The organism is Sphingobacterium prati (assembly GCF_013167215.1).
Classification (GTDB): Bacteria; Bacteroidota; Bacteroidia; order Sphingobacteriales; family Sphingobacteriaceae; genus Sphingobacterium; species Sphingobacterium prati.
Genome location: NZ_JABJWY010000012.1, coordinates 1 through 115,343, shown reverse-complemented (window position 1 = coordinate 115,343; position 115,343 = coordinate 1). Strand labels below are relative to the sequence as shown.

At 39.5% G+C, this 115,343-nt stretch carries 101 protein-coding genes and 3 tRNA genes (1 of these 104 running past the window's edge); 51 read left to right on the top strand and 53 right to left on the bottom strand.

The features are described 5' to 3' along the window. The 4 genes from secA to surE form a co-directional block, all read right to left on the bottom strand. On the bottom strand, positions 1–2,983 hold the 5' portion of the coding sequence (gene secA, locus HPC41_RS03280; protein WP_172392554.1) for a preprotein translocase subunit SecA. 305 nt of this gene lie to the left of the window's left edge; the window shows 2,983 of its 3,288 coding nt (coding positions 1–2,983); its start codon is at positions 2,981–2,983; its stop codon lies beyond the left edge, outside the window. A gap of 317 nt (positions 2,984–3,300) precedes the next feature. Beyond that, a complete protein-coding gene (locus HPC41_RS03275) occupies positions 3,301–4,170 on the bottom strand; it encodes a 1,4-dihydroxy-6-naphtoate synthase (protein WP_172392553.1) in 870 nt (289 codons plus the stop codon). 80 nt (positions 4,171–4,250) lie between these two features. Continuing rightward, entirely contained in the window at positions 4,251–4,511 is a 261-nt protein-coding gene (locus HPC41_RS03270) for a hypothetical protein (RefSeq protein ID WP_172392552.1), read from the bottom strand. Beyond that, positions 4,501–5,304 carry a 5'/3'-nucleotidase SurE gene (gene surE, locus HPC41_RS03265; RefSeq protein WP_172392551.1) on the bottom strand — a complete coding sequence of 268 codons (804 nt, stop codon included), beginning with the start codon at positions 5,302–5,304 and terminating at the stop codon, positions 4,501–4,503. The genes HPC41_RS03270 and surE overlap by 11 nt, the downstream gene beginning before the upstream one ends. Positions 5,305–5,452: 148 nt before the next feature. Here surE and kduI point away from each other — a divergent pair, with 148 nt between their 5' ends. From kduI to HPC41_RS03250, 3 genes are all read left to right on the top strand, one after another. Further along, a complete protein-coding gene (kduI, locus tag HPC41_RS03260) occupies positions 5,453–6,298 on the top strand; it encodes a 5-dehydro-4-deoxy-D-glucuronate isomerase (RefSeq protein ID WP_172392550.1) in 846 nt (281 codons plus the stop codon). A gap of 95 nt (positions 6,299–6,393) precedes the next feature. Then, a complete protein-coding gene (locus HPC41_RS03255; protein ID WP_172392549.1) occupies positions 6,394–7,518 on the top strand; it encodes a DUF4861 family protein in 1,125 nt (374 codons plus the stop codon). 5 nt (positions 7,519–7,523) lie between these two features. Further along, the gene (locus HPC41_RS03250) at positions 7,524–8,288 is read left to right on the top strand and encodes an SDR family NAD(P)-dependent oxidoreductase (protein WP_172392587.1); all 765 of its coding nucleotides are present in this window, start codon (positions 7,524–7,526) and stop codon (positions 8,286–8,288) included. A gap of 28 nt (positions 8,289–8,316) precedes the next feature. Here the strand turns inward: HPC41_RS03250 and HPC41_RS03245 are convergent, their stop codons facing one another. The 9 genes from HPC41_RS03245 to dnaN all read right to left on the bottom strand — a co-directional run bounded on the left by HPC41_RS03245 (position 8,317) and on the right by dnaN (position 15,336). Continuing rightward, entirely contained in the window at positions 8,317–9,159 is an 843-nt protein-coding gene (locus tag HPC41_RS03245; protein ID WP_216660643.1) for an SUMF1/EgtB/PvdO family nonheme iron enzyme, read from the bottom strand. A gap of 33 nt (positions 9,160–9,192) precedes the next feature. Beyond that, positions 9,193–9,948, bottom strand: coding sequence for a hypothetical protein (locus HPC41_RS03240; RefSeq protein ID WP_172392548.1), 756 nt, complete (start codon positions 9,946–9,948; stop codon positions 9,193–9,195). Between the two features lie 242 nt (positions 9,949–10,190). Continuing rightward, on the bottom strand, positions 10,191–10,766 hold the full coding sequence (gene nadD / locus HPC41_RS03235; RefSeq protein ID WP_172392547.1) for a nicotinate (nicotinamide) nucleotide adenylyltransferase: 576 nt from the start codon (positions 10,764–10,766) through the stop codon (positions 10,191–10,193). Positions 10,767–10,774: 8 nt separating this feature from the next. Continuing rightward, positions 10,775–11,344 (bottom strand): guanylate kinase, encoded by a 570-nt coding sequence (gene gmk / locus HPC41_RS03230; protein WP_172392546.1) that lies wholly within the window; start codon positions 11,342–11,344, stop codon positions 10,775–10,777. Positions 11,345–11,346: 2 nt separating this feature from the next. Continuing rightward, entirely contained in the window at positions 11,347–12,222 is an 876-nt protein-coding gene (locus HPC41_RS03225) for a YicC/YloC family endoribonuclease (protein ID WP_172392545.1), read from the bottom strand. Positions 12,223–12,249: 27 nt separating this feature from the next. Then, on the bottom strand, positions 12,250–12,822 hold the full coding sequence (locus tag HPC41_RS03220) for a CAP domain-containing protein (protein WP_172392544.1): 573 nt from the start codon (positions 12,820–12,822) through the stop codon (positions 12,250–12,252). A gap of 43 nt (positions 12,823–12,865) precedes the next feature. Beyond that, entirely contained in the window at positions 12,866–13,513 is a 648-nt protein-coding gene (locus tag HPC41_RS03215) for a DedA family protein (protein ID WP_172392543.1), read from the bottom strand. Between the two features lie 24 nt (positions 13,514–13,537). Further along, on the bottom strand, positions 13,538–14,200 hold the full coding sequence (locus tag HPC41_RS03210) for a DedA family protein (RefSeq protein ID WP_172392542.1): 663 nt from the start codon (positions 14,198–14,200) through the stop codon (positions 13,538–13,540). A 14-nt stretch (positions 14,201–14,214) separates the two neighbouring features. Next, positions 14,215–15,336, bottom strand: coding sequence for a DNA polymerase III subunit beta (gene dnaN / locus HPC41_RS03205; protein ID WP_172392541.1), 1,122 nt, complete (start codon positions 15,334–15,336; stop codon positions 14,215–14,217). Between the two features lie 209 nt (positions 15,337–15,545). Here dnaN and HPC41_RS03200 point away from each other — a divergent pair, with 209 nt between their 5' ends. The 7 genes from HPC41_RS03200 (at position 15,546) to HPC41_RS03170 (ending at position 21,327) form a co-directional block, all read left to right on the top strand. Then, the gene (locus tag HPC41_RS03200) at positions 15,546–16,688 is read left to right on the top strand and encodes a DNA polymerase III subunit (RefSeq protein WP_172392540.1); all 1,143 of its coding nucleotides are present in this window, start codon (positions 15,546–15,548) and stop codon (positions 16,686–16,688) included. 10 nt (positions 16,689–16,698) lie between these two features. After that, a complete protein-coding gene (locus HPC41_RS03195; protein WP_172392539.1) occupies positions 16,699–18,081 on the top strand; it encodes a PSP1 domain-containing protein in 1,383 nt (460 codons plus the stop codon). 53 nt (positions 18,082–18,134) lie between these two features. After that, positions 18,135–18,599, top strand: a complete 465-nt coding sequence (locus tag HPC41_RS03190) for a gliding motility lipoprotein GldH (RefSeq protein WP_172392538.1) — start codon at positions 18,135–18,137, stop codon at positions 18,597–18,599. Beyond that, entirely contained in the window at positions 18,599–19,648 is a 1,050-nt protein-coding gene (lpxK, locus tag HPC41_RS03185) for a tetraacyldisaccharide 4'-kinase (protein ID WP_172392537.1), read from the top strand. Before HPC41_RS03190 ends, lpxK begins: the two co-directional genes overlap by 1 nt. 82 nt (positions 19,649–19,730) lie before the next feature. Beyond that, the gene (locus tag HPC41_RS03180; RefSeq protein WP_172392536.1) at positions 19,731–20,099 is read left to right on the top strand and encodes a hypothetical protein; all 369 of its coding nucleotides are present in this window, start codon (positions 19,731–19,733) and stop codon (positions 20,097–20,099) included. Between the two features lie 373 nt (positions 20,100–20,472). Then, positions 20,473–20,859, top strand: coding sequence for a hypothetical protein (locus tag HPC41_RS03175; protein WP_172392535.1), 387 nt, complete (start codon positions 20,473–20,475; stop codon positions 20,857–20,859). A gap of 57 nt (positions 20,860–20,916) precedes the next feature. Further along, on the top strand, positions 20,917–21,327 hold the full coding sequence (locus HPC41_RS03170) for a hypothetical protein (RefSeq protein ID WP_172392534.1): 411 nt from the start codon (positions 20,917–20,919) through the stop codon (positions 21,325–21,327). A 147-nt stretch (positions 21,328–21,474) separates the two neighbouring features. On the opposite strand, the gene dnaA is transcribed toward HPC41_RS03170, so the two are convergent. Together dnaA and dxs are read right to left on the bottom strand one after the other, a co-directional pair. After that, positions 21,475–22,899, bottom strand: coding sequence for a chromosomal replication initiator protein DnaA (gene dnaA / locus HPC41_RS03165; protein ID WP_104384755.1), 1,425 nt, complete (start codon positions 22,897–22,899; stop codon positions 21,475–21,477). A 557-nt stretch (positions 22,900–23,456) separates the two neighbouring features. Beyond that, on the bottom strand, positions 23,457–25,385 hold the full coding sequence (gene dxs, locus HPC41_RS03160; protein ID WP_172392533.1) for a 1-deoxy-D-xylulose-5-phosphate synthase: 1,929 nt from the start codon (positions 25,383–25,385) through the stop codon (positions 23,457–23,459). Between the two features lie 159 nt (positions 25,386–25,544). On the opposite strand from dxs, the gene HPC41_RS03155 reads away from it, so the two are divergent. Further along, positions 25,545–26,333 carry a segregation and condensation protein A gene (locus HPC41_RS03155; protein WP_172392532.1) on the top strand — a complete coding sequence of 263 codons (789 nt, stop codon included), beginning with the start codon at positions 25,545–25,547 and terminating at the stop codon, positions 26,331–26,333. A gap of 116 nt (positions 26,334–26,449) precedes the next feature. Here HPC41_RS03155 and thiL read toward each other — a convergent pair whose 3' ends face one another. Next, on the bottom strand, positions 26,450–27,502 hold the full coding sequence (gene thiL / locus HPC41_RS03150; protein ID WP_172392531.1) for a thiamine-phosphate kinase: 1,053 nt from the start codon (positions 27,500–27,502) through the stop codon (positions 26,450–26,452). Positions 27,503–27,657: 155 nt separating this feature from the next. Beyond that, positions 27,658–28,653, bottom strand: a complete 996-nt coding sequence (gene nadA, locus HPC41_RS03145; RefSeq protein WP_121125406.1) for a quinolinate synthase NadA — start codon at positions 28,651–28,653, stop codon at positions 27,658–27,660. Between the two features lie 2,854 nt (positions 28,654–31,507). Between nadA and nadB the strand changes: the two genes are divergently transcribed. Together nadB and HPC41_RS03135 are read left to right on the top strand one after the other, a co-directional pair. Continuing rightward, positions 31,508–33,100, top strand: a complete 1,593-nt coding sequence (gene nadB / locus HPC41_RS03140; RefSeq protein ID WP_172392530.1) for an L-aspartate oxidase — start codon at positions 31,508–31,510, stop codon at positions 33,098–33,100. 5 nt (positions 33,101–33,105) lie between these two features. Next, on the top strand, positions 33,106–33,612 hold the full coding sequence (locus tag HPC41_RS03135; protein WP_108635422.1) for a gamma carbonic anhydrase family protein: 507 nt from the start codon (positions 33,106–33,108) through the stop codon (positions 33,610–33,612). 57 nt (positions 33,613–33,669) lie between these two features. On the opposite strand, the gene HPC41_RS03130 is transcribed toward HPC41_RS03135, so the two are convergent. The 4 genes from HPC41_RS03130 to apaG all read right to left on the bottom strand — a co-directional run bounded on the left by HPC41_RS03130 (position 33,670) and on the right by apaG (position 39,991). Further along, the gene (locus HPC41_RS03130; RefSeq protein WP_246250328.1) at positions 33,670–35,265 is read right to left on the bottom strand and encodes an Ig-like domain-containing protein; all 1,596 of its coding nucleotides are present in this window, start codon (positions 35,263–35,265) and stop codon (positions 33,670–33,672) included. A 158-nt stretch (positions 35,266–35,423) separates the two neighbouring features. Beyond that, the gene (mnmG, locus tag HPC41_RS03125) at positions 35,424–37,283 is read right to left on the bottom strand and encodes a tRNA uridine-5-carboxymethylaminomethyl(34) synthesis enzyme MnmG (RefSeq protein ID WP_172392528.1); all 1,860 of its coding nucleotides are present in this window, start codon (positions 37,281–37,283) and stop codon (positions 35,424–35,426) included. A gap of 93 nt (positions 37,284–37,376) precedes the next feature. After that, positions 37,377–39,242: an ABC-F family ATP-binding cassette domain-containing protein gene (locus HPC41_RS03120; protein WP_172392527.1), complete on the bottom strand. Its 1,866-nt coding sequence runs from the start codon at positions 39,240–39,242 to the stop codon at positions 37,377–37,379. Positions 39,243–39,604: 362 nt separating this feature from the next. Beyond that, on the bottom strand, positions 39,605–39,991 hold the full coding sequence (gene apaG / locus HPC41_RS03115; RefSeq protein ID WP_172392526.1) for a Co2+/Mg2+ efflux protein ApaG: 387 nt from the start codon (positions 39,989–39,991) through the stop codon (positions 39,605–39,607). Between the two features lie 148 nt (positions 39,992–40,139). Between apaG and HPC41_RS03110 the strand changes: the two genes are divergently transcribed. The 10 genes from HPC41_RS03110 to HPC41_RS03065 all read left to right on the top strand — a co-directional run bounded on the left by HPC41_RS03110 (position 40,140) and on the right by HPC41_RS03065 (position 50,546). Continuing rightward, positions 40,140–40,850 carry an SAM-dependent methyltransferase gene (locus HPC41_RS03110; protein WP_172392525.1) on the top strand — a complete coding sequence of 237 codons (711 nt, stop codon included), beginning with the start codon at positions 40,140–40,142 and terminating at the stop codon, positions 40,848–40,850. A gap of 225 nt (positions 40,851–41,075) precedes the next feature. After that, a complete protein-coding gene (locus HPC41_RS03105; RefSeq protein ID WP_172392524.1) occupies positions 41,076–41,834 on the top strand; it encodes an alpha/beta hydrolase in 759 nt (252 codons plus the stop codon). A gap of 20 nt (positions 41,835–41,854) precedes the next feature. Continuing rightward, complete coding sequence (locus HPC41_RS03100; protein ID WP_172392523.1) at positions 41,855–42,340, top strand: hypothetical protein; 486 nt, start codon at positions 41,855–41,857, stop codon at positions 42,338–42,340. Continuing rightward, positions 42,330–43,430 (top strand): Nif3-like dinuclear metal center hexameric protein, encoded by a 1,101-nt coding sequence (locus tag HPC41_RS03095; protein WP_172392522.1) that lies wholly within the window; start codon positions 42,330–42,332, stop codon positions 43,428–43,430. The genes HPC41_RS03100 and HPC41_RS03095 overlap by 11 nt, the downstream gene beginning before the upstream one ends. After that, entirely contained in the window at positions 43,430–44,182 is a 753-nt protein-coding gene (locus HPC41_RS03090; RefSeq protein WP_172392521.1) for a zinc ribbon domain-containing protein, read from the top strand. Before HPC41_RS03095 ends, HPC41_RS03090 begins: the two co-directional genes overlap by 1 nt. 215 nt (positions 44,183–44,397) lie before the next feature. Beyond that, on the top strand, positions 44,398–47,718 hold the full coding sequence (locus HPC41_RS03085) for a S41 family peptidase (RefSeq protein ID WP_172392520.1): 3,321 nt from the start codon (positions 44,398–44,400) through the stop codon (positions 47,716–47,718). A gap of 239 nt (positions 47,719–47,957) precedes the next feature. Then, positions 47,958–48,881 carry a CPBP family intramembrane glutamic endopeptidase gene (locus tag HPC41_RS03080; protein ID WP_172392519.1) on the top strand — a complete coding sequence of 308 codons (924 nt, stop codon included), beginning with the start codon at positions 47,958–47,960 and terminating at the stop codon, positions 48,879–48,881. Next, on the top strand, positions 48,856–49,065 hold the full coding sequence (locus HPC41_RS03075; protein ID WP_172392518.1) for a putative signal transducing protein: 210 nt from the start codon (positions 48,856–48,858) through the stop codon (positions 49,063–49,065). Before HPC41_RS03080 ends, HPC41_RS03075 begins: the two co-directional genes overlap by 26 nt. Position 49,066: 1 nt before the next feature. Beyond that, entirely contained in the window at positions 49,067–49,867 is an 801-nt protein-coding gene (locus tag HPC41_RS03070) for a phosphatidate cytidylyltransferase (RefSeq protein WP_172392517.1), read from the top strand. A gap of 7 nt (positions 49,868–49,874) precedes the next feature. Then, a complete protein-coding gene (locus tag HPC41_RS03065) occupies positions 49,875–50,546 on the top strand; it encodes a DUF2461 domain-containing protein (protein WP_172392516.1) in 672 nt (223 codons plus the stop codon). Between the two features lies 1 nt (position 50,547). Here HPC41_RS03065 and HPC41_RS03060 read toward each other — a convergent pair whose 3' ends face one another. Next, complete coding sequence (locus HPC41_RS03060) at positions 50,548–51,744, bottom strand: anhydro-N-acetylmuramic acid kinase (protein ID WP_172392515.1); 1,197 nt, start codon at positions 51,742–51,744, stop codon at positions 50,548–50,550. 99 nt (positions 51,745–51,843) lie between these two features. On the opposite strand from HPC41_RS03060, the gene gcvH reads away from it, so the two are divergent. After that, on the top strand, positions 51,844–52,224 hold the full coding sequence (gene gcvH / locus HPC41_RS03055; protein ID WP_104384777.1) for a glycine cleavage system protein GcvH: 381 nt from the start codon (positions 51,844–51,846) through the stop codon (positions 52,222–52,224). A gap of 57 nt (positions 52,225–52,281) precedes the next feature. Here gcvH and HPC41_RS03050 read toward each other — a convergent pair whose 3' ends face one another. The 3 genes from HPC41_RS03050 to mqnB all read right to left on the bottom strand — a co-directional run bounded on the left by HPC41_RS03050 (position 52,282) and on the right by mqnB (position 54,889). Continuing rightward, on the bottom strand, positions 52,282–53,037 hold the full coding sequence (locus HPC41_RS03050; RefSeq protein ID WP_172392514.1) for a DUF6263 family protein: 756 nt from the start codon (positions 53,035–53,037) through the stop codon (positions 52,282–52,284). A 100-nt stretch (positions 53,038–53,137) separates the two neighbouring features. Further along, positions 53,138–54,124 (bottom strand): pyruvate dehydrogenase complex E1 component subunit beta, encoded by a 987-nt coding sequence (locus HPC41_RS03045; protein ID WP_108635437.1) that lies wholly within the window; start codon positions 54,122–54,124, stop codon positions 53,138–53,140. Positions 54,125–54,247: 123 nt separating this feature from the next. Beyond that, positions 54,248–54,889 (bottom strand): futalosine hydrolase, encoded by a 642-nt coding sequence (gene mqnB / locus HPC41_RS03040; RefSeq protein WP_172392513.1) that lies wholly within the window; start codon positions 54,887–54,889, stop codon positions 54,248–54,250. 173 nt (positions 54,890–55,062) lie between these two features. Here mqnB and HPC41_RS03035 point away from each other — a divergent pair, with 173 nt between their 5' ends. The 8 genes from HPC41_RS03035 (at position 55,063) to HPC41_RS03000 (ending at position 61,153) form a co-directional block, all read left to right on the top strand. Beyond that, the gene (locus tag HPC41_RS03035) at positions 55,063–55,476 is read left to right on the top strand and encodes a 6-pyruvoyl trahydropterin synthase family protein (RefSeq protein WP_172392512.1); all 414 of its coding nucleotides are present in this window, start codon (positions 55,063–55,065) and stop codon (positions 55,474–55,476) included. Positions 55,477–55,504: 28 nt separating this feature from the next. Then, entirely contained in the window at positions 55,505–56,134 is a 630-nt protein-coding gene (gene folE, locus HPC41_RS03030; RefSeq protein WP_108635440.1) for a GTP cyclohydrolase I FolE, read from the top strand. Positions 56,135–56,375: 241 nt separating this feature from the next. Further along, positions 56,376–57,011: an O-methyltransferase gene (locus HPC41_RS03025; RefSeq protein WP_172392585.1), complete on the top strand. Its 636-nt coding sequence runs from the start codon at positions 56,376–56,378 to the stop codon at positions 57,009–57,011. A 22-nt stretch (positions 57,012–57,033) separates the two neighbouring features. Next, a complete protein-coding gene (locus tag HPC41_RS03020) occupies positions 57,034–57,555 on the top strand; it encodes a glucosaminidase domain-containing protein (RefSeq protein WP_172392511.1) in 522 nt (173 codons plus the stop codon). A 15-nt stretch (positions 57,556–57,570) separates the two neighbouring features. Next, positions 57,571–58,404 carry a glucosaminidase domain-containing protein gene (locus HPC41_RS03015; RefSeq protein ID WP_172392510.1) on the top strand — a complete coding sequence of 278 codons (834 nt, stop codon included), beginning with the start codon at positions 57,571–57,573 and terminating at the stop codon, positions 58,402–58,404. A 61-nt stretch (positions 58,405–58,465) separates the two neighbouring features. Next, entirely contained in the window at positions 58,466–59,227 is a 762-nt protein-coding gene (locus HPC41_RS03010; RefSeq protein ID WP_288812194.1) for a hypothetical protein, read from the top strand. Between the two features lie 22 nt (positions 59,228–59,249). After that, a complete protein-coding gene (locus HPC41_RS03005) occupies positions 59,250–60,287 on the top strand; it encodes a DUF3078 domain-containing protein (protein WP_172392509.1) in 1,038 nt (345 codons plus the stop codon). After that, positions 60,287–61,153, top strand: coding sequence for an N-acetylmuramoyl-L-alanine amidase (locus tag HPC41_RS03000; protein ID WP_172392508.1), 867 nt, complete (start codon positions 60,287–60,289; stop codon positions 61,151–61,153). The genes HPC41_RS03005 and HPC41_RS03000 overlap by 1 nt, the downstream gene beginning before the upstream one ends. An 87-nt stretch (positions 61,154–61,240) precedes the next feature. Here the strand turns inward: HPC41_RS03000 and HPC41_RS02995 are convergent, their stop codons facing one another. From HPC41_RS02995 to HPC41_RS02970, 6 genes are all read right to left on the bottom strand, one after another. Further along, positions 61,241–62,956 carry a sodium:solute symporter family protein gene (locus tag HPC41_RS02995; protein ID WP_172392507.1) on the bottom strand — a complete coding sequence of 572 codons (1,716 nt, stop codon included), beginning with the start codon at positions 62,954–62,956 and terminating at the stop codon, positions 61,241–61,243. Between the two features lie 97 nt (positions 62,957–63,053). Further along, the gene (locus HPC41_RS02990) at positions 63,054–63,263 is read right to left on the bottom strand and encodes a hypothetical protein (RefSeq protein ID WP_077436917.1); all 210 of its coding nucleotides are present in this window, start codon (positions 63,261–63,263) and stop codon (positions 63,054–63,056) included. 9 nt (positions 63,264–63,272) lie between these two features. Further along, a complete protein-coding gene (locus HPC41_RS02985; RefSeq protein WP_172392506.1) occupies positions 63,273–65,726 on the bottom strand; it encodes a PIG-L family deacetylase in 2,454 nt (817 codons plus the stop codon). A 391-nt stretch (positions 65,727–66,117) separates the two neighbouring features. Next, complete coding sequence (locus tag HPC41_RS02980) at positions 66,118–66,372, bottom strand: DUF6952 family protein (protein WP_172392505.1); 255 nt, start codon at positions 66,370–66,372, stop codon at positions 66,118–66,120. After that, on the bottom strand, positions 66,353–66,667 hold the full coding sequence (locus HPC41_RS02975; protein WP_172392504.1) for a thioredoxin family protein: 315 nt from the start codon (positions 66,665–66,667) through the stop codon (positions 66,353–66,355). Before HPC41_RS02975 ends, HPC41_RS02980 begins: the two co-directional genes overlap by 20 nt. Positions 66,668–66,752: 85 nt before the next feature. Then, entirely contained in the window at positions 66,753–67,385 is a 633-nt protein-coding gene (locus tag HPC41_RS02970) for a peroxiredoxin (protein ID WP_104384792.1), read from the bottom strand. A gap of 286 nt (positions 67,386–67,671) precedes the next feature. On the opposite strand from HPC41_RS02970, the gene HPC41_RS02965 reads away from it, so the two are divergent. Both HPC41_RS02965 and HPC41_RS02960 read left to right on the top strand, forming a co-directional pair. Next, positions 67,672–67,752: transfer RNA gene (locus HPC41_RS02965), tRNA-Tyr, on the top strand. A gap of 440 nt (positions 67,753–68,192) precedes the next feature. Beyond that, positions 68,193–68,264, top strand: a tRNA-Arg gene (locus tag HPC41_RS02960). Positions 68,265–68,500: 236 nt separating this feature from the next. Here the strand turns inward: HPC41_RS02960 and HPC41_RS02955 are convergent. Further along, on the bottom strand, positions 68,501–69,688 hold the full coding sequence (locus HPC41_RS02955; RefSeq protein WP_172392503.1) for an MFS transporter: 1,188 nt from the start codon (positions 69,686–69,688) through the stop codon (positions 68,501–68,503). A gap of 484 nt (positions 69,689–70,172) precedes the next feature. Between HPC41_RS02955 and HPC41_RS02950 the strand changes: the two genes are divergently transcribed. Beyond that, positions 70,173–73,358 carry a S41 family peptidase gene (locus HPC41_RS02950; RefSeq protein WP_246250325.1) on the top strand — a complete coding sequence of 1,062 codons (3,186 nt, stop codon included), beginning with the start codon at positions 70,173–70,175 and terminating at the stop codon, positions 73,356–73,358. Positions 73,359–73,525: 167 nt separating this feature from the next. Here HPC41_RS02950 and HPC41_RS02945 read toward each other — a convergent pair whose 3' ends face one another. The 3 genes from HPC41_RS02945 to HPC41_RS02935 form a co-directional block, all read right to left on the bottom strand. Further along, on the bottom strand, positions 73,526–74,134 hold the full coding sequence (locus HPC41_RS02945) for a LutC/YkgG family protein (RefSeq protein ID WP_172392501.1): 609 nt from the start codon (positions 74,132–74,134) through the stop codon (positions 73,526–73,528). 33 nt (positions 74,135–74,167) lie between these two features. Next, positions 74,168–75,547 carry a lactate utilization protein B gene (locus tag HPC41_RS02940; RefSeq protein ID WP_172392500.1) on the bottom strand — a complete coding sequence of 460 codons (1,380 nt, stop codon included), beginning with the start codon at positions 75,545–75,547 and terminating at the stop codon, positions 74,168–74,170. A 72-nt stretch (positions 75,548–75,619) separates the two neighbouring features. Then, entirely contained in the window at positions 75,620–76,363 is a 744-nt protein-coding gene (locus HPC41_RS02935) for a (Fe-S)-binding protein (RefSeq protein ID WP_172392499.1), read from the bottom strand. 222 nt (positions 76,364–76,585) lie between these two features. On the opposite strand from HPC41_RS02935, the gene HPC41_RS02930 reads away from it, so the two are divergent. From HPC41_RS02930 to HPC41_RS02910, 5 genes are all read left to right on the top strand, one after another. Further along, entirely contained in the window at positions 76,586–77,575 is a 990-nt protein-coding gene (locus tag HPC41_RS02930) for a helix-turn-helix transcriptional regulator (protein ID WP_172392498.1), read from the top strand. Positions 77,576–78,061: 486 nt separating this feature from the next. Beyond that, positions 78,062–78,679, top strand: coding sequence for a fibronectin type III domain-containing protein (locus HPC41_RS02925; protein WP_172392497.1), 618 nt, complete (start codon positions 78,062–78,064; stop codon positions 78,677–78,679). Between the two features lie 196 nt (positions 78,680–78,875). Further along, entirely contained in the window at positions 78,876–79,595 is a 720-nt protein-coding gene (locus HPC41_RS02920) for a hypothetical protein (protein ID WP_172392496.1), read from the top strand. A gap of 227 nt (positions 79,596–79,822) precedes the next feature. Then, positions 79,823–79,895: transfer RNA gene (locus tag HPC41_RS02915), tRNA-Lys, on the top strand. 322 nt (positions 79,896–80,217) lie between these two features. Next, positions 80,218–80,682, top strand: coding sequence for a response regulator (locus HPC41_RS02910; protein ID WP_172392495.1), 465 nt, complete (start codon positions 80,218–80,220; stop codon positions 80,680–80,682). Positions 80,683–80,708: 26 nt separating this feature from the next. Here HPC41_RS02910 and HPC41_RS02905 read toward each other — a convergent pair whose 3' ends face one another. From HPC41_RS02905 to HPC41_RS02885, 5 genes are all read right to left on the bottom strand, one after another. Next, entirely contained in the window at positions 80,709–81,794 is a 1,086-nt protein-coding gene (locus HPC41_RS02905) for a hybrid sensor histidine kinase/response regulator (RefSeq protein ID WP_172392494.1), read from the bottom strand. Positions 81,795–81,874: 80 nt separating this feature from the next. Beyond that, on the bottom strand, positions 81,875–84,025 hold the full coding sequence (locus HPC41_RS02900) for a sensor histidine kinase (protein ID WP_172392493.1): 2,151 nt from the start codon (positions 84,023–84,025) through the stop codon (positions 81,875–81,877). 10 nt (positions 84,026–84,035) lie between these two features. Further along, the gene (locus HPC41_RS02895; RefSeq protein WP_172392492.1) at positions 84,036–84,800 is read right to left on the bottom strand and encodes a methyltransferase domain-containing protein; all 765 of its coding nucleotides are present in this window, start codon (positions 84,798–84,800) and stop codon (positions 84,036–84,038) included. Beyond that, positions 84,800–85,609 carry a hypothetical protein gene (locus HPC41_RS02890; protein ID WP_172392491.1) on the bottom strand — a complete coding sequence of 270 codons (810 nt, stop codon included), beginning with the start codon at positions 85,607–85,609 and terminating at the stop codon, positions 84,800–84,802. The genes HPC41_RS02895 and HPC41_RS02890 overlap by 1 nt, the downstream gene beginning before the upstream one ends. 159 nt (positions 85,610–85,768) lie before the next feature. Further along, the gene (locus tag HPC41_RS02885) at positions 85,769–87,103 is read right to left on the bottom strand and encodes a metal-dependent hydrolase family protein (protein WP_172392490.1); all 1,335 of its coding nucleotides are present in this window, start codon (positions 87,101–87,103) and stop codon (positions 85,769–85,771) included. Between the two features lie 211 nt (positions 87,104–87,314). Here HPC41_RS02885 and HPC41_RS02880 point away from each other — a divergent pair, with 211 nt between their 5' ends. The 5 genes from HPC41_RS02880 to HPC41_RS02860 all read left to right on the top strand — a co-directional run bounded on the left by HPC41_RS02880 (position 87,315) and on the right by HPC41_RS02860 (position 91,435). Next, a complete protein-coding gene (locus HPC41_RS02880; protein ID WP_172392489.1) occupies positions 87,315–88,181 on the top strand; it encodes a LytTR family DNA-binding domain-containing protein in 867 nt (288 codons plus the stop codon). Positions 88,182–88,282: 101 nt separating this feature from the next. Further along, a complete protein-coding gene (locus tag HPC41_RS02875) occupies positions 88,283–89,065 on the top strand; it encodes a CPBP family intramembrane glutamic endopeptidase (RefSeq protein ID WP_172392488.1) in 783 nt (260 codons plus the stop codon). A gap of 146 nt (positions 89,066–89,211) precedes the next feature. Further along, the gene (locus HPC41_RS02870) at positions 89,212–90,342 is read left to right on the top strand and encodes an SH3 domain-containing protein (protein WP_172392487.1); all 1,131 of its coding nucleotides are present in this window, start codon (positions 89,212–89,214) and stop codon (positions 90,340–90,342) included. 142 nt (positions 90,343–90,484) lie between these two features. Continuing rightward, entirely contained in the window at positions 90,485–90,961 is a 477-nt protein-coding gene (locus HPC41_RS02865; RefSeq protein ID WP_246250322.1) for a hypothetical protein, read from the top strand. A 9-nt stretch (positions 90,962–90,970) separates the two neighbouring features. Continuing rightward, positions 90,971–91,435: a hypothetical protein gene (locus HPC41_RS02860; RefSeq protein WP_172392486.1), complete on the top strand. Its 465-nt coding sequence runs from the start codon at positions 90,971–90,973 to the stop codon at positions 91,433–91,435. 93 nt (positions 91,436–91,528) lie between these two features. Here the strand turns inward: HPC41_RS02860 and HPC41_RS02855 are convergent, their stop codons facing one another. The 4 genes from HPC41_RS02855 to HPC41_RS02840 all read right to left on the bottom strand — a co-directional run bounded on the left by HPC41_RS02855 (position 91,529) and on the right by HPC41_RS02840 (position 95,187). After that, entirely contained in the window at positions 91,529–92,278 is a 750-nt protein-coding gene (locus HPC41_RS02855) for a LytR/AlgR family response regulator transcription factor (protein WP_172392485.1), read from the bottom strand. A gap of 191 nt (positions 92,279–92,469) precedes the next feature. Further along, positions 92,470–93,537, bottom strand: coding sequence for a sensor histidine kinase (locus HPC41_RS25675; RefSeq protein WP_172392484.1), 1,068 nt, complete (start codon positions 93,535–93,537; stop codon positions 92,470–92,472). Positions 93,538–93,544: 7 nt separating this feature from the next. Beyond that, positions 93,545–94,159 (bottom strand): tetratricopeptide repeat protein, encoded by a 615-nt coding sequence (locus HPC41_RS02845; protein ID WP_172392483.1) that lies wholly within the window; start codon positions 94,157–94,159, stop codon positions 93,545–93,547. 200 nt (positions 94,160–94,359) lie between these two features. Further along, a complete protein-coding gene (locus HPC41_RS02840) occupies positions 94,360–95,187 on the bottom strand; it encodes a carboxypeptidase-like regulatory domain-containing protein (RefSeq protein WP_172392482.1) in 828 nt (275 codons plus the stop codon). A gap of 172 nt (positions 95,188–95,359) precedes the next feature. Here HPC41_RS02840 and HPC41_RS02835 point away from each other — a divergent pair, with 172 nt between their 5' ends. The 5 genes from HPC41_RS02835 to HPC41_RS02815 all read left to right on the top strand — a co-directional run bounded on the left by HPC41_RS02835 (position 95,360) and on the right by HPC41_RS02815 (position 100,838). After that, a complete protein-coding gene (locus tag HPC41_RS02835; RefSeq protein ID WP_172392481.1) occupies positions 95,360–96,337 on the top strand; it encodes a D-2-hydroxyacid dehydrogenase family protein in 978 nt (325 codons plus the stop codon). 211 nt (positions 96,338–96,548) lie between these two features. Then, positions 96,549–97,595: a PLP-dependent aminotransferase family protein gene (locus tag HPC41_RS02830; protein ID WP_172392480.1), complete on the top strand. Its 1,047-nt coding sequence runs from the start codon at positions 96,549–96,551 to the stop codon at positions 97,593–97,595. Positions 97,596–97,842: 247 nt separating this feature from the next. After that, positions 97,843–98,127, top strand: coding sequence for an HU family DNA-binding protein (locus HPC41_RS02825; protein WP_028071165.1), 285 nt, complete (start codon positions 97,843–97,845; stop codon positions 98,125–98,127). Between the two features lie 17 nt (positions 98,128–98,144). Further along, positions 98,145–98,981: a tetratricopeptide repeat protein gene (locus tag HPC41_RS02820; protein WP_172392479.1), complete on the top strand. Its 837-nt coding sequence runs from the start codon at positions 98,145–98,147 to the stop codon at positions 98,979–98,981. Positions 98,982–99,284: 303 nt separating this feature from the next. After that, the gene (locus tag HPC41_RS02815) at positions 99,285–100,838 is read left to right on the top strand and encodes an Rne/Rng family ribonuclease (protein WP_077436961.1); all 1,554 of its coding nucleotides are present in this window, start codon (positions 99,285–99,287) and stop codon (positions 100,836–100,838) included. A gap of 50 nt (positions 100,839–100,888) precedes the next feature. Here HPC41_RS02815 and miaA read toward each other — a convergent pair whose 3' ends face one another. From miaA to HPC41_RS02800, 3 genes are all read right to left on the bottom strand, one after another. After that, positions 100,889–101,755, bottom strand: coding sequence for a tRNA (adenosine(37)-N6)-dimethylallyltransferase MiaA (gene miaA / locus HPC41_RS02810; RefSeq protein WP_216660642.1), 867 nt, complete (start codon positions 101,753–101,755; stop codon positions 100,889–100,891). A gap of 29 nt (positions 101,756–101,784) precedes the next feature. Beyond that, entirely contained in the window at positions 101,785–102,957 is a 1,173-nt protein-coding gene (locus tag HPC41_RS02805) for a Gfo/Idh/MocA family protein (protein WP_172392477.1), read from the bottom strand. A 65-nt stretch (positions 102,958–103,022) separates the two neighbouring features. After that, complete coding sequence (locus HPC41_RS02800) at positions 103,023–103,802, bottom strand: hypothetical protein (RefSeq protein WP_172392476.1); 780 nt, start codon at positions 103,800–103,802, stop codon at positions 103,023–103,025. A 258-nt stretch (positions 103,803–104,060) separates the two neighbouring features. Between HPC41_RS02800 and def the strand changes: the two genes are divergently transcribed. Further along, the gene (def, locus tag HPC41_RS02795; protein ID WP_108635483.1) at positions 104,061–104,642 is read left to right on the top strand and encodes a peptide deformylase; all 582 of its coding nucleotides are present in this window, start codon (positions 104,061–104,063) and stop codon (positions 104,640–104,642) included. 104 nt (positions 104,643–104,746) lie between these two features. On the opposite strand, the gene HPC41_RS02790 is transcribed toward def, so the two are convergent. The 6 genes from HPC41_RS02790 to HPC41_RS02765 form a co-directional block, all read right to left on the bottom strand. Then, a complete protein-coding gene (locus HPC41_RS02790) occupies positions 104,747–105,358 on the bottom strand; it encodes a trimeric intracellular cation channel family protein (RefSeq protein WP_172392475.1) in 612 nt (203 codons plus the stop codon). A 66-nt stretch (positions 105,359–105,424) separates the two neighbouring features. After that, complete coding sequence (locus tag HPC41_RS02785) at positions 105,425–107,785, bottom strand: GAF domain-containing protein (RefSeq protein ID WP_172392474.1); 2,361 nt, start codon at positions 107,783–107,785, stop codon at positions 105,425–105,427. A gap of 13 nt (positions 107,786–107,798) precedes the next feature. Next, positions 107,799–110,408 (bottom strand): BamA/TamA family outer membrane protein, encoded by a 2,610-nt coding sequence (locus tag HPC41_RS02780; RefSeq protein ID WP_172392473.1) that lies wholly within the window; start codon positions 110,406–110,408, stop codon positions 107,799–107,801. A gap of 5 nt (positions 110,409–110,413) precedes the next feature. Continuing rightward, on the bottom strand, positions 110,414–111,310 hold the full coding sequence (locus tag HPC41_RS02775; RefSeq protein WP_172392472.1) for a hypothetical protein: 897 nt from the start codon (positions 111,308–111,310) through the stop codon (positions 110,414–110,416). Positions 111,311–111,314: 4 nt separating this feature from the next. Further along, positions 111,315–113,327 (bottom strand): polyphosphate kinase 1, encoded by a 2,013-nt coding sequence (ppk1, locus tag HPC41_RS02770; protein WP_172392471.1) that lies wholly within the window; start codon positions 113,325–113,327, stop codon positions 111,315–111,317. Between the two features lie 48 nt (positions 113,328–113,375). After that, the gene (locus HPC41_RS02765; RefSeq protein ID WP_216660641.1) at positions 113,376–114,560 is read right to left on the bottom strand and encodes a Pycsar system effector family protein; all 1,185 of its coding nucleotides are present in this window, start codon (positions 114,558–114,560) and stop codon (positions 113,376–113,378) included. Between the last annotated feature and the right edge of the window lie 783 nt (positions 114,561–115,343).

Here is a 115,343-nt window from a genome sequence, read left to right as displayed (position 1 = left end):
TTTTATAGATAATGATCGGATCCTTTTGTTCATAAACAGCATTTTGAACAGATTGTTTTAGATCATCCATCTCACGTAAATGTTCTTTCCATGCTTCGTCGATCAATGCCAATACAATTCCTTTTTCAAAGGATTTGAACACCTCTTTACCGTTGCTCTCAATCGCTTTTTTCAAATTTGCTGACACTTGAATACCACGGATACCATCTGTAAATGGAATCACCACATTTTCAACAATCTGACCACGTTCTGCAAACACATCATTCAATACCGGAACGGTCAAAGCACCGATAGCATCTATTTTGTGGTGATAAGCTCGGATTGTCTGATCAAAAAGACGATCTGTCAGCCCTTCGATTTTTCCTTGTGCAAACTCTTCAGCTGTGATTTCCGGTGTAATGGCAAAAATGCGGATGACTTCAATTTGGAAGTCCTCGTAATTGCCTTGCTCCTTCGCTTCAGCGACAATCTCTTCAGCAACGTCAAAGATCATGTTATTCAAATCCACATCCAAACGCTCGCCAAACAACGCATTTTTACGTTTAGAATAGATTACGGTACGCTGTGAATTCATCACGTCGTCATATTCCAATAGACGCTTACGAATTCCAAAGTTGTTCTCCTCAACCTTACGTTGTGCTCGTTCAATGGATTTGGTCAACATGCTATGTTGCATCACTTCACCTTCTTCAACACCCATTTTCACCATGATATTGGAGATTCTTTCAGAAGCAAACAAACGCATTAAGTTATCTTCTAGGGAAACGAAGAATTGTGATGATCCTGGATCTCCCTGACGACCTGCACGACCGCGTAACTGACGGTCAACACGACGAGATTCGTGCCGTTCTGTACCGATAATTGCAAGACCACCTGCATTTTTAACTTCTTCCGTCAATTTAATATCCGTACCACGACCAGCCATATTCGTCGCGATCGTCACTTGTCCCGGACGTCCGGCTTCAGCAACAATATCTGCTTCTTTTTGGTGAAGCTTCGCATTCAATACATTATGTCTGATCTTACGCAGTTGAAGCATCCGGCTCAAGAGCTCGGAAATTTCTACCGATGTTGTACCCACCAATACAGGACGCCCCTGTTCTGTCAGCCGTTGGATTTCCTCTGCTACTGCATTATATTTTTCACGTGCCGTACGATAAATCAGATCCTGACGGTCTTCCCGTTGGGCAACACGATTTGTAGGAATTTCTACAACATCCAATTTATAAATTTCCCAAAGTTCTCCGGCTTCGGTTGAAGCAGTACCGGTCATACCCGAAAGTTTGTGGTACATACGGAAGTAGTTCTGTAAAGTAATCGTCGCATAAGTTTGTGTCGCATCTTCGACTTTCACATTCTCTTTGGCCTCGATCGCTTGGTGTAAACCGTCTGAGTAGCGACGACCATCCATAATACGGCCGGTTTGCTCATCGACAATTTTCACTTTACCTTCATCCACGATGTATTCCACATCATTCTCAAACAAGGTATATGCTTTCAATAGCTGATTGATTGAATGGATACGATCAGCCTTGATCGAGTAATCACGCAATAAGTCTTCTTTCTGAGCTGCTTTTTCTTCCAAAGTCAACGAAGACTTTTCGATTTCTGCAATTTCAGTACCTACATCAGGTAAAATAAAGAATGAAGGATCTTCTCCTGTCGCTGTGATCAATTCAATACCTTTTTCTGTTAGTTCGACCTGATTGTTTTTCTCATCGATGACAAAATAAAGTTCTGCATCGACTTTAGGCATATTTTTATTTTGCTCTTGCATATAGTAGTTTTCTACTTTTTGCAAGATAGAACGATTGGCACCTTCACTCAAGAATTTGATTAACGCTTTGTTTTTAGGCAAACCTCTGTACGCTCTCAATAAAGCAAGACCACCCCCTTCAACATCAGAATCACCAGCAGCCAATGCTTTTTTAGCATCATTTAACACGGTATTGATATAAGCCTTTTGAACATGTACCAAACGCTCAATACGTGGTTTCAATTGATAGAATTCATGTTGATCGCCACGCGGGATCGGACCTGAAATAATCAATGGTGTACGGGCATCATCAATTAAAACCGAGTCAACCTCATCGACCATGGCAAAATGTAATTTACCTTGCACCAATGCATCAGGCGTCTGAACCATATTATCACGTAAATAGTCGAAACCAAATTCGTTGTTCGTACCATATACGATATCCGATTGGTAAGCTTTACGCCGTTGTGGTGAGTTTGGTTGGTGTTTGTCAATACAATCTACAGATAAACCGTGGAACTCAAATAGCGGTGCATTCCACTCCGAGTCACGACGGGCAAGGTAATCATTCACGGTTACGATATGTACCCCTTGTCCAGAAAGCGCATTTAGGTACGTTGGTAGTGTCCCTACCAAGGTTTTACCTTCACCCGTAGCCATCTCAGCAATTTTTCCACTATGTAAAACGATACCACCGATCAGCTGTACGTCATAGTGTACCATGTTCCAGGTTACTTCTGTACCAGCAGCCATCCATTTGTTTTTCCAAATGGCTTTATCACCATTAATAATAACGTTTGGTTTGTAAACAGCCAATTCTCTGTCAAAATCGCTAGCAGTAACTTCAAGTTCTTCATTTTCTGTCAAACGTCTTGAAGTTTCTTTAACCACAGCAAAGGCCTCTGGTAAAATATCATTCAAGACCTCTTCCAACTTCTTATCACGATCTTTGGACAATTTATCCACTTGTTCATAAATAGAAGTTTTCTTGGCCATATCGTCCTCATCCTGATCCGCTTCTGCTTTTAGCGTATCTATTTCTTGGTCAATATCTGCGAGGTAATTCTTAATTCTTTCTTTGAAGTCAGCGGTCTTGGCACGTAACTCGTCATTGGTTAGATTTGAAAGTTTATCATATTCAGCTTTGATTTGCTCTACAATAGGCTGAACCCCCTTGATATCTCTTTCGGATTTACTTCCAAATAATTTACTTAAAAACTTTAACATAATTTTTTTTCTATCTCAACTAAAGATTTTGTACAATAATGACTCCAAAGTAAAATTGCAGACAATTTGACACTAATCGGGCAAATTTAGTTATTAGATATGATATCTAACAGCTTACCACTATTTTTTTTACGTTATTTTTTTCAATGCGTTTCGTCCCTTATTCTCCGCTCCACTATTTACTGTACTCTTGCTATTTTACCATTATTATCCTTAGCACACGCTCTTGAAATCAAAAATAGCAATACTTAACTACAAACAGGCAGTGCTGTGAACGTGCGATCTATTTCTACCACTGCTAACTATTGGAACCGACGTTATGAAAGAAACAGTTTCTTATCCGAATGCGGGATAAAGCCCATTTCCTGCGCCTTTTGAAACATTTTAGTAATTGCATCACGCCCTTCATCGCCTAATTCAACCGAATATTTATTGACATAGAGCTCAATATGCTTATACATGACGTCTTCACTCATTTCCTGTGCGTGGCTACGGATAAACTCTAATCCCGACCTCGGATTAGCAAAGGCAAATTCAACACTTTGTTTTAAAATTGTGTTTAGCGTATCTTTTATTTCTTTTGGCAGTGATCGTTTTACGACAATCCCGCCTAGTGGAATCGGAAATTTTGTCGTACTTTCCCAATATTCTCCCAGATCGACGACTTTATACAATCCTTTCTCAGCATAAGTAAAACGATTTTCATGAATAATAAGTCCTAAATCAATTGAACCATCCAATAAGGCCCCTTCAATCTCCGAAAAAACCAGTTCTATTTTATTGGTTAATTCGGGAAATGCCAATCCCAATAGAAAATTCGCGGTTGTAAACTTACCGGGATATCCCACCTTTAACTTGTCATATTCGCCCAAACCCTCACCACTCTTTAACCTTTCCTGGAGAGCCTTAGCCAATTCTGCATCTTTGGTGATCAGCATCGGCCCCACACCAAAACCCAAAGCACTGCCCGCATCCAACAGCTCATAGTCTTCAACAGCATAAGCAAAAGCATGATAACTCAATTTGGTAATATCCAGCTCCGCCTGGAACGCTTTTAGATTCAAGGTTTCGACATCCTGATAGGCGACATCAAAATCTAACCCTTTGGTATCAATTTTATGATGAATCAAAGCATCAAAAATAAATGTATCATTTGGACAGGGAGAAAACCCTAATGTTAATTTCATTTTATTCCTCGTTTAAAAAATGAACGGTAAAAAACTTGTAGCTAACCTTCGCTGTAGCGCCCGGATATTTACATTTTGTTTTATACAGTCACTTTGTGTGTTATTAGATAAAGTACCATGGCTAAAAAAGTCACCACGATAATCCCTTTCCCTACTTGATCATTTCCTGAGCGGTACGCAAACCTTAAAAAAATCAAATTGATCAATACGGCAATGGTATATGTTGCCATTGGCTTCTCGGGCAGAAAATGAAGTTCAAGATCGGTGAAACGTACCAACAAAAATGCCAGTAAAGGAAAGACAGTTCCTCCGCTCAAACCTATCCAAATATTATTTTTCACCTTTACTATGTGTGCCAGCCAAATGATCAAAACTCCATGAATTTAATTCCGGAATAGCATGATGCGCAGTCATATCGAATTGCGTAGGGACAACCGATACATAACCATTTGCCAATGCATAACTATCCGTATCTTCGCCACGATCCTGTAAGACAAACTTTCCCGTAGTCCAATAATAATCACGATTATGCGGGTCTATACGCTCATCAAACTCCTCTACCCAATGACCTCCAGCTTGCCTGCAGATCTTAATGCCTTTAAATCCCTGTGTTTGCGGAAAATTGACATTAAGCAAGGTATTTTTGGGTAGGCCATTGGCCAAAACTTGTTCTGTAATGGAAATCACGTAAGGCCTGCAATAGCTGAAGTCGGCATCATGAGAAAAATTATCCAGCGAAAAACCGACAGAAGGTATTCCCTCGATCGCACCTTCGACCGCAGCGGACATTGTTCCTGAATACAGCACATTGATAGAATTATTGAGTCCATGATTTATACCAGACACACAGATATCCGGTTTCTGCCCTTTGAAAACTTTATTAACAGCAAGCTTGACACAATCTACTGGTGTTCCCGAACATTGATACATTTCAACACCTTCATAGAGGTTGATCTTATCTAATCGCAGTGGTCTACCAAGCGTGATTGCATGCCCCATCCCCGATTGGGCGGAATCTGGCGCTACGACAACCACATTTCCAATTTTTTGCATTTCTTCCAACAGCACCTTAATTCCAGGAGCTGTAATACCATCATCATTAACAACTAAAATATTCGGTTTTTTCTTTACCATATACGAAGTTAGCAAATCTGAAAAATAAAAACCTCAAGAATTTTGTCTCGATAGATCATTTATCCAAGTACGACATCGTTTGCGTAAGATTCTATCGCTTTTGATAAATATTAGCCCTAAATTTAGCTTTCAAATAAATCATTCAGTTATGAGCATTAATTTTGAATCCCGCTATGCAATCGGGCCTAAAGAATACAAAACGTTAGATACACAAGGATTAAGAGATAATTTTCTAATCGAAAAAGTTTTTGAAACTGATAAAATTAACTTTGTCTACACACACTATGATCGTTACATGGCTGGTGGTGCAATGCCCGTAAATTCGAAAATCAAATTAGAAACAATCCCTGAATTATTAAAAGAACCTTACTTTCTTTCGAGAAGAGAATTAGGTATTATCAATGTCGGTGGCAATGGTCAGGTGGAAGTAGATGGAACATTGTATGAACTTAAAACCAAAGAAGCACTTTACATCGGGCAAGGCGCAAAAGATATCTATTTCTCGAGTCGGGATAATTCAAATCCGGCAAAATTTTATTTAAACTCAACCCCAGCTCACCATAGTTATCCCACAAAAAAGGTAACCAAGGAAGATGCTAATAAAATAGAATTAGGATCACTGGAAACAGCCAATCACCGTACCATCAACCAAATGTTATTGAATAAAGTTGTACAGACTTGTCAATTACAGATGGGTATGACGGAATTAAAACCGGGATCCGTTTGGAATACCATGCCATCGCATACACATGACCGTCGTATGGAGGTTTATTTTTACTTTGAATTGCCAGAAGGTCAGGCAGTATCTCATTTTATGGGCCCCATAGACGAAACGCGTCATCTCTGGATGCATAATGATCAAGCGGTCATTTCTCCGCCTTGGTCAATTCACTCGGGGGCAGGAACATCCAACTATACGTTTATCTGGGGTATGGCAGGTGAAAACCTTGACTACGATGACATGGACAAATGTGCTATCACTGAGCTTAAGTAGTATTTAGATATTAGATGATAGATTTGAGATATTAGTTGGTCAAGCCTCCGCTTACAAATGCTGTCTTTAATCTTTTTTCTTTAATTCGTTATCAAATGAAAAGAACATTTATATTAAGTTTAGCGCTGGGGATTTCAAGTATCGCCTTTGCCCAAAATAATAAGACGATCACAATAAATAATCCTTCAGGGGTAACTAGAACAGAGCTGATCAGTATTCCTTATGCAACATTCGAAAAACATTTCGAACTGAAGAAAAATGTCTTTACGATTGTTGATAACAAGAATAAAGGGGAACTGGCTTACCAATTGGAAAAATTAGGACAGCCAACACCTCAAAATGTGCTGATACAAGTCTCCATTGCACCTAAAAGCGCTTTAACTTTTGGCGTAACCGGAAATAATCCTCAAGCCGTTACGTCCAGGGCATATGCACGTTACGTCCCTGAACGTAAGGATGACTTTGCCTGGGAAAATGACATTGCCGCATTCAGAGCCTATGGAAAAGCTTTGGAAGGCAGCTCTGAGGATGCCCAGGGATTTGATTTTTGGGCTAAACGTAGTAACGATCTCGTTATTGACGAATGGTATAAAACAGGAGATTACCATGCCGATCATGGAAAAGGTTTAGATTATTATTCCGTAGGTCAGACTCTAGGAGTAGGAGATGCAACTCCATTTATTGACCAGGAGGTCACCTATCACAAACATTATCGTCAATACAAAGTACTGGATAACGGTCCTTTACGCACTACATTTAAGCTTATCTATGAGCCAGAAAATGTAAAGGGACAGCATATACAAGTTGAAAAGACAGTCTCTCTGGATGCGGGAAGCCAGCTGAACAAAATAAGTTATGCAATCAAAAATACTACTTCAGGCAGTACAGCTGTAGTCGTTGGTCTTGCCAAACGTAAAGAGGATAAACCGCAGCTCTTAAACGATCCCAAAAATGGTATTTTGGCCTATTGGGAGCCTGCTGAAGGAGATAAAATCACCGGAACAGCAGTGATCCTACCCAAAGTAAAATATGAATTCAAAGATAGTCCAAAACAGTTTTTATTGGCTACTACCGTCAAAAATAACAGCCCTTTGATCTATTTTGCGGGAGCAGCATTCAATAAAGCAGGTAAAATAACCAGTTTTGATCAATGGCAATCCTATATCAAAGAATTCAGAAATAACTTAAATCAACCATTAACGATAAAATACGCAAAATAATGTCTATACTGCAATCTTTTGATCTGACCGGAAAGGTCGCTTTGGTAACAGGCTGTAAAAGGGGAATAGGTAAGGCTATAGCGGAAGCATTAGCGGAAGCGGGAGCGGATATCATCGGTGTTTCGGCGTCGTTGGAGGCAACAGGTTCCGCAGTGGAAAGATCTATCCAAGCGTTAGGCCGCAACTTTTATGCTTATCAATGTGATTTTTCAAAAAGAACAGAATTATATAAGTTTATTGAAAAAGTAAAATCGGAGCATCCGACGATAGATATCCTATTCAACAACGCCGGAAATATCCTTCGTAAACCGGCCGCGGAACACCCTGACGAATATTGGGATGAAATCATTGAAATTAATCAGAATGCTCAATTCATTCTGACAAGGGAAATTGGAAAAGATATGATTTCACGTGGAACTGGTAAAATCGTATTCACGGCATCGTTATTGACTTTTCAAGGCGGTATCAATGTTCCGGGATATGCTGCATCCAAAGGTGCAATAGGATCATTGGTCAAAGCTTTTGCAAATGAATGGGCTGCTAAAGGAGTCAATGTAAATGGTTTTGCGCCGGGCTATATCGCAACGGATAATACGGAAGCACTGCGAGAGGATCCCGAACGCTCGAAATCCATCTTGGACCGTATCCCCGCAGGACGCTGGGGTACTCCGGAAGACTTTAAAGGACCGGCGGTGTTCCTTGCTTCAAAAGCAGCAGATTATGTACACGGTACCATTCTTACTGTCGACGGCGGCTGGATGGGAAGATAAAAAATCAACCTTTTAAGATTAGTTTGTTTTAAAAGTCTTTATCCTGCGGGGTAAAGGCTTTTTTTACGACCCTAACCCCAAGATTGCTGAATGAGGCACTCGGACTGACAGAGCCAATATAAACCGTGTTGAATGCCGAACAGCTATTTTTACTGCACCACCATGAACCACCTCTTGCATGAGCCACATCGCGCTCCCCATCCCTATTTAGTTTGCCCATGCAAAATTCAAATACATTACCAAATACATCATAAAGCCCCCATGGATTCGGTTTAAAAGTCCCTACCGGAGAAGTATACATATAACCATCTGAATAGTCTGCTTTAAGATGATCTTTACCATGCCATATATTGGCATATTGTCCGATATTTTCTTTATTCACCCCTTCAAAATAACGGCCATCATTACCGGCTCGCGCAGCGACCTCCCACTCCTCAATAGTCGGTAATCTACAATCGGCCCAGGCACAATAGGCCAATACATCTTTAAAAGAAATGCAGGTGACAGGATGATCCATTTTGTCTGCTATACCACCACGGCTTATTCCATTTGGAAAGCGCCAATAAGCAGTGCTATCTTGCAGCCACCTGAACTCCGCAAGCCCGGGCTCAAATACCATTGCATTATGATATCGTTCCGCCATAGTCCGATAATTCGTTGCCAGGACAAATTTTTCAAATTCAGCGTTCGTCAGCTCATAGGGAGCAATCCAAAACAATGTGATATGCACCGTTCTTCTCGGATTATCCAAACTCATCGTATCACCCAATTGATAGTCTCCCCCGGGAATTAAAATATATCCCTCCTCCTGTCCCGCTAGCGATAAAAAGTTTGATAAAAAAAAGAGCAATATGTATAATGCTTTCCTCACTGATATTGACGTTTTTTATAGCAAGCCCCTAATTTATTCACCTTTTTTCTCATTGTAATATCCCATTGCTCTACGATATATCAATGCTTCATTCTCTTTATTATAGTCTAAATAGGAATAATAATTACTCATCTCGCCATATAACTTTTTGAAGGATGTAGACTGCATAAATTCGCTATACTCACCACGTTTCATCAGTAACAGCAATAAAGTCAATGCATCCTTATCTTTAGGGGTTTTCTTTGCATATTCAATGATAAATGGAATCATTTGCCAGCCATTAATCTGTTCGATCGTCTCTTTGTAATTCACGCCCATTCGTTTGCTTCTCAGAACAGATTCCTGGATTAGTTTCATGACCGAATCTCTGTTTTCCTGCAGAAAATCAATCTGCCTTTCTGACCACCAGGCTTCATTAAAACCTCCGAGCAACTTGCCAAATATTTTTTTGTCGATAGCCTTCTGATTTTCTGGTATATCGCAATTTTGTGCATACACCTCAGCATGAATCATGGTATAAGTAAATTTTTCACGTAAATTTAAATTCTTAAAATCCGTCGCTGAGAGTGCCAGTAAACCAGTATCTGTACCATCTTTATCTTCTACCGGCGACAACTTTGCGATCATTGCTTTCACCTTTGCCAAACCATATGGAGGTATGGTCATCTTTGTCCGGAATTCAATAGCAACGGGGTCCATAAAGTAATCACTTCCCTCCTCACTTTCTGCCTGTGCAAAGGCATAAGTCCAGCTACTTAGGCAGATAAATAATAAAATTAAACTTCTCATAAAGTATACATAATTCTTTTAAAATTAAAAAAATTATTCTTACTTAAACAACGCTATTTGTTAAATCTAAAAACCACAGCTCCTTTAACCTTCGATAAACGGCAGTACACATTCATATCGAAACTGATAGGTATCACTCCCAAAAAAAGGTAAGCATCCCGTTTATTTTGCAGGGACATAAAAACAAAAATCCCTGAATCTCATATAAAATTCAGGGATTAATTTTTATTGTGATATGCTCTTTAGGAATAAAGTCCTTTTTTATCTATAAAATCAATCACTTTTTGAGGTGTGAAAAACTGAATATTTTTGTTTTCTTTGATTGCCTTTCGTAAAAAAGTAGAAGAAAGCTCCATCAAGGGCGTATCTGTCATGGTTATGGAGGGATGTCCCTTTAACCTTCCCCCACTATAGCCCGGACGCGGATAAACGTAAATATGGTAATCGCGCAAAATAATCTCTGCATTTTTCCATTTTTCCAATGACTCCAAGATATCTTCTCCCATCAAAAGCACAAATTCTCTAGCTGGATATTTTTCCTTCAGATGCGTTAAGGTGTCTATGGTATAGGATGGTATGGGCAAATGAAATTCAATATCACTTACACGCAAATGTTCGCAATCCTCCACCGCTAGGTTTAGCATTTCCAAACGATCATAGGGATCCGCTAAAGTTGATTTTTTCTTAAATGGATTCTGTGGAGATACCACAAACCATACTTCATCCAGCCCTGTAAAATTGGCCATGTAATTTGCTATAATCAAATGCCCAACATGCACGGGATTAAAAGAGCCAAAAAACAAACCAATCTTTTTCATTCAATTCGTTATTTATTGATGAAACCCATTACAATTTCTTCAGCTTCGGCACAAGCCGTCGCCAGATCAAAATTGTTCAAGATCACATCAAATTTATTCGCGTAGGTAAGTTCCAACTTCGCTTTGGCAAATCTTTCCTGCAATTTTTCCTCCGAATCTGTGCCACGTCCGGTTAAACGTTCTTTAAGCACCTCTAATGAAGGTGGTTGTACAAATATAGAGATTGCCTGTTCTGGAAATTTAGATTTCAGGCGCAATCCTCCGACGACATCAATATCGAAAATAACATTTTTACCTTCTTTCCAGATGCGTTCGATTTCGGAACGCAAAGTACCATAAAATGTACCCGAATAGACCTCCTCAAATTCGATAAACTCCTGTTTGGCAACTTTATGCAAAAATTCTTCTTTGGACATAAAGTAGTAGTCTTTTCCATCGACTTCCTGCCCTCTTGGATCGCGGGTACTCGCAGAAATAGAAAATTCTATTTTATCCCCATGTTTACTTAATAGATCTCTTACTATAGTTGTTTTTCCTGCTCCTGATGGTGCCGAGAAAATAATTAATTTACCGCTCATCCTTATAATACGTTGAGCAACTGCTCTTTTATTTTTTCTAATTCTTCTTTCATTCTAACCACGATCTGTTGTATACCGGCATGATTAGCTTTGGATCCCAAGGTATTGATTTCACGGCCCATCTCTTGAGAGATAAACCCTAATTTCTTACCATTGGAGTCGGCAGAATCAAAGGCTTTCAGAAAATAATTGCAGTGGGAACGCAACCTAACTTTCTCTTCAGTGACATCTAATTTGTCTATATAGTAAACAAGCTCCTGTTCAAAACGATTCTGATCTACGTTCTCTTTACCCACACTATCATTGAGAAATTGCTCTATACGCTGTCTGATCAATGGGATACGCTCAACTTCCAGATCTTCCACCTCACTCAAATAAGTCAAAATTAGCTCAGCTCGCTTTTTTAGATCTTGAGCCAATACATTTCCTTCGTCCTCACGAAATGTATTGAAATGTTTAACCGCATCATAAAAAGCATCCATCAATACGCTGGATTCTTCATCATCAACGGTATCATCATTGTTGGTGACAACTTCGGGCATATTTAACGCCAATTCGAATAGATTGACATTCGTATCATTTAGCTCATTTGCGATCTGCTGCAATTGACCATAATATTTTTTCAGTAAATCAGCGTTGATCGATGAGGCCTTGGCTGTTTGGTCAGTATATTCTACGGTTACGTTCAAATTAACTTTGCCGCGTTCAATAAGCTTACTGCACTCTGTGCGCAAGGTCAATTCTTTGTCCGAAACGACTTTGGGCAGACGAAGATTTAATTCAAGGAATTTTGAATTTAAGGACTTTATTTCGACACTATATTTGACTTTACCGTTCTCTTGGGAAGCCGTGCCATATCCTGTCATGGATTTTATCATATGCAAAGGTATGATTTTTCATTTTCTTTACCAATCATGCTTTGCAATAATAACAACGAGATAGCTTTCATAAGGTTTGGCCCCCCTGCACTTCACATATCCGATCCCAATATCATACAGCGACCCGTTCCATTGATCCATCCCGAGCAGATGCGTACGATGATGATAACCGGGCGCTTCTTTTCCGATGATCAATGCTTTTATAGCATCGGTCGCGCTGGCGCGATTAGCAGCAATGGATTCAAAATTATTAGCATTCCTTTTTTTTACCCAGGACTGATTTAAATGATATCCGGCTTCTTCAATAAAATAATTGGGACCATAGCCCTCCGGAGAGACGTGATCAAAATAACCGCGTTTTGCCATATCCTTAGCCCGGTATTCCGCTACTTCGGCAAGCTGTTTGTTCCAATTAAGCTTTGTTCGGGTAATCTTATGGAGATTAAATAGCTTCAGTTCCCTTTTATATTTTTCGGGATTTGTTCGAATTTTGTTCAACAGTTCGTAAGCTTCTTTTGCTTGACCACGATCTACAATGGCACGCTGTGCCCAAGCTAGCTGTGTGACGAATAAGGTAAATGTTAAAATGAAATATTTCATATCAATCCTTTAACCTTAAAAGACTGATTTTAGTATTTGACGTTTAATCTTTTTTTGACCTTTTAACCATCAAAAACTGTATCACCATGGGTGTTAAGCTAATAAATATGATCGCCAATACAACTAATGAAAAGTTATGTCTGAAATAGGGAATCTGTCCAAAAAAGTAGCCGCCCAGGATAAATAAGGATACCCACAGAATACCACCCATTATATTATACTTACCAAAAATAGTATATGGCATTTTTCCGACACCTGCCACAAAAGGAGCAAAAGTTCGGACAATAGGGACAAAACGCGCATAAACAATGGTTTTAGTACCATATTTAGCATAGAAATCCTGCGTCTTCCGAAGATAAGATGGTTTAAAAATTTTTGATTCAGGTTTAAAAACCCTGGCTCCAAAATACTTGCCGATCTCATAATTAACAAAATCACCTGAAATCGCTGCGCATATCAAAATAAATAAGAAAAGTGATAATGATAGATTACTTTCAGGACGGGAAATAATGGCACCTAAAGCAAATAAAACTGAATCTCCTGGAAGAAATGGCGTCACAACAAATCCTGTTTCGGCAAAGACAATCAGAAACAGAATCAAGTAAGTCCAGCCGGCATAGGTATTGACGATCTGTATCAGGTGTTGATCAATATGCAGGATAAAATCGACCAGTTGAGAAACGACTTCCATAGGCAATAAATCAAAAAGGGAATCCTATTGGACCCCCTTTTTAGTTTTTATTTTCTCTTTAACCAATTCAAATATGATAGGTAATACCGATATGAAAATGATCAGCAGTACCACTTTAGAAAAATTATCTCTAATAATTGGGATATTGCCCAAAAAATAGCCCGCTAATGTAATACCTCCTACCCATAATATTGCTCCAACAACATTGTAAGTAATGAAAGTACCATAATTCATCTTTCCGATACCACCAACAAATGGTGCTAAAGTACGTACAATAGGGACAAAACGAGCAATTACAATTGTTTTACTGCCATACTTTTCATAAAAAGCGTGTGTTTTGGCAATCTGCTCATCCTTGACAACCTGTTTGCCAAAAAGCTTGAATTTTGTCAATCGCATCCCAAAATGCTTTCCGATGGAATAGTTAAGAGAGTCGCCTGATATTGCAGCAATCAGCAGAATCAATATCATTAACCAAACATTCAATTCATTTGGTTGCGCGGCAAGCATTCCCCCAGCAAACAATAAGGAATCTCCTGGTAAGAAAGGCATGACAACCACCCCTGTTTCAACAAAAATAATGAGAAACAAAATAAGGTATGTCCACAACTGATAGTCATTGACAATTTCAACCAAATGTTTATCAATATGGAGAATAAAGTCAATAAGGTGTGTAATTATTTCCAAAACCGATCAGAAGATTAAGCGTTATTCAACATCACTGGCATAACCAACATCAAAATATCTTCATGATCTTCAGAAGTTGCAGGAATCAATAAACCAGCACGATTTGGTGTACTCATTTCGATAACGACCTCTTCACTTTCAAGGTTGTTTAACATCTCAACCAGAAACTTGGCATTAAAACCTATTTCCATATCATCCCCTTCAAATTGACAAGACAAGCGTTCATGTGCTTCATTGGAAAAATCGAGATCTTCAGCTGAGATATTCAATTCGCTACCTGATATCTTCAACCGTACTTGATGTGTTGTTTTATTAGCGAAAATGACAACCCTTCTTAATGTATTTAAGAAAAGTAATCTATCAACCGTCAGTTTATTTGGATTGACCTGAGGAATTACAGCAGCATAATCAGGATAACGCTCATCGATCAAACGACAGATCAAATTGATATTGCCAAAGCTAAAAAATGCATTGGTCTGATTATATTCAATTGATACAGCTGTATCATCCGAAGGTAGTGACGATTTTAGTAGAGAAAGTGCCTTCTTAGGTAAAATAAGTGAAGCCGGTTTTTCAGCACTGATATCCGACCTAGTGTAACGGACCAATTTATGTGCATCTGTGGAAACAAAAGTCACATTTTTCTCAGCCAATTGAACTAAAACCCCAGACATCGCCGGTCTTAATTCATCATTGCTTACCGCAAAGATAGTCTTGCTGATAGCTTCCGAAAGTACTGGAGCCGGCATTTGGATAATAGACCCATTATCAATTGAAGGAATTTTAGGAAAATCATCTGCATTTTCTCCACTCAATTTATATTTACCATCACCGGCGCTGATCTCAATAGCCAATGTATTCATGTCTACTGAAAAAGCAACAGGCTGATCGGGGAGAGTTTTTAATGTTTCTATCAAGATCTTCGAAGGCATAGCTACTCTTCCTTCTTCTTTTGCCTCAATCGGTAAAGAAGTAACCATACTTGTCTGCAGATCTGTAGCAGAAATAGTCAAGTTATTGTCTTTTATTTCAAAAAGAAAGTTTTCCAGAATTGGTAAAACAGTACTTGTACTAGATGCTCCATTGATAGCTTGTAACTGCTTTAATAAAATTGATGTTGATACAATGAATCTCATTTCCTAATTACTAATTATTATGTGCAATAATACACAAATTAATCAATATTTTTCCGTTTTGTAAACGCCTTTCTTTCCACATACAAAGATTTATAGCACTTAATTAAGCAATTGTATTTCAATTAATAAGCACGCTTTCAAAAGTATAGAAAACAAATACGCCCTGATAAATCACAATATTTATTACATTTGTATAATAGCAATAGTGTATGCAGTTTAAAGATATCATTGGGCATAAAGACATCAAAGAACATCTTGTTCATACGGTTCATGAAAACCGTGTGAGCCATGCACAATTATTTTTGGGCCCAGAGGGCTCAGGAAGCCTTGCGCTGGCATATGCCTATGCCCAATTTCTAAACTGTGAAAATAAACACGCTACGGATAGTTGCGGCGAATGTCCATCTTGTCGAAAATATAGCAAGCTGATTCATCCAGATTTGCACATGTCTTATCCGTTTATAGCCAAACACAAAGAAGATACAGCAGCTGACTACGCTGAAAGCTGGCGAAAGTCCTTTTTAACCAATCCTTACATGGGATTGGAATACTGGCGAAATCAGTTGGACGCGGATAATAAACAGGTTAATATTAATATTGCCGAAGCACATGGTATCATCAAGAAATTGAGCCTTAAAGCTTTTGAGGCTGAATATAAAGTTTTGATCATGTGGTTGCCCGAATACTTGGATACCCAAGGCAACGCTTTATTAAAATTGATTGAAGAGCCACCCGAAAAAACCTTATTTATTCTTGTTGCAGAAAATCAAGATAAAATTTTAAATACCATTATTTCACGGACACAGTTGGTCAAAATAAAAAAATTAGACCATGCTGAAGTCGCACAATATTTGAAAACAACGCATCAACTTTCTGATCAGGAAGCATCCGAAATAGCTTTTATAGCAGATGGAAACTTGCAGGAAGCACTTAATCAACTAAGTACACAGACGAATAACCATTTTGGAATTTTAGTTAACTGGCTGCGATTTATCGTATCAGATGCTGGCACAAATATGATCTCTTTAGTGGAAGAGGATTTATCCAAAATGGGTCGTGAAAATCAGAAAAGCTTTCTTTTTTATGCAATCAGCATGATGCGACAGATTATTTTAATTAAGGAAGGCCTCTCCAGTCTTGTATTTTTACCTGTAAAAGAATTGGATTTTGTCCAAAAATTTGCAGTACATTACACAGTAGAACAAATTGAAGCAACAATAAATCTATTTGAGGAAACGCACTATTTTGTAGAAAGAAATGCAAATCCCAAAATATTATTTTTAGATTTATCTTTGCAGTTAACATTAATATACAAATACAAAACGTTTCCGAAAGGAACTCAATATATATAAATAGAAAACTATGGGATGTGGCAGTTGCTCATCCGGCGGAGGTTGCGGTACTACCACGGCAAGTGGAACACCGGCAGGATGCCAAAATAATGGCTCTTGCATGACTAGCGGATGTAATAAATTAGATGTATATGACTGGCTTTCCGATATGGATATGCCATCAAACTATAAACCATTCAATATCGTAGAAATACGATTCAAGGGATCTCGAAAAGATTTCTTTATTAATGTAGACAACCTATACCTTGAGATGGGAGAAATGGTCGTTGTAGAGCCCTCAACGGGAGGATATGACGTTGGCCACGTTTCTTTGACGGGTGAATTGGTTCGGCTGCAATTGAAAAAGAACAATGTTACCGCAGAATCGGTCACAAAAAAGATCTATCGGAAGCCAAATGAAGTGGATGTAGAAAAGTATAATGCAGCAAAAGATCTTGAATGGGAAACCATGCATAAAGCACGTAAACTTGCTTTGGATCTAGGCTTATCAATGAAAATTTCTGATGTAGACTATCAGGGCGATAAAACAAAAGCGACGTTTTATTATACCGCTGAAGGCCGTGTGGATTTTCGTGAATTGATCAAGAAAATGGCCGAAGCATTCCGTATACGGATCGAAATGCGCCAGATTGGTATGCGCCAGGAGGCAAGCCGTCTTGGCGGTATCGGATCCTGTGGCCGTGAGCTTTGTTGCTCTACCTGGCTGACGGATTTTAAAACCGTATCCACCTCAGCAGCGCGCTATCAGAATCTATCGTTGAATACGTTAAAGCTCGCAGGGCAATGTGGTAAATTGAAATGCTGTCTCAATTACGAATTGGATAGTTATATGGATGCGCTGAAAGATATTCCTAACAATATTGACCGTATTGAAACACTTAAAGGTGTAGCCTATCTTCAAAAAACCGATATCTTCAAAAAAATGATGTGGTTTTCTTTCCCAGGGGCAGAAAATTGGATTGCAATGCCGGTTCAACAAGTCAAAGAACTTGTCGAAATGAATAAGCAGGGCATTAAACCAGAAGCCATATCAAGCGTAATAGAAACCGAAGATATCCGGGAAGAAAAAATTGTCAATTACGACTACGAAAATGTAGTCGGCCAAGATAGCTTAACACGCCTGGATGACCGGAACAAAAGAAAGAAAAAACGGAAAACAAAGGGCAATAATCCCAAACCGGAAAATAAAGCTGGTCAGAAAAATGATAAAGCTGAACAAAATCCACCAAAACAGGCGGTAGCTAAACAGCAGAGCAATCCAGACAGTACAGGTACGGCAACGGCAGGCAAAGAAAATAAAGAAGGTCAAAATAATAGACCAAAAAAACGCTTTAATCGGCATAGAAATAAAAACAGAGGCAACAATAACAATACTGCCTCAAAACCAGAATAAAACGAATATGCCTAATTTTAAAATGTTAGGCATATTCTATTTATAGATTTAAAATGAAAATAAAGGCTTTTCTTTTTGGAACTTTATGTATCGGTTTATGGGCATCTTGCGACCAGACCGCTATTTTAAATGAGAATAAACCAATCGAAAATAAGACTTGGTTATACACCTCGCGTCCAAGTTTTCAATTTCATATCAGTGATAACACGAAGAAATACGATGTATTTATGGATGTACGCCATACACCTGAATATACTTTTTCTAATCTCTTTGTGTTGATTTACCAACAGGCCCCTAATAAGAAAACACTTACTTTCCGTAAGGAAATTAAATTAGCAAAATCCGATGGGAAGTGGTCCGGAAAATCATCAGGTAGTCTTTACAATCAACAAGCTATCATCCATAAAGATTATGTATTTCCAGACACTGGGTTGTATATGATATCCATTGAACAGAACATGCGGGAAAATCCATTGCAGGAAATTACAGATGTTGGCTTGACAGTAATACCAAAGTAATGTGGACCTTTTTACGATATTTCCTCCTTCCTTTTTCCCTGATCTATGCTGTAGTCGTATGGTTAAGAAATCGGCTCTATGATTTTCACATACTACCGGTTCGATCTTTCGATATACCTACCATTGTCATTGGCAACTTAGCGGTTGGTGGTACGGGAAAAAGTCCTATGACCGAATTTGTTGTCTCCTATCTTAGCGACAAGTATAATGTCGCAATCCTCAGCAGGGGCTATGGTCGAAACACGAAAGGATTCCGAATGGTGGAGACAGATTCTTTAGCGCTAGATGTGGGCGATGAGCCATTACAGTTCAAAAACAAGCTTCCAAATGTTACCGTAGCCGTATGTGAAGATCGATCTACAGGCATAGAAAAACTACAGGCAGATCATCAGCTTATTATCTTGGATGATGCCTATCAACATCGAAAATTATCGCCTTTATTTAATATACTCTTATTCGATTTTCGATCTTTTTCACAACCTATGATTGTATTTCCTGCGGGAAATTTCAGGGACTTACTTATTGAATCTAAACGGGCGCAAATCATTGTCATTACAAAGTGTCCAGTCAATATTTCTGATAAACACAAGGTTGATATTGAGAAAAAACTGCGCCGGTATAACAAAAAAGCCCTAATTGCATTTAGCCATATAACCTATTTCGAACCAGTTAATAGTGATGGAAAACATATTGATATCGAAGGTAAAGATATCGTTTTAGTGACAGGGATTGCCAAACCGCAGCCATTAGCAGACTATATTATCAAAAAAGCAAAGTCAGTCCGCCATATTTCTTTTCGGGATCACCATACATTTACCGACGCAGAAATTGACCGTATCATTAAAACATTCCAATCCCTAAATAGTACCAATAAAATAATATTGACCACGGAGAAGGACTATCAGCGGCTAAAACCATATAAAGCACTATTCGATACAATAGAACTCGTTTACCTGCCGATAGGGTTTAAATTTAATGATTTACAGCAAAGTATTCAATTTTGTAATATTTTAAGTGATACAGTCGCATTAAGTGTTAATCAACCTTAAATTTTGTTAAGGACTACTATTTTCGTAAACTTTTTCGTCAAATTTATATTCAATAAGGAAAATAAACTTAAAACATAAAACGATGAAAAAGAAAACTTTAATGGTAATAAGTAGCCTATTTTTGGCGACAACCGTAGCCTTTGCGCAGCAGCGTCAACAACGTAGCCCCGAAGAACAGGCGAAGATGCGTGTAGAACACTTGGACAAATTACTTACACTTAATCAAGTACAAAAAGATTCCATCTATAATCTTACATTAGCCAATGCCCAACAGCGCGCAACACTAAAAAATGATGGTGGCGACCGAAAAGCCAATATGGAAAAAATTAAACAACTCCAAGAAGCGCAGGCAACTAAAATAAAATCTTGGCTCACTCCAGATCAAGTCAAATTATTTGATGAGCAGCAAGAAAAAATGAGGGATAGAATGTCTAAACGTTCAGCAAACTAGTTTGCATGAATAGGTCGGATAGAAATAACCGACCTTTTTTATGGATTTATCAATTAAAATATGCACTGGCTATTAATCTCCATAACATATCCATAATGTTGCATGACCATAGACATCCATATTAAGCCTTGTAAGCGCATTTCTCCGGGCCAATCGACCATTGATTCCTCTTATCTGTCATCTATACTTGCACTTATTTAAAACAAGCAGTTTTATATCTTACATAAAAAAAATATACACATGATTTTAAATCATTTATAATGGTGAATAGCGTTAAAAATTTGTTAAAGTAACATACTTGATACAATATAAATTGACTTTGATAGTTTTTATAGCAAGACATCATAGTTGTAACTTTTTAAATACAATAGATATGAAAAAGCTAATTTTAACAGGTATAGGGATGTGTCTGGCACTTAGCCTAACATTTGCCCAACAGGTCACACCAGAGGAAACTGCGGCAAAAGCCACTACCGAGCTGGTACAGAAGCTAAATCTGAACGATGAGCAGAAGACTGCCATATCCTCCATTCTATTGGATCAAGCAAAAGCAGAAGAAACAATTTTAAAAGACAGTACTTCCACTGCGGCTGCAAAAGGTGAAACCCTCAATAAAATTCAAACAGAAGTAGACGGCAAAGTGAGTCAATTACTGACGGAAGATCAAAAAACCATCTATCAGAAGGTAATTGCCGAACGCCCGGCAAAATCTGTCCCTACACCTACTGAACCTTCTAAAACAGAATCCAGTACGAATTAAACAAAAAAAACAGACGCTAATAAATTCATTGAATAATTTCATCTAAAATTAAACATCATGAAAAAGTTATTTTTAACCGGTCTAGGATTTTTTCTGGCAATGAGTCTCACCTTCGCACAGCAAACGACTCCAGAAGAAAATGCAACCAAAGTTGTGACCGAATTGGTCACAAAGCTTACGTTGAATGACGAACAAAAAACAGCCGTATCAACAATTGTATTGGATCAAGAAAAGGCAGTAGCGGCGCTTATACAGGATTCTACCACAACTCCTGAGGTAAAAAAAGAAAGCATTACAAAACTCCAGGGTGAATCAGATAGCAAAATTGCGCTATTATTGACTGATGAGCAAAAAGCAGCCTTTCAAAAATATATTGAAGAGCGGCCAGCGGTAGACATTCCCCCAACCCCAACACCACCAACAGAACAAAAGGAAAATAATAACGAAAACAGCAATCAACAACAATAATCATTTTACTCAATTAAGAGGAATGTATTAAACCTCTGAATATGCTTAGGCATATTCAGAGGTTTTTTATTATATCATCCTCCATGGTTACAAAAAAAGGCTGTCCAGATAGACAACCTTTTTACTTTAACTCGATATCAGTCGACATTAAGATTTTAACTTCTTCATAATGTCGCTGACATAAGTCTTAAATTTCTTGTCAGTTTCAATTAAATCCTCAACGGTTTGACAGGCATAGATGACTGTTGAATGATCTCTTCCTCCAAAGAATGCGCCAATCGATTTAAGTGAAGATTTTGTGTGGGCTTTTGCTAAATACATCGAAATTTGCCTGGCCTGCACGATTTCACGTTTCCTGACCTTTGACTTTACCATGTCCACAGGAACTTCAAAGTATTCACAAACTAGTTTCTGAATAAAATCCATTGAAATTTCCTTGTGTGTATTTTTCACAAAATTCTTCAACATCGATTTAGCCAATCCCAAATCAATTTCCTTTTTGTTCAATGTTGATTGAGCCAATAGAGAAACCATTGCCCCCTCCAATTCACGAACACTGTTATCGATCTGTGTTGCTACATACTCCACGACATTTTCGGGTAACTCAATGCCATCAGAATACATTTTTTTCTTCAAAATCGCCATTCTTGTCTCAAGATCCGGAATTTGAATATCTGCAGATAATCCCCATTTAAAACGGCTAAGCAATCGTTCTTCTAAACCAGCTAAATCTTTAGGCGCTTTGTCAGAAGTCAAAATGATTTGCTTCCCAGATTGATGCAAATGATTGAATATGTGGAAGAAGATATCCTGCGTTTTCTCCTTACCAGCAAAGTTGTGCACATCATCCATGATAATCACATCCATTGCCTGATAGAAATTTACGAAATCATTGATAGTATTGTTTTTCAATGAGTCCACAAATTGTTGACAGAATTTCTCACAGGACACATAAATGACCAACTTATCGGGAAGATTTCTTTTAATTTCATTACCGATAGCTTGGGCAAGGTGCGTCTTTCCCAAACCTACATCACCATAGATCATTAAGGGGTTGAATGAAGTACCTCCCGGCTTGTTTGCTACAGCGTAGCCTGCAGAACGAGCAAGACGGTTACACTCACCTTCAATAAAATTCTCAAATGTGTAGTTTTGATTCAATTGCGGATCAACCTGCAATTTCTTTAATCCAGGAATAACAAATGGATTTTTGATATCTCTGTTCAAAGATACCGGCACAGGAATAGATTGCCTCTTTCCCTCTGCCCCATTGCCATTCGATGGAAGATTAGTCGTATAGGGATGAGAAGCCGACGACTTCTCAACTACAATATTGTATTCCAATCTACCTTGTTCTCCCAGAAACTTCTTTACGGTCTTGCGAAGAATACCTACATAGTGTTCTTCCAACCACTCGTAAAAAAATAAACTAGGTACTTGAATAGTCAAAACGTCACCCTCCAAACGGACTGCTTTCACAGGTTCAAACCAGGTCTTGAAACTTTGCGCTGGTATATTATCTTTGATAATCGAAAGACAATTATTCCAGACACTTGAATACGTTTTTTCCATTCTAAAATTGTTAATAAGTTGATTTACAATACGCGACAAAAAATATGTTGATAACTTTCTCTGAGAACGAAGATGACAAAAAAAAATCAGCTAAAAAACTAAAATATAAAATATTTAATAAAACCATAAATATCAGCTAGTTAACTTGTAAAATTGTGGAAAACTTGCGCTAAAATTGATCTCTAAAAATAATTATTAACATTCCAAATTTATTTCAAAAAAAAGAACAAAAAAAGTAGTAAACATACTACAGATCAGTCTTAAAGGTCTAGAACTAAATTAACCAAAATAAAAGCGAAATACAACCTTTAGTTCATATATTTTTAATATTAAATTTATAAGAATTTAAAGTATGCTTAACAACATTACCCAGCATCTTTCTATTCTATTCCACAGCCCTTATTGAAAATAGAAAAGTATATTATCAGGTGCCATTGCTAGATCATTTTTGTAACATTACCATCTCGTAAGATGCTAAAGAATAAACTGGTTTCAGCACAAAAAAAAGGAAATCCTTTAGAAGATTTCCTTTTTTTGTTCCATATAAGTGCTTAGATCTACCCAACCATCGTATGGGTAAATTTTCCATCACACATTTTCTTTCCTTCTTGTACAATTGCAGTTGCATCATAATGCGAATTCTTCCACTGGGCGCCCTGCTCAGCATGCTCAACAACGCGGTCGGGAATACCTAGTCGTGCAACCTGGCTACTGTATCCATGATCTGTCATAAACTCTAATACAGCAGAACCTATACCACCTTGTAGACAACCGTCTTCCACTGTGATTATCTTTTTAAATTTTTTAAAGACTTGATGCAATAAAGCTTCATCCAAAGGCTTTGCAAACCGCAGATCATAATGTGCAGGATGGATGCCCAATTCATTCAATTGCTGTACAGCTTTCACAGCTTCGTTTCCAATGGTGCCGAAACTTAAAATAGCGAGCTCTTCACCTTCAGTAATAATCCGTCCTTTTCCTACTTCTATTTCTGTAAATGGGCGACGCCAATCTGGCATCACACCATTTCCTCTCGGATAACGAATGACGAAAGGTCCCTTATTAGGTAATTGTGCCGTATACATCAAGTTTCTGAGCTCCTCTTCATTCATTGGAGCAGAAACCGTCATATTGGGGACACAACGCATAAATGCGATATCATAAGCTCCATGGTGTGTTGCCCCATCAGCTCCTACTACACCCGCACGATCCAGGCAAAAGACAACATTTAAATTCTGTAGGGCAACATCGTGGATAACCTGATCATAGGCGCGCTGCATAAACGACGAATAAATATTACAAAATGGTAATAAGCCCTGAGTCGCTAAGCCAGCACTAAATGTGACAGCATGTTGTTCCGCAATACCAACATCAAATGCACGATCAGGCATTGCATTCATCATGATGTTCATTGAAGAGCCTGAAGGCATTGCTGGCGTAATACCAACGATTTTTTCATTCGCTTCCGCAAGTTCGACAAGTGTATGTCCAAAAACATCCTGGTATTTTGGTGCTACCGGTTTTTCACTGGAAGATTTCTTTATCTCTCCAGTAATTTTATCAAATAGACCCGGCGCATGCCACTTCGTCTGATCTTTCTCCGCAAGTGCAAATCCTTTTCCCTTAATTGTTACCACATGTAGCAATTTCGGACCGGGTATATGTTTAAGATCCTCAAGTGTCTTGGCTAATTTCTTTACATCGTGTCCATCGACCGGACCAAAATATCTAAAGTTCAATGACTCAAAAAGATTAGCATTCTTTAATAGGGTCCCTTTGATACTTTTCTCTAATTTTTTAACAATACCGAGTGCATTTGGCCCTACCTCAGAAATTTTTGTTAATACAGCAGCGATATCATCCCGAAATCTATTGTATCGTTTCGATGTCGTAATACTTGTCAAATATTCTTTCAGTGCACCAACATTTGGATCTATAGACATACAATTGTCATTCAAAATCACCAATAAATTGGATTTAGCGATACCAGCATGGTTCAATGCTTCAAATGACATCCCACCGGTCAAAGCTCCGTCTCCAATAACCGCAATATGCTGACGATCTTTTTCTCCTTTTATTTGTGAAGCAACGGCCATCCCTAACGCCGCTGAAATAGACGTAGAAGAATGCCCTACTCCAAAAGCATCGTATTCGGATTCGAAACGGTTAGGAAAACCCGAAATACCGTTTTCAATACGATTCGTATGAAATACATCGCGACGTCCAGTCAGAATTTTATGACCATAAGCCTGATGGCCTACATCCCAAATCAATTGATCATAGGGTGTATTCATTACGTAATGTAACGCCACCGTTAACTCAACGACTCCCAAACTTGCTGCAAAGTGACCACCATTCACCGAAACTTGATCAATAATAAATTGACGTAATTCCTGGCTTAGTTGTTCTAATTGGTCTTCCTTTAGCTTTTTAAGATCAGAGGGATCGTTTATTTTACTTAATAGTTCTCCAGCCTCAAATTGCATAGTACTGCTATTTACATTAAATGTTCACACAAAGTAACAACAATTTTATTTAATCTTTAAAATAAATCGCATTTCCATATTGTGCTACAACAAATAAAAACAGCAATAGTTTCCATATGAATAATTCAACAGATTTTATTATGTAAATTTGTATAAGATATGCAAGTAGAAGAAGGTTACGAAATCAAGCTTCCTCAATTTGAGGGACCTTTTGATTTATTACTATTTTTTATCGAGCGGGATGAACTGAACATTCATGATATCCCCATTTCGAAAATTACCGATGATTTTTTGTCCTACGTAAGTCAGATGCAGGCACTCAATATGGAGATGGCCAGCGAATTTATTTTTGTAGCCTCTACATTGATGCGTATAAAAGCAAAGATGCTGCTTCCGAGACCAGATCTGGATGAAAATGAAAACGAAGTTGATCTAAGAGAAGATCTCGTTCAGAAACTTATTCTCTATAAACAATTTAAAGAGGTCTGCGAAGGTTTAAGGGTAATGGAAGAAAACCGCCTCCAGTTGTATAGCAGAGGCAATATTCATTATGATATACGCCAACAACTTCAATTGGATGCTACAGGTGAAAACCTAGATAGCTTTGATCTATACGGCCTGATGATGATCTATGAGCAAATGATGTATCAATTTCGCAATAGACCACCAGAAGTAACGCATACTGTTGTAAAGTATCCCTATACGATTGAACAACAGAAAAAAGCAATAGCGGAGCTTATTGAAATCAATAAGAAATTAGATTTTCAGGAACTATTAAAGAATTCTGAAAACAAGGTTCAATTTGTCTATAATTTTCTGGCTATTTTAGAAATGCTCCAGCAGCGTCTTCTACAGATCGAAGTGGGATTAGGATACAACAATTTCAATGTCGAGGAGCGGGATCCGAAACAGGAGGATCTGATGCTCGAAGAAGAACTGGAACAATAAAAAAGTTGTCCAACTAAAGTTGGACAACCGTTTTTGTTTTTTCCCAAGCATTTTGATATTAGATCCCCAAATTCCCAATAACTGAAGGCTTTGCTGTCCTTCTAAAAATCCTTGATTTAATCCTTTTTTTTGAAGGCATTCCAGCCTTGGGCCATTATTGGGTAAAGATTTCCAGATTTGGAAATCATTTCACAGCCTTCTGAAGCCGCTGTCATATAACCAATAATACTGATATCAGGTAAATTCTTGATCTTATCATGATCCGACTGTGCTATTGTAAACAACAGCTCATAATCCTCTCCACCATTAAGTGCTGCTACTGTCGGGTCAATACCGAATTCACGTCCGGTATCGTATGTCATTTGATCCAACGGAACTTTTTCTTCATACAATCTACAGCCTTTATCTGACTGCTTGCAAATATGAAGTATTTCCGACGCCAGCCCATCCGAAATATCCATCATTGCGGTCGGTAAAAGATCTAATTTTGCAAATAACTCAACAATATCTTTTCGCGCTTCTGGTTTTAACTGACGTTCGACAATATAGTCTTTACCCTCCAGATCTGGCTGTACATTAGGATTCTCCAAATAGATATCTTTTTCCCTTTCCAATAGCTGCAATCCCATATATGCTGCTCCTAAATCTCCAGATACACATAATAAGTCACCTTCCTTTGCTCCGCTACGGTAAACAATCTTATCTTCATCGGCATAACCTATACTTGTCACAGAGATAACGAGCCCCTGTGCTGAAGCCGAAGTGTCCCCGCCAACCAAATCAACATTATACTTCTTGCAGGCAATCAAAGCGCCTTGATAGATCTCTTCTACGGCTTCCAGTGGAAATTTGGAAGACAAGCCGATAGAAAATGTAATCTGGGAAGCTATTCCGTTCATCGCATAGATATCGCTCAAATTAACCTGGACTGCCTTATATCCCAAATGCTTTAAAGGGACATATCGCAGATCAAAATGAATACCTTCCAAAAGCAAATCAGTAGAGATCAAAGTCTTCTTTCCTTCAAAATCCAATACTGCTGCATCATCACCAATTCCTTTAATGGTAGATTTTTCTGTCAGCTCCACTGCTTTACTGATATAGTCAATTAAACCGAACTCCCCCATTTCCTCCAAATTGGTGCGTTCAGTATTATCAAAATCAAACATGTTAAAAAATTTAAAATTTTAAACTATCCTATAATGGCCAAACAAGTATCTCATAACCAATATGGTTTACCCCGTAAATAGCATTATAAAAACAATAATCGATATGAATACCAATGTGTTATCATATCGATTATCATCAAAAATTATACAAATTATTACAATCCCAAACTTGCTGATATCTCCAACATCCGCTCAATAGGACGTTGTGCACGAAGTATGACATCCTCAGGAAGTAAAATTTCAGGAGATTCATATTTCAAACAATTATAAAGCTTCTCAAGCGTATTAAGCTTCATGTGAGGGCAATCATTACATGCACAGGCATTGTTCGGTGGTGCAGGAATAAAAGTCTTCCCAGGACTCGCTTTCTGCATCTGATAAAGAATTCCAGATTCTGTAGCTACAATATAAGCCTGTGCATTATCCGTTTGCGTAAACTTAAGCATCCCCGATGTAGAACCCACATAATCCGCTTTAGCCAAGATATGATCTTCACATTCAGGGTGCGCAATAAACTTAGCTTCAGGATATTCGCTCTTCAGGCGATCTATTTTATCTTGAGAAAAAATTTCATGAACCATACAAGCACCATTCCATAACACCAGATCACGCCCAGTTTTTTTCTTTACATAGGCACCCAGGTTACGATCGGGTCCAAATATGATCTTCTGATCTATTGGAAGGCTCTCCACAATCTGCACCGCATTGCTTGATGTACACACGATATCTGAGAGCGCTTTTAATTCAGCAGTACAATTCACGTAGGTGATCACCAAGTGATCTGGATATTGCTCTTTAAACTTGGCAAACAAATGTGGCGGACATGAATCGGACAGCGAACATCCAGCTTTAGCATCCGGCAAGATGACCTTCTTTGTTGGCGAAAGTATCTTCGCTGTTTCCGCCATAAAATGTACTCCGGCAAAAACAATTAAATCGGCATCTGTCTTTGCAGCCTCCTGGGACAAGCCTAAACTATCTCCAATATAGTCTGCAATATCTTGAATTTCAGATTCCTGATAATAATGTGCCAAAATTACAGCATTCTTTTCTTTCTTTAATCGTTGGATTTCAGCTACCAAATCCAATGAGGGGTCAATCGGAGCATCATTATATCCTTTTGCCTGAAGCTCATAATTTACAATTTCCATGCGGGTACTTTCAACAGTTTATGAACAACAAAAATACGCATTGTTACATATATAAAAGTCAATAAAAAGCAAATTAATCAAATATGTAGCTGAGCGCTAATGAGGAGAAAACGTAAATTTTAAATTAAATTATTATCATTAAAATAAACAAAAAGAGATTCAACCCAATTTAAACCTTTTTTGAATTGAATATTCAGAAAACTACCTGGCAATATACATTATATCAAAAGCTCAGAGGGTTTGAGCCCAAATATTTCTAACGTAGAAAATGACTTTCTCTCTATTTTCCTCCTATTGAACGTTCTTAGGCATAATACAAAACAAGCAAAAATATAGCATAAACGGAAGCTTTATTTATTAACATTTCACATTCAACTAAGATTTTGTACCCGCCACAATTTAAAATTTGCCAAGAGAAAAGGAAAGAAAAAATATATGAAAAGCTCAAAGGTTCTAAACGAAAGATGCAGCGTCCTGTTTACAACCGACAGCACAAATCACCATAACATAGCTAATGACAAAAGGAAGAGATTGCAAGGGAGCCTGGCTGCTTCCATTCTAAACTCGTTTAGAATAGAATATTTACATACCGTAGCCCAACAGCCAACTTTTAACAAAACGTAGAAGACTTTATTTCGATAAAATTTATTGTTTGAGTCTATAAATTGGAGGGAGATGCATTAGGTTTATTTTTTCGATTATCAAATCTCGAATAAAGCCGATGAGAATCGGATATTTTCGATGTATTATAGTCTCATATCGTACAATTAATCCTCAGAGGCCTCAATTTGTAAACGGCATATCATATAGTATAACATATAAAAGCGGACTTGTTCGCAATAGCCAAGCGAACAGCGGTATTGGTTAACACAGTTTTGCGAACAGTTCTATGCGACAGGTTAGTTCAGTGTTTTCGTATTTAAAGTCTTTTAGGATACGATTATCACACAAAGACCGAAAAAAAATAATTACAGCAGAAGCTAGCGGGGTTTAATTCTATCTATCACATCAAAACGGTATGCTTAACGCCTATAGAATGTGATATTTGCCTCCCTTTTGGCTAAATAAAATTTTATGAAAATCTAAAACAGTTTGTATGAAAAGTTTTAAAAATATTATTCTCGAATTCCAATAGATTTTGAACTAGCTGCTAAAAAAAATATGAACTGTAAATACCAGCTATAAACTACATTTTTATAAAATAATACTATTTTAAATTATAATAATTTATATAAAATTATTATAATTAATAAATATATAAAATTTCATAGGAAATATCACATCCAAAAATTGAAAAAATCTATTTTAAATAACAGAATAGGGCTTTACATTCTAATAAATCCGATATACTATTTAAAATAAAAATTCATTGTAATCACAAGGACTTTATTTTCGAAATAAGCCCTCTGAAATTCGTCTAAAAAATTTATCCTCTCCGATAATGGTAATTATCGCAATCTAAAAGACTTAAATTATATTTTTTTTAAATTCCCAATCGATACCGGGTCGCAAATATAGTAAGAATGTTCATTCCACAATAACTTTTTTTATTAATAATTCCAAAAATTTGATCCATATGCTATTAGCTTTTGAAGCGGATTAAAGATATATCGATAGACATATCACCAAGTCTCTCAAAATCCAATAATTAATTAAAACAGCGTTTATCTAAAAAATATTCAATTCTAATCGAGTTTATTTATGTTAAAATTTATGACAAACCCTCCAGAAATCGCATAATTACTGATAAAGCACACAAAAATCAAAATATCGCAAAGAAATCGGCTATAAACTGATCTCCGAATGCATCTGTCAAATTTTCTGCTAATAAATCAATATTTTGAAATTTATTTTTCAAAAATTGATTCCGATTGTCCCAAAGTCTCTTAAAATACTGTAAAATCTTAAAAATTTTATAAAAAATCCAATATGTAAATCTAAATGGCTTTAGAGAAACAAAAAGCTGGATATCGGCAAAATTCCAATTGAAATATTCCATAAAAAATCATTAGAAACGATTTTTGAATAGAATATTTCATTTTTTTTTTGAAATCTCGTAAATATCAAACCCTAAAGCGTCCAAATCCTAAATTTTTTCCATTTTAAAATTTTCAAACGCTTTCAGACTTTCATAAAATTGGGATAAAACTCCAAGAGCCTAAATAATTTAATCTACACGGTTCAAAACCCGAGTTTTGGACTAAAAGACATAATATTCCCAATACAAACCCTTTTATAAATCCATAAAAAGTTGTTTAAAAAATTTTAAAAAAAATATTCAATTCTAAAAAGGTCAAAAATACCTTCAGAATTTTTTGCTTGCAAATAAAGCCGTTTAGAATTCGATATTTAAAAAGGGGAGTTGGTGCCCTAGTAAATATTAAACTCTAAAAAGGTTTGATTCGATATTGACAAAACTAAACAAAGATTTCCGAACGTATTCCACAATCTTTTTTTTCAATAAATACTAATATTTTAAATTAAAGATTCTCTTATTGTTTATTAGGGTGTGGAAAAGTGGTATAAATTGATCTGAATCGATTTTGATTTGCGGTTTTTATGGAGTTTTCAACAATTTTTCAACAGAATTTTTGCTTTAAAGAGCTGATTTTTAAAAATCTAATTTTTTCCGTTTTTTATTTTCCATAATTTTTTGTTGAATAGTTAGTGTCGATAAAATGTGGAAATCTATCAAATTTTATGCGGAAAAATAATTGGAATTCGTGCTGTGAATAGGGGATCTGGGGAATGTTAAATACTTTTCATTTTTATTTAACCTTTTATTTACACGTTTTCCACATTTTTCGTTAATTTCAACCATCACTTTTGGGGATAGTTTGTGAATTTTAAATATATGGCAGATAGAAAGGTAGATTTTTTGGTCATTGGATCAGGTATTGCCGGATTAAGCTTTGCGTTGAAAGCTTCAAAATTTGGTAAAGTGTTGATAGTCACGAAGTCCAATGAGGATGAGTCTAATACAAAATATGCGCAGGGGGGAGTGGCTGCCGTTGTGGATAAGTCTGATAGCTTCGAAAAGCATATCATTGATACTCAGATAGCTGGGGATGGATTATGTGATGTGGAAATTGTGGAAAACGTCGTTAGGGAAGCACCGGATCGAATTGCTGAACTTATTTCCTACGGAACCTCATTTGACAAGGAAGAATCGGGGGTATATGACCTGGCTAAAGAGGGCGGGCATTCGGCTCACCGTATTCTTCATTATAAGGATATAACAGGTTACGAAATAGAAAGAGCATTGTTGGAGCAGGCTCATAGCGATCCCAATATTGAAATTGTCACACATTATTTTGCTATTGATCTGATTACCCAACATCATATGGGGGAATATGTGGATAAGAATAGGGAGGATATTACCTGTTATGGTATCTATGCTTTCAATACTTCATCTCACCTCGTGGACAAAATTTTGAGTAAGGTAACTGTCATGGCTTCTGGCGGTGCTGGGCATGTATATTCGAGTACAACTAACCCGACTATTGCTACCGGTGACGGAATAGCCATGGTTTACCGGGCTAAGGGCAAGGTGCGTAATATGGAATTTATGCAGTTTCACCCCACTTCATTATATAATCCTAAGGATTCTCCGGCATTTTTGGTGTCTGAAGCCGTTCGCGGTTTCGGAGGGATTCTTAGACGGGTGGATGGTGAGTCTTTTATGGAGGAATATGACGAGCGGGCATCATTGGCTCCCAGGGATATTGTGGCACGCGCTATAGATGCCGAGATGAAAAAGTCGGGTATAGATTATGTGTATTTGGATATTACCCATAGGGATAAGGAGGATATCATTAAGCATTTTCCAAATATTTATGAGAAGTGTCTCTCCATCGGATTGGATATGGCGACAGACGTTATACCGGTCACTCCGGCAGCACATTATTTATGCGGGGGAATTTATGTGGATGATTTCGGAAGAAGTAGTATACGCAACCTGTACGCTTGTGGGGAGTGTTCGTCAACCGGACTACATGGGGCAAATCGTTTAGCTTCGAATTCTTTGCTGGAAGCCCTCGTATATGCGCATCGCATCTTTTTGGATGCTACCAAAGCGATTGAATCCATACATTATGTTACTAATGTCCCGGATTGGGATGACTCCAAGACTTCACTTTCCAACGAGGACATTTTGGTTAGCCATAACTTGCGCGAATGTCAGAAAATTATGAGTGACTATGTTGGTATTGTCCGGTCAGATTTTAGATTGGAAAGAGCCCTAAAGCGTCTACATTTATTATATGCGGAAACGGAGGACTTTTATCGTAACACGAGGCTCTCTGTGAAGCTTTGTGAACTACGTAATGTGATCCAGGTAGCTTATATTGTAACCAAGTCGGCTATGCTGCGGAAAGAGAGTAGGGGCCTGCATTATACGACGGATTATCCACAACACTCAACTGTATTACAAGACACAATATTTTAGGACATATGGCACTTATTTTACCCGTTCTGGACAAGTCTCCATTGATCGCAGAAGAATGCTTTTTAGCACCCAATTCGACTATTGTTGGCGATGTGGAGATTGGGCACCATTGCTCGGTATGGTTCAATGCAGTGATCCGCGGAGACGTTAATTATATTCGTATAGGCCATTATACGAATATCCAGGATGGCGCTGTTATTCACTGTACTTATCAAAAGTGCGGGACTACCATTGGTAATTATGTGAATATCGGGCATCAGGCAATGGTGCACGGATGTATCGTGGAGGATTACGTGTTGATCGGAATGGGCGCTATCGTCATGGATAATGCAGTGGTAGAATCCAATGTAATTATTGCAGCGGGGGCTGTTGTTTTGGAGAATACGCGTTGCGAGTCCGGTTTTTTATATGCCGGCGTTCCGGCTAAAAAGGTAAAAGCGCTAACTGAGGAGCAGAAAGCGCTTTTGCAGCAGTTGCCGCACAACTACGTATTATATAGTTCCTGGTTTTAGCTTAAACGTATTAGCAATATAATTTTGCCTTTATTTTTGGCCGTGACCTTGACTTTATTACTTTTTGAGACCACTTAATGAAAAGCTATCTTTTTGTTCCCAGTTTGCGCGTATAGTGAAAACCTTATTTAAGTAGACAACAGGTTCTGGGAAAGTCTTCTTTTCAACATTTCCGGTATCCCATATCCCGTTGTCGTTATCATCCCGAATGACACGTATGGTATATTTTCCTCCTGGAAACTGTTTGTAAACTACCGAGGCGTTATTACTATTTATTTTGTCTAATCTATATATTCTATCTTTTTTCTCATTGATCAGTTCGACCAAGTAGGTTGTATTGCTATCAAGATCCGTAAAATCAAATGTTAGATCCCCATAGTTCTCGCTATCGTCATAAGTAAGATCAAATTTTTTCTCTTTATTTTGCTCTCCGAAATAGCCAGTTATAGCACCTTCGGTAAATTCTATTTGATATTTTTTATCCTTTCTCCAGTTATAGCGGATATGGTAGATATTGGAGTCATTTGTATCGACCGCCAATTGATAATTTGTTCTGAAAAGAGAATCCTCTTTGAATTTTAGCTTGGCTTTATCTATATTTTTTATCGGTGTAAAAGCGGATACCTGAAGGTGATTGATTCTGTCCACCTTTCCATTATTTGGGGTAAATTGGGGATCAATAACTTGTTCAATTTTTACATTTCCTCTTCTGACAAGAATGGTATCCAAAGGTTTCTGATCTTCTGTCAGAACAAGTTTTAAAGAGTCTATTTTTAAATTTGGCAGAAACAATGTAGCCGAATCCGAAGTCTTTGAGAATCGCACAATCTTATCTTTATTATTGACCTCATCGTTCAATATATTTAGTTTGGGATTATCAACTCTTCTATTGAAAATTAATAGGACACTGCCGTTTTTTTCAAACTTCTTTTCCTGTGTACGGAATTTTTTTGGAATCGCTTTAAATACTTCAAGGTTGATATTGGTGAGATCATGTTCCAATACGATGGAATCTTTCAGAAAACCTATTTCTTCATCGGGTGAATTATAAATTCGGTCATTGTTCTTTTCCTGGAGCGCATAGATGCGATATGTTCCTTCACGGAGATTATTTAGTTTGTAATTTCCCGCAGTATCCGTTGTTGTAAAGATATTGGCTTTCTTTTTTCCAAAAATCGAATCCTGGCTTATCGGAATTAGCAGAACTTTAACCTCTTTTAAAACCTCTTTTGTCATTGCGCTCTTTACATTGCCCGATATACTGAGTGAGTCAATTTTATCGCCTGTTGCAAATACATAAGCATAATTTACCAATGCATTTCCTGCATTATAATCTACTAGGCCTTTACCAAAATAAATACTATACGTCGTATTTTTTTCCAGGGAATCTGGTAGCGTGATTTCCAGATTTTTTTTCTTGATTTTGAATTGGGGATTACTTCCCATATCAGGTGTGATACTGAATTCCTTTTGTTGATTGGCCAACTTGACATACTCATCGAATGTGATGACGATTTTTTTCTCTATAAAATTTTTCGAAAAGTTCGTAGGACTTTCCTGTAGAATTTTTGGTGGAATAGAATCTTTGGGCCCTCCTGTTGGCTGTTGTATACTCGCACATTGTATTGACAGCCCAATGAGCATTATAAACATGCTTAAAATAAGTAATCTCGTTTTTAAGCTACTTTTTAGCCTCTCTGAACTACTTTTATTACTTTTTAAGGAAGTTGTCATAAAAAATAGAATATTGTCTTAAATCGCTTATTTTAAGCTTGTTTATTTTTATTTATAAAAACCTGGTAATCAATTAATTAACTCATATGCACCATTAGAACGCTGATATCTGATGGTGATACGCCCGAAATTCGAGAAGCCTGGCCTAATGTTCTGGGCTTTACCTTCGCTAATTTCTGTCTGGCTTCTATGGACAGTGAAGTTAACAAACTGTAATCGAAGTCAGGATTAATTTCTCTATCTTCCATCTTCTTCATTCGATTGACGATTTCGATTTCCTTTTCGAAGTAGCTTTCGTATTTGAGATTAATTTCCGCCTGCTCTATGGTTTCCTTGTCAAATTGGGAAACGTATTGAGCAAAGCCTTCGTCCCCTTTGACGATGTCGTGTATATTAACTTGCGGTCGGGCAAGTACGTTACTTAACCGTGTTTTTTGTGGAAGTGCAGTTGAACCCACTTCCGCCATTACAGTATTCATCTTCTCGAGATCTGTGGAATTCTGCTTGAGGTATTCAATGATGTTATTCGAGTTTTCTATTTTATCCTGCACTTTCTTTAGTCTTTCCTCCCCAACTAATCCTAATTTGTAGGCTAATGGTGTAAGGCGGATATCGGCATTATCCTGACGTAATAATAAACGGTGTTCCGCTCTTGAGGTGAACATACGGTACGGTTCTTCGGTTCCCTTGGTGACAAGGTCATCTACCAGTACACCGATATAGGACTCGGATCTTTTTAGAATAAGTTCTTTATCGTCATTGACGCGTTGATGTGCGTTTATACCTGCAAGGAACCCTTGCGCTGCTGCTTCTTCATACCCTGTGGTTCCATTGATTTGCCCGGCGAAGAAAAGATGTTTCACCAATTGAGTTTCCAATGTTAGGTCAAGTTGCATCGGTGGAAAGTAGTCATATTCTATTGCATATCCCGGACGGTACATCTTTGCATTTTCAAAACCCGGAATGAGTTGCAGCGCTTTTAGCTGTACATCTTCAGGAAGTGAAGTTGAGAAACCATTTACATAAATTTCTACTGTTTTGAATCCTTCCGGTTCCACAAAAATCTGGTGCCGTTCACGCTCCGCAAAGCGGTTGATTTTGTCTTCTATTGAAGGACAATAACGTGGGCCTAATCCTTTGATCCGTCCGGTAAACATGGGTGATTTTTCAAAGCCAGTGCGGAGCATTTCATGCACCTTGTCGTTGGTATATGTAATCCAGCAACAGCGTTGTTCAGTCGGCATTGCTACATCTGTATAGGAGAAACGTCCCTTCTTCTCATCGCCCCACTGTTCTTCCATGAGCGCATAGTTAAGACTGCGGCCATCGATTCTCGGTGGAGTACCGGTTTTCATTCTACCTGATTCGAAGCCCAGTGAAACGAGCTGTTCGGTTAATCCTGTAGCGGCCTTCTCCCCCGTCCTACCGCCTCCGAATTTTTTATCACCGATATGGATTACGCCGTTTAAGAATGTTCCATTTGTTAGGACTACGGCATCCGATTCAATTTCTATTCCCATAGAAGTGATTACTCCGCATGCTCTTCCGTTTTTGACGATTACCTCTTTTACGGTGTCTTGCCACATATCCAGGTTAGGTAAAGACTCTAATTGTAATCTCCACTCTTCCGCAAATCGCATACGGTCATTTTGTGTGCGTGGACTCCACATCGCTGGACCCTTTGAAAGATTAAGCATGCGAAATTGAATCGTTGATTTATCTGAGATGATCCCGGTATATCCACCCATAGCATCTATCTCTCTTACGATTTGTCCTTTGGCTACACCACCTATAGCAGGGTTGCAACTCATTTGAGCTATCACACCCATATTCATTGTAATAAGCAAAGTGGAAGAACCTAGATTAGCTGCTGCTGCTGCTGCTTCACATCCGGCATGTCCTGCACCTACTACAATTACATTATATTTTTTAAACATTTTTCTGTTCTTGTTCCACGTGAAACGCGGTGTTTTATTTGTTTACAAATTTACTCTTTTATTTACGTTCCACGTGAAACGCAAATGAAAAATTTACATTAAATCGGCAAGGTGTAACCATCGCTCAGATTTTTTGTCTATTTGTTCTTGCAAAGCTTTTATCTCTTCTGCTACTACTAAAAGTTTGATATGATCTGTTAATTGATTTAATTCTTTACTCTTTGCTTTTAATTGTATTTCGAGATTTTCTATTTCAGTTTCGAGTTTGTTATATTCAAGCTGCTCCTTGTAAGAAAGCTTTTTCTTTTCTTCTTTTAGCTGAGGTTTCGCTGTTTCCTGAATATTCTTTTTTTGCTTTTCCTTTTCTAATTTTTGAAGTTCGTCTTGTTCTATTTTGAAGTCAGCATAGTTTCCATTATAGATACGGATCTTGCCTGTCCCATCAAATATGAAAAGTTGGTCTGTCAACTTATCCAATAGATACCTGTCGTGGGATACTAATATCAGTACGCCTCTATAGTTATCTAGAAACTCCTCGAGTACATTTAGGGTATCGATGTCTAAGTCATTAGAAGGCTCATCCAGTATAAGAAAATTTGGATTCTTCATTAATACCCGCATCAGTTGGAGGCGTTTTCGCTCCCCGCCGCTAAGTTTATTGACAAAGCCAAATTGCTTCTCCGGAGGAAATAAAAAGTGCGTGAGTAATTGAGATGCTGTAATTACTTCTCCGTTTGCCATCTCAATATAGTCCGCAATATTTTTTACAACATCAAGTACGCGATCATTTTCGTTTACTTCGAGCCCCCCTTGTTTATAGTATCCATATACGGTGGTCTCTCCTACTGCTATGGTTCCAGCATCTTGCGTTTCTTCTTTTGTGATAAGATTTAGAAAGGTTGATTTGCCCGTACCATTTTTTCCCGCTAGGCCTATTCGGTCTCCTTTTTTGAATGTGTAAGAAAAATCCGTAACGATTTCTTTTGGTCCATAATGTTTAGATACATGTTCCAATTCGAGAATTTTAGATCCTTGCCTACTTACTTTTACACTAAGTTGAACAGCGTCGTTTCCCTTTATTGATTTTGACTTTTCTTCCAGATCATAAAATGCTTCGATACGGGATTTTGATTTAGTACCCCGAGCCTGAGGCTGGCGCCGCATCCATTCCAATTCTTTACGAAGTAGATTTCTGCTCTTTTCGACCATGACTGCATCTATCGTTTCGCGATCCGACTTCTTCTCTAAAAAATAAGAATAGTTACCTTTATAAATATATAAATTGCCTCTATCCAGCTCCCGGATTTCTGTACAGATATTATCGAGAAAATAACGGTCGTGTGTGACCAATAGTACCGTTTTATTTCCGGTGGTAAGCAGCTTCTCTAACCATTCAATGGTCTCTATATCCAGGTGGTTGGTTGGTTCATCGAGGATATATACGTCCGGTTCATCTATCAAAAGCTTGGCTAACGCGAGTCTTTTGCGTTGCCCTCCAGAGAGACTTTTTATATCCTGTTGAAAATCCATAATGTTTAGGCGATTTAAAATCGTCTTTATATTATGCTCATATTCCCAGGCATTCAATGAACTTATTTTTTCAGTAAGGTCTTCTAATTTTTTCTGATCGATATCACTGCTCTCAAGAAGTTCTTCATATTCCCTGATTAAACGCTGCTGGTCGTTGTCAGCACTATATATAAAATCATTGATTGATTTTAATCCTGTGAAATCAGGATCTTGTTCGAGAAACCCTATTTTTATACCTTTTTCTTTGACAACTTTTCCTGATGTTGGCAATGTACGGTCTGCTAAAATAGAAAGCAATGTTGATTTGCCTGTACCATTTATTCCGACCAAAGCCACCCGTTCTCCTTTTTGGAGTCCGAAGTGTAAATCTCTAAAAAGCCACCTATCGTGGAAGGAATGGCTTACTTGTTCTGTAGCTAAAATACTCACGTTATATCACCCAAAAATTAATTTTAGTCATTTTAATACAATAAAATTCCCTTCAAGAATCCATTACCCTTGATGGTTTTTTAATGTTTTGAAAATCAAATAGTTGTATATATTTTTTTTGATTTTCAATTATTTATATAGTGAATCAATAATCTATTTTGATTGCTGACTAATTAAATCTGTTGGGTGGCTTTCTATACTATGTTAACAGGCGCATAACGGGTAAATTGCCGCTGCGCAGCACAGTCTCAGTAACAAGTTGATTTAGAATGCACGCAAAAATAAAGAAATAGTTTCTTATTCGATGCGAAAAAAGCGTCGTTGTGTGATAAATTGGCAATAATGATATTACCTTGATAAACTTAATTCAATGCATAATCCGCAATCAGATTGAAACGTGGTATTTCAACCTGAAAATCACTGTTATCCAAAGAACGGATCATGTTGTAATGTCCTTCCATAAAACCAAATTCGCTGTTGAGATTACATCCCGAAGTGTATTGATGTATCTGACCAGGTTCAATTACAGGCTGCTCCCCCACAACTCCTTCGCCTGATACCTCCCTATAGTCGCCTTTTGCATCGAAAATTTTCCAGTAACGACTGATCAGTTGTACGGTGTAATCGCTCAAATTTTCTATGCTAATGTGATAAGCAAACATAAAATGTTCACGGTCGGGATTGGAATACTCCGATTGATAGATGGTTTCAACCGAGATTTTTACGCCTTCTGTAATTTGTGTGATCATTTGGATGATGTTTATTGTTGCAACAAATACTTATGCTAAAATACTAATAATGAGTTTAAAATTTGCAAATTTAATCAATTTTAACGATTTGCTTATGCTAAGTTTAAAATTACTGTAAGCAAATGGTCGTTAATTAGTAGGTTTGTATATGGCAAATGGTATATTATATTTAATTCCCGTTCCTTTGAGCGATGATGCTGCATTCCAGTCTTTTACTCCCTATTTGGTTGAAACAATCAATACATTGGACGAATATATCGTGGAAAATGAAAAGACTGCAAGAAAGTTTCTAAAGCTGGCAGGCTTAAAAATACCCCAAAGTGAATTGAAAATACATGATTATGGGAAACATGCACGGGACAAAGGAAATATTAACGATTTTTTTGAGGGCCTGAAGCAAGGTAAAAATGTAGGGTTGATGTCGGAGGCCGGTTGTCCAGGAGTAGCGGATCCAGGCGCTTCCGTTGTTGCCCGTGCGCATCAGCTCGGGATTAAAGTGGTGCCATTGGTTGGTCCCAGCTCAATCTTATTGGCACTTATGGCTTCGGGGTTTAGTGGACAGAAGTTTGCTTTTCAAGGTTATTTACCTATTGATAAAAATGAGCGTACGAAGAAGATCAAAGATCTTGAGCTGCAAGCTATACGTGAGAAGCAAACCCAGATTTTTATTGAAACACCTTTTCGGAACAACCATCTTCTGGAAGATCTTCTGAAAACATGTAAACCGAATACCCAGCTCTGTGTAGCTTGCAATGTGACTTCTGCTGATGAATCTATAAAGAGTCTTACTATTGCTGAATGGAAAAAACAAAAAGTGGATTACCATAAAAAACCAACCATATTTTTATTGTATGTCTGATTCGTTCTATTGGGTTCTCCCTACCCTGCTTTGGTCTGCGTGGTAATTTTAATATAATATACGTGTTTAAAAACAAAGGAGCGGGCTATTAATTTATGAGTAAGTACTTACATATATTATTTTCAACAGCGAAATAGGATATGCTTATTGGAACATAGTAATTTGTTGAGTAGTTTTAGAAATAATGTTAGAAGTATGGTTTAAATATAATCTAAATATAATAGAATGAATTTTAGTAAATTAGGTTGTTTTATCTTGTTTTTTTCGTTAGTTATTAGCTTAAAATGTGTTTATTCACAGCAAGCTACTTATGTCATTGTACATGGCGCTTGGGGTGGTGCTTGGCAATTTAAAAATACAGCAAATGAATTAGAGAAAGAAGGGCATAAAACCTATCGACCCACACTAACCGGCCTTGGAGAACGTTATCATTTAGCGGATACTACCATTTGTTTGCAGACTCACATTAACGATGTGATCAATACGATCTTATTTGAAGATCTTCGAGATATCGTTTTAGTCGGCCATAGTTACGGTGGAATGATAATAACAGGTGTAGCAGATAGTCTTCCAGATCGAATTAAAAAGTTGGTTTATTTAGATGCCATCTTCCCTGATAATCAGGAATCTGTGATGAGCTTAATGGTTAAACCAGATAGTAGCAATAGCCTTTTAAAACTTGACAAAAATGGTTATATTATTCCATTTTGGGTGAAGGATGAGAGTAAGTTTCCGCGGGATGTCCCCCACCCTTTGAAGACGATGACTGATAGAATCAATTTAAGAAATCCGGAAAGAGAGAAAATTCCGGCTACTTACATCTTGACCTACCAGGATGATAAGGCAATGGACAAAGATGACTTTTACCCATTTTATGCGAAAGCAAAGCAACGTCATTTTAAAACGGTTGAATTGATTAGTGATCACAACCCGCAAATAAAAAAGCTGAAAGAATTAGTAGATTTGTTATTACAGGAAAAATAAATAAGAGTAAGATATCCAAAATGACGCAAGAAGAATTAGTAAAAGAATTAAGTAAACCCGAAGTACTGTATACAGCCTTAGGTCTGATCCTTATACGCATTATTATTTGGTTGTTGTTTGCGAATACAATTCGCAGAACATTAAGCCTGATAGCTGTGGAAAATAGATTGATGACACCCAATCAATCTTGGTTGGTTGCCATTCCATTAGTCAATATTTACTGGAATTTTCAGGTTGCTTCCCGCTTAAGAGATTCGCTCATCAATGAATTCTATGATCGTAAGATTGCTGTTGAGGAGAATCCAACCTTTCGGAAAGGATCGCTATATTCCTGGATCTATTTGGCTACAAATATTCCCCTGCCGATTTCCATTTCAGGTGTGCTTGTTATCATGCACTTTGTCACATTGGCTAACTATTGGTTTAATATCAATGCAAATCGTAGAATTTTGGAAGAACATGATAAATTTCGAGAAAAGGAGGTCATTATAAACGATGAAAATTAAAGCAGTTATTCAATACCTGGAGCAGCTGGCTCCATTGGATTTGCAGGAATCTTACGATAATGCCGGACTTATTGTCGGCAATGCAGATCAAGAGATTACCAAAGTATTAATTTCGTTGGATTGTACGGAGGAAGTTGTACAGGAAGCGATCGAAAAAGGATGCAATTTGATTGTTTCACATCATCCCATTGTTTTCAAAGGATTAAAAAAAATCAACGGAAAGAATTATGTTGAGCGTACTGTCATAAAAGCTATAGAAAACAAAATTGCCCTGTATGCAATACATACCAATCTGGATAATGTTGTCGGTGGGGTCAATTCAAAAATAGCGGATAAGCTGGGATTGGTTAATCAGGCGATATTAGAATCCAAGCCTAATGTACTGCGCAAGATGGTTGTATTTGTGCCTAGGAGCCATGTAGAAGAAGTCAGGACAGCGTTGTTTGATGCCGGAGCGGGCCAGATCGGTAAGCACTACGACCAATGTAGTTTTAATACTGCTGGTTACGGAAGTTTTAGACCTTTGGCGGGATCCGAACCTAGTATAGGCGAAGTAGGAACGCAAGAACGTGTTGAAGAAACGCGGATTGAAGTGATCTATACACGTTCAATTGAACGAAAACTCCTTTTGGCGCTTTATGAAGCACGTCCCTATGAGGAGGTTGCTTACGATCTTTTCGATTTACAGAATACTGCGATAGAAATTGGCGCCGGAATGATCGGTAATTTATCAGAACCCATGGATGAGTTGGAGTTTTTGGCTTACCTGAAGAAGAATCTTAACTTAAATGTTATCCGTCATACAGCGCTTCTCGGAAAAAAGGTTAGTAGAGTCGCTGTTTGCGGCGGTGCAGGCGGTTTCCTATTGAGTGCAGCAAAGCGATCAGGAGCTGATTTTTTTGTAACAGCTGATTATAAATACCATGAATTTTTTGATGCGGAGAGTGAAATTGTTATTGCAGATACGGGACATTTTGAGAGCGAACAATTTACGCAGGAATTATTGTACGACATTATTACGAAAAAATTTCCTAACTTTGCAACCTTGACAACAGAAATAGATACAAATCCTATAAAATACTACAGTTGATGGAACAAACCGTAGAACAAAAATTGAAAGCACTATGGCTTTTGCAAGCCATACATACTAAAATAGACAAAATTCGCCAGGTTCGTGGTGAATTACCTATGGAGGTTGCAGATCTTGAAGATGAGATTGCGGGTTTAGAAACTCGTATTGAGAAGATCAGAACAGACTTAGACGATTTAGAAGATTCAATCGTTAAGCGTAAAAACATGATTAAGGATGCCCAGGCTGCCATCAAAAAGTATGAGTCGCAGTTAAATGAGGTAAAAAATAATCGTGAATACGACGCTATTTCGAAAGAAATTGAAATCCAAGGTCTTGAGATTCAGGTTTGTGAAAAGAGAATCAAAGAAGCAGAATTCGAGATTCGTAACAAAACAGAAAACTACGATACCACGGTAGGTAACCTGGAATACAGCAAAAGCGAACTAGAGGGTAAAAAGAAAGAATTGGAGACAATTACTTCTGAAACTCAAAAGGAAGAAGATGCTTTATTGGCTAAAGCTGCTGAAGCGGAAGCCAATATCGAAGAACGTTTGGTAAAAGTTTACTACCGCTTACGTAATTCCTTCAAGAATGGTTTAGCAGTCGTTTCGATTGATCGTGATAGCTGTTCAGGATGTCACAATAAGATCCCGGCTCAGATGCAATCTGAGATTCGTCAACGTAAAAAAATCATTATCTGCGAACATTGTGGTCGTGTTTTAGTGGACGAAGGTATCGTATTGGAAATCGAACAGGAACACGGTTTTTAATCGTCAATAAAAGGATAAAGCCCTGCCCAAAAAGCAGGGCTTTTTTTACGTTATATTTTTTCATGCAACTTTGTTGATATACGAAGTGATTTACTAAACAAAATAGTAGCTTTGTATGGTAAGTTTTAACCTTTATATTTTTATGAAGTTGATATGCGGAGTAATGTACTGAACAAAATCATAGTTTGCATATTAATTTTAACCTTTGAACATTTATGAATAAAACTCATTTTAAGTTGATTGCGGCATTTTTGATCGGAACTTCATTTCTACAGGTCAAAGCGCAGGAAACTTTATTGCTTCGAAACCCAAGTATCAGCGCAAGTAATATTGCTTTTGTGTATGGCGGAGATATCTGGATAGCAGACAAGAATGGTGCAAACCCAAGACGCCTCACGACGAATCCCGGTGTCGAACAAAATCCAATGTTTTCTCCTGACGGGAAGAAAGTTGCTTTTACGGGAAATTATGATGGTAATACAGATGTATACGTTCTTCCTATAGAAGGTGGAGAGCCTCAACGTATCACTTATCATCCTTCTTCGGACGTATTACGTGGCTGGTTGAATAATGATGAAGTTTATTATACAACATCGCGTGACTTCACCTATGCACTAAGCCCGCGATTATACAGTTCTACTATTCAGCGATTAGGGATGGACAAAGCTTTACTGATGCCCGAAGCGACACAAGGTAGCCCTTCCGCTGATGGCCGTTATTGGGCTTATATCAAAAATACGGATCCGACGGAGCGGGATCGCGTAGCTTTCAAGCGCTATAGAGGTGGTGGTACACCTACCATTTGGATTTTTGATACAAAGACTAAGGAAATAGAAGCAATTCCCCAGGTAAAAAGCAACGATGTTAAGCCCCTTTGGTTAGGTAATAAGGTTTATTTCCTGTCAGATCGGGATAAAATAGTAAACATCTTCAGTTACGATACCAAGTCCAAGAAAGTTGAAAAGCTAACTGATTTCAAAGATTACGATGTACGTTCGCTAAATGGAAACGGCAATGAATTGATTTTTGAATATGCAGGTGTATTGAATACATTAAACTTAACTAACAATAATAAGGTAACTGCCCTACACATTAGTGTAAACACAGATGCGATGTTTAAGCGTCCTTTCTATAAAAATATAAAAGACGACATTCGTTACGCTACCCTATCTCCCACGGGTCAACGTGCGCTATTTGAGTCTCGCGGCGAGATCTTCACCGTACCCAAGGAGAAAGGTGAAGCACGCAATTTATCAAATTCTCCTGGGTCACACGAACGTTTTCCGGACTGGTCCCCCAATGGAAAATGGGTTTCTTATATTTCGGATAAGAATGGTTCATACCAATTAGTTTTAGTGGATCAGTTTGGAAAGGATCAGCCACTATATTTCAATCTAGGTGAGACCAATTTTTATTTTGAACCTACCTGGTCTCCAGATTCAAAGAAGCTATTCTATAACGACGCTCATCTCAATCTGTACTACATTGATATCGCATCTAAGGCTATTGTAAAGGTTGCGGACGATAAACTGAGTGGCCAAACCGGCAGGGTTTCGAATCATTTTCAATCAAGCTGGTCTCCAGATTCAAAATGGATTTCATTTACACGCACATTAGAAAACGGTGTACCGGCTGTTTTTATGTACAATCTCGATACAAAGAAAACGCAACAGATTACTGATGGTATGAGTTCTGTTCGTAGCACTGCTTTCTCACAGGATGGTAAATATCTTTTCTTTACGGCGAGTACGAATACAGGACTGACCAATTCTGGTCTGCACATGTCAGCTACACAACGTAATGTTGACTATGCTGTATACGCTTTCATCCTGTCGAGTAAAACTCCTTCTTTCTTTAAGAACGAAAGTGATGAAGAGCAGATTCGTGAGGATAAAACCGATAAACCAGCGGAAAAAGAGAGCAGCAAAAATGCACGTGTAAAAGAAAACGATAAAAAAGCACCGAAAAAGGATAAAAAGGAGGAAACTCCAGCGAATAGACCTGAAGACAAATCCATTCAGGTAGATTTTGACCGTATCGAAAATCGTATTGTAGCTTTACCTTTGCCAGTAGGTACCTATTGGAGTCTGAATGGACTGGTTCCAAACCAGTTGACTTACCAGCGCGGAGGTACCATCGGAGCCTATGATTTCAAAGATCTGGAAAATAAGACATTGGTTGAAAATGCCCGTAGTTTTGTAATCAGTGCCGATGGCAAAAAAATGTTATATCAGACAGGGAATGGTTATAATATTGTGACAGCTGGGCAGAAAGTAGCGTCTCCGACTGCTGGCGTCATAAAATTGGATGGCATCCAACAATTGGTCGATCCTGCCGCAGAATGGAAACAGATCTTCAACGAAGTTTGGGCCATGCAGAAAGACTATTTTTATGTTGAGAATATGCATGGAGCAGATTGGAAAGCCATGAAAACCAAATATGAAAAGTTTCTTCCTTTTGTCAATCACCGTTCTGATTTAGGTTATTTATTGAACGAAATGATGGGTGAGATGGTTGTTGGACACAATTATATTTATCCAGGTGATCAGCCTGCTAGTCCATCTGTATCAGTGGGCGTATTAGGGGCCGACTATACGATTAAAAATGGATATTACCAGATCGCAAAGTTATTTACACGGTTGGAATGGAACCCGTCTTTTAAGGCACCGTTGGCAGAGCCTGGATTGAATATCAAAGAAGGTGACTACATAGTCGCTGTAAACGGTATTGAATTAACAGAAGACAAGGATATCTATAGTTTATTTGATAATACTGTAGGTAAACAAGTGGCGTTAAAAATTAATTCCAAACCATCGCTTGTTGGTGCCCGCGAAGTCGTTATAAAACCGATTTCCTTTGCCGACGAAATGAGTTTGCGCAGCATGGAATGGGTGGAGCGTAACCGCAGGAAAGTAGATCAGTTAAGCAATGGACAAATTGCTTATGTATACATGCCAAATACAGGTCCTGAGGGGTATACCTACTTCAATCGCTATTATTTCTCCCAGATGGATAAAAAGGCCCTTCTGATGGACGAAAGAAACAATGGTGGTGGCTGGGTAGCTGATTATGTCATTGACTTACTCTCGCGTGAATTAATTTCCGGCTGGGGGATCCGTGATGGTAAAGGATTTACGACTCCAGGCAATGGTATTTATGGGCCAAAGGCAATGATCATAAATGAAAATGCGGGTTCGGGAGGTGATATGATGCCTTATATGTTCCGCTTCAAGGGGCTAGGTAAGCTGGTCGGTCGTACAACAATGGGTATTTTGGTCGGTATCAGTGGATATCCGCCGTTGTTGGATGGCGGACGCATTACCTCGCCAAACTTTGGGGTATACGACCTGAAAGGTAACTGGATTATAGAAAATGAGGGTGTCGCTCCAGATATATTTGTGGAACAATTGCCGAAGGATCTGTTAGAAGGACGTGATCCACAATTGGAAAGAACGGTGAAGATTTTATTGGAAGAGATGAAAACCTATCCTTACAAAAATCTACAAAAACCAGCAGATCCGATACGGGTAAATTAATAGATCAATATCGATAACGCATAAAAAGGTTCCGGAAATTATTTCGGAACCTTTTTATGCATTATCTCAGCGCTATTTACTAGATTTTGACACTTATTTTTTAGTGTTTCCAATTGATCCTGAGCTTTTCATAATACCGTTTTTTCTACTGATCCGGTCAGGGATGTCTTATTGAATTGCAGCGAAATTTATAAAGTGGCATGCTTTTATTGTTATCTTTAAAACATATTTTAAATTTTATGTATCCCGAGCAAACTACTTCCCCATTTCAATCATTATTGCGTCTGGTCCTATTGGTCATCGGATTTACCTTTCTCTCACAGGTCATCGGTATCCTTATGCTCTTTTTCTATTACAAATTTACAGGACAGGTATTTTCATTGGCTACCCTCATGCATGGTTCCGCAAATGAAATGCGCTTTTTGTTGTTGATGAGTAGTTTGGGATCCTTTGTGGTGCCGGCCTGTCTAATGCATACACGTGAGGGGTACGGAATCACTTATTTTAAACAAGAATACGCGCCACAGGCAAAGCAGTTTGCCTATATCTTTTTTGCCATGCTTGCTTTTATGCCGCTGATGAGTCTAATCGGACATTGGAACGAATCATTACAGTTGCCAGATAATATGAGATCCGTACAGGTTTGGATGGAGCGCAGCGAGCAAGAATCAGGGGATCTGATCAAGGGAATTATCATAGAAACAAGTTTTGTGGGATTTCTTTTTAATCTGGTGGTTCTGGCCTTGATACCAGCCATAGGCGAAGAACTTTTATTTCGAGGTGTCCTTCAAAATATCGTGGGAAGGTGGTTTTCGAATTCCCATGTTGTTATTTGGGTTGTCGCTATCGTCTTTAGTGCCATACATCTGCAGTTTTTTGGATTTATACCGCGAATGTTGCTGGGGGCATTTTTTGGCTATCTGTACGTATGGAGCAAAAATATTCTCTTGCCTATTTTTGGTCATTTTGTCAATAACGCCGGAGCGACAATGATGTCTTTTTATTATACAAGGAACGGTAAAAGTTATGAAGAGATCAATGCATTCGAAATGCAGTCTTGGTGGATATATGTTGTGGGCTTCATTTTTACTGCTATTTTTGTATTCTTATTTTATCAGTCAACACAAAAAGAAAACCATGGAGAACGATTGGAAGAAAATTAAGACGTATACAAATGCTATTCAGGCCGAAATAGTGAAACAAATGCTGGAAGAGAATGGTCTTCCAACTGTTGTATTAAATAAACAGGATTCTTCTTATCTGTTTGGAAAGATAGAGTTGTATGTTAGCGAAAGCTCGGTTGAAGCTGCTGTAAGATTGATCGAAGAAGCAGAGGGAGAGCAATAAAATGAAAACAAGAGCAATAACCGGTGTCATTTTTGTTGCGGTCATGGTAGCATCTACCCTATTCGGCCCATACTTATACAGTATATTTTTTATGCTGTTGAGCGCGTGGTGCCTGTATGAGTTTTATGGTATCGTGTCGTGCGAAGAGCGTGCGCCTAATAAGGCCTTGGGAATTATCTTAGCCGTGACACTGTTCGGTTTGGGATCTATGGTAGCCATGAATATTTTGGAAGCTAAGTTTCTATGGCTTATCACACCATTGGTCAGCTTGACCTATATTATTCCACTTTTTCAAAAGCGGAGTTTTCCCTTTAATGATATTGCTTATACTTTTTTGGGCATCTGTTATGTGACACTTCCCTTCTTTCTTTTTGCAAAACTGGGTTTTATCAATGGCGTATTCAATTATTATATTCCCCTAGGCTTTTTAATATTGCTGTGGACCAACGATACTGGGGCATATCTTGCCGGCCGGAGTTTTGGTAAACATAAACTGTTTGAACGAATTTCTCCGAAAAAGACCTGGGAAGGTTTTTTTGGCGGTTTCATTTTAGCTATAGTCGTCGCCATAAATCTTGAAAAATATTTTGGAAGCTTGCCTTTATGGCAATGGATTACTGTTGCCATGATCATCAGTGTTGTTGGAACGTTAGGAGATCTGGTCGAATCAATGTTGAAAAGGAGCCTGCATGTCAAGGACTCCGGCAGTATCTTACCGGGACACGGTGGTTTCCTGGACCGTTTTGATGGTCTGCTATTGGCGGCACCGCTGGTTTACGTTTTCTTAATTTTAATCAGTTAATAGCATTATGAGTCACATTCAAAAATCTACCTTTGATTTTTTAATAGAATTAAAGGAAAATAATTCAAGGGAATGGTTTGCTGAGAACCGCGAGAAATATGAGTCTGCATTGGCGGATGTCCGGCGTTTTCTAACTGATTTAATAGCTGCGCTGAGTGAATTTGACCCCAAAATAAACACGTCTATTCAAGCCAATAAATGTTTATTCCGTATCTATAGAGATACCCGTTTTTCAAATGATAAAACGCCTTATAAGACTTGGTTTGGGGCTGGGATATCTGTTGACGGAAGGAAGTTGCACGGTCCTGAATATTATATTCATATCGGTGCTGAAAATTCATTTATTGCCTGTGGTTATTGGCGGCCGGAGAAGCCACATCTGGAAGCGATAAGACAGGAGATTGATTATAGTGGTGAAAAGTTGGCAAAAATTCTGAATGGGGTGCTGGATGGCGGAAAAATAACCCTATTTAAAGAAGATCTGCTGAAGCGTGCTCCTGCAGGTTATACTGAAGATAATCCCTATATTGATTTTATCAAGTTAAAAAGTTTTGTTCTTGATCAAGCCCTCTCAATCAACGATCTTTCACACAAAAACGCGTTGGATAATATCATCGTCTCTTACAAAAAGATGTTACCATTCAAGGAGTTTTTACAAGAGGCGATCGCCAGTGAGTAATTTATTCAGGTAGGCTAATTTTGCCCATACAGACTGCAGGAGAGTCTTTAATGTGTTCGACATTGGTTTTGGCCCCAGCGAGGGTTTCATTGGCTAATAAAGCAAAGAGAACCGCCTCCTTGGCATCAGGATCTATCCCCAGGCTGGCGAAGCTTTCAACTTTGCCGTCGGGCAGATTGGCTTTTATATCGTCAAAAAGTAAGGGATTATGTAATCCTCCGCCACTGATATATACCGAGACATTCGATAATCCAGCTGCTTGTCGGCGTATGCCATTGATTATGGCCTGAGCCGAAAAGCGATTGAGTGTTGCCATGACATCTTCGGCTGACAACGCTACCGTATCCGAACGTTTTTGAGCCTCTTTTAAATAATCCAGATTGAACAGTTCTGGTCCCGTTGTTTTCGGGAACTCCAGCGATAAGAATTCTTCGGCCAAGAGCTGTTCCAATAGGTTGTTATTGATGGTTCCTTTTTTTGCGATCAGGGCATCTCTGTCCATCTCCTGGTCAAAATGTGTTTTCATATACTGGTTCATCATGGTATTTCCCGGTCCCAGATCCGTTGCATAGGCCTCCAGTCTACTTTGATGACTCGGTATAAAGGTGAAATTCGAAATACCCCCTATATTCAGTAAAAATCTGTTTTCGATGGGGTGTGAAAAAAGAAGGTAATCCCCGTATGCTGCTAAAGGGGCCCCTTCTCCTCCGGCAGCGATGTGTTTTTGTCTAAAATCTGAAAGTGTAATTATGCCCGTATGCATAGCTATATGATCCCCGTCACCGATCTGCAAGGTGCTATTTGGCCAATCATGATCTTTCGTCAACGATTGGGGTGCGTGGTAGACTGTTTGTCCGTGACTAGCGATACAGTCTATTTGGGCGGCTGTAATATTCCAGTTTTTGAGCACCTGATTGATCAGGTTCGCATGGGTGATACCTACATATGCGTTAAGGGCTGAAAATAGCTGCTGGTCGATGGTTCTTTTTGCGAAGATTTCACGGACTTTGGTTCTAAAAATATCCTCGTAGTCCATTGTAATGAATTTTTCCAGACTGATTTTGGTGGCTTTTCCGGCGTTTTCAATACGGCATAATGCAATATCAAGACCGTCTAAAGAAGTTCCGGACATTAAACCAATAATAAAACGCTCTTTTTTTTGTGCGATCTGATAAAGTTTTTCAATTTGAGGATTCATAGCTTAAAAATAAATACAAAAATCTTATAATGAATATCATTTTTGACAATTGAAGATATTTTGTAACTTCACGGCATTAAAATCAAAAAATTAGATACAATGAATTTTCCAGCAGAATTGAAATACACCAAAGATCACGAATGGATTCGTGTTGAAGGTGATGAAGCAGTTGTAGGGATTACCGATTTCGCTCAACGTGAATTGGGTGACATCGTTTTTGTTGACATTAACACTGTAGGTGAAGAAGTTGCCGCAAATGAAGTTTTCGGTACAATCGAAGCTGTAAAAACAGTTTCTGATTTATTTTTACCTGTAGCAGCTACAATTTTATCGGTTAATGATGCAATTGATGCTTCTCCTGAATTGGTCAATTCTGATCCTTATGGTGAAGGCTGGATTGTTCGTATTAAATTGAATAATGCAGCAGATGTAGATGCATTATTATCTGCAGATCAATACAAAGAGGAAATCAACGCATAATATGAGCTTGATAATAAAAAAGGGGTAATCTAAAAATTACCCCTTTTTTATTATCATTTATTGGCATTTTATGACCGTTTTAATCTTTGCCTCGGGCATATCGACATCACTCGTCATCTCTGTTATTTTAGTCAGACAGGTCCTTTTATCCAATACATAGAAGCCTTGAATACTGCCCACCTGTTTCGCGTCCGATCCAAACATTTTTCCTTCCACATTGACTTTATATCCCTGCTCATTCACGTCGATGAGTGTCATTTTGTTTTCGATCATTAGACCCGATTCTTCCGATTCGGTTTTTGAACTCCATGATTCGCCAATAGCAATGGCAGGCTCAGGTAACACTGTACTGATGTTTTCAAACATACTACGATCAAAAGGAAGATTGACGCCCTCTGGTAATTTTATATCAGCGGATTTTCCCAATTGATCTATTGAAAAGCTGATTTTACTATCCACTAGCTTGCCTACCGTAGCATGCATCTGCTTTGAAAATTCATTTGCCTCCGGATTTTTGGAATCATAGGTCATTTCCATGGCTTCTCCACTCATTTTCATGTTGATATCCGTATAGGCAAGGTCAAATAGAAAGGAATTATCTTTCTTGGCTGTATTTGTAATATCAAAGCCCATTGTTAAGTCTGTCACAATCTTCTGTCCGCCAGTTTCGATATCCATTGCCATGATAACATTCTGCGCTATTTTCTTGCCCTCGTCGGGATTTACCCTTAGGGTATATTTCTTTTGTGCGGATACAGATAGGGCGATAAATGCAAATATAGCAGTCAAAGCCATTATTTTCAGTGTTTTCATTTATTGGTTTACTTTATTAATAATAGGACAGATAAAGATATAAAAAAACCCTTTTACATCAGTAAAAGGGTTTTTTATTTGCTTCGAAAAAGTAATTGAATTACTTTTTGATATAAGATACTTCTTTTACGGCTTTAACCACTTTTTCTACACTAGGTAAAGCAGCTTCGATCAAGGTTGGTGCGTAAGGAAGAGGTACATCAGCACAATTCACGCGAATTACAGGAGCATCCAAATAGTCAAATGCATTGCGTTGTACATTAAATGCCAAATCCGTAGAGATCGACGCCAACGGCCAAGCTTCTTCTACGATAACCAGACGGTTTGTTTTCTTAACAGATTCAATAAGCGTAGGGTAATCAATAGGACGTACAGAACGTAAATCGATCAATTCTACACTGATGCCTTCTTTTTTCAATTCTTCAACAGCAGGGATTACAACACGTGGAAGCATTTTGCCGAAAGAAACAACAGTAACATCAGTACCTTCTTGGATGATATTCGCTTTTCCGATTTCCAGGTAGTACTCTTCTTCAGGAACTTGGCCTTTATCGCCGTACATGACCTCAGATTCCATAAAAATAACCGGATCTGGATCAATAATTGAAGATTTCAATAAACCTTTAGCTTCGTAAGGGTTTGAAGGAACAACCACTTTCAATCCTGGTGTATTTGCAAACCAGTTTTCAAAGTTTTGAGAGTGTTGTGCCGCTAGTTGACCTGCATTTCCTGTCGGGCCACGGAAGACTATAGGAATAGAAAATTGCCCACCGCTCATCGAGTGGATTTTAGCAGCAGCATTGATAACCTGGTCAATCGCAACGAGTGAAAAGTTGAATGTCATGAACTCAACGATTGGTTTTAGGCCATTCATTGCTGCACCAACAGCGATACCAGCAAAACCAAGTTCAGCAATAGGCGTATCAATGATACGTTTTGCGCCGAATTCATCAAGCATACCTTGGCTCACTTTATAAGCACCGTTATACTCTGCAACTTCTTCACCTAATAAAAATATTTTGTCGTCTTTACGCATTTCTTCGTTCATCGCTTCACGAAGTGCTTCTCTGAATTGTATTTCTCTCATCAGTTGTAAAATAGTGTCAATTTTTAGATTACAAATCTACTATTTAAAATTGATATTTTGAAGATTTGACTAGCCTAATTGTATAGTTTTATGTCATTTTTTAATAAGTAAATGACTTTTGTATCAAATTTTTGAAAATAAGCCGGATAGGAAATCCAATGTCTCTATAAGTGCCTTGTTACTATTCATTATTGCTAGGGGAATGTTCCACGTGGCACGGTTTCTTTTTTCCACGTAATTGGAGATGCCACGAAGCTCGATCACGGGAAGATCCATTTTATCCGCGGCAAAGAAAACCGCAGCACCTTCCATACTTTCGATACAACTATTAGGACTGAGCTGTTTAATTTTTGCAATACTATCTGCATTGCCATGAACTTTGTTTACTGTAATCCCATGCCCTTGGGCTACAAAGGGTAGTCGCATATTCTGGCCTTGGAGCAAAGAAGAAGTAAATTTGGATTTTCCATAGCCCAACTGTTCGATCGGTATAAATTGCTGGTCATCTTCTGCGCCCAATTCAACGAACGATTCTGAGATGACCTGCACAACCTCGCCGATTTTCAGATTGCGGTCAAAGCAACCCGCAATACCTATATTTATAAGGAGATCATACTTGCTTTCGTGTAGTACCCTCCCTAGTTCAAATGCTGTAGCCACCATGCCCACTCCTGTGATTACTGTATCACAGTTGGGATAGTTTGCAGCAACCTCCAGAAAAGGCTGGATTTCAAATTGTGTAGCTGAAACGATTAATATCTTCATGATGAACTTCTTTATTAGAGCATGCGAAAAATACGAATTATCGCGCAAGTCTTCGATACGTTGAAATAAAAATCGGCTGATAATCTTACGCAGTTATTATATTACCATATTCTGACGGCATTCCTAAAATAGGAATGTTAAAATTGGGCCTAAACCCGTATCTTTGTATTATTATGATATTTATAACTCGTCGTGAACGTTTTTGTGCAGCGCATAAGCTGTATCGTGAGGATTGGACCAACGAACAAAACGAACAAGTGTTTGGACTTTGTTCTAATCCAAATTGGCATGGGCACAATTATGACCTTTTTGTCACAGTAAAGGGTGAAATAAATCCCGAAACTGGTTTTTTGATCGATTTAAAGATCATGAAAGAAATTATCAATCGTAACATTATTGACAAAGTGGATCATCGTAATTTCAATTTGGATGTTGACTTTATGAGAGACGTCATGGCTTCTACAGAAAATATCGCTATTGAGATATTCAAGATCCTCAAACCGCTTTTTGAGAACGAAGGAGTTGCATTGCACAGTGTACGTTTGCATGAAACCGAAAATAACTACGTCGAATATTTTGGCGATTAATCTTTAATACATTTAAATAGTAGAAACTATGAGTCAACACTCATTTGACAGCGAAGAGTTGGATGGATATATTAAGATCGACAAATACAATACTGAAAAAGTAGATCGCATCGCTTCTCATTATACAGATATATTGGAATGTTTGGGAGAGGATCCTAAGCGTGAAGGTCTGGTAAAAACTCCTGAGCGTGTCGCTAAAGCCCTGCAGTTTTTGACACATGGATATGATATCGATGCTGCTGAAGTGCTTAGAGGAGCCATGTTTGAGGAAGATTATAGCCAAATGGTGGTTGTAAAAGATATTGAAGTCTACTCCTTATGTGAGCATCATATGTTACCGTTCTTTGGCAAGGCGCACATTGCTTATATTCCAAACGGACATATTGTAGGCTTGAGTAAAATTCCTCGTGTCGTGGATATCTTTGCGCGTCGTTTGCAGGTACAGGAGCGTCTTACCAATGAGATAAGAGATTGTATTCAGGAAACCTTGGGCGCCCGTGGAGTCGCTGTGGTGATGGAGTGTAAACACATGTGTATGGCCATGCGTGGAGTGCAAAAGCAAAATTCCGTTACAACAACTTCTGCATTTACAGGAGCATTTCAAAATGATGTGACCCGATCGGAATTTTTACGCTTGATCACGGCCGATCTTGCTTAATATTTTTATCGCTAAATAATAAAAATAGGCCCTCGAGAAGCATGTCTTCTCGAGGGCCTATTTTTTGATAAAATATAGAAATAAATGTAAAATTCAAAAAGTGAGGATAGTGCGTTTTTGGGCGATTAAGGCAAGTCAATAAAAAATCTCTTTACAAACCAATAATTATATAATATTGTTTATCAAGTATTTATAAAAAAATATTTTTATCATAAAAATGTTTTTTGGTACCTTTGTGGTTATGGAAATTGTTGCCGACGATTTAGAGTCCTATTTGGAACATACTACAGACGATGAAAATTCGTTACTAAAAAGGGTAAATCGGGAGACATATTTGAAGGAGACAATGCCCCATATGTTATCCGGTCATTACCAGGGAAGAGTTCTTTCTTTATTGAGTAAATTGGTTGCTCCGAAACGTATTTTGGAGATCGGAACTTTTACGGGATATGCAACATTATGTCTCGCAGAAGGACTTCAGCAGGATGGGATATTACATACCATTGATATCAATGAAGAGCAACAGGAAAGAGTCCAAGGGTATTTTGATGCGTCAGAATTCGCAGATAAAATCAGGTACCATATTGGTGATGCAGCAGAGATTATACCCACATTGAACGAAACATTTGATCTGGTATTTATTGACGCTGATAAAAAGAGGAATTTATATTATTTCGAAACAATAATAAATCAAGTTCCGTCTGGGGGACTTATTTTGATTGACAATGTCTTATGGAAAGGTAAGGTGTTAGATTCAAAACCAGACAACCAAACAAAGCAGATCATTGATTTGAATGCACGTTTAGCTCAGGACAAGCGCGTAGAAAAGGTAATATTACCGATTCGAGACGGACTTTTTGCGTTGCGCAAGAAGTAATTTGTGAACTAAAACATTCTTCATGAATTTAAAACAATTAAAAAGCTTTGTACTGTTACTGGCTTTAGCAACTTTTGGAATTTCAAAAGTTTCAGCTCAAAGTGCGGCATATGTCGATAAGTACAGTCCAATAGCAAAAGAAATGATGGAGGAACATGGCGTTCCAGCATCGGTTATTCTAGCAATCGCTATGCATGAAAGCGGAAATGGGCGTAGCAGAATAGCAAAAAATTTGAACAACCATTTTGGTGTCAAAGGAAAAAACAACAGTACCGTTATTCGGTCAGCTTACAAAGGTTATCGGTCTGTATTAGACTCTTATGATGACTTTGTAGGAATAGTAAAAAGAAAAAAGACTACCCAAAGCCTTTTTGAAAAACATCCAGGAGAAAAATATGAAGCTTGGGTAAAGGCAATTGCTCGTTCGGGATATTCTACAAGTAGAGACTGGACAGCGAAGGTACTTCGGACGATCAAACTATATCATCTTGATGTATTTGATAACGATTCCAAGCAAAATAAATTCTCGTCTACTAAAAAATAAGCACGACAGTATTGCATGAAGAAGTTTTTTTATGGCATGATTGCATTGATGATGTTGATTACATCATGTTCAAGCCGAAGAGGCACATTATCATCGGCTAAATCTGGTTCCAATTCAAAAACTTCTTCATCTTCTTCCATAGGTCGACCCTCCATGGCTGGAAATGACTACATTGCTCAATATAAAGATATTGCAATTGCAGAAATGAACAAATATGGTATTCCGGCCAGTATTAAGCTTGCTCAGGCGTTGTTAGAGTCTGGCAACGGGAATAGCTACCTGGCACGTGAAGCAAACAATCATTTTGGTATCAAGTGCGGTGGCGTTTGGAAGGGTAAGTCCGTGACACGCCCTGACGATAATATCAACGATTGCTTCAGGGTATACGAAAACCCCGAGCAATCATTTAAAGATCATTCCGAATTCCTTCTACGTCCTCGCTATTCGGGCTTGTTCAAGTTGGACAAGAATGACTACAAAGGTTGGGCCAAGGGGCTTAAGGCAGCAGGATATGCAACCAACCCGCGATATCCCGATTTATTGATAGAAATGATCGAACGATATCATCTTGATCAATATGACCGTGGGGAGACGCCGAAGGAGAAGGTCGTGCGTGAAGAGACTGTGAAGGATGAAATCGTACAGCATGTTCAGGAGACCCCTCCTGCCGTGGTCAAGACCGAAGAAATCAAAAGCCCCGTGGCGATGCGTATTCACGAGGTGAAAGCACAAGAAACCCTATATTCACTGAGCAAACTTTATAATGTCTCTGTGGAGCAAATCAAATCCTTAAATGGCCTTACAGATGAAGCATTGTCCTTAGGACAGCTATTGGTTATATCTAAATAGTTACGCTTTAAAAGATGTTAAATATTTCAGTTTTGTATGGCGATATAGTAGTTTTACGAAAGTGAAGCTATTACGGTATATTTTTTTGTTTTCGGCCATGCTCGGCAGTATTCCGCAACTTTTTTGCCAAGAAAAAAGAGTTGAGGGTATCGTATTCGACAAAAATACCAAGCAACGTATCGGAAATGTGAAGCTCGCCAATCTCCGCACAGGCGAAGTAATCTATAATAATATTAAAGGCGAATTTGATTTTCCGGCCCGAATTGGCGATCAGATTGTAGCGATGAGCAAAGGCTATTTCTCGGATACCCTCTCCGTTGACAAAAAAGGATTATTGCTGTTTCATTTATTGCGAGAATCAATCTATATTGATGAGGTTCAGGTGTCTGCACGAAAGAGCCCTGAGGAAATTCTAAAGAAAGCAAAAGAAGATTATGAGAAAGCCTATCGTCTGGCAGGATATGGCGACGTTTTTTCCGTCGGACCTACCGGAGCGGGACTGAGTATAAACTCTATTTATAGTTTATTTAGCAAAGAGGCCAAAAGAGCACGCCGGTTGACTAAAACCATTGAAAACGATTATAAGGAGAATGTGATTGATTATAAATTTACCAAGGAACTCATTAGTAAGGTGACGGGCCTCAGTTTTGAGGAAGCCGAAAAATTTAGGCGACTATTTAGGCCATCCTATTTTTTCATTCTGGCGGCAAGTGATTACGAAGTAACAAATTACATCAAAGACTGCTATTCACGCTACCGATTGAACCCTTCGCAATATTTTATTGAGCCTTTTCCAACAATTAATTATAAATTAGTACCGTAAACAAAAAATAGACGTTTCCAGAATGAAGTTATTCAATTTTGTCGGCATGGCTATGCTTTGCCTTTCTTTTACAAGCATAAAGGCGCAGGATCTTAGAGATCTTCGAGCAAAACCAGATACCGTAATTTCTGTACAAAAAGAGCAGCCGTTAAATATCAAAACCATTCGTCCTGTTGTGCCTAAGCTCAATCTTGAGGTTGACTATTGGAAACATTGGACCAAGTTTGGAATCAATTTAAACCAGGCATCTTTTAATGATAATTGGAAGGGAGGAGGTGTCGGATCTATTGCTGTCGGTCTCAATGCCAATCATAAATCGGATTATACGCGGGACAACTTTAATTTTGTGACCGAAGTAGACCTTCGTTACGGTAAGATCAAGAATACGAATAATATCGCTAAAAAGAATAATGACCGGATATTTTGGGATAACAAGCTATCTTATAAATTATCGGCAAATTGGGCGCTGTTTACATCGGTTACCTTCGAGTCGCAATTTGATGCAGGGTACAAGTATAAAACCGTCAATGGCAAGGACACGATTGATTATATTGAAAATGCATTTATGGCCCCGGCTTATTTGACCGAATCCTTCGGTCTTGAGTACAAGCCAAGCAATGAGTTTTCCTTGCGTTTTGGTACGGGTACCGCACGGCAGACCTTTATCTTAGATGAGCGTGTAAAACCTCGTTCCGGAGAGGGTTTTTATCAAAAGTATGGTTATTATAGAGATCCTAACAACCCTACAGCTGGTACAGGCGAAAGATTTGGTGTCAAGGAAGACCGTTCTTTTGCCAATGCACTCGCTTTTCAGCTTACGGGCAACCTGGACAAGAATTTTACCGATAAGTTGAATGTAAAAGCACGTTATAATCTATTCGCAGACTATGAAAAGATTTCAGATCCTACCCATCGTCTTGATGTTACTATAACGGCCAAAGTGACCCGCGTCATCAACGTTAATTTAAATGGGATTATGATCTATGATCCGGATGTTATTTCAAGAGTTCAGTTGAGCCAGTCACTGGCTATGGGAATTGTATATAGTTTACCAAAATAATGTTTAGACCAGTGTCAATTGGGATCATACTTGCCATTTTTATGTCTTTGGCGGGCTGTAAGTCCAAGGGGCAAGCTGCAGTGGCCAAACCCTTGGTAGTGTCTTTTGCGCCCGCTGTTGTACTGGAGGAAAAAGTTGTCGCCAAACCCGATACCAACCTATTGACACCCCAGGAGAGAAAGGTCATCTTCTTGCAAAAGACCGGGGGGCACCCCTATTGGCGCCAAGCAGAAGCCATTCACTATGATGTCCGTAAACCAAATTTTGTGATCATCCACCATACGGCACAAGATAGTGTCGGTCAGACCATCAAAACATTTCAGATCCCACGGACCAAGGTGAGCTCACATTATGTGATCGGCCGTAATGGCGAGATTATCCAGATGTTGAACGATTATGTCCGCTCATGGCATGCCGGTGTAGCTAAGTGGGGATCTATCGTGGACATGAACTCCTGTTCTATCGGGATCGAGCTGGATAATAATGGCAGGGAACCCTTTCCGGATGCCCAGATCAATGCATTGATGACCGTATTAGATACCCTAAAATCGCGGTATCTGATACCTGACAATAATTTTATCGGTCATGCGGATATTGCGCCCTCGCGTAAGAACGATCCAAATGTCTTCTTTCCCTGGAAAAAGCTTGCGGAAAAAGGATTTGGTATCTGGTACGATGAAGGCCAACTTGTTGCCCCTCCCGATAATTTTAATGCCATTGATGCTCTTAAAATCATCGGATATGACACAGCCAATCTTAAAGCCGCCATCGTTGCATTTAAACGGAAATTTATTGTCCGCGATACAACGCCTGAGCTGACCCTGTATGATAAGAGTGTATTGTATAATATTTATAAAAAATACTAATTGCCGTCTAGCGAATTTCGACAGATGTTACCAAATAAGTGCCCTAATTTGAGCTGGAACGGAATAGCCAATCTTTTCGGACTGTTTCTATTGATTAACCCTGGTATCCGGTGTTGCAGTCTGATTGTTATGAAAAAGCTGTATAAAATAAGCGATTATTATTACCGCTAAACAGCCGAGGAGATTCAGCCAGAGAAATGGAATTTTGTCGAGACACCAAACGCCAATGACAATGACCTCAGAAAGGACAGCTGCTAGGAAAACTGCTTTCCCTTGAATTTTTTTTAGATAGAAAGCAACGATAAATATACCGAGGATAGTGCCATAAAATAGAGATCCTAGGATATTTACTGCTTCCAATAAATTGCCCAATCTGTTCGCATATAGTGCGATAATCACGGTGAAGACTCCCCATATCAAGGTAAATATACGAGACCAGAGGAGATCCTGCCTTTCGGTTGCATTGCGGTTAATAAAACGTTTGTAGATATCGATCGTTGTCGTCGAAGCCAAGGAGTTAATGGCACTGGCGGTAGAACCCATAGATGCCAGGAAAATAACGGCAATCAATAAGCCAATCAAGCCTTTTGGAAAGGCTTGGGTTACAAACGAAAGGAATATATAGTTATTGTCGTTTGTCTCGGCAGCAGGATTATTTTTCTTGATAAGCGTCAGCGTACTGTCTTTTACCAGCTGCATTTCAGCATTCAATTGATGCAATGTCGTTCGTGAGGCTTCGATGTTTTCCTTAGCATCATGATCCAGCGCAGTACTGAGCCCGTTGACGACAGATTCACGCTGCTGGAATAGCTGCGTGTGTTTGCGCTCAAGCTCCTGGTAGGAGGCCGCATACGGACTATCTCTTAACTTCTGTACTTCTGCCTGATTGAAGAAAATCGGAGGTTGGTGGTATTGATAGTAGGTAAATACCAGCACACCGATCAATAGGATAGCAAATTGCATAGGGATCTTTAAAAGACCATTCATAATCAATCCCATTCTGCTTTCCTTTATGGATGATCCGGTAAGGTAACGGCCTACTTGGCTCTGGTCCGTGCCGAAATAAGAAAGCTGCAGGAAAAAACCTCCGATCAGTCCAGTCCATAGCGTATAGTTGTTATTCAGGTCGAAAGTGAAGTCCAGTGCATTGGTTTTACCCGATTTACCAGCGATATGGAGCGCTTTTGAAAGACCGATATCAGCAGGAAGCAGATGAATGACAAGCATTCCTGCCACCAGCAGTGACCCAAATATAATGCTCATTTGGAGCAGTTGTGTATGGGAGACAGCTTTTGTGCCTCCATAGGTAGTGTAGATAACCACAAAGCTTCCAATGACCAAGGTTGTTAAGGTTAGGTCAATATGAAGAATAGCTGAAATAATTAATGATGGCGCAAAAATAGTGATGCCAGTGGAAATACCCCGTTGAATTAAAAACAATAAGGCTGTGAGCCCCCGGGTCCTGACATCAAAACGTTTCTCGAGAAATTCATAAGCTGTGAAGACTTTCAGTCTATGAAATATCGGAATAAAAGTGATGCAGAGTACGATCATGGCCAATGGGAGACCAAAATAAAACTGTACAAAACTCATCCCCGACGAGTAAGCTAATCCAGGAGCAGACAGAAAAGTAATGGCACTCGCCTGAGTGGCCATTACCGAAAGTCCGACATGGTACCAAGGCAAAGAACGATTGCCCAAAAGATACCCATCAATATTTTTGATCCCTCTACTTTTATAAATGCCATAGGAGACAATCGACAAAAGTGTCAGTAATAGAACGGCCCAATCTACTGTACTCATGAATAATGTTTTGTAAAAAAGTACAGAAAAAGGATAAATATAAATAGCCAGATAACGACCATCCAGTAGTAGCGCTTCCAGCTATTCATCCTATAGTTTATCTATCTGAGGCCTTTTGAGGATAGATAACACTGTTAAAAAACGCAGCGATAATCAATCCAATAACAGCACCGCCAATGATACTCAAAAATGTCTCATTTGCAGTGAAGCCAATTAATGCACCAAATACTACAGCGACTAAAAGGATAATTCCTTTTGCTTTTCCGGCATCAATCGTTGTGCAGTTGTTGTCAATCTGATTTTCCATTGTGATATTTTATTTTGATTTTGATAACAAATTTACAAATAATCTGTAAGCTCCGGGAATTCCCGCAGGTAATTGTCTAAAAAAAGATAGGGATGTATAGACAAATTTCCCTTTTCCATAATCAGCGATCAATAACGAGCCTTTATGCAATGATTCACCCGGATCTTGCATGCTGATCGGTGTACGGTATCTTTTATCAATATTTTCGGCAAAATACAAACCCCGCTCCTGTACCCAATTGGCAAAGTCCACTTTAGTAATTTTATTGGGATAGTTAAAAACGGGATCCTTTTCGTCAAAATGAACAGTGGCCAGCTCATCGGTAACCCGATTTCTGCCAAGGTTAAACGCATAGGGGCCGATATTCTTGGAAACCAAACCGTTGCTTACGTTGTATTGCTCGACAAGGGTTCCGCCGTTATTGACATAGTCCAATAATCTATTTTGAATCTGAGCGATATCTTTATTGACATTGAAGATCCTTACGCCCAAGATGACTGCATCATAGCCCGATAGATCACTTTTTAAAAGCTGTTCGCTTGTCAGCACGTCCACTTTGATGCCAATCGCGCTGAGCGATTCGGGAATAAGGTCTCCCGCCCCATGGAGGTAAGCGATCTTTTTAACCGCATTGATCAGGTTGATATTGCTCATTTTTATAGCCACATCAGGAAAGTAGACAATCTCCGGAATATGGTTATAGCCTATTGTTTTTGTCTCCTTTAGTCTATCCTTTTGATCAACTTGGAAAAGAAGCGTATCAATGGATGAAACGGTTGCCTCTGAGGGACTTATTGTGATCTCTTTGGAGAGGCTGTTAACACCGGAGGTAAACTGTAGTTCAAATGAAGCCGGATTTATTTCCCAGCCTTTTGCGCCAACAGCGTTTACGCGAAATGACTGTGACCGAGCCTGCCCATTTTTTTGGAACGCCAGATTTACCTTGACGGATTTTGCATTTTGGGTCAACGCCAGGGGACTTGAGCTCTTTGCTGTGAGCTGTGGTAGAATGACGACCGGATTATAGATTTCACCACGAACAGGATCAGTATACTTATATTGGATATGCTGGTCAAACGTAATTGCAGTACCATTGATCATTAGTTCAAAGCGTACTTTTGGATTATTGGGGTTTTCTGGATAACCGGTCAGATTAAATTCACTGACATTAAATTTTCCCTTGGCGTGTGGTTCATTTAACCAATAAGGCTGTGTAGAAATTGATGCATTTACTGAAATAGAATCTTTTAAAAGAAGATTGTTGACCAGATTTTTATGGATCTCTTTATCATTTAGTTTAACCAGCTGTACTATAACACCTGGACGTCTTGCAATAATGGCGTTATCGACATTGATCTGATCGCCCATCGCATAATCCGGATGTCTTACGACACTTTCAAACCAGATCCCGCTACAGGCAAGGATCAGTTTTTCTACCTCTTTTTTCTTTTGATCTCTCCAGTAATCATCCTTGATCTGGTCGAGTGCTTTATAGAGCTGGAGCAGGTCAGATAGCGCGGACTCCGGTTTATCTACTTTATAGTTCTGATTAATTTTTTCGATCAGCGATTGTACTGTTCCGCTATTTGGTATCCTTTTCCAGGAAGTATCAATGCCATCCAACGGCGAATCTGTTGCGGGGCTACCGTCAACGTATTCGAAATATTCAATAGAAGAACCCCGTTGCGCAGCAGATCCGAAGCCCTGGCTTTTATGGGAGGAACGGCTATGCGCAGCAATTTCCCCATAAGAGGCACCTATCAGCGCATTATAGTTACCGATGTCCACTTTTAATTGATCTTCGCGCGTATTGTCCTGTCCGCCAAAGTTGAAGGTATTCCAAAGGAGGCGTTTCGCTTGCCAAGGTTTTACGTAGGTAAGCTGTTCTGGGAACTGTTTGGGATCAGCAGCGGCCTTAAATGCTTCGTGTGCCAACATTGCTGAGGCCTGGTGGTGGCCATGTCCGCCCCTAGCATCGGGTGGAAACCTCGTTATGATCACATCAGGTCTAAATTTACGGATCAACCATACCGCTTCGGCCAGCACCCGTTGTTTGTCCCAAAAGTCAAATGTTTCTTCGGGTGTTTTGGAAAATCCAAAATCATAGGCGGAAGAGAAAAATTGCTCTCCTTTGTCAATCTTTCGTGCGGCAAGAAGCTCCTGTGTGCGGATCAGGCCCAATTCGACACCTTGTTCAGTACCGATCAGATTTTGCCCCCCGTCACCACGGGTCAGGGATAAATAACCTGTTCTATATTTTTTTTCCTGGGCTAGCCAGGCGATCAGACGGGTATTTTCGTCATCTGGATGTGCTGCAAAGTACAGGACAGAACCTAAGACATTCAGTTTTTCCAGGTTGAGCTTAATCTCGGCGGCATTCCATTGCGGATTTTGTGCTTGTACAGTTGACTTTGACAAGATACCGGCCAATAGAATAATAACAGAAAGAAAGGGTTTTCGCATGCTTAAAGATAAAGATTTCCTCCAACACAGCATCTTGCACATTGTAATTTTAATGTATCTTATTCATTGTAAAGAATACGAAACGCAGAGAAAACAAAGGAGTTGGCCGCTTATTTATCCCAAAATAAAAAACGGAAATCCCAATCGAGTTGGAATTTCCGTTTAACAATTAAAATATTTTTTCCTGAAACGAATGTTTAGAGAATAGTTATTTTGTCGCTTCGCTCCAAGTGGCAACCTTTAACATAGTAAATATATGTAGAAAATATTTAGTTCTGTCAGATTCCTTAAATTAGTTTTCCACATTGCTAAATTTTGTCAACAATTTAGCTTCTGGGTCACTAAAAATATGAAAAGAAAGTCTCACGTTAGGGTGTTTAAAGAAGCAAAATTACTTGTCAATTGCTCCTAAAACACGTTTCATGAACATATTTAAGGCATCTTTTTTTGTATTGCCTTCTTTTATCAACTTGTCGACCTCTACGGCTCCGTAAAGGTTAGAAATTAATTCACCGATGACGTCGAGTTCCTCATCTTTCAACGGCGCCTCCGTTAGGGCTTCCAAAGTCTCGATAGTCTCCAATACATAGTCGACATCATTTTGTTCGATGAATTCTGTAAGATGTTTAATTACCGGCAGCTTCATTGAATAGTTCTACTAGTGCGTCCAACTTATTTGTTTGTACTTGATTCACCAATTTACCGTTTTTAAATGCGGCAAATGTAGGTAGGTTATTGACGTTCGCCAATTTGCGTGATTCAGGAAATTTTTCCGCATCAGCGATGATAAAAGGAACCCCCTCATTTTCGCCAGACAATTTCTTGAATTTCGGTTTCATGATTTTGCAATTGCCACACCAGGTAGCAGCATACTGAACCATTACAATATCGTTATTGTTTACAATTTCTTGTAAATTATCGTTTTCTAATTCTTGTAACATGATTTTATTATTAAGGTGATTGATGGAGAAATCAACAGGAGCCGGGATAAAGGCCCCTGTTGATAAGACCTGAGGTCCTTTATTGTTAGTGTTTAGCTAAATAGTCAGCCACACCTTTTCTATCTGCATTCATTGCATCTTTACCTTCTTCCCAGTTTGCAGGGCATACTTCGCCAAATTTTTGTACGTGAGCGTAAGCGTCGATCAGGCGTAAATATTCTTTTACGTTACGGCCCAAAGGCATGTCGTTTACAGACTCGTGGAATACGCGGCCAGTTTCGTCGATCAAATAAGTAGCTCTGTAAGTAACAGCAGATCCTTGTGCTAATGTACCGTACTCAGGATGCTCCACTTCTTGAACGTCCAGAATACCCAATACGCTAGATAAGTTGCGGTTAGTATCAGCTAAAATAGGATATTCAACACCTTCGATACCGCCATTATCTTTTGCAGTGTTTAACCAAGCAAAGTGAACTTCGTTTGTATCGCAAGAAGCACCGATTAAAACGGTATTGCGTTTTTCAAATTCAGCAGCAGCCTCTTGAAAAGCGTGTAATTCTGTAGGGCATACAAAAGTGAAATCTTTTGGATACCAGAACAAAAGTACTTTTTTACCTTCTTTAACTGCTTTTTCGAAAATGTTGATCTGCAAATTGTCGCCTAAATAATCAATTGCATCTACTGTAATGCTTGGAAAACTTTTACCTGTGAAACTCATAATATATCTTTCTTTTTTGTTGACACAAAGATAAGGTAACCCGGATCAAAAAGCGAATTGATTTTACCAATACACTATCATCAAAATCTATTATGACTAGAATGTAACAATAAGTTTTTATTATATTAATATAAGCTGTTTGGGGGATTTCTATCCGAAGCTGGATTTGTTGAAAAAATAAAACAATTCATACTGGGACAGTTACAGATTAATGCGTCAAAATAGTTGCACAAATGCTGCGCAAAACCTACTTTTGCGACGTTCTATTTCAGAATAGCACAATGCTGGAGGGGTTCCAGAGCGGTCAAATGGGACGGACTGTAAATCCGTTGCTTCGGCTTCGAAGGTTCGAATCCTTCTCCCTCCACATTTTTTTTTTAAACTTTCCTTTAAATTTTTCCGTTCAGATAATTAATGCTTTGTACCAATGGCGGATCGTTATGGATCGCTGTCTGGGTTTATTGTGCTTATGCTTATATGGCGGTAGTGTCGGTTGATAGCACTGTGGAGCAGTCAACTTGCGGCATAGTCCAATAGATCATAACTCAGATCGACAGCCTCCAGATTCAATGACCTGGCAGGGCATTCCGTTTTATCATGTCAACAGGCAGCCTGAGAGGTTTTTTGCTAGAAATGCATTGATGGCATATCTTCTATGATTGTCTTTGCTTTTTGTTTTGCGGTTGATCTTAATAGGGCTGAATGCTTTTTTGTATCCTGATTGTGGAGGTTCGCAAAAATATGGAATAGATTTTCATCTAGCTATTGACTTATTTATAAAATAAACCTAAGTTTGGCTTTTGAAAGGGCCCCGTAGTTCAACGGATAGAATAGATGTTTCCTAAACATTTGATAGCAGTTCGATTCTGCTCGGGGCTACAAGAGGAGAAGAGGTATTCCGGCATCGCTTTTCATTGCAGGAGAAATCGCCATAAAAAGCATTTCTCCTGTTTTATTTTAAAGCATGCTACTATTTTACGCAACTGTTCCACGAATTGGAGCATTGCATAATTGGTCTATTTTCGCGACAGCAATCCGTATCGTCAATTCCAAATAGGTCAGGGATTTTCACGTTCTGAGGCTGTCTTTTGGCCGGGAGATATCCAGTTTGACTATTAATTGGACTGCGGTTCCTTAAATAAAGATAACCTTCCCACCATACCAAACATGAGCAAGCCAAAGCAAGCGAAAACACCGTAGGAATAACGCAGACTAAAAGCTTCTGCGATATAACCAATCAGTGGCGGACCCATAAGAAAACCGAGATAGCTAATACTGGAAACCATAGCCAAAGCCACGCCAGATGATACATTTTTATTTTGACCTGCGATACTATAGATAGAAGGTACGTTACAGGCAACACCGATGCCTACAAGCATAAAGGCAAGTGTGCATACAATAAACTGAGGAAAGACGACCGAGGTCATCATACCGACAAACATCAATATTCCGCTATATTGCAACGTTCGTTTGCGACCCAGTTTCCGGATCACTGCATCCCCTACAAAACGGCCGGTAGCCATCATGATCATAAAAGAAGCATAGCCCACCACAACAAACTTTTCGGGCGCATGGACGATTTCCTTAAAATATACACCGCTCCAGTCAAACATAGCACCCTCGGTTGCCATGCTGAAAAAGCCAATAATGCCCAGTTGCAAAAGACTTCCCTCCGGCTTGGAAAAGAAACTTCGTTTTTCTTTCTGTGGAGATTTTCCTGGAACCAGATAGCGTTGGTTAATTAAAGTATTGCCGGTGACAAAAACCAATATGATCAAGAAGTGGGATAGGGTATCCAGGCCAAGGTTCATGGTGAGCAGTCCGACCAACGCTCCAGTAAAACCAGCGATACTCCAGGCGCCATGGAAAGAAGTCATAATAGACTTTTTATAGATCAGCTCAGTGGCTACGCCCTGTGTATTGACCGATATATTGCACATATTTCCCGTTACGCCGAAAAGAAAAAGAACTGCGCCCAATTGCCAGGCATTTTGAGCAAAGGCGATAGCGCACAGGACCAATGCATAAGCAATGGGTACGATCCGCAACACTTTGGCACTGCCATATTTGGTAACCAGCTTTCCCGAAAGAGCCATTGTTGCCAATTGCCCTACAGGGAGCATCAGTAAGATTGTTCCCAGCTGTCCTTCGCTCAGGTGAAGGCGTTCCTTGATGACAGGAATACGGCTAGCCCAGGATGCGAAAGCAATGCCCTGGCAAAAAAAGAATAATGATACAGCAATCCGTATCCGATTACGTTTATTGTAAAGATCTTCTTCTGAGGGAGTTATCGTTGCGTCCATAGTATTTGATTTGAGCGTGCAAAGTTACGGATAAGTATTTCATTTCGCGACAGGATCAATAAAGAAATTTAATCGCCAGGCCTACAGGAAACTGATCCTTAAAACTGGGGGATAGTAATAACGATAAAAAAGGAGAAAATTATCCTCAATAAGGATGTTAATTATCTTCTTACGCTGTGTTTTCGAAGGTTGAAGACAGATGATAATTATCTTCTTTTTGTTAACTATCTTGTTATTAAGCTGATATATTGTGCTAGGGGACAACTCAAACTTGTCTATCGCCATATACCCGTCGGCCGTCAGCATATATTACCTTTTTACTTTAAATATACGAAGTTGTTTCAAGAAGATGTGGTAGAGCATGCTTAAATACAATCAAAATGTAAAATTCGTAATACGGCGATAGTTTTTCAATAAGCTATTCTATTTTTGTTCATGGCGAACAATTATTAGCCTCCTAGATATAATGATAAAAAAACTGCTTTTGAGTGCAGTTCTGGCCTATGGTGGAACTGCTTATGTCGTTGCGCAGCAACCCACATTTTTGTCTCATCCCACATTGACGCCCGACGGGAAGGAGATGGTATTCAGTTATGAAGGTGATCTTTGGAAAGTAGCAAGCGAGGGCGGCGTAGCTGTCCGGCTTACGGGTATGGAGGGAAATGAAATCAATCCCCGGATCTCTCCGGACGGCAAATGGATGGCATTCTCGGCCAATCAAAATGGAAATATGGATATCTATGTGATGCCCTTGGCTGGAGGAGATATCCGCCAATTGACCGCGCATGATGCCTCGGATGAAGTGGACAGCTGGAGCTGGGACAGTAAAACACTCTATTTCACTTCTACGCGCTATAATCGCATGGGCGGCTACCAGGTCTCCTTGGAGGGTGGTACGGCAACACGCTTATTACCACATTTTTTCAATTATATCAGCGGTATCGTGCCTACGCCTTCGGGCGAGCTCCTGTTTAACAATAGCTGGGAAGGATATAGTTCGGCAAATCGTAAGCGTTATAAAGGTGCGTTCAACCCGGATATTCATTCCTATAATCCCCAGACAAAAACCTTTCAACAATATACAGACTATTCCGGAAAAGATCTTTGGCCGACAGCAGATCAAAAGGGAAACATATATTATGTTTCGGATGAAAACAATGGTGAATACAACCTGTACAAGTTGAACGGTAAGACCAAGATTGCATTAACAAGCTTTCCGGAGTCCATTAAACGGCCTTTTGTAGCAGCGAACGGTGATAAAATTGCATTTGAAAAGGGGTATCAGCTCTATATTTACGATGTCGCCGAAAAGAAAACGGTACAGCCCAATATCGCTTTAAACCGCAATCAGGTCCTTGGCAAGCTGAAGGAATTCGATATTTCGGGTAATATCAGCCATTTCGATGTTTCGCCCGACGGGAAAAAAATAGCGTTTGTATCCAGAGGAGAGTTATTTGTATCCGATAGCGAAGGTAAATTTGTCCGTCAGATGCCCGGCCAAGGGGAGCGTGTCATGGAAGTCAAATGGCTCAAGGATAGTAAAACCTTGCTGTATAGCCAAACCTATCATGGGTATCAGAACTGGTTTTCCCGTACGGCAGACGGCAAGGGAGAAGTAAAGCAATTAACGCAAGATCTGCGCAATAACCGCGATATTACATTCAATGCGGATAAAACCAAGGCTGTCTACCTGAGCGGCCGGGACGAAGTGCGCACATTGGACCTGACAAGCTTAAAGAGCCAGACCGTTGTCAAGGATGAAATCTGGGCGTTTCAAAATTCATCGCCTTCATTTTCTCCAGATGGAAACTACCTGTTGTTTACAGCAATACGAAATTTTGAACAGGATATCTTTGTCCATAACCTTAAGAGCGGACAAACGACCAACCTGACCAATACCGGTGTCTCTGAGACAAGCCCCTATTGGTCCCCGGATGGGAAGTATATCTATTTTTCGAGCAATAGAACAAAACCATCCTACCCTACCGGAATGCAAAATTCGAGCATCTTCCGTATGGCCCTGACCAATTTTGACCAGCCTTATCGTAGTACGAAGTTTGACGAATTATTTGCTCAGCCAGCAGTAAAGAAAGATACGACAACAAATAAACCAACAGTGCCTAAAAAAGAAAACGACGCCAAGGACAAAAATAAGGCCAATGCTGCGAAGAATAAGCCGGCAGCCCCTAGTCCAGAGCCGAAGAAAACGGTCTTGGTAGAGATTGACCTAGAGGGGCTGCGGGATCGTATCGAACAGGTCAGTCCTGCATTTGGGACACAATACAACCCCTTGGTAATCCAAAAAGCAGATAAGTCGTATGTCTTCTATTCGTCTGATCATGAAGGCAAGTTCAGTGCTTATCGAACCGTTTATGAGCCATTCACAGCGCCAAAAACTGAAAAAGTAATCGATGGCGGGATGGGACAGGTGCAGGAATCGGCAGGCAAGTACTTTGTTTTGCACCGAGGCATCATTCAGAAATATAACCTTGACCTGAATAAACTTGATGCGATAACCATGAGCTTTAAATTCAATAGAGATCTGGAGAAAGAGTTTAACCAGATGTTTTATGAGACCTGGGCCAATCTGGAGGAAAATTTCTACGACAGCAATTTTCATGGCATAGACTGGACGGCAACAAAAAAGAAATACGAAAAATATCTGCCAGGAATCAATGATCGTAATGACCTGCGTATTCTCCTGAACGATATGTTAGGAGAGCTCAACTCATCACATTTGGGTTTTAGTTCGATGGGAGCTGAAGAACGTAAACCATTTGGCTTCGTAACGAACGAAATCGGAGTGGAATATGATAGCGAAAACCCTTATAAGATCAGCCGAATCATAAATAATGGCCCCGCAGCAAAGAAAGAGGTGGATATTAAAACAGGTGATATACTGGTTGCTGTCAATAGTGTTAAATTAAGCAGGACGATAGATCGGGACAGCTATTTTACCTGGCCATCATTGGAAGAAGAAGTACAGCTGACGCTGAACCGCAATGGGAAAGAAGTTCATACCAATGTGCGGCCTATTTCCAGTACGGCCTTTAGGGAATTGATTTATGATGAATGGATCAGGGACAACCGCAGCCGTGTTGACAAATTGAGTGGCAACAAAATAGCCTATTCGCATATGAAGAATATGTCGGGCGGAGAATTGCAACGTTTTCTCATTGATATGGCAGAGCAGGAGAATAATAAACAAGGAATTATCTTAGACCTACGCTATAATACTGGAGGAAATGTGCACGATGAAGTATTGCGCTTTTTGTCGCAGCGCCCTTACCTACAGTGGCAGTATCGTGGTGGAAAACGAGCGCCACAAAGTAATTTTGCTCCCGCCGCCAAGCCGATCGTCCTGTTGATCAATGAACAGTCTTTAAGTGATGCGGAGATGACTGCGGCAGGATTCAAAGCACTAAAACTTGGTAAGGTCATCGGTAATGAAACTTACCGCTGGATCATCTTTACTTCCGGTAAAGGACTGGTTGATGGGTCTTTCTACCGATTACCTTCTTGGGGATGTTATACCCTGGATGGTCAGGATTTGGAGCAGACAGGTGTCGCGCCGGATATCCTCGTGAAAAATACAGTTCAGGATCGGGTGGAAAATAGGGATCCTCAATTGGAGCGGGCGATACAAGAAATTCTCGGTGATATCAAATAAGGAGTTATCCCACGGGATAAGTTTAATAAAATGGGCACGCTACTTTGGGCGGCCCATTTTATTTTGGATTAGCACTTTTGAAGAATTTTGGCAGATGAATGTGCTGTTCAGAAAAACCATTTAAATCAGCAGATGCTTCGTTTCAGAAGTTACTTCGCTTCGGATCCTTATTGATCAGGAACAGGCGTTTTCAGGAAAAACAGTGTTAGGCTTCTGGGGCCTTGGGCGCCGCGAACCAGTGTTGCTCCAATGTCTGCTGTAGCCGAAGGGCCCATGACAAAGCAGCCATATTCCGATGCATTGAAATCAATCTGCTGGTATGCCGTATGCATGTTCTCGGTGATGGCATCGGGATCTAGCAAAACGGCCAAATGTTGACTTAAAAATCCGAGAGAATTAATTTTTAACGAGTTTTCGGTCAGCCAGACCATACCCATTTCAGCAACGCCAAATTCGGCACGGATGATGCCTAAGTCGACATCGTCCAGATCTCTGGGGTGAGCAACGTCCGTGATGGTCTTATTCCCTTCCCATTCGGCGGTAGCCGAACAGATAATCGCAACTTCGCCCAATTTATCACGCATGATCTGCTGGCATTCAGCAATGTCGCTCACGTCATGGCAGACACCGCCAACAAGAGCCAGCGCATCAATAAATTGCTGTTTCAGGACCGCTTTGTCTTTTATTTTCGTGAATGTGGGTACTTGCGGATAAACTATTTTTTCTTTGGGAAGATGTTTTCTGATATCACCCAAAAGTTGGTGTAAGTCGCTCATTGGTCAATAATATATGCGTTTGTCTACCTGTCGTTATTTTACTCTATTTTTGATATACCAATCTCGGAAGGTCTCCTTCTGGATAGCTGGCATTTGTCTATTTTTGCCCCAGGCATTCAATGTTTTATTGTATACTAGCCAATCTGGTGCAAGTTTGAGGCCGTAATAGCCTAATTTTTCAGCTCTTCTAAACCATTTTGGACTACCAAACAATTTTCCTGCAACGTTAAATGCATAGTGTAGGGAGGGTTTGGACGCTTTGATACGCACCATGTGCTGGCGCCATAGCGTGATCTGTTCGGCGATATTGATATGGACAGGGCACACTTCTGTGCAGGAGCCGCACAGCGACGAATGAAAAGGTAGTTCACTGTATTTTTTATCATCAAACGTTGGATCGATAATGATGCCGATGGGGCCGGAATAAGTTGCTCCGTATGCAATGCCACTGCTTCTCCGATATACGGGACATGTATTCATGCAGGCACCGCAACGGATACATTTTAACGAATACCAAAATTCCGCTTTACCCAGTCGTTCAGAACGGCCATTGTCGGTTAGGACAATATGGAGCTCGGTTCCGTTTTCGCGCGGACCCATAAAATGGGAGGTATATTGTGTGGCCGGTGTGCCGAGTGCGCTGCGGGATAAGAGGCGAATAAACAGTCCGAGATCCTCTGTTTTCGGGAGGATCTTTTCGATTCCGATACTGGCAATATGTAGCGGAGGAATCGCCGCTGTCAGATCTGCATTACCTTCGTTGGTACAGACAACAAATGCTCCGGTTTCGGCCACGGCAAAGTTTGCTCCGGTGAGCCCAGCGTGAGCCTCCAAAAACTTCGGTCGTGCATTATTGCGCATGGCTTCGGTCAGCTCCTTGGGGTCTTTATTATTGGGGTCGGTTCCGATGGTTCTTGCAAACAGTTCGGCAACATCGTCAGTCGTTTTATGGATGGCAGGCATCACAATATGGCTGGGCATTTCGCCCGACAGTTGTTGGATGCGTTCGCCGAGATCCGTTTCGATAAGTTCGATGCCTCGCGATTCCAGATAAGGGGCCATTTCACATTCTTCCTGTAACATGGACTTACTTTTGACGATTTTGGTGGCATTGTGGCTTTTGAGGATCTCATAAATGATGCGGTTGTGATCTTCAGCCGTCTTGGCGAAGTGTACTATTGTGCCGCGTTTTGTGGCAGCCGTGACAAACTGTTCTACATATTGATCAAGGTGGGTCAGCGCGTGTTCTTTGATCTGTGAAGCGAGGTCACGCATCTGTTCCCATTCGGGAATGCTGGCGGCCATACGATCACGTTTCATGCGTGCATTCCAAAGATTTTTATCGTGTGTTGGTTGATGCACGTCATCCATATGGATGAATGCAGCAGCATTTTTTTCAACGTTTATTTTCATTCGCTTAAATTTCATTTATTCATGCAATGTTCGCTTCCTTTTGGCGCTCATACGATTAAAAGTATCTGCGCCTTAATAAGGGCCGTTGTTTAATACTTGGGCGATATGTACAAATTTTAAAGGCGATTTGTCCCTTTCAGCGATCCCCTGCTGATGCATGAGGCAAGACATATCAGGGGATACCACATACGCTACTTCCTGCCTTTCGTAGTCAGCGACTTTATCTTGCCCCATTTTAACACTTACCGCTTCATCGGTCACACAGAAGGTGCCACCAAAGCCACAGCACTCATCTGGTCGGTCCAAATGCTTTACAGTTACACCGGATACCCTATGAAGGAGTTCTTCGGTTTTATTGAATCTAGGTTCCTGCCATTCGGATCGGGATTGGATATGTAGTCCGCGGATTGCCGAGCAACTGTTGTGTATGGCCACGTTATGGTTAAAGGATGTCCAGGGAAATTCGCTGACCTGTAATATATCTGTTAAAAACTCGACAAGTTCGAAGGTGTTTCTGCGGATCTGTTGTACTTGGGTAGTCTGCGGAATGGCATCAAAATGCTGGCGTACATGCTTTACGCAGCTGCCTGCGGGGCCAACAATGTAATCAAAGCCTTCAAAATTTTTGCAGAAAAGCGCCTCTGCAGCAGCAGCATTTTTCTGGTCGCCCTCATTTCCCATCGGTTGTCCGCAACAAGTTTGATCTAGCGGAACAATGACCTCAACACCGAGCTTTTCTAATAATTCTAGTGTAGCAATACCGACTTTTGGGTAAATGGCATCTATATAACAGGGAATAAATAGTCCAACACGCATAGTAGTGATTTAATTGAGGGCTAATTTTACAAATAAACATCGGTATTACTGTTCTTAACTATCCTGTCCTAACGATTAAATTACCGAATACAATTCGTTGGTAGTAACAAACGAAGATTGGCTTTGTTTGTATTGTTGTGGGATGGTAACTGAGATTTTGGCTCTTTATAGATTATTCGCTGAAATTCGTTAAATTTATAATACTAACCCTAATTGACCTGTATGTTTGCAGCTGCATATATCGATTTACAGAAGAAGATATTGCCCGCGGATAAGCCTATTCGCGGAGCGAGGTTGTCATTTTTGCCTTTGCAGCATCACTACAGTAACGAAGATGGTTTTGAGGGTATCTATATTGAGTTTGACGAATTTGTATTGCTGGAGTTAAAGCAGTCTGTCACTGGGGGAGGGCAGCGTTTGGATCTCATGACCGAGCACGTGGCATTCTGGCAATTATATCAATTTATGGGCAACTCGGATATTTATTTGCCACATAATCTACCGTTGAGTGATAACCGTTGCATTTCATTTTCTTCCCAAGTTTCCAAAATATCTCTCATTCTTCGCCCTACTCGGCAATGGATAATACTGATTGGTTATAAAAAGAATTTTACTTCAGATCTACTTAAAGAATTTCCGATGCTGGGTTCGCTAGTCTTTGGTGCCGATGCTGATCATTCGACCTGGTATTGGGAACCGGATATCAGTATCAACCATAGTCTTCGCGAAGTATGGAAACGTATTGAGCGAACCATATATTTCCCATTTCGGGGCAAAGCGGAATTGTTGTTGCATGTGTGTAGGCTGCTTGATGAGTATTGCAAGCAGTTAGATAAACAGTCGGATCAGAGCGAGCGCTCAATGCTGGGGTTATACCATAAGGCTTTGGCTTATATCAACGATAATCTATTGGATTCGATTAACAAAGAGATGGTTGCTGAAGGGTTGAATGTCAGTCTCCGGACCTTGACCCGTGCATTCGAAAACAGGCCGATCAAAATTGTTGATTACATCCAGCGATTGAAATTAAACCATGCCCGTGATCTACTTTACGAGGGCGAAATGTCTATTGAGGCGATTTCCAATCTTTTGAATTATCCCAACAGGAAGTATTTCAGCAGAGAATTTAAAAAATATTTTTTTCAGAGTCCAAGTATATTTAAAAAGGAAATGGAGTTTTTTAAAGTGCAGGGTGAGGATGACGAGAGTTGACCTGCATTAATACTTGCTTTTTGGGCTGGAAAGTGTTTTTATCAGACAAGATGGAACGTAAACAGGTAGGAATTTGAATTTGTTGAACGATTCGTATCATCTACTAAACCGAACGATCTGTTTTTATCACAGTTTGATTTATTTGTTGTACCATGACCTTGTTATTCCGATGATACAAATCACTTGTTGTGCCGTCTGATCTTTTCATCAAACCAAAACTATTTTTTTTAAGACCAACAGTACTTTTTTCTAAGCAAAAGAAAAGTTTTATTAAACCAAAAAGTTTTTTTGTTGAACGGATCAAATCTGCTTCCAGGATTCAGAAATGCATATTTTTCTCCTTTTTTGCGATATAGGGGATCAAATTGAGCCAAAATTATCGATGATGGAGGCTATTTTTGGCTCAATTTGACCCCCTATTTGGGAGGTGCCCATGCTATATTTGTTTTGTTGATCAACGAGTTATAAATTTTAAAAACAGTAATTATGGCAAAAACGACATTACAAACAGGAACAAGCAACGGAGAGGCACAATATGTGAAATTCGTTGAAAACATAGTTGTTAAATTGACGGATAATGCGGCGTCTTTTCCGGATATGGATCCGACTTTGGCTGACTTACAGCAGGCATTGACGGCATTTAAGAAAGCACAAGCGGATGCAGCCTATAGAGATAAGCGGTTAGTGGTGATCAAAAATCAAACACTAGCCTCTCTTAAGACGGTGGTCTATCACTTATCGCTATATATAGAGCGTAAAGCGAATGGTGATCCGGCAATTATCTTGTCTGCGGGTTTCAATCCGTCGAAGACCTTCACCCTTAAAGGAGAAGCTGCGCCCAAGCCGAAAAACTTTTCGGTAGCCGTGAGCGCCAATTTATCGGGGGTGGCTGACCTTAGGGTAAACAACTGGCGAGCGGTATTGGTCTATCAGTTTGAATACCGCAAGAAAAATGCTGAAGAATGGAAACGAGTGATGAGTTCCAAATCGAGGATTACGATCACGGGTTTGGATCCAGTTCAAGAGTACGAGTTTCGGGTAGCGTATATTGGCAGAAATCCACTGCTCACGTATAGCGACATTGTGAGTTCGTACGTATTCTAATTGGAACAATGTAATTCCTTTTATTTAAGCAGCCTGCGGGCACGCTGCAAGCAAGTTAATAGATTGTTTTTATTAGGAAGTATAAATATATTGTATTTAAGAAGCAATTTATCTAAGTTTGGCTATCCCTGCACGACGGAATATCGTGCTCTCCTGAGGAGGGGATAGCCAACTTTTAGCATGAAAAACCATGAGCATGAAGACTATTGTCCGGGAACATCCCCTAAAAGATATTATTTTGGAGTTTGATGAATCCAAAACACAACCTGACTTTGAAAAAGAAGCCCTGGCGACCTACTACGAAGCACATGACGAAGTTTATGCGCTGAAGCAAAGACTGGATTTATTAGCGGAAGGATTGGCGGATGCTGATGCCGAAGTTGCGAATTTATATATGGAGGCGCTGGCGTTGGAGCAGAGCTTGGAGATTATAGAAGATTTTTTGGGACTTTCTGCTGGTGATTCCATCCCTGATATAGAAGGAGAGATTACGATAGATGTCGCGGAGTTATTTGAAGATATCCGCAAACATCATGATGTCTTTCAGGAGCTGTACTTACAGATAGACGATCTAACAAACAAATACAACTTTGAGATGGACTTAATGGACCCGGATGACGAGTTTCAGGAAAATTGGCCTATCCATAGTCGGTATTTCACGGTTTTTGATAAAGTTTTCCCCCGTTATGAGGAGCTATCGGTCGACATTGTTTCGATAGATGATGATCAGGAGACTTTTCGCGGAGTATATGGGGAGCTCCTGGATATCTACAATGCTAATCTCGCACTTGCGGAATGGGTATTTGCGAATTATAAAAATTTATTTGATCTCGTGGAACCGATGTATGAGCGGACTTCTGTGGCGATTGAGGCGATGAATAAAAAAATGCGGGACGAGTTGGGTGATGATTATTAATGCGCTGTAGTTGTTCTCGCACTATTCCTCCAATAAATTCTATCTATTTAAATTATCTTTGTGTATATGTAATTTTGTTAGAGTCGTGTAACGATGGAACCAATAGATAGGCTATTTCTATTTGCTAAAAATAACTAAAAATCTCGCTGGAATGTCATAAAACTCAAAAAAATACGGCTTAATGCTTGACTTTTTCTGTGGGGAACCTTACATTTGAATCATCGAATGACTTCGTAGCTCAGTTGGTAGAGCAACAGACTCTTAATCTGTGGGTCCTGAGTTCGAGCCTCAGCGGGGTCACTTTCAAAAAGCCGTTTTACGTAAGTAGAATGGCTTTTTACATTCCTAGATGCTGTTTAATCCGTTTATATCATGCTGAATCTTCTAAATGGGATTGTTTTCCTCCGTTATATAGAGGAGGTATATTTTTGTGACCCGAAGGTATCTTGGGATGATAAAGGAAAGATTGAATGCATTTAAACAAAGGGAACTTCCCAAATATTGATTTTAATCTTGGCTTTCAGGACTGAGTGTTATCATACCATATAAATTACCAAATCATAAAAACGATACTTAATTCAGTAAATTTATTCCGTAAATTTGTAGTGGAGACAATAAGTTTATGGAAAACAAGAAGATTTCAATTTTGTATGTTGATGATGAGGAGAATAATTTGTTTTCCTTCAAAGCGACATTTCGATTAAAATATAAGGTGTTTACAGCCATCAGTGGCGCCGAAGCAATTGAACTTGTTAAAAATAATCCGATTGATATTATTATCACAGACCAACGGATGCCTGAAATGACAGGTGTGGAGTTTTTGGAGAAAATAATAGAAATTAATGCCGCTCCAATGCGTATACTTTTAACTGGATATACTGATATGGCTGCGGTTGTCGATGCCGTTAATAAGGGAAAGATATTTCATTACCTCAACAAGCCTTGGAGCGAAGAAGAGCTCGACGAGACGATTCAGCGCGCTTATGAGGTGTACATGGAAAGGCAAAAGATAATCGAAACGAATGCAAAACTCGAATCATCCAATGATCAGTTGGAGTTTATGCTACGTCAAAAGTTGCTTTCCTAAAAACAAAGATTTTTGGGAAAGCGATCTCATTTGCTCGGTATATTAACCGTAAATGTTGTACCTGTCCCTAATGGAGACTTAACATCGATCGTTCCCTGCAATTTCAGCAGTGCGTTTTGCACATTATATAAGCCAAAACCCATACCCTTGGCCTGATCACTACCTCTAAAAAACAGTTTGAAAATATCATTGATGTGTTGGGGAGAAATACCGATACCATTATCACTCACCACAATCTTCGCCTTTTTGTCCGATACGTCAACAGATAAGCTGACGAAAGGATCTGTTTGGCTTTTTTGCTGATATTTGAAAGCATTAGATAGTAAATTGTGTAAAATCAATTCGAGGATCGCCTTGTCGCATTTGAATGGTTCTTTCTGCTCGACACGGATATTAAAGGTTACATCCTTGTTTTGCGTATACATTTTATAGAACTGTCTTACGTTGCCGAAAAGTTCATCAAAATTAATTTCAGCGAGCATGAGCTCCCCTCGGCGCAAGAGATAGTAGTCCCGCAAACTATCAATATAGGCATCCAGACTGACCAATGAACTATCCATTAGAGCAAGCAGTTCATGAATGCGGTCTATATCGTCAAATTCTAACCCTAGTTTCACCGCAGAGAGTACTCCTGTTAAAGGATCACGTAAATCATGACTCACACTATAGGCAAATTTATCCAGCTCATCGTAGGCTTTCTGTAGTTCTTGGTTCTTTGTCTCTAATAAAGTGTTTGTGACATAAAATTTATTTGCTTCTTCGATCGCTGAAATAATCTCTTCCCTCATCCATGGTTTGCGGACAAACCGAAAGATATGGCCCTTGTTGATTGCATCAATAACGGTATCCATGTCGGCATAAGCAGTCAATAAAATACGGATGGGCTTTGGAAAATCATTTTTGATACGGTGCAGAAAGTCTATTCCGAGTTCTTCGGGCATACGCTGATCACAAAAAATCACACGGATATCCGAATTGGAGCGAAGTATTTTCTCGGCTTCAGCTGTATTCGATGCGGTATGAATGACATAGTCGTATCTAAAATTCGCTTTAAAACCAATCAAGTTATTTGCTTCATCATCAATATATAATATTTCAAGCTCCGTCTGCATAATTTTTATAATCTGGTTTATTTACCAAAAATGAACGAAATTAGTAATAATTTATCGAACTCATTGGGTTTCCTTTTGCATCAATTCTTTTGTTGTATGGGGATGTGTAGCGTAAAAGCTGTTCCCGCCCCTATTTCTGATTCTACAATAATCTTACCATGGTGCTTGGTAATGGTATTATAGGCGATAGACATCCCCAGCCCTGTTCCCTCGCCGACCTCTTTTGTCGTGAAAAAGGGTTCAAAAATTCGTTCCTGAATGTTTTTTGGAATACCGACACCATTGTCTGCTATTTTGACATAAATACTGGATTGCTCCTCGATAATTCCGGTTTCTATCCATAGTTTACCCCCTCCACTAGCACCGAATTTTTTATTGATGGCGTAAATGGCATTTGTTATAATATTCAGAAATACTTGGTTCAATTTTCCCGCATGACATTCTACCATCGGTAGTTGTCCGTATTTTTTTTCTACTTCGATTGTGCTACTAATCAAACTGTTAAGTATTACCAACGTAGATGCTATACCTTCGTTGATATTTGCGTACTTTAACGTGTCCTCATCGACACGTGAAAAGATACGTAAACTTTTTACAATTTCAGCAGTGCGGTGGGCACCATCATGCATTCCTTTCAATAGAAAATCTATCTCGGTCTTTAGATAATCAAGATCTAGTTCATCCTTGAATTTTTTAATCCGTGACTGTTTCTCCTCATCGGAAAGTTGCGGTGTAAAAGCAATGCGTTCGATTTCGTCCAGCGTATCCAAGATCATTCCGATATCTCGTTTCAGCGGGGCTACATTGGAGCTGACGAAGTTAATTGGATTATTGATCTCGTGTGCTACCCCCGCTGTCAATTGTCCCAAAGAGGCCATTTTTTCGGATTCAACCAGTTGTGACTGTGCTTCCTTCAGATGTGTCAACGTCATTTGTAATGAGGCATTGGATTCTTCGAGTTCATGCGTCCTTTCATTGACTTTTTGCTCCAACACCACATTTTGCTCACGGATGAGCCGCTCATTTTCTAATGAAATAGCTAATTCTCGTAATCGGGATGCTTCCTTTTCTTGCTTGAGTATATTGATGCCATAAGCCAAACCAAAGGAAAGTAATGCCATTTCGATGACTGAGGCAATTTGCACAGCATTGCTTGTAAAGTTGTTGTAGTTTAATATACCATAGTCTTTTAACAAAAATACAACGGATCCCAAGAGTAAGATAGTCCAGCCATAGACAAAGTACTTCGCGGGTCTGTATCCACCTATCATAACACGGAAAGATAGGTAGAGCACGAACAACGAACCGGCACCAGTGACTCCTTGCATTACAAAAAATGCGGGTTGTGCCAGATTGCTTAAAGCTAGGATGATACCGATGGAAAATAATACGATAAAAATAATGATTATCCGTCTTGATCGGGGGGCATTCTTTTGCAATTGGAGAAATGAATCCGCAAAGAGCAGGGCACAGAGACCGGATAAACAACCAAAAATAATTGGTCCTTTAGTGGCAAAATAAGGCCAGGCGGGCCATAAATATTGGAAACTATATCCTTTGATGCCCATTTGGGTAATTCCCGCACAGAGGACATACAACACATAGTAAAGGTAGCCTCTTTCCCGTACGGAGAAAAACAGAAAGAGATTATATATGGCCATAATAAATACAATGCCGATATATATCCCGCTTATAAGGCTATCGTTATTCATTGTCCGTACAAATAACCGCTTACTGCTCAGGTAGATCGGTAATATGATCTGTTCGGTACTTTTAATATGCAGAAAAAATACCCGCTCTGACTGCCTGGGTAGATGGATGTCAAATACATAATTCGGGACTTTGTATTTTCGTATAGAAAAATTTTGGTGTTCCCCCAATTTGATGGATTGATAAGAGCCATTTTCGGAAAGGCTATATAATTCAACCTCATCCAATAACGGATATGCGATTTCCAGTAGAAAGTCTAAATCTTGGTCGCTGCTATTTTTTATAGGAAGACGAAGCCATATGGCATCGGCTGAGGTCCCTAGGTTGGGGACTTCATTATCTAGCGTTTGAAAGTCCGATGAAGACAAAATTGCGGAAAATGCGGGATTTCCGACTCCTGTATAGCGCTCCAGTTGATGACCAATCAGTTGCCGTTGCCCGGAATGGTCCACAGTGAGCTGTGCTCGCGACGGCAGGCAAGCAATGATAAATAGACAGATTAGGAGAAACCAGGACTTCATTGTTAAGACGCTACTTTTTTGCTTGAGCGATGACTAAATTCATTGATACTAAGAAACAGCCTGCTTCATCCAATTGATTTAGGGTTTGATGAAAATCATCAAATTCTGATTGGCTTAATTTACCTTTTTCGATCATTTCCATAAGGATTTTGTCCAAAAATAAATAGCGGTTGGCTTCTTCTTTTGACCGTGTCACCATACATAACGTTTGCAGTTGAACCTGCTGGAATCCATTTGCAAGCAGGTCTGCTGTCAACTTGTTGCCCGCCCAGCCGTTGTAGACTTTCTCTTCTGTCAGATATTGACAGATCTTGGTCTCTATGGTCACATGCTGCGTGTAAAAAGTCAGGCTATTCCAGATTGTTTCAACGATTACCAAAGGCTGTCCTTTACCTAATATGCGATATACTTCACGAAACATACGCTGCGGATCCGTCAAATGCTGGACAAGACGTTCCATCCGAACACCGGAAACAGCTTCATTTTCGAAATCAAGTTGATATACCTCACCCTGTACAAAATTGACATTATTGATTTCGCCATTACCTGATTTCGCATGATTGATCAGTGCGGCATCATGGTCAACACCAATCACTTGTACATCCTTTCCTAACATTTTCGCCAGGTTAACAGCGTCCATTCCGGTACCACAGCCCAAATCAGCAACGAGCCCCTCTTTGATCATACTAAAGGGAGAATAAGACTGTATTTTTAATTGCTTGAGAAAGTCTCCGGTATCCTGTAAATAACCGGCATCATAGTGTTTATTGTCCATTACAAAATATTTAGATTACGATGATCTGCTTTCAGATCTGCTGATGTATGTTTCAAGTTTTTTATGACCTCGTTGAGATCCCAACGATCCAGATTGGGAATGTCTATTTGATAGTGGATTTCAATTTCTTTATTTCGCAATTTTTCTATTCGGACAATATTGGAGTTGGTTCGTAATGAAAAAATGGCTTCTTTGTTTTCTTGGTCAGCTTCGGTCAATGTATCCAAATTCCTCATGATCATCACTGTTGCCAACAGATCTAATTTGGGATAGTAGAAAGTTCCGTTGTTACCGACACTCGTATCAATTCGGTAACCGACACTCTCGGCAAGCTTTACGGTATATGGAGCGCATAATGCAAACAGAGATTTGATCCCGATCTGTGTACTGATAGCTGCTCCGGCTCTGGTGAGGAAAATACTGCCGATTCCATAGCCTGCGATCTCACGGGAGTTCCATAACCCGCAGCCTTCCCCAGTGCCATGTAGTGCATGATTGTATACCAAATCGTAGATACGGGCATCCATAGTCCCTGTAGCCTGTTCTATAGGTAATGGTTCGCTCCCCCCGGAAACATGTATCCGAACACCACCGTATACCTTTTCGCTATCAAGAGATTCTACAATAAGTACGAATGATGCCGGATTATACATCCAGTCATTTTTGGACGAAGTAACTTTTTTTACGCCTATTGCTGTCAAAACATGGGCGTGCCCTTCTATAAAACGTTCACAGGTCTTAGGATCGTCGATAGCGCGAAATGCTCTTAGTCTAACTACTGGACGTCCTTCATTGAATAATAATGCCACCGAAATGCTTTAATTTACCGTTGAAACACAAAACTAATCAATAAAAAGCAAAGCTGTTTAAAGCTTTAATAAATAAAATACCTTTATGATCTGCCTTTTACAAAAAATATATTTTCAATGCCATTTGTATTAAATAGCGTTATACGGTAACTTGGTTTATCAACGTTTTTGCAAGCTATTTTTATAGATCTGTCCGTCTTTAATAATTAGTAAAAAGTTTTTGGCAGGATCTGTAAGCAGTTTTAGATCTGTGAGCGGATCACCATCAACTAAAAGTAAGTCTGCCAGGGCACCCGCTTCGATCACGCCAAGTTTGCCTGGATATGGACTTCGTAAACCCGCAAGCTGTAACAAATCCGCATTGTCCTGTGTAACCATTTTGATGATTTCGGCATTCGTAAACCATTTTTGAAGACGAAGGATAAATGAATTCTGTAGCTCGTTCAGGTCGGGTTCAAAGAGGAAATCGGTACCCCAAGCGAGCCTTACACCATGTTTCTTAGCCAGAGGCCATACTTTTTCCTGTCCTTCAATAACGGGCCTGCGTTTTATTCTCCTTTGAGGGTCCATATCGGGGGTATCTTCCACTAGATTTTGTAAACTGAGCCAGATACTTTTCTCTGCAAGAAGCTTAAGCGTTTCCTCATCCAATAGTTGACCATGTTCGACACATTTTACCCCTGCTTCGACAGCTCTGCGAACAGCCCTAGAGGTATATGCGTGAACTGTAACATAGGTGCCCCAGTCTTCCGCAGCTTCCACCGCTGCCTTCATTTCATCTAGGGTATATTGCGTCACATCTACAGGGTCATATGCTGAAGAAGTGCCCCCGCCGGCCATCAGTTTGATCTGACTGGCACCGAATCGGAGATTTTCCCTGACCGCAGTAAGTACCTCATCACGTCCGTCGGCTATAAATGTAGCTCCATATCGTTCAGCCCTTGAAACAATACCAAAGAATCGGCGCGATTTTTCTTCAGGTGTCCTAAAATCACCATGCCCCGCAGTTTGGCTTATTGTAGCCCCAGAAGGCCAGATTCTAGGCCCTATTAATTTACCTTTGTCAATAGCTGTCTTCAGCGGAAATATCGGTCCACCGACATCACGCACACTCGTAAATCCCCGCATGAGCATTTTCTGAGCAGATTGGCCAACTTTGTTAATCAGAAATTCCTCAGAAAGATCGTTTGTCATCATCTGTGGCATCGTAAGCGCGCCGAATACTAAATGCACATGGACATCGATCAATCCCGGCATTAATGTTTTGCCTTTTGCATCTATCTTCACAATTTCTGCTCCCGTAGTTATAATAGGCTTAGCACTAATGCTTCGAATTGTATTGCCTTCGATCAGGACCTGCTTGAGGTCGGTAAGGCTTTGGCTGTTATAATCTAAAAGTTTAACATTTTCCAAAAGAATCTGTTTCTGCTGTGCTTTTGGAGTCTGAATACTGCAAGCACAGAAAAAGAAGGTAATTACATGATGTAAACGCATAGTTATTAAAATATGACGTGTTTATATAATATGACTAGAGCTATTAAAGCCTAAAAAGATCGTATTTAATGAAAACTATTCTCTAAGTTAAATATAAATGAATATTCTTGTTATTACACAACTATACTTTTCTATAGTTAGCCGCTGAAACTCTCTTCGCGACTGAAAAAGTACTATACCAGGACAAATTTTAGTAAATTTATCGCTGATTATGATCAATTCAATGTTATGGCTTAGGTACGGACAACAAGTGATGCCGGGAGTATTTACCTTCCGCAACTCGCTGCGCCATGCTTTTTTGCTTGGCGTATCCTGCTATCTTTTTTTAATTATTTTTCAGCCATTTGGTACTTACAATTTTGAGAGTTCCGGTAAATATTTCTTGTTAGCCGGTTATGGCGTTATCTTTGCCTTTTCATATCTACTGGCTTCTATTTTATTGTCCAATGAGAAAAAATGGACGGTAAGAACAGAGCTCTCGCGTATGCTGCTGGTGTACCTATCAGCTACAATATTTAATTTTTTATACAATAGTTGTATTGTGAGTCAGGTGCCCTTGAAATGGATCAACGTATTGTATATGGGGGGTTATACCATATCGCTTTATGTACCCATTGGGCTGATCTATTTTTTAACGCTCATAAAAACAAATTGGAAGAAACCGAATATTCCTGTTCCAAATGCGGCCGCTCCGCCGCAATTAAGCGTAACGGGTCAGCGTGCTTTTGTTGTTGATAAAAGCTCTATTGTCTGTGTTGCTAACGGAAGTCAGCTTTTATGTTTTGGCCGCCAGGATTTTATATTTGCCAAGTCCATGGATAATTACTGCGAAGCTTATTTTTATGAAGACAAAATCGTTAAAAAGGAGATTATACGCATTACATTGGGAAAGCTGGCGGAGCAATTAATGGACGCAGATATTCACCGCTGCCACAGATCTTATCTGGTTAACTTCGATAAAATCCTGACCAAAGAGGGCAATGCAAAAGGCTTTTTACTACGTTTCGCTGATACGGAAGAATATGCACTGGTGTCACGTTCGATGCTCCCAGTTGTAAAATCCTATTTATTGAGTTGATCCGGTTCAGTAGCAACCTGTGCTATTCGTCCCTTTGCAGGGCTATTCACCACATATTTTTGCCAACGGTGAAGTGGTCATGTAGTTTTGTCCCAAAAAATATGAATCGCACAAATTTCAACCTACTTGTTCTGTTTCTCTTTTTCGGGATTTATTTTGGATTGGACCAGTTCTTTTTTGCGGCTGTTCAGTCCAAGATGACTGACCTTCTTCATAACAGGGCTTTGAGTCACATGATAACCTATATGCTGAGTTTGGCACCTTTGCTTATAGGAGCACTTTTACTTCGTTCAACAGATCAGGATAAATTGCTGTCCAAATTTGGGCTAAACGGGTCTCTCATATTGGGAGTCGCCGTCGGTGGGCTGGCGACAGTTCCGATGTTTGTCGGTTATGCTTTTAGGTTTTCCCTGATGAGGCAGCCTGACCTCAATTCCTTGCTAATTAATACTGTATCTGCGGGGTTGTTTGAAGAACTTATCTTTAGGGCTTATTTTTTTGGCCTTGTTTACCGCTATACACGTTTAGGGTTTATACCTGCTATTCTTGCCACATCATTGGTCTTTGCTCTACTGCATCTATATCAAAGTCAGGACCCGATGGAGTTGGCACTTATTTTCACAACGACATTTTTAGGCTCCGTATTGTTTGCCTGGCTATATACCGAATGGAAATTTAATCTTTGGGTTCCGATAGCCTTACATATATTGATGAACCTTGCTTGGATGCTATTCAATGTAGATGATAATGCGACGGGAAACTTGGATGCTAACAGTTTCCGCTTTTTGACGATTGTCTTGGTTATCGTAATGACAGTAATGAGGGCAAATAAGTGTCGCAATAGTTTGCGGGTAAATCGAAAGACGTTTTGGTGGAAACCTTAAAATAAATAACAAAAGCTTATAATTTATCGCTGTCTATACCCTGTATCGGTGAATTTGGCTTATTCACGTTTTGGCATTTATAGCAATAGGAGAACCCCTGAATACCAGTATTTTTTTTCGGTATAGGAATCGTTATCTTCACTTACATGAAAAGACTACTATTTTTATCCTCGTGTATGCTTGTCGGAAGCATTATTTCTTTCGGAATGTCAAGTTGTGGTGACGGTGCAAAAAAGACGGCGAACCTGAAGAGCGATTCGATTAAAATGGATGCGACAGCGACCAAGGATACCGCAATAGTTGAGAAATTTCCACCGATGCCAATCAACTATGACCAGACAAAAGTCTTGAAAAACCTCTATGTGATTGACCGGTCAGGTGTTGAGCTACGCCAGGGCGCGAACGAAAATGCGCCAGCACTAGGAAGGTATCCTTTCGGTACAAAGCTGGATGTCATCGGTGAAGAGGGTGAATGGATTGCTGTGATGGACCGCATTCAGCGGGATTATAAAGGTGCGAATGGCGAAGCCAATGACATAACACAATGGGAAAAAGGATATGTAGCGAAATCTAAATTGGGCAAACAGGACAAAATTACAATATCACCCAAGGATTTAAATATTATTGTCTCACAAACGGTGAACGGGAAGGAAAGCTATTACGAAAAAGGATATCCTTTGGATCAGTACCTTTTTTTGGAATTAATAGATGAGGAAACTTTTTTGGCCGCTCGAAATACGGCACAAGACTATCTGATCAAAGACACACTGTCGTATACTAAAAACGGAAAGATTTTGGAGCTGCCGCTAGTAAATGGAAAAAAATTGACATTCACAGACAAGGATATAGACAATGAATTTGAATCTAGCTATTCGTATATGGGACATTACGATTTCCTGAATGCCTTTGCCGTTGAGGGGAATTATTGGGAAAGCGCTGATGTACGCCTATTTGATCGGCAGGATGGTCATCTTATCGTGGAATGTGGTGATTATCCTTTCTTTTCTGTAGACAGGAAATACCTGATGACTTTGCATGCTGATCCGTACGAATCGACGGGAGATCTACAGCTCTTCCACGTGAAACAAGGCAAAGTGAGTCCGATGCTTTCAGTAAGTTTTAAAGAATGGATGCCGACCTGGAAGGAGGAACTGATGTTCTGGGGCAAAGATGGGTACATCTATACTGCGGCCAATCACGTGAATGGTTATTGGGGCGATGAAGGACGGTTGAGTGAAAGGTCTCAGTTTATCAGAATTAAGTTGCTTAAGCCTTAAAATAGTATCAAACAGCTCTTCTCATCGGTTTAATTTGCGTATATCAGACTAAGGTGACGCTGTTTTTCTGTTTTAAGTAAAACTATTCCGGGCGGCGCCTGTTGTATTCATAAAATATGATTATAGTTTGTAATTTAGCTGGATGAAACTAAAAACACTATCGTTATTTATCGTACTATGTTGTTCATTCTTTCTAGTAAACGCACAGAAAAAAGCTTGGGAGGAACATAATAGATGGATCTGGGGACCTTCGGTGGGATACCAGTATCAGAATGGTAATTTTCTAAAAGTTTCGGGTTGGGGCCTATTTGCACCCAACGACTTTCAGTACATGAAAATAGATGCCGGTGCTAATTTTAGCTGGATGGAAAACAAAACAACCGTAATTCCCGAACTGGGGTTTACTTATTATCTGAATGATTTTGTCCTGTTCCCGTTTGTCAAGGCTGAATTGACGCCTTATACCATCACGCCTAAGGTCGGAGCAAGTTTATTCTCTATTGTGGACTTGGGTGTAGGTTATGGATTCGATTACAACACGAAGAAGAATTTCAAGCCAATAGATGGTTTTACAGTATCTGTAGGGGTGAATATACCTTTGAATTATCATCTTTATTAATCAGGAATTATGCAAAATAGAAGTATACTTTGGATTGGCTGTATGATTATTCTGCTTGCTTTTGGAAAAAAGGTAATGGCGCAGGATCATCTGATCGGTCCAACCCTCAGTTACCAGTTTCAAAAGGGAAGTATCATTAAAACGGGAGCGTATTTTGCAGTTCCATTCTTGGGCGATAACATTCTGCGGGCAGATGCTACTGCCAACTTCACCTGGACTCAAAAGAAATTTGCGGTCATTCCAGAAGGGGCCATCACATATTATCCGCAAACCTATGTACTGACTCCGTTTTTGCGTACGGAAATAACGCCTTATACCTTTACCCCCAAATTGGGCGTCAGTCTGGCGACACTTCTGGATATTGATTTTGGATATGGTTTTTCCATTAAAGACAAAAAGGATTACCGGCCAATGAAGGGGTTTGCCGTATCGCTAAGATTCAGTATTCCGTTGAACTACAGACTCAATATGTAGCTAGCCACCAGGTGCTTGCTCGATGAGTGCTGTCTGGATGCATGTGTGTGATTTAATAGCTTTACGAACAGTAAATTGTGCACTCAATTCTAGTTATTTATCTAGCCAATTTTTGAAAGCAGCGACTTTCTCCCTCGAAACGATCAGCTCGTCAGATTCATAATGCTTGAGGTATATTTTTAATCTCGCATTGGAGTGCACGGCGATGTTTTTGATGGCATCAAAATGCACGATAGCACTTCGGTTGATCCTGAAGAAATCTTTGGGCGATAATTGTGGGGTTAAGGCATCCAGTGTTTGGTCGAACAGATAATTCCCATTTTCATTGGTATATAAATAGGTGCCTTTGTTTTCGCTGTAAATGCACTCGATCTGTCGGGTGGTCACAACCATGAGGTTTTGGCCGATCCTGATGGTAAAACGCTCCTTAAATGCTTGGGTGGTATTTTTAAATAATGCCTCAAAAGTTGCTGGATCAAGTGGAGAGACTGGACGCCTAAACTGCAGAAACTTTTCAATCGCGTTTTCCAGTTCTTCATCTTCAATCGGCTTTAACAGGTAATCAACACTATTTTGTTTAAATGCTCGTAACATATATTCATCATACGCTGTCGTGAAAATGATGGCCGAACTAGGTTTTATCTGTTCGAGGATCTCAAACGATACGCCATCGGCAAGTTGAATGTCCATAAAAAGTAGATCAGGTTCGTCATTTGACCTAAACCATTCAATTGATTCTTCTACGGTTTGCAGTGTTGCTGACACGGTGTAACCGAGCCGTTCCAATTTTCTTCGGAGCAATCTCGCGGAGGGAAGTTCGTCTTCTATAATTAATATTTTCATTGCATATTTTCGTTCTCATTGATCGTCTGATCCTTGAGTGGTTTATTTATTTCGGATTCGGATCCTACCTGCTGCTTATAACATTTAATTGCTACTGGTATTTTCTTTGTTTTATTTAATGGTCTCTTGAACAGGATTGATCCTTGTCGTAAAATGCTATTGGCATTGACTTGTTTTAAATGAACTGGTTTTCATGCTGCTGTTTCGGCAATAATCGGTAGTCCAACAGAAAATGTATCATCGCTTTCCTGGATGTAAACTGGTCGATCGGACAGTAATGCATAACGCTCCTGGATATTTTTCAAACCGATGCCAGCGTTGCTGTTGAGCACTTTCTTTTTTTGTAGATTGTTCTCAACATATAAATAATCGTTTTTACGATAAATCTTCAACATTAAGGGGGTCTTTAAAGAAATTATGTTATGCTTAACTACATTCTCGATGAGTAATTGGAGAGAAAGCGGTAAAATACAACCACTGCTCTCGTCTTCGTGAATATGTAGATCAATCTGGATACTCGCTTCAAACCGTAGGCTCAGAAGATTCAAATAGGCTTTTGAAAAGGTCAACTCTTCCTGTAAGCTAATAAGACTCTTGTCTTTATGTTCCAGTACATAGCGATATATCCTTGATAGGTCTGTTGTAAACAGGCTTGCCTTTTTGGTATCCTCTTCAATCAGCCCATTCAGCACGTTTAAACTGTTGAACAGAAAGTGTGGATCCAATTGGTTTTTTAAAGATTCGAATTGGGCTGTTATCTGTTGTTTTTCCTGCTCCGATTCTTTAATTTGATAGTCTTTGAACCTTTTATAAAAATAGAATCCAAAAAACAGCATTGAAATAAACCATGAGATAATCGCAATTTGGAAGTAGTAAACAATACGTTCTTGATGAATGAAATGGTAAAAACGGTGGTTGAAGTTTTGAGAACCACCCAAATTAAACAGGCCGGAAAAAAAAGCATTAACAATAAAAACGACCAGTATGGTCAAGAGAAAACTGACACTATAAAATACAATCATCTTTTTCCCAAAATCTTTACTGTTTGGATACTTGTTCGCCACCCATTTTGATAAATAACCATGACTCAAAAAAAGAAAAAAACCATACGATAAGCCTCTAGCCATATTAGGATGCAAGATGATGGATAACCAAGGGATATCTTTATGATCGAGCTTGGCCACAAATCCAAAATAGAAGCAGATAACCATACTTGCTAATATGGCCTGAATGATGGCTTTAAATGGTAATTTCTTCACAGCAATATTATTTGCACACTTTCAGTATTTGTTCTGCCCGGTCTTTACCCCATGAGGGAGAAAATGGAACGGTCACTTTTTCTTCATTGAATAAAGATACTGCTTTCTTCACATCCTCACATTCTTTACTGCTGTCCTGATTGAAATATTTTTTGGCGTTCATTTGGAATTCGGCTAATCCTAACACCGCACGGGGATTATTAGGCGTTATTGCTAGCGCTTTTTTGTATAAACTGATAATAACTGGCGATAGCTCTTTGGCTTTTGTCATTGGATCCGTTACCATTAATGCTGTTGTGTTCATTGCTTTCAATACCAGCCATTCTGAATTATTTTCCTGTAAACCGTTGTTCAGGATGGTTTCGGCAGATTGTATATATCTCATCTGCGCTTCCTTGTCCTTTTCCCTGAAAGCGGCTGCCGTTAGGATCATGGCCTGATAATAAGCCGGAATCCAATTGTCCTTTTCGGCTTGGCTAATTCGTTCCAGTAGTGCGGACGCTTTCTGTATCTCCCCTGATCGCCATAAGCTCATGGCTTGCCCCATGCTTTTTTCATAATTGCTTTGCGCAAATGTAGTGCTGCTTATGAGACAGATAATGACGGTAATAATTGATTTCATGATCTTTCGTTTTGTAGTTAACATTTTTGATTCTTCGATAGCTGGTTCATATCTTTTTGAACTCCAGTGAAATTGCCGATAGTTGCTTGCAAATGGGAATAATTTTGGATGAAACGGCATATTTTGATGATGAATTGTTGATTGTTATAGATTGTCAAGTTGATTGTCGTTCTCATTTTTGCTTATTGTCCAGAAATAGCCTAAAAAAACAAAACGTTTAGCTGTCGGTACAATTGCTCTACGCTCATAAGTGCCCTGTGTATTCGGCTAAGTGAGTTTTTTCCCCATTGTAATGTATGCCCTAGACCTAATCCTAGAGAGGATAAAGAGAGCTCTGTTTTCGGCTGTTCAATGGTATTTTCTTTACTAAGGGCTAAAATGCTGGATAAGGCATTACCAAATTCGGCAGAATAACCGCCTGTGGAAAAATTCACTCCTTTAAAAAGCATTGGTGAGAATCGACCCCTAACAGGAACTTCATTTGGGGTTGCGGTATAGGGTTGTGCGACTCGTATTCCGTTGATATAGGTCTGTGTCTCGGATGCATCTCCGCCGTGAACCATAAGGCGTCCGTTTTCTCCCGCAACTTGTGCCCCCGGTAATGTTGCCAGGGCACTGATGATATTGCCCATACTTCCCGCCGTGGTGACAATATCCAAAGGGCTCATCACCGAGTTTCTACCAGAGCTGTTGGCTTGAAGGACTCCTGCCTGAATACTGACCTCCTGCAATCGATTCTCACTGTCCTGCAATTGAATAACCAAAAGTTCCTTATGTGGTAATACGATGAGTTTGCTGTACAATGGCCGGGTTAGGACAGAAGCTTTTATTGTTTTCGGTCCCTTCTCATTGGTTTCAAAAGTAAAATTTCCGAGCGAGTCTGTTGTGCTCCCGTCGTAGGTGCCTTCAATATAAACATTAACTAAATAGATAGGTTTACTATTTTTCTCTACTACCCTGCCTTTGAGAATAGACTGAGCGAAAACGGTGGTGATACCTAAAAATAGTAAGGTTAATAGCAGCTTCATTTTATTGACTTTTATCCAAAAATGAAATGGAGCAATTGATTCTACGAAAAAGAGTGGATGAAATGTCAAAATATCATGACGAAATGTAGTATTCCGATTTTATGCTGTAAATTAATACTTAAAATGAAAACCGGTCGCCATAAACGATCGATGTAAATTAAGTCACAGAAAGATGCGAATTACCATTTTAGATGACTATCAAGACGCTGTCCGACAGTTGGATTGTTTCAAAATACTTGATGGTCATGATGTTCAGATATTGAATCAATCCTATACAGATCCCCGTGAATTGGCGGAAAAGCTTAAAAACACGGAAGCGTTGGTACTGATTAGGGAACGAACGAAAATCTCTGCCGAGCTGCTCAGTAAGCTGCCAAACCTCCGACTTATCAGCCAAACCGGAAAAATTTCTAATCATCTTGACCTGACGACCTGTAATGCTTATCAGGTTGCTGTCGCAGAAAGTGCGGGATCCCCAACCGCTCCCGCCGAACTGACCTGGCTATTAATTATGAATGCTTTGCGGAAACTGCCGCAAGCAATTTCAGCAATGCAAACAGGGCAATGGCAAATGAATATCGGGCAGTCAGTGGCAGGAAAAACAGTGGGGATATGGGGCTACGGTAAAATAGGCCGGCTGATCGCCCAATATGCCAAAGCCTTTGGTGCGGAAGTGATCGTATGGGGCAGCGAATGTTCACGGGAAGAGGCGGTGAAGGATGGATTCTTAGCCGCATCCAATAAATCAGATTTTTTCCATTTTGCCGATGTAGTAACCTTGCACCTGCGATTGGTGCCACAAACTCGAGGTATCGTAAAACTGGAAGACCTAAGTTCAATGAAATCTTCGGCGCTATTCGTGAATACTTCGCGTGCGGAGTTGGTTGAACAAGGGGCGTTGCTGGACGCGTTGAAAACGGGAACTCCAGGCGCCGCTGCTCTGGACGTCTATGAGTCCGAACCGATCACGGATCCTAATTATCCATTGTTGCAAATGCCCAATGTCATCTGCTCTCCCCATTTAGGCTATGTGGAAGTAGCTGGCTATGAACAGCTGTTTAGGTTGGCATTTGAAAATATTGTTAATTTCGCACAAGGAACACCACAGCATATCGCTAATCCGGAAGTACTTACAGCTTACCCCAGATAGGCCGGTCAGAGCATTAAGGACCTTTCTGGGGCACTAATCGACTCTTCGTTCATTGGCAAATGAAGGAGGTAAAAGGCACCTGCAATGCTACTCTTTGGTCATAAGCGGAGCTGAGGAGTAGGGACGAATATTTCTGTTACAATTTGATGGGCCAATCCAAATACGTATTATTGATTATAATCTCTGCATGCAGCAGGGCTCCATGGTTAAAATGATAAATTTCACAAAACTTAATCAGCCTACCGGGCGGTCCATATATCTGGATGAAAAGGAATACCTCTTTTTTGGAGGGACCTCCTACCTGGGGCTGGCAACGGATAAAGCATATGCCGAACTCTTTATTGAGGGAGTAAGACGGTATGGTGTTAATAACGGGACTTCGCGCAATAATAATGTTCAGCAGGCTATATTTGATCAAGCTGAACAATATGCGGCTATGCGGTTTGGTTTTGGCGCCGGATTATTGCTGTCAAGTGGCTATTTGGCGACGCAATTTGTTGTCAAAATGTTATCAAAGGAGGGTGAGCTGCTTTACGCTCCCTCCTGCCATCCCTCTTTATGGCTTGACGTAAATCCTGCTGTAACGGGCGATTTTAGCACTTGGAGTTTAAGTACAGTGGACTATATCAATCAATCCAGAGCGACCTCTTTTGTTGTCGTGAGTAATAGCTTGGATAATATGACACCTGAACGATATGACTTCTCGGTTTTTAAGAACGTTTCGGCAACGAAGAAAGTTACCTTAATCCTGGATGATTCTCACGGTATTGGTATACTGCGTGAAAATGACATTTCGGTCGCTGACTGTGGTTTTCTAGGGGTAAATATAGAATTGATTGTTGTTGCTTCCTTGGCAAAGGGGCTAGGCACAGATGCGGGACTGATCTTGGCCAGTGCGAAACGGATTGAACAGTTTAAAAAATCAAATTTTTATACGGGAGCCTCTCCCAGTTCCCCCGCGAGCCTCTTTGCTTTTTTAAATGCTGAACACATCTATCGTAAACAATTTGAAAAATTGCAGGCGAACATTCGCTATTTCGGATCACTTTCGGACGGATATTTAAATAGTATTGACAATTTTCCAGTCTTTTCTTCCAATGATACCAGCCTATATGCAAGGCTGATGGAAGCCGGTATACTGGTCTCGAGTTTCCCCTATCCACTCCCTACAGACCCATTATTGAATAGGATTGTAGTCAATGCACATCATACATCCGAAGATTTGGACCGTATTAGTCATGCAATTGGCATATCTTGAATTTTCTATGACATCCAATGAATCAACTTGTTGTAAATTAGGAAATTGTTTTTATTTTTGAGATTTATTTCAGCATTTGTTGGATGTGAAATCGCGTTAATTGATTGTAAATGTTTGGCTTTTGGAAGGTTATTTATCAAAAAAGTGTTTAAATAATTTCCATTCCTCATTTTAAAACAATACTTTTGCATCCCCAAACATTAGTTGGCTTAAGGGTTGAAAAATAAATAATTACAGTAAAATAGATATGACTAAAGCAGAAATTATTGCAGAAATCTCTAACAAAACTGGCTTAGAGAAGGTAGATGTTCAAGAGACCGTAGAGGCGTTCTTCAAAGTTGTCAAAAACGCAATGATCGGAGGAGAAAATGTATATGTAAGAGGTTTTGGTAGCTTCGTAGTCAAAAAAAGAGCTGAGAAGACTGCAAGAAACATTTCAAAAAATACAGCAATCATTATTCCAGAGCATTTTGTCCCTAGCTTCAAGCCAGCTAAGATTTTCGTTGAGAAAGTAAAAAATGGCAATAAATAATCTTAAAACAGATTAAAATGGCAAAAACCAAACAAATAATAGTCATAGGAGCAGTTGTAGCCTTGGTTGCTGTGCTATTTGCGCAGCCTATTAAAGGTTTGGTGGACAAAGAAAAACAAACTGCTGCAGCATCTGAATCGAAACCTTCCAATGAAGTAAACTTGGAAAATATCTCTTCGATGACAAAACAAGGTTTAGATGCTAGTTTAGTCAAAGAAATTTCCGATATTGAGGCCCAAGTTGCAAAAGCTTCTGGTGAAGATAAGGTAAAGCTGTTGCAACAGTTGGCAGATAAGTGGGACGACGTCGCAAAACCAGCCCCTCAGGCATTTGTGTATGAGGAAATGGCAAAGGTTTCCCCTCAATTTGAATATTGGTTGAAAGCTGGTAATGCTTATCGTGCTGCTTATACGAATTTGCAAGATTCTACTTTAGCCCAAGCACTCAATCAAAATGCAATTCATGCGTATGAGGCAGCGCTAAAAGCGAATTCAAGTAGTCTGGATGCAAAAACAGGATTAGGTGCCGCAATGGTATCAGGAACAAACAACCCAATGGCAGGTATTGCTTTATTACGGGAAGTTGTTGCTGCTGATCCTAAAAATTTAGAAGCGAATAAAACTTTAGGACTGTTTTCATTACAGTCCCGGCAGTTTGACAAAGCCATCGAGCGTTTTAAGACCGTTATCGATCAGAAGCCCGATGCAGAGTCATACTTTTACTTAGCCACAGGCTATGAAAATATTGGGATGAAAAAAGAGGCCGTCACTGCTTTTCAAAAAAGTAAAGAGCTGGCTGCTGATCCATCCCTATCACAATTCATCGATCGCAAGATTGCGGAATTGAGCAAGTAATTAATTTATTATTTTATAATCATTAAAAAATTTAGCTATGCCAAGCGGAAAAAAAAGAAAAAGACACAAGATGGCTACTCACAAACGTAAAAAACGTTTAAGAAAAAATAGACACAAGAAAAAATAATCTTGTGATAAGCTTTTAAACATCTTGGCCCATTTTGCTGAGATAGCTTTACGAAACGATCTACATGTCTTTATGGATGTGTAGATTGTTTTTTTCGTAACAACGTTCTTTAAATGTTTAATCGGATACCGAAAATTGCGATAGGATATTGCATAGGTATCAAAAATGAGTAGCTTTTGGTAAAGGAATTAATTATCGATTCAACTCCTGATAAAGGGGTAACTATTGCTTTACTACAGGACAAGCAGCTCGTTGAACTTAACCGTGAGCCCGCAAATAACAATTTTGCCGTTGGGGATATTTATCTCGGACGGATTAAACGGATTATGCCGGGGCTAAATGCGGCTTTCGTAGATGTAGGCTACGAAAAGGACGCTTTTCTACACTATTTAGATTTGGGTCCCCAAGTTCAATCTTTGCTAAAGCTTACGCGTATCGTAAAGAATGGCAGTTATCAAGAGAAACTGCTCAATAGTTTAAAACTTGAAAAGGATATCGATAAAGCTGGTAAGATCTCTGATGTCTTGAGCAAAAATATGCTCGTGCCAGTACAAATCGCCAAAGAACCCATCTCAACAAAAGGACCTCGTCTGAGCTCAGACCTTTCAATTGCAGGTCGTTTTGTCGTTTTGGTGCCTTTCTCAAGTACTGTTTCCATTTCCAAGCGTATCAAAGGTAGTAACGAACGCAACCGCCTCAAAAAGATTGTCGAAGGTATTAAACCAGCTAATTTTGGTGTAATCATCCGTACAGTCTCCGAAGGAAAGGGTGTCGAAGAACTGCAACGTGACTTATTGGACCTGATCTCAAAATGGGAGCTATTTACCAAACGTCTTCGTAATGCTGAACCACCACAAAAGGTTCTCGGCGAAATGGATCGTGCATCCACTATTCTACGGGATATCCTAACGGATGAGTTCTCGCATATTTATGTTAATGATCCTTCGATCTTCGAAGAAACAAAATCATATATACACGATATATCTCCAGATCTGGAGAAAATTGTAAAGCTTTACAAACATAAAGAACCAATTTTCGACCATTTCGGAGTTGAAAAGCAAATCAAGGCAGCTTTTGGCAAGACTGTTACTTTGCCTGGCGGCGCGTATCTCGTTATTGAGCATACCGAAGCCCTGCATGTAATCGATGTCAATAGTGGTAACCGTTCTGCCAATAAGGAGAATCAGGAAGATAATGCATTGCTGGTCAATATGGAAGCAGCAAAGGAAATTGCGCGGCAACTGCGCCTGCGTGATATGGGGGGAATTGTAGTCATCGATTTCATTGATATGCATAAGCCCAATCACCGAAAAGAGTTGTATACATTCTTAAAAGAATGTATGGTGTCGGATAGGGCGAGGCATACGATTTTGCCACCAAGTAAATTTGGCCTGGTGCAGATCACCCGTCAGCGTGTAAGACCTGAAATGAATATTGTCACAAACGAGAAATGTCCGGCTTGTGATGGTACAGGTGAAATCCGATCAAGTATTGTCCTAATGGATGATATTGAAAATAATTTGAGTTTTATTCTTCAAGAACAGAATGAGAAAAAGGTGACCTTATGTGTTCACCCATACATAGACGCCTACATTAAGTCTGGTTTGATTTCTAAAAGAATGAAATGGTTTATGAAGTACGGTAAATGGATTAAAGTAAATCCAATGACGTCATATTATCTAACTGAATTCCACTTTTTCAATGCGAAAGACGAGGAAATCAAGTTGTAATAGAAAGAGATTAACGAAAAGGGTTAGTAGTCATACTAGCCCTTTTTTGTTTATATCCAATGGATCTTGATCCCATCTTTTTCCATTTTTCGAAAGTAAGTCATTTGACGTTTGGCATACCGGTGTATTTCCGTTTCCATTTTGGTGAAAAAGGTCGTATAATCCACTTGCCCAAGGAGATATAAGGAGGCATACTTGTACTCTAAACCATAATATTGCAGCTGGTCATGAGAAACTCCCTCGATCAGTAATTGTTCGACTTCTTGTAGAAAACCGCTTTTGATTCGCTCATTTAATCGCTTACTAATACTTTCTCGCCTTTTTTCTAATGGGGGATTTAAACCAATGACAAGGGCTTCTGGAGCTTGCTGTTTGGCTTTAAACTCTGGGTTTTGTTGGAGAAATTCCAGTATCTCGATGGCACGGACAATACGTTTATTCGTGGAATGGTCTATCTGAAAATCCAAGGGACATGCATAGGTGCTTAGTAGTTCCATCAATTCAGGTGTTGTCTTCCCAGCGAGAGACTCTTTGAACCCTATTATACTGGGAACTAGTGCATAGGGAGTCTGTTGGATAACACTCTGTAAATATAAACCCGTTCCGCCGCAGAGGATCGTGTGCTTGCCCTTCTTTAAAATGGACTGATGGGCTTGATAGAAGTCTGCAATAAAATTTCCAAGATTGTATTTTGCTCCCGGTTCTTGTATATCGATGAGATGATATGGAATGCCTTGGTATTCAGTAAGGTCTTTTCCAGTTCCAATATCCATGCGTCGGTAAATTTGACGGGAATCGGCACTGATAATTTCGGCATCAATTTGTTGGGCAAGTTGTACTGCCAGTTTGGTCTTGCCGGAGGCTGTGGGCCCGAGGATAACGATAACTTTCTCTTTTGGAACTGATTGTTGTTCCAAAAGAGAAAGTATAGGTTTTAGTCTGTCTATCACAGAACAAATTTAGTCCATTTTTCTGTTCCTTCATTATTTTTTACGACAGTATCGATGAAGGCCATACCTCTGACCCCGTCATAAACTGTTGGAAAGTCTTGTTCTTCCGCAGTTGGAGTTCTTCCTTCACGTTTTGCAGTAACTGTTGCCGCAAAGTTGCGATAGATATTAGCAAAAGATTCCAATAGACCTTCTGGGTGACCAGCAGGCACACGTGTATTATGCGTTGCAAACGAACTCAATGTATACGGCGCAGCGTATGCATTTCCTGTACGGTACAGCTGGCGAGGTTGATCAAGCATTTTGATGATCAGGTTGTTCGGGTCTTCGTTGGCCCATTCCAACCCGCCTTTTTCGCCATAAATACGTATACGAACAGCGTTCTCTTCTCCTGCCGAAATTTGTGATGCCATTAATACGCCTTTGGCACCGTTTTGGAAACGCAATAATACGGAGCCATCATCATCCAATAATCGGCCTTCAACAAATGTTGTTAAATCAGCACATAACTCTTCGATTTTTAATCCCGACACATATTCCGCAAGATGAGCTACGTGTGTACCGATATCACCCATGACCAACGACTTGCCCGAGCGTTTTGGATCCGCGCGCCAAGCCGCGCCAGCATTGCCTTCGCGTTCGGTTAAACGGCTCAACCAGCCCTGTGGATATTCAACAACAATTTTTCTTATTTTACCAAAGTGACCTTCTTTTACCATCGCTTTGGCCTGCTTTACCATCGGATAACCGGAATAGGTATGCGTCAAACATAATGTACGGCCTGTACGCTCTACAGTCTCCTGTAATTCTTTTGCTTCTTCAACAGATACAGTCATTGGCTTTTCAACAACAACATCAAAGCCTTTTTCCAAAGCTAATTTAGCTGGAGCAAAATGTAGAAAGTTTGGAGTAACGATCGTTACAAAATCCATACGCTCCCCCTCAGGAAGCAAAGATTCTTTTTCGATCATCTCTTCGTAATTGAGATAGACACGCTCAGGAGCTACAAATAAGTCTTCTCCAGATTGTTTTGAAATCTGTGGATCAATGCTAAATGCGCCACAAACCAATTCAATCTTTCCATCCATAAAAGCGGCGATGCGGTGTACAGCACCAATAAAGGCGTCATTTCCGCCTCCGACCATACCCATGCGAAGTTTTCTCTTCATAACGTTATTATTTTTTGATTATTTATTTTTCAAATTATTACAGTGTACAATATACACAATTTAGCTTATTTTATATATAAAATCATCTTGATGCTTCCCATGTTTTCCTTTGGAAAGCCAAGTGGAGCCTGATCCATTAATACAATCAGCTCTTCTTCGTTACGATAAGTATATCTATGTGCTCCTGCAACCCAGAAGGTGATAGGAGCTGTAATTTCTTTTATCGTGAAGCCGATTTTTTCTAAGGAAGAATGCTGATTCCAGTCCCTGTCGGTATAAGTCATGATATCCCCTGGGGAAAAGTCTTTCGAAAAAGCCTTGATTAATTTGCTTAGTCCGCCAATTACGTTATAGCCAGATTTATTGCAAAAGCGCAATAATTCAAAAGAACGGTATTCGTCATTTTTATCGTTCATACGGCGCCCTCCGGAAAAAACAGCTATGGACACGAGTTCGCCCTGCTCATATAGTCCGTATCTGTATTTTCCCGGAAGTGGAGTTTGTAAGTGATGTTCCACGAGGAACTGCTGACTGACTTTTTTATCAATCCGTGCAACGATTGTTTTCCGTGCGTAGATACGACGATTATTCTTCCATTTGGCAACGATGCGCTGAACAATGAGGTCGAATTTTTGTGCTAATATATCCTCGTCTATATGAATGCCCTCTTCGGGCCCCTGAAACCGTAACCGTCTTTCGTTGGGATAAAGAAAGATCTTTTTTGTTAATTCAGAAGACTCCATTTGTAGATAACCATCTCGTTCGATCAGGGGTAACCGCACTGCTAGGTGACGTTCAAGTTCGATTTTGAACCGGATAACAAGATCTTTAAAAGATGGATTCATAAAACAAAAGTAACTCTTATGGAAGTTCTGGCGAAATATTCGCTTTTAATAATTATCCGTATCTTTGTGCAAAATATGATTGTACTGTGAAATATCCATGCTTAAAAAGCATAGCACCGATGCGGGCTAAGCAGCTGCAGGCGAAAAAAAATTTGTGTTATATAATTTATACAGCATATTTCATAGGACTTTAACAAACTAAGTGCGACGACTTCATTTGTACCAATGACAATCGACACTTATAATAATTATTTATATATGAAACTTCCGATAGTGGCGTATGGCGACCCTGTATTACGAAAGGTTGCTGAGGAAATAGATGAAGACTATCCTGATTTAAAGAAATTGATAGATGATATGTTTGATACCATGTATGCTGCACATGGTGTTGGAATTGCGGCACCGCAAGTAGGTTTGCCAATACGTATGTTTGTTATTGATGCGACGCCGTTTGCGGAAGATGACGAAGAGAATAAAGAAATGCTCAAATCTTTCAAAAGAGTTTTCATCAATCCAATTATGGTCGAGGAGTCTGGTGAAAAATGGGCTTTTGGAGAAGGCTGCCTGAGTATTCCTGATATTAATGAAGACGTACTTCGTCATAAAAATATTCGTATCAATTATTTAGACGAGAATTTTGAGGAGCACGAAGTGGACCTGACTGGATTGGCAGCACGTGTTGTTCAACACGAATATGACCATCTTGAAGGGAAGCTGTTTACAGACAAATTGAGTACGCTTAAGAAAACGATGTTGAAAGGTAAATTGGATGCGATTGCCAAAGGAAATATCCGGGTGAGCTATAAAATGAAATTCCCACAGCAAAAGAAAAAGCGTTAGTCACACTAACGCTTTTTCTTTTGCTATCAATAGGAATACCGGATGATAATATAGAGAATGTGTTGCATGCTTCTACCAATTGAAGCTAAATTTCCGCGCCATACTCAATCAAGCCGGGGAAGATATAGCCGGTATTTGACCGCAGTCATTCGAATCAAGAAAACTACAGCAGCAGCAATAAAGGCTGCCCAAGATAAATCAAGATCGAGGTGAACCAGCAGAATATAAATTAATCCGCCTGCCAAACAGGCGGTAGCATAGACCTCCTTTTTGAAGATCAAAGGCGTCTCATTGAGGAGGATATCTCGTATCATACCCCCACACACAGCGGTAAACATACCAAAGATGATGGCTGCATAGACATTACTTTCGTAGTTCAACGACTTTTGCACGCCTAAGATCGTGAAGAAACTGATTCCTATCGCATCAAAAAGTGTCAGGGTTCGATAATAACCATAGAGCTGCCTATTGAAGATGATCGCAATTAAAATGCCTAAGAATATCGCAATAAGATAATTGCTGTCATTTACCCAAGCGGGGCGTAAATTTAGAAATACATCGCGCATGGATCCGCCACCAATAGCCGTTACAAAGCCCAAGAATGCAGCCCCAAAAATATCGATGTCCTTACGCTTCGCGGATAAAGTGCCCGATATCGCAAAAAATAAGGTGCCAAGCAAATCGCTTAAGTAAAAATAGTTGGCATCAGTTATCATCGTAATACTGTTATTAAATAATTCCCCTATTTACGCTCTACTAAATCGAGAGAGATTTCTGCAAATTTAGGAGAAATCTCGGTAGTTTAAGTTTACTGTAAGACGAATCGCTTTCAAACCTACAATTCCTTGCACGTCCTCCAGTCTGAGGTGTTCTATGGTACTTTCAATGATGCCCATATCATAAATAGCCTGTATACTTAGGTTAAGGTCTTCTAAGATCTCATCCGAAAGATAGACAATGGCAATGTTGTTGACCTGGGTGAGCCTTTCCTTGGTCCGTTTTACCCGTATTTTATCTATTCTTTTTTTGATGATTTCGTAACGGATATTCAATGATCCTTCAACATCAAATCGACGCTCGTCTTCCCGAAAGCTGATATCAATACTGTGTGGGTTGATGAAAATAAGCTGTGTAGTCTCCAAAGGAATTGGTAAATCCTGTTTTGCGTGATGTGTTTTCAGTGCAATACGGGCCATGGAGATAATCTGCTGTCGCCTAAAGATATTGATAAATTCTTTGCTGAAGGTCTGCTGTGGTGTAATGGATTCTCCTATATAGATATCGTACTCGATCCCGTCGGTTCTGAATTTTTGAAAATATGATGGATAATTGCCCTGGATGAAACTGTTGAAATGATTGAGCTCCTTACTGATGATATGATTTATCTTCCATAATGAGGATTCAAATTCATTTCTATAAAATTCCCCGGTTTCACGATTGGTGAAAAAGTGCTTGGCATAATGTTCGATAATGGCCTGCTTTGTTGAGAACTCTCTTCTCGCCGCCTCGAGAAATGGTTGTACATCTTTTCTGAAGAATTCAATGATCTTGACCATGGATTCATCAAATGAGATTTGTTCTAGCGATCCGGTAATCTGTTCTACACGTTTGGAAAAATCAATAAGAAGCTGATGTTTGCCGTCCCTGGATAGTTCGTCAATAAGAAGAGCCAGTTGTTTCACTTTGAAACTAAAATCTTTTAAAATAGATGCGTTGCGGATAACGGTAGAATCCTTTACATCTATAGCACCATAAAGAGGATAGACTTCTTCGAAAATAACAGGTTTGATATGTGCATTCTGTTCATCATTTTCCAGTTCCTGAATATATTGCGCTGCAACATGATTAAACTTCCATTGTACGGCCGGATGGATTGTTGTAAACCGGTTAATAGTGATTTCGTCAATGCGTTTCTTGAACTCTGTCGTGACGTCATATGATAGCTGAGACAATAGCGGCACAAGCGCGCGAAGGGATTGAATGGTTTCATTATCCAATTGATCCAACTGACGGCTGTAAACTTCCATAATCCCGGATAAGGCATGGTTATGTATCAATGGAATACACCGATAGGTCTTGACCCCGGACGCCTTGATTCGCTCATCGAAAATCGATGTTGTATTTTTAATGGCATCTAGGGTATTGTAAAAAATAAGATGCGGATGTTTTAAGTAGTTTGCAACTTGCGGATTGATGTTGGTATAGCTGTTGCTGGCGTATGCTTCGGAAATTAAAATACTTTTATTTGTAATGGAATAATCAAAAAAAGGTAGGCCATTTAACTGAAAAAATGGAAATAGGCTGAAAATTGTATCCCTGCCCTTTAGGATCGGAGCAATAATTTTCTCCAGATCTGACAAAAAGAGATGATAGTTGTATGTTGCAAGATTCAATAAAATAGACTGTATTCTCTTACTAGTATGTTCGAGGCTACTTTTTTTGACAGTGAGAACGGTGAACCCGGATAATTCAAAATCTTCTATCTTAATTGCATTAACGACATGATTCCAGTCGAACAAAGAAGCATCATTGCTGTTTTTGGTCAGATTTCCCAAATCGAATTTGGGAAGTTCTTTTTTTGGCTTAATATCAACAAATTTGAAATCTATATTTAGATCATAATAATCGATGATTTCGCCCTTTTCATTTAAATGATGATAAACAATTGTATTATTTTCTTTGGCAGGCAGCCCGTATAATCGGTCGAAAATAAGCGCATATATCAGTTTTTCCTGATTGTTTAGGGTATCTTCATCTTGCATTTGATCCTGGATATCCTGTTCCTCCAATCTATTTTTCCAGAGGTCAAAAAAAGCATTAGTCCCATAAAACGTTTCTTCTGCAAGTGGCGTAGCAAGCGCCCAATATCGTTTAGGATCAGTATCTATAAGAGATACTGAGAGGCTATAGATGAGCTGTAAAATATCTTTATTGGCACTTAGGTTGTGTTTCGATAGCTTCCCGCTGACATGTTCAATTTCTTTTATCCGCTCCAGTGCAAATAATGGAATCATATCATCAGAAGATACACCACTTTCGGTAATGGATTCTAGGTATCGAAAAAAAGGTCCAAAATGATATTTTTTTTCGAGCTTATATAATGTGTTTTTGCCTTTTGTTAGTTGTACTTTCCTTATTTCCATTTATTAAATATGTTTAGAAGCGGAAGCCTGTACTAAAATAAGGATACCAGCCTTCGTTGGATTTGGCCATCACGAAGTGGAGGGGCAAGGCATTTGCCACGATATAATAAAGTCCACCGCCGAATCCTTGGTGGATAGAGGAGCTGTTATGGTCTTTTGCCCAGACTTTTCCGATATCGTACATGCCCATGAGGCCCAGCTCCCCAGGCAGAACGTAGCTTTTAATATCATGGATCTTAACACGGGCCTCCAGATTATTGTAGACCATTTGTTCCCCAGCAAATCTGTATTGGCGATAGCCACGTAGATTCTCCTGACCACCAAGAAAAAGATATTGATAGAATGTGGGGTTACCCACCACTGTTCCTCCTCCTACCCTATTGGCAAATATAATACCTTCGTTAATTGCACTAAAATAACCCGTCATTTCTGCACTTAACTGTGCTGAATGCCGCGAATATTTATTTAAGCCTAAATAGGATTGCAGCGCAGCCTTGACAAATACTCCTTTACTGGGATTGATTTTACGATTACGAGTATCTTGTGTTAAAAAAGCATTTAATCCGGCGAAAGCCTTGTCATTGGTAATAGAGAGACTGTCGTAAGAATGCAGTGCCTGCGGATTCAAGATAAAACGATCTTGATTTTCAACGGGATCCAGATGATAGAACTGGATATGGGGGCCGATAGCGTAATTTAGTGTAGATGATGGATGCCACCTCAGTAGTGGATTGATATTGAAAATATTGAATCGGCTACGGTAATACTTTGCTCCATACTGATCTTTTAAAAACAAGGAATTGTTGCCCACGCCAAAAAAGTTTTGCGTATTGTCGGGCGCTTTTGCCAGTGCGTCAATGACGAAATCTGCGTTGCCTATGACATCTTCCCATTCACCGCGATAATGAATTTTATAGGCACCTGTCCGGAATGCCGTAGCGATTGTAATCTGTTGTTTATAGGTAAAAGGCACTTTCCTAAATCCCCGCTGATGGGTATATGCTGCACCAAGCCCTAAAGAAAAACCATCATCAGCATTGTAACCAGCTGTTAACAATGGTAACCAGGAATTGTATAAATTCACGGGGACAAACGCTGTATTCACGCTATCCTTACCGCGGTGTAGCTTAACTCGGCTTTTTTCTCCTATAAACGTTGAATTGGATGTGTTCTCATAGAGCTTTATCTTTGATTTGCTATTGTCGATTATATAGGTCTTTGGCAGACTATCACCAATAATTCGCAGTTTTATCGGAGAATTGGTATTATTTATTGACAACGAGTCCTGACCTTCAGAAAGGTATAAACGGATCTCTTTCGTCAATTTTTTTTCATAAACTTTGTCCATCAAAGTTTTAGTCACCTGTCCATCTTTGTTGATTTTGGATACCTTGATTTTTAACCCCTTGTCTTTGGTGCTGACGATGTCTACCTTTTCGTTCTTATCACTGAAATGGATATCTACAATATTATTGATAAAGCGATAATATTGTTCCATTGCGGTGGGCAGGGCATCACGTCTGCTCTGAAGGGTGCGGAAAATCTGTTCGCCCCGAATCGCTATGGATGACTGGGGTAAGCTGCTGACAGACTGCCAGAGTACTGAATCGGTCAATCGGGCGACAAATTGGTCTACTTCTTTTGTCCATTCTTTGTGGGAGAGCTGATTGCTGGGATGTGCATTTAAAAACCTGGATTTAAAAAGGGAATATCTGATATTTGGAATGCCCATCGTAAATCCTTGCATAACAGGATTTACAAATCGTTGGTAAATATCTTTCATCAAGAATCCCTGTGTAACACGTAAGGCCTGATCGCGGTCACGGGGAATGGGAATATAGTCTTTGTCTTTATCGTTCGTATCCTGATTTTCATTATACCAGCGCCATTGATCTTCATGACGGTCCCAGTCGCTTACCATCACGTCCAACATACGTGCTCTGAGGTATGCCTTGGGTTTAAAATTATCGTCATTGTCTTCCTGGAGTTTGCGCACCGCTTTAGCACTATTGTCAGAGTCGCCCAGCGGTTCCCGTTCTTCCAATAGGGCAACAGTATTTTCGAATAGTGCTGCATATTCGCCAAGGATTGGATCCGGTGCGACAAATCCTATAATAGGATGTGCATGTGGGACATTGACAGCATTGGCCAGTGCTGGGATCATCAGCGCGGAATAAGGGTGTTGCGCACTCGTCGCATCATCTAAGACATCCTGTACAAAGGTTCCGTGCAATTCTTCTGGAATCAAAGACTCTGTTCGTTTATTTACTGATCGAAGGGCCCATTCTCTTCCTGTTGGATCGGTCAATCGAAGTGATACGGATTGCATACCCCCACCCTGTTTTATGGGCGTTAGACCACCAAATAATTTAGATAGCTGAAGTATTGGTAATGAGGTCTCGGCAGCCCATTCTTTGCGGTAGTTTTCTCCTAGAAATGATTTTTTAAATTTGCCCGCCTGTCCATACTTTGCATTTGCTACGACAGTAGTACTGTCTTTTATCACGGCTTGTGTCAAAGGTTTGTCGTTGTGTGCTTCAGCTGCCAAGGTCGACTTGTTCTTCTGCTGGGAATAAGCTTGTGCGGTGAAAAAAAGTAAAAGGAATGGTAAGACCCGTTGCATGCTTATTATTTTTCAAATTTATAAATGATTCCTTTGTCCTGATCACCGGCTTCACTACTGATATAAAGATTGGATTTTGAATCAAAGTTGATCCCTTCTGGTTGAGGAAATAGTTTTGGATCCAGCGGCGTTAAGGATTTGACTTTGAAGTTTTCGTCCGTTACAACGAGCGCCTTGTCAATGGAGGATAAAATATACCATTCATTGCTGTCGGTTTTCTTTGCAAGTGCTGAAGGTTTGAAGGTCTTTTTAATCTCGGGATCAAGTTTCTTTAACTCATCGACTTGGATCGAAAATTCGCCTTTTGAACTGAATTTGCCATCAGTTCCAATGGAAAAAATATATCCAGTTGTTTGTGATCGTTTTTTGTCTACCCGGCATTCTTTGCAGAGAACATAGGCGAGGTTAGCTGCTTTATCTACATAAAGTCCTTCATATTCGCCCTTGGGAAGAATGTCTTTTTGCTCAGCGACCGCCTGTATGTTATCTTTATCTGTCATTGGAAAGGAATAGACACTGCCATTGCTCTTTAAAACAAAGAAATGTGTTTTGCTAATACCAATGTCTTCGTAATCACCATCTTTTCCGAATTGGCTGAATGTGAGTTTCTGTGTAGGTAAATGGTATTTAAAAAGTAATCCTTGTTCATCTTGAATGGCATAAATCTCTTCATCCTGCCCCTCTAGAAATGCGATACCTGATATTTCGAGCAGCTCATTGGGTAAACTTATTTTTTCGCCGGACAGCAATTTATAAGGAATTGCCTGTTGCGGTTTTTTGTCTGCTGTTGTGTCCGTAAAGTTAGCTGTGCCTTCTTTGTTTGCATTACTGGGGTTGCAAGCTAGTAATACCGTAGAAATTATTCCCAATGCAAAAGCTGATAGTCGTGTTGAGTTTTTCATCAATTTAGTTGTTTAAGTAATCAACAATTTGTTGTTGCGATTTATTGCCAATCGGATGTGCTATAGGTATGTTTTGCCCCAGGTCATCAATAAAATTGGCTTCGATATCGTCAGCGAACTGGATTTCGAAGAGCTGCTGAATCTTTTTGGATAATACTGTTTCCAGTATTGGAAAACAGGTTTCTATCCGACGGTAGATATTGCGATTCATCCAATCGGAAGAGCCTAGATATACCTTTGTATCATCTCCATAGTGAAATATAAAGATTCTCCCATGCTCTAAATAGCGACCTACGATCCGTTTAACTTTGATATTTTCACTTAATCCTTTTACTTGAGGTTTAAGCCGACAGATTCCTCTGACTAACAATTGTACCTTTACGCCGGCTTGGCTAGCTTCATACAATTTATTGATTAACGATTCTTCCTCTAAATTGTTTAACTTAATTTTTATCGAAGTAGCTATTCCTTGCTTGAACTGAGCAATTGCTTCGTCGATCAGCCCGATGAAAGTCTGCTTTAGATTGAATTGTGCTACCAATAGGTGCTGAAATAAAATATCTGTTAGACTGCTTGGTTTCTTTCTATTGGGTAAAAACTCAAAAAGCTTTCCTAGTTCTGCTGTCAGCAGTTGATTGGATGTCATCAAGAAATAATCGGTATACACGGTGGCGGTCTTCTCGTTTAAGTTGCCAGTCCCGAATAAAGCGCTTTCTTTTCCATCTTTTCGTTTGACAAGTGCAATTTTAGCATGCACTTTGAGATTGGGGATGCTATAGCTGATTCTCACCCCCTGTTCCTTCATAATTTTGGACCAATGTATGTTATTGGCTTCGTCGAAACGTGCTTTTAATTCAACAAATACATTCACTTTCTTGCCATTCTTTGCTGCAGTAGCCAACGCTTGGGCGATACGCGAATCACCAGCAATTCGATAGAGTGTAGTGTGGATTTCCGCAACCTGGGGATCGATAGCCGCTTCATTAAAAAATCGAAGAATGGGATCAAATGATTCATAAGGAGTACAGATCAATATATCTTTCTGATCGAGCTGGTCAAAAAGGGAATGTTCGAAATCCTGATGTACTTCTATCTGTTGCTGTTTCGGGAAGGACAATGCTTCCCGTTTTATTGGGAAGGAGAAAAAGTCCTTCAGATTATGGTAATATCCTCCGGCGACAATACTACTTTTCCGTAGGTCAAAAAGAACTGCAAGTCTTTCGACGAGCTGCTCTGGAAAACCCGGCTGATGTAAGAATCGGGTTGCGTAACCAAGATCTCTTTTATTGACTTCTGCCTCTATTTTCTGAGCGATATCACCATCAAATTCATCTTGCAAATTAAGCTCAGCATCTCGCGTGATTTTAAAGGAGTAAAAATTTAAACTCTTGTCTTTTATTACGTTGGGTAAAAATAGTTTAATGATATCGTCGATGAAGACAACATATGTTTTGGAATTGACCTGGCAGGTGAAGAACCGATTAATGCGATCTGCGGGTATATTGACAATGAACAGATCAGCCGTATTATTGCCTGTCAGTGCAAAGTACAGGCGGTTGTTGATCGGGAAAAAAGTGAATTCTTCGTTAACAGGAATGATTTGCAGATAAGAAGCAATCGTGCTAAAAAAATATTTGGCTGCAAGAGATTTCACCGCTAATGGAATCTCTTGGTTATAGATCAGGATAATATTTTCGGCAGCTAATTGCTGAATAATATCAGTTAAAAAGAGTCCAAATTTTTCCTGTTGTTTATCGATAATTTTGGATGCTTTTTTATACGTTCCAATATCAAGATTCGGGACGACTTGGTCAGTAGTGTTTTTTTTAATTTTCTTCCATGCCATTAATACAGGCATCCGTACACGGTAGAACTCATCTAAGTTTGACGAAAAAATGGCGAGGAACTGTAATTTCTCCAACAATGGTACTGCGGGGCGCCCTGCTTCGGTAAGTACCCTGTCATTAAAGGAAAGCCAACTGATATCTCTATTGATATATAGGTCTTTTTTTTTCATTCGAAAAATAATCTAAGGAATAATGCGGTTAAAAGAGCTGTATCTATATTATAAGAGTGTTGCAATAACAAATGAAATAACAGAGATGACCAGGCCAAACATAAAGATGCCATAAGCATAACGTAATAACTTGTATTTTCTGCCCAGAACGACACCTTGGGAATAAACGTCTTTTGTAAGCATACCGTATAAAAATTCCGAGTCGATCATTACTTTTTGCATCCCATCATTATAGTCGTCGAGTTTCATTTTGTAGAAGTTCCCGAAAAATAATAGATTGACGGTTTTATCTTCGATCTCCTGTTTTGAAAATTTTCCAGCGGGTATTTTGGGGATAGTCGATAATATGGCCATAACCATAGTTGCCACAACGATGACAGTGAGGATAATCGTTGGGAAGATCAGATGCTCGTTACTATCTAATTTTCTAAATAGCACTGCAATAACAACGGATAGAATAATAGAATTGACAGTTAATAATATGTTGGCTTTATTGTCAGCCATGTCGCTCAGGCGCTGGTTGTTGGACGATGTTATCCGGAACATCGTCTCTATACCACGTTCGGGTTTGGCGCTTTTGTCTTTCTCTTTTTTTGTTTCTTTTTTGTCTTCTTTTTTCTTGGCCTTAGATTTTTCCTGTTTTCGTTCGAGTTCTTTTAAGTTCTGTTCTTTTTTTGCGTTGAGCTTTTGTTGCGCATAATCTGTATGGTAATGATGGCTGGACAAGAGTTTTATTGTACCTGCACGCCAGACATCTTTGTCAATTTCTTTTCCCAATACAGCTTCGGCTTCGGCTTTCATAAGCTTGTTCCTGTTTTCAAAGTCATCATTACCAAAATGGAACAAGTCAGCATCACAGAGAATTTGTTCCAGTAGGTTGTTTGGATCCTGAGGCATTCGTGTAGCCAGGATGCAGCCTTTGATTTTTTCTTTAACATCTTCGGATATGCCTTTATCTTTCAGAAAGTCCAAAGTGATTTCCACGCTTCTTTTCTCATGGCCAATCGCATTGTCAGATTTTACATAACCTAGATCATGAAAATAAGCAGCGCTGATCACGATAAAATGATCTTCATCGTTTAACTTATAAAAAGATGAAATTTCTTCTGCCGCCTTTACTACAGAATGTGTGTGTAGGCTGTTGTGGAAACAATGGCAAGAAGATATGTTTTCCACAATATAAGTATTAGAATAGTGCTCTATCTGTTTTAAAAGCTCGTTATAATCTATCATGACCAATATGATGTTTATTTAGAATAAAAGTATTCAATATCTTTAACATCTTATATACATTTGCCCTCTTTTCGTAATTTTTTGATCTAGTTCAAGTTTAATATGCTAGAAAGGAAATAGAATCATTTTTAATTACTCATTGATCGGTTAAAGTCTTTTGTTAGTATGATGGCTCTATTTTAATCTGATGAGGTGATTTTGAGATTATTTTTTCACTCACCCGCACAGTGCTATCCACCTCTAATTGCGGTAGCTGCTCCGATCTGCTCTGCGTACGTATGGCCATAACTTGTATAGCCCACAGCCCTTTGTTGCTGCCTTCCAACGCTTATTCCTTTTCATGTGATAGTTCCCTCCCGGTGAGGCTCTTTTGCCGCCCCTTGTACCAATCTTTTCAGTTCACGGTCTCTATACTTGTGATCATTCTCGATTTCCTTTGTTCCCAGCCATGTTCAACTGCTTTTTTGAAGCCCCCGACGCAGGTCGGCTCCTACTCATACGATCTGACGCGTTTTTCCATGTGCCTGCATGGTCGAAGTTTGTCCTATCCTAATATAATCGCACTATCGGTTATATACCGCTCCGAAAAACCATTCGGAATTTGTTTTTCTGAAGATATAATCCCGAAATACCTAAACATGCTTCGCCCACCTCCCTGCATTTGTTCTTTATGTTCAGGTTACTTTCGAAGCTCTTTTACATCAGGATTCCTATTCGCCACGGGCCGCGACTTTTCCTACCATTGTATCATAGCGATAGCGGATGGAATCATGTTCCCCGCAA

Coding starts and splice junctions, on each gene's coding strand:
- HPC41_RS03275 (WP_172392553.1), bottom strand. CDS start 4,170: ATGAAATTAACATTAGGGTTTTCTCCCTGTCCAAATGATACATTTATT.
- surE (WP_172392551.1), bottom strand. CDS start 5,304: ATGGTAAAGAAAAAACCGAATATTTTAGTTGTTAATGATGATGGTATT.
- kduI (WP_172392550.1), top strand. CDS start 5,453: ATGAGCATTAATTTTGAATCCCGCTATGCAATCGGGCCTAAAGAATAC.
- HPC41_RS03255 (WP_172392549.1), top strand. CDS start 6,394: ATGAAAAGAACATTTATATTAAGTTTAGCGCTGGGGATTTCAAGTATC.
- HPC41_RS03240 (WP_172392548.1), bottom strand. CDS start 9,948: ATGAGAAGTTTAATTTTATTATTTATCTGCCTAAGTAGCTGGACTTAT.
- nadD (WP_172392547.1), bottom strand. CDS start 10,766: ATGAAAAAGATTGGTTTGTTTTTTGGCTCTTTTAATCCCGTGCATGTT.
- gmk (WP_172392546.1), bottom strand. CDS start 11,344: ATGAGCGGTAAATTAATTATTTTCTCGGCACCATCAGGAGCAGGAAAA.
- HPC41_RS03225 (WP_172392545.1), bottom strand. CDS start 12,222: ATGATAAAATCCATGACAGGATATGGCACGGCTTCCCAAGAGAACGGT.
- HPC41_RS03220 (WP_172392544.1), bottom strand. CDS start 12,822: ATGAAATATTTCATTTTAACATTTACCTTATTCGTCACACAGCTAGCT.
- HPC41_RS03215 (WP_172392543.1), bottom strand. CDS start 13,513: ATGGAAGTCGTTTCTCAACTGGTCGATTTTATCCTGCATATTGATCAA.
- dnaN (WP_172392541.1), bottom strand. CDS start 15,336: ATGAGATTCATTGTATCAACATCAATTTTATTAAAGCAGTTACAAGCT.
- HPC41_RS03200 (WP_172392540.1), top strand. CDS start 15,546: ATGCAGTTTAAAGATATCATTGGGCATAAAGACATCAAAGAACATCTT.
- HPC41_RS03195 (WP_172392539.1), top strand. CDS start 16,699: ATGGGATGTGGCAGTTGCTCATCCGGCGGAGGTTGCGGTACTACCACG.
- HPC41_RS03190 (WP_172392538.1), top strand. CDS start 18,135: ATGAAAATAAAGGCTTTTCTTTTTGGAACTTTATGTATCGGTTTATGG.
- lpxK (WP_172392537.1), top strand. CDS start 18,599: ATGTGGACCTTTTTACGATATTTCCTCCTTCCTTTTTCCCTGATCTAT.
- HPC41_RS03180 (WP_172392536.1), top strand. CDS start 19,731: ATGAAAAAGAAAACTTTAATGGTAATAAGTAGCCTATTTTTGGCGACA.
- HPC41_RS03175 (WP_172392535.1), top strand. CDS start 20,473: ATGAAAAAGCTAATTTTAACAGGTATAGGGATGTGTCTGGCACTTAGC.
- HPC41_RS03170 (WP_172392534.1), top strand. CDS start 20,917: ATGAAAAAGTTATTTTTAACCGGTCTAGGATTTTTTCTGGCAATGAGT.
- dnaA (WP_104384755.1), bottom strand. CDS start 22,899: ATGGAAAAAACGTATTCAAGTGTCTGGAATAATTGTCTTTCGATTATC.
- dxs (WP_172392533.1), bottom strand. CDS start 25,385: ATGCAATTTGAGGCTGGAGAACTATTAAGTAAAATAAACGATCCCTCT.
- HPC41_RS03155 (WP_172392532.1), top strand. CDS start 25,545: ATGCAAGTAGAAGAAGGTTACGAAATCAAGCTTCCTCAATTTGAGGGA.
- thiL (WP_172392531.1), bottom strand. CDS start 27,502: ATGTTTGATTTTGATAATACTGAACGCACCAATTTGGAGGAAATGGGG.
- nadA (WP_121125406.1), bottom strand. CDS start 28,653: ATGGAAATTGTAAATTATGAGCTTCAGGCAAAAGGATATAATGATGCT.
- nadB (WP_172392530.1), top strand. CDS start 31,508: ATGGCAGATAGAAAGGTAGATTTTTTGGTCATTGGATCAGGTATTGCC.
- HPC41_RS03135 (WP_108635422.1), top strand. CDS start 33,106: ATGGCACTTATTTTACCCGTTCTGGACAAGTCTCCATTGATCGCAGAA.
- HPC41_RS03130 (WP_246250328.1), bottom strand. CDS start 35,265: ATGTTTATAATGCTCATTGGGCTGTCAATACAATGTGCGAGTATACAA.
- mnmG (WP_172392528.1), bottom strand. CDS start 37,283: ATGTTTAAAAAATATAATGTAATTGTAGTAGGTGCAGGACATGCCGGA.
- apaG (WP_172392526.1), bottom strand. CDS start 39,991: ATGATCACACAAATTACAGAAGGCGTAAAAATCTCGGTTGAAACCATC.
- HPC41_RS03110 (WP_172392525.1), top strand. CDS start 40,140: ATGGCAAATGGTATATTATATTTAATTCCCGTTCCTTTGAGCGATGAT.
- HPC41_RS03105 (WP_172392524.1), top strand. CDS start 41,076: ATGAATTTTAGTAAATTAGGTTGTTTTATCTTGTTTTTTTCGTTAGTT.
- HPC41_RS03100 (WP_172392523.1), top strand. CDS start 41,855: ATGACGCAAGAAGAATTAGTAAAAGAATTAAGTAAACCCGAAGTACTG.
- HPC41_RS03095 (WP_172392522.1), top strand. CDS start 42,330: ATGAAAATTAAAGCAGTTATTCAATACCTGGAGCAGCTGGCTCCATTG.
- HPC41_RS03090 (WP_172392521.1), top strand. CDS start 43,430: ATGGAACAAACCGTAGAACAAAAATTGAAAGCACTATGGCTTTTGCAA.
- HPC41_RS03085 (WP_172392520.1), top strand. CDS start 44,398: ATGAATAAAACTCATTTTAAGTTGATTGCGGCATTTTTGATCGGAACT.
- HPC41_RS03080 (WP_172392519.1), top strand. CDS start 47,958: ATGTATCCCGAGCAAACTACTTCCCCATTTCAATCATTATTGCGTCTG.
- HPC41_RS03075 (WP_172392518.1), top strand. CDS start 48,856: ATGGAGAACGATTGGAAGAAAATTAAGACGTATACAAATGCTATTCAG.
- HPC41_RS03070 (WP_172392517.1), top strand. CDS start 49,067: ATGAAAACAAGAGCAATAACCGGTGTCATTTTTGTTGCGGTCATGGTA.
- HPC41_RS03065 (WP_172392516.1), top strand. CDS start 49,875: ATGAGTCACATTCAAAAATCTACCTTTGATTTTTTAATAGAATTAAAG.
- HPC41_RS03060 (WP_172392515.1), bottom strand. CDS start 51,744: ATGAATCCTCAAATTGAAAAACTTTATCAGATCGCACAAAAAAAAGAG.
- gcvH (WP_104384777.1), top strand. CDS start 51,844: ATGAATTTTCCAGCAGAATTGAAATACACCAAAGATCACGAATGGATT.
- HPC41_RS03050 (WP_172392514.1), bottom strand. CDS start 53,037: ATGAAAACACTGAAAATAATGGCTTTGACTGCTATATTTGCATTTATC.
- HPC41_RS03045 (WP_108635437.1), bottom strand. CDS start 54,124: ATGAGAGAAATACAATTCAGAGAAGCACTTCGTGAAGCGATGAACGAA.
- mqnB (WP_172392513.1), bottom strand. CDS start 54,889: ATGAAGATATTAATCGTTTCAGCTACACAATTTGAAATCCAGCCTTTT.
- HPC41_RS03035 (WP_172392512.1), top strand. CDS start 55,063: ATGATATTTATAACTCGTCGTGAACGTTTTTGTGCAGCGCATAAGCTG.
- folE (WP_108635440.1), top strand. CDS start 55,505: ATGAGTCAACACTCATTTGACAGCGAAGAGTTGGATGGATATATTAAG.
- HPC41_RS03025 (WP_172392585.1), top strand. CDS start 56,376: ATGGAAATTGTTGCCGACGATTTAGAGTCCTATTTGGAACATACTACA.
- HPC41_RS03020 (WP_172392511.1), top strand. CDS start 57,034: ATGAATTTAAAACAATTAAAAAGCTTTGTACTGTTACTGGCTTTAGCA.
- HPC41_RS03015 (WP_172392510.1), top strand. CDS start 57,571: ATGAAGAAGTTTTTTTATGGCATGATTGCATTGATGATGTTGATTACA.
- HPC41_RS03005 (WP_172392509.1), top strand. CDS start 59,250: ATGAAGTTATTCAATTTTGTCGGCATGGCTATGCTTTGCCTTTCTTTT.
- HPC41_RS03000 (WP_172392508.1), top strand. CDS start 60,287: ATGTTTAGACCAGTGTCAATTGGGATCATACTTGCCATTTTTATGTCT.
- HPC41_RS02995 (WP_172392507.1), bottom strand. CDS start 62,956: ATGAGTACAGTAGATTGGGCCGTTCTATTACTGACACTTTTGTCGATT.
- HPC41_RS02990 (WP_077436917.1), bottom strand. CDS start 63,263: ATGGAAAATCAGATTGACAACAACTGCACAACGATTGATGCCGGAAAA.
- HPC41_RS02985 (WP_172392506.1), bottom strand. CDS start 65,726: ATGCGAAAACCCTTTCTTTCTGTTATTATTCTATTGGCCGGTATCTTG.
- HPC41_RS02980 (WP_172392505.1), bottom strand. CDS start 66,372: ATGAAGCTGCCGGTAATTAAACATCTTACAGAATTCATCGAACAAAAT.
- HPC41_RS02975 (WP_172392504.1), bottom strand. CDS start 66,667: ATGTTACAAGAATTAGAAAACGATAATTTACAAGAAATTGTAAACAAT.
- HPC41_RS02970 (WP_104384792.1), bottom strand. CDS start 67,385: ATGAGTTTCACAGGTAAAAGTTTTCCAAGCATTACAGTAGATGCAATT.
- HPC41_RS02955 (WP_172392503.1), bottom strand. CDS start 69,688: ATGGACGCAACGATAACTCCCTCAGAAGAAGATCTTTACAATAAACGT.
- HPC41_RS02945 (WP_172392501.1), bottom strand. CDS start 74,134: ATGAGCGACTTACACCAACTTTTGGGTGATATCAGAAAACATCTTCCC.
- HPC41_RS02940 (WP_172392500.1), bottom strand. CDS start 75,547: ATGAAAATAAACGTTGAAAAAAATGCTGCTGCATTCATCCATATGGAT.
- HPC41_RS02935 (WP_172392499.1), bottom strand. CDS start 76,363: ATGCGTGTTGGACTATTTATTCCCTGTTATATAGATGCCATTTACCCA.
- HPC41_RS02930 (WP_172392498.1), top strand. CDS start 76,586: ATGTTTGCAGCTGCATATATCGATTTACAGAAGAAGATATTGCCCGCG.
- HPC41_RS02925 (WP_172392497.1), top strand. CDS start 78,062: ATGGCAAAAACGACATTACAAACAGGAACAAGCAACGGAGAGGCACAA.
- HPC41_RS02920 (WP_172392496.1), top strand. CDS start 78,876: ATGAAGACTATTGTCCGGGAACATCCCCTAAAAGATATTATTTTGGAG.
- HPC41_RS02910 (WP_172392495.1), top strand. CDS start 80,218: ATGGAAAACAAGAAGATTTCAATTTTGTATGTTGATGATGAGGAGAAT.
- HPC41_RS02905 (WP_172392494.1), bottom strand. CDS start 81,794: ATGCAGACGGAGCTTGAAATATTATATATTGATGATGAAGCAAATAAC.
- HPC41_RS02900 (WP_172392493.1), bottom strand. CDS start 84,025: ATGAAGTCCTGGTTTCTCCTAATCTGTCTATTTATCATTGCTTGCCTG.
- HPC41_RS02895 (WP_172392492.1), bottom strand. CDS start 84,800: ATGGACAATAAACACTATGATGCCGGTTATTTACAGGATACCGGAGAC.
- HPC41_RS02885 (WP_172392490.1), bottom strand. CDS start 87,103: ATGCGTTTACATCATGTAATTACCTTCTTTTTCTGTGCTTGCAGTATT.
- HPC41_RS02880 (WP_172392489.1), top strand. CDS start 87,315: ATGATCAATTCAATGTTATGGCTTAGGTACGGACAACAAGTGATGCCG.
- HPC41_RS02875 (WP_172392488.1), top strand. CDS start 88,283: ATGAATCGCACAAATTTCAACCTACTTGTTCTGTTTCTCTTTTTCGGG.
- HPC41_RS02870 (WP_172392487.1), top strand. CDS start 89,212: ATGAAAAGACTACTATTTTTATCCTCGTGTATGCTTGTCGGAAGCATT.
- HPC41_RS02865 (WP_246250322.1), top strand. CDS start 90,485: ATGAAACTAAAAACACTATCGTTATTTATCGTACTATGTTGTTCATTC.
- HPC41_RS02860 (WP_172392486.1), top strand. CDS start 90,971: ATGCAAAATAGAAGTATACTTTGGATTGGCTGTATGATTATTCTGCTT.
- HPC41_RS02855 (WP_172392485.1), bottom strand. CDS start 92,278: ATGAAAATATTAATTATAGAAGACGAACTTCCCTCCGCGAGATTGCTC.
- HPC41_RS02845 (WP_172392483.1), bottom strand. CDS start 94,159: ATGAAATCAATTATTACCGTCATTATCTGTCTCATAAGCAGCACTACA.
- HPC41_RS02840 (WP_172392482.1), bottom strand. CDS start 95,187: ATGAAGCTGCTATTAACCTTACTATTTTTAGGTATCACCACCGTTTTC.
- HPC41_RS02835 (WP_172392481.1), top strand. CDS start 95,360: ATGCGAATTACCATTTTAGATGACTATCAAGACGCTGTCCGACAGTTG.
- HPC41_RS02830 (WP_172392480.1), top strand. CDS start 96,549: ATGATAAATTTCACAAAACTTAATCAGCCTACCGGGCGGTCCATATAT.
- HPC41_RS02825 (WP_028071165.1), top strand. CDS start 97,843: ATGACTAAAGCAGAAATTATTGCAGAAATCTCTAACAAAACTGGCTTA.
- HPC41_RS02820 (WP_172392479.1), top strand. CDS start 98,145: ATGGCAAAAACCAAACAAATAATAGTCATAGGAGCAGTTGTAGCCTTG.
- HPC41_RS02805 (WP_172392477.1), bottom strand. CDS start 102,957: ATGAAGAGAAAACTTCGCATGGGTATGGTCGGAGGCGGAAATGACGCC.
- HPC41_RS02800 (WP_172392476.1), bottom strand. CDS start 103,802: ATGAATCCATCTTTTAAAGATCTTGTTATCCGGTTCAAAATCGAACTT.
- def (WP_108635483.1), top strand. CDS start 104,061: ATGAAACTTCCGATAGTGGCGTATGGCGACCCTGTATTACGAAAGGTT.
- HPC41_RS02790 (WP_172392475.1), bottom strand. CDS start 105,358: ATGATAACTGATGCCAACTATTTTTACTTAAGCGATTTGCTTGGCACC.
- HPC41_RS02785 (WP_172392474.1), bottom strand. CDS start 107,785: ATGGAAATAAGGAAAGTACAACTAACAAAAGGCAAAAACACATTATAT.
- HPC41_RS02780 (WP_172392473.1), bottom strand. CDS start 110,408: ATGCAACGGGTCTTACCATTCCTTTTACTTTTTTTCACCGCACAAGCT.
- HPC41_RS02775 (WP_172392472.1), bottom strand. CDS start 111,310: ATGAAAAACTCAACACGACTATCAGCTTTTGCATTGGGAATAATTTCT.
- ppk1 (WP_172392471.1), bottom strand. CDS start 113,327: ATGAAAAAAAAAGACCTATATATCAATAGAGATATCAGTTGGCTTTCC.
- HPC41_RS02765 (WP_216660641.1), bottom strand. CDS start 114,560: ATGATAGATTATAACGAGCTTTTAAAACAGATAGAGCACTATTCTAAT.